Annotated in this window: 109 protein-coding genes, 2 tRNA genes and 2 pseudogenes (1 of these 113 only partly in view); 68 read left to right on the top strand and 45 right to left on the bottom strand. The window is 73.9% G+C overall.

Annotated elements, in window-relative coordinates; translation table 11 throughout:
- Positions 1-90, bottom strand: the beginning of a protein-coding gene (locus ACN27A_RS17060; protein WP_421454569.1) for a DNA-3-methyladenine glycosylase 2 family protein. Its footprint begins 1,473 nt before the window's first position; the window shows 90 of its 1,563 coding nt (coding positions 1-90); its start codon is at positions 88-90; its stop codon lies beyond the left edge, outside the window.
- A 140-nt stretch (positions 91-230) separates the two neighbouring features.
- Between ACN27A_RS17060 and ACN27A_RS17055 the strand changes: the two genes are divergently transcribed.
- Positions 231-713, top strand: a complete 483-nt coding sequence (locus ACN27A_RS17055) for a hypothetical protein (RefSeq protein ID WP_225852416.1) — start codon at positions 231-233, stop codon at positions 711-713.
- 101 nt (positions 714-814) lie between these two features.
- Here ACN27A_RS17055 and ACN27A_RS17050 read toward each other — a convergent pair.
- Positions 815-1,753 (bottom strand): annotated as a pseudogene (locus ACN27A_RS17050) (EamA family transporter); the annotation flags it as partial.
- Between ACN27A_RS17050 and ACN27A_RS17045 the strand changes: the two are divergent.
- The 3 genes from ACN27A_RS17045 (at position 1,725) to ychF (ending at position 4,425) form a co-directional block, all read left to right on the top strand.
- Positions 1,725-2,228, top strand: coding sequence for a MarR family winged helix-turn-helix transcriptional regulator (locus ACN27A_RS17045; protein WP_311410725.1), 504 nt, complete (start codon positions 1,725-1,727; stop codon positions 2,226-2,228). The pseudogene ACN27A_RS17050 and the gene ACN27A_RS17045 sit on opposite strands and share 29 nt — an antisense overlap.
- A gap of 215 nt (positions 2,229-2,443) precedes the next feature.
- Positions 2,444-3,178, top strand: a complete 735-nt coding sequence (locus ACN27A_RS17040; RefSeq protein ID WP_421454565.1) for a Type 1 glutamine amidotransferase-like domain-containing protein — start codon at positions 2,444-2,446, stop codon at positions 3,176-3,178.
- A 161-nt stretch (positions 3,179-3,339) separates the two neighbouring features.
- Positions 3,340-4,425: a redox-regulated ATPase YchF gene (gene ychF / locus ACN27A_RS17035; RefSeq protein ID WP_121400143.1), complete on the top strand. Its 1,086-nt coding sequence runs from the start codon at positions 3,340-3,342 to the stop codon at positions 4,423-4,425.
- A 40-nt stretch (positions 4,426-4,465) separates the two neighbouring features.
- Here ychF and ACN27A_RS17030 read toward each other — a convergent pair whose 3' ends face one another.
- Positions 4,466-5,047 (bottom strand): Uma2 family endonuclease, encoded by a 582-nt coding sequence (locus tag ACN27A_RS17030; RefSeq protein WP_421454562.1) that lies wholly within the window; start codon positions 5,045-5,047, stop codon positions 4,466-4,468.
- A 134-nt stretch (positions 5,048-5,181) separates the two neighbouring features.
- Between ACN27A_RS17030 and ACN27A_RS17025 the strand changes: the two genes are divergently transcribed.
- Positions 5,182-5,637 (top strand): hypothetical protein, encoded by a 456-nt coding sequence (locus ACN27A_RS17025; RefSeq protein ID WP_421454559.1) that lies wholly within the window; start codon positions 5,182-5,184, stop codon positions 5,635-5,637.
- Between the two features lie 49 nt (positions 5,638-5,686).
- On the opposite strand, the gene ACN27A_RS17020 is transcribed toward ACN27A_RS17025, so the two are convergent.
- From ACN27A_RS17020 to ACN27A_RS17010, 3 genes are read right to left on the bottom strand one after another with little or no spacing between them, the layout of a single operon-like run.
- Positions 5,687-6,115, bottom strand: coding sequence for a hypothetical protein (locus tag ACN27A_RS17020; protein WP_421454556.1), 429 nt, complete (start codon positions 6,113-6,115; stop codon positions 5,687-5,689).
- A 47-nt stretch (positions 6,116-6,162) separates the two neighbouring features.
- Positions 6,163-6,498 (bottom strand): YnfA family protein, encoded by a 336-nt coding sequence (locus ACN27A_RS17015; protein ID WP_151456642.1) that lies wholly within the window; start codon positions 6,496-6,498, stop codon positions 6,163-6,165.
- A gap of 46 nt (positions 6,499-6,544) precedes the next feature.
- Entirely contained in the window at positions 6,545-7,171 is a 627-nt protein-coding gene (locus tag ACN27A_RS17010) for a superoxide dismutase (protein ID WP_421454553.1), read from the bottom strand.
- A 297-nt stretch (positions 7,172-7,468) separates the two neighbouring features.
- On the opposite strand from ACN27A_RS17010, the gene ACN27A_RS17005 reads away from it, so the two are divergent.
- From ACN27A_RS17005 to ACN27A_RS16990, 4 genes are all read left to right on the top strand, one after another.
- The gene (locus tag ACN27A_RS17005; protein WP_421454550.1) at positions 7,469-7,930 is read left to right on the top strand and encodes a hypothetical protein; all 462 of its coding nucleotides are present in this window, start codon (positions 7,469-7,471) and stop codon (positions 7,928-7,930) included.
- Entirely contained in the window at positions 7,917-8,423 is a 507-nt protein-coding gene (locus tag ACN27A_RS17000; protein WP_421454547.1) for a DUF3995 domain-containing protein, read from the top strand. The genes ACN27A_RS17005 and ACN27A_RS17000 overlap by 14 nt, the downstream gene beginning before the upstream one ends.
- Before the next feature lie 65 nt (positions 8,424-8,488).
- Positions 8,489-8,902 carry a cupin domain-containing protein gene (locus ACN27A_RS16995; RefSeq protein ID WP_421454545.1) on the top strand — a complete coding sequence of 138 codons (414 nt, stop codon included), beginning with the start codon at positions 8,489-8,491 and terminating at the stop codon, positions 8,900-8,902.
- A 32-nt stretch (positions 8,903-8,934) separates the two neighbouring features.
- Positions 8,935-9,960 (top strand): hypothetical protein, encoded by a 1,026-nt coding sequence (locus tag ACN27A_RS16990; protein WP_421454543.1) that lies wholly within the window; start codon positions 8,935-8,937, stop codon positions 9,958-9,960.
- 280 nt (positions 9,961-10,240) lie between these two features.
- On the opposite strand, the gene ACN27A_RS16985 is transcribed toward ACN27A_RS16990, so the two are convergent.
- Complete coding sequence (locus tag ACN27A_RS16985; protein WP_421454540.1) at positions 10,241-10,651, bottom strand: GntR family transcriptional regulator; 411 nt, start codon at positions 10,649-10,651, stop codon at positions 10,241-10,243.
- A gap of 188 nt (positions 10,652-10,839) precedes the next feature.
- Between ACN27A_RS16985 and ACN27A_RS16980 the strand changes: the two genes are divergently transcribed.
- The 3 genes from ACN27A_RS16980 (at position 10,840) to ACN27A_RS16970 (ending at position 12,743) form a co-directional block, all read left to right on the top strand.
- Entirely contained in the window at positions 10,840-11,103 is a 264-nt protein-coding gene (locus tag ACN27A_RS16980; RefSeq protein WP_421454537.1) for a hypothetical protein, read from the top strand.
- 76 nt (positions 11,104-11,179) lie between these two features.
- Complete coding sequence (locus ACN27A_RS16975) at positions 11,180-11,515, top strand: YciI family protein (protein ID WP_132231031.1); 336 nt, start codon at positions 11,180-11,182, stop codon at positions 11,513-11,515.
- Complete coding sequence (locus ACN27A_RS16970; protein ID WP_421454534.1) at positions 11,508-12,743, top strand: RNA polymerase sigma factor; 1,236 nt, start codon at positions 11,508-11,510, stop codon at positions 12,741-12,743. Before ACN27A_RS16975 ends, ACN27A_RS16970 begins: the two co-directional genes overlap by 8 nt.
- Here the strand turns inward: ACN27A_RS16970 and ACN27A_RS16965 are convergent.
- Positions 12,736-13,098 (bottom strand): PH domain-containing protein, encoded by a 363-nt coding sequence (locus ACN27A_RS16965; RefSeq protein WP_088998502.1) that lies wholly within the window; start codon positions 13,096-13,098, stop codon positions 12,736-12,738. The two genes, ACN27A_RS16970 and ACN27A_RS16965, sit on opposite strands and share 8 nt — an antisense overlap.
- Before the next feature lie 55 nt (positions 13,099-13,153).
- Positions 13,154-14,038: a LysR family transcriptional regulator gene (locus ACN27A_RS16960; protein ID WP_421454531.1), complete on the bottom strand. Its 885-nt coding sequence runs from the start codon at positions 14,036-14,038 to the stop codon at positions 13,154-13,156.
- Between the two features lie 86 nt (positions 14,039-14,124).
- Between ACN27A_RS16960 and ACN27A_RS16955 the strand changes: the two genes are divergently transcribed.
- Both ACN27A_RS16955 and ACN27A_RS16950 read left to right on the top strand, forming a co-directional pair.
- Positions 14,125-14,487, top strand: a complete 363-nt coding sequence (locus ACN27A_RS16955) for a DUF1801 domain-containing protein (protein ID WP_421454529.1) — start codon at positions 14,125-14,127, stop codon at positions 14,485-14,487.
- A complete protein-coding gene (locus ACN27A_RS16950; RefSeq protein WP_421454526.1) occupies positions 14,484-14,876 on the top strand; it encodes a VOC family protein in 393 nt (130 codons plus the stop codon). Before ACN27A_RS16955 ends, ACN27A_RS16950 begins: the two co-directional genes overlap by 4 nt.
- Before the next feature lie 40 nt (positions 14,877-14,916).
- Here ACN27A_RS16950 and ACN27A_RS16945 read toward each other — a convergent pair whose 3' ends face one another.
- Complete coding sequence (locus ACN27A_RS16945; RefSeq protein WP_421454523.1) at positions 14,917-15,222, bottom strand: 4a-hydroxytetrahydrobiopterin dehydratase; 306 nt, start codon at positions 15,220-15,222, stop codon at positions 14,917-14,919.
- A 183-nt stretch (positions 15,223-15,405) separates the two neighbouring features.
- On the opposite strand from ACN27A_RS16945, the gene ACN27A_RS16940 reads away from it, so the two are divergent.
- Positions 15,406-15,843 carry a (deoxy)nucleoside triphosphate pyrophosphohydrolase gene (locus ACN27A_RS16940; protein WP_132231036.1) on the top strand — a complete coding sequence of 146 codons (438 nt, stop codon included), beginning with the start codon at positions 15,406-15,408 and terminating at the stop codon, positions 15,841-15,843.
- A 77-nt stretch (positions 15,844-15,920) separates the two neighbouring features.
- Here the strand turns inward: ACN27A_RS16940 and ACN27A_RS16935 are convergent, their stop codons facing one another.
- The 4 genes from ACN27A_RS16935 to ACN27A_RS16920 all read right to left on the bottom strand — a co-directional run bounded on the left by ACN27A_RS16935 (position 15,921) and on the right by ACN27A_RS16920 (position 20,624).
- Positions 15,921-17,018: a succinate dehydrogenase/fumarate reductase iron-sulfur subunit gene (locus ACN27A_RS16935; protein ID WP_151455027.1), complete on the bottom strand. Its 1,098-nt coding sequence runs from the start codon at positions 17,016-17,018 to the stop codon at positions 15,921-15,923.
- A 3-nt stretch (positions 17,019-17,021) separates the two neighbouring features.
- A complete protein-coding gene (locus tag ACN27A_RS16930; protein ID WP_421454520.1) occupies positions 17,022-18,950 on the bottom strand; it encodes a fumarate reductase/succinate dehydrogenase flavoprotein subunit in 1,929 nt (642 codons plus the stop codon).
- Positions 18,951-18,962: 12 nt separating this feature from the next.
- Positions 18,963-19,769 (bottom strand): hypothetical protein, encoded by an 807-nt coding sequence (locus ACN27A_RS16925; RefSeq protein ID WP_421454518.1) that lies wholly within the window; start codon positions 19,767-19,769, stop codon positions 18,963-18,965.
- Positions 19,770-20,075: 306 nt separating this feature from the next.
- Positions 20,076-20,624, bottom strand: a complete 549-nt coding sequence (locus ACN27A_RS16920) for a Uma2 family endonuclease (RefSeq protein ID WP_421454515.1) — start codon at positions 20,622-20,624, stop codon at positions 20,076-20,078.
- A gap of 275 nt (positions 20,625-20,899) precedes the next feature.
- Here ACN27A_RS16920 and ACN27A_RS16915 point away from each other — a divergent pair, with 275 nt between their 5' ends.
- The 5 genes from ACN27A_RS16915 (at position 20,900) to ACN27A_RS16895 (ending at position 26,951) form a co-directional block, all read left to right on the top strand.
- The gene (locus ACN27A_RS16915) at positions 20,900-21,955 is read left to right on the top strand and encodes an ABC transporter ATP-binding protein (RefSeq protein WP_421458507.1); all 1,056 of its coding nucleotides are present in this window, start codon (positions 20,900-20,902) and stop codon (positions 21,953-21,955) included.
- A 55-nt stretch (positions 21,956-22,010) separates the two neighbouring features.
- Entirely contained in the window at positions 22,011-23,099 is a 1,089-nt protein-coding gene (locus tag ACN27A_RS16910) for an ABC transporter ATP-binding protein (RefSeq protein ID WP_421454513.1), read from the top strand.
- A complete protein-coding gene (locus tag ACN27A_RS16905) occupies positions 23,096-24,097 on the top strand; it encodes an ABC transporter permease (RefSeq protein ID WP_421454509.1) in 1,002 nt (333 codons plus the stop codon). Before ACN27A_RS16910 ends, ACN27A_RS16905 begins: the two co-directional genes overlap by 4 nt.
- 12 nt (positions 24,098-24,109) lie before the next feature.
- Positions 24,110-25,096 (top strand): ABC transporter permease, encoded by a 987-nt coding sequence (locus ACN27A_RS16900; protein WP_151455020.1) that lies wholly within the window; start codon positions 24,110-24,112, stop codon positions 25,094-25,096.
- Between the two features lie 109 nt (positions 25,097-25,205).
- Positions 25,206-26,951 carry an ABC transporter substrate-binding protein gene (locus ACN27A_RS16895; RefSeq protein WP_421454506.1) on the top strand — a complete coding sequence of 582 codons (1,746 nt, stop codon included), beginning with the start codon at positions 25,206-25,208 and terminating at the stop codon, positions 26,949-26,951.
- Positions 26,952-27,153: 202 nt separating this feature from the next.
- Here the strand turns inward: ACN27A_RS16895 and ACN27A_RS16890 are convergent, their stop codons facing one another.
- Positions 27,154-29,295, bottom strand: a complete 2,142-nt coding sequence (locus ACN27A_RS16890; RefSeq protein WP_421454503.1) for a prolyl oligopeptidase family serine peptidase — start codon at positions 29,293-29,295, stop codon at positions 27,154-27,156.
- Between the two features lie 87 nt (positions 29,296-29,382).
- Between ACN27A_RS16890 and mshB the strand changes: the two genes are divergently transcribed.
- The 3 genes from mshB (at position 29,383) to ACN27A_RS16875 (ending at position 31,310) form a co-directional block, all read left to right on the top strand.
- Positions 29,383-30,309, top strand: coding sequence for an N-acetyl-1-D-myo-inositol-2-amino-2-deoxy-alpha-D-glucopyranoside deacetylase (gene mshB, locus ACN27A_RS16885; protein ID WP_421454500.1), 927 nt, complete (start codon positions 29,383-29,385; stop codon positions 30,307-30,309).
- A gap of 17 nt (positions 30,310-30,326) precedes the next feature.
- Positions 30,327-30,764 carry a hypothetical protein gene (locus ACN27A_RS16880; protein ID WP_421458505.1) on the top strand — a complete coding sequence of 146 codons (438 nt, stop codon included), beginning with the start codon at positions 30,327-30,329 and terminating at the stop codon, positions 30,762-30,764.
- 78 nt (positions 30,765-30,842) lie between these two features.
- Complete coding sequence (locus ACN27A_RS16875) at positions 30,843-31,310, top strand: hypothetical protein (protein WP_421454497.1); 468 nt, start codon at positions 30,843-30,845, stop codon at positions 31,308-31,310.
- A gap of 192 nt (positions 31,311-31,502) precedes the next feature.
- Here ACN27A_RS16875 and ACN27A_RS16870 read toward each other — a convergent pair whose 3' ends face one another.
- Positions 31,503-32,462 (bottom strand): GNAT family N-acetyltransferase, encoded by a 960-nt coding sequence (locus ACN27A_RS16870; protein ID WP_421454494.1) that lies wholly within the window; start codon positions 32,460-32,462, stop codon positions 31,503-31,505.
- A 79-nt stretch (positions 32,463-32,541) separates the two neighbouring features.
- Here ACN27A_RS16870 and fdxA point away from each other — a divergent pair, with 79 nt between their 5' ends.
- The 5 genes from fdxA to ACN27A_RS16845 all read left to right on the top strand — a co-directional run bounded on the left by fdxA (position 32,542) and on the right by ACN27A_RS16845 (position 36,414).
- A complete protein-coding gene (gene fdxA / locus ACN27A_RS16865; protein WP_091422126.1) occupies positions 32,542-32,868 on the top strand; it encodes a ferredoxin in 327 nt (108 codons plus the stop codon).
- Entirely contained in the window at positions 32,865-33,971 is a 1,107-nt protein-coding gene (dapC, locus tag ACN27A_RS16860) for a succinyldiaminopimelate transaminase (RefSeq protein ID WP_421458504.1), read from the top strand. The genes fdxA and dapC overlap by 4 nt, the downstream gene beginning before the upstream one ends.
- A 19-nt stretch (positions 33,972-33,990) precedes the next feature.
- Positions 33,991-35,016 (top strand): prephenate dehydrogenase, encoded by a 1,026-nt coding sequence (locus tag ACN27A_RS16855; protein ID WP_421454491.1) that lies wholly within the window; start codon positions 33,991-33,993, stop codon positions 35,014-35,016.
- A 103-nt stretch (positions 35,017-35,119) separates the two neighbouring features.
- Positions 35,120-35,767 (top strand): SIMPL domain-containing protein, encoded by a 648-nt coding sequence (locus tag ACN27A_RS16850; protein ID WP_421454488.1) that lies wholly within the window; start codon positions 35,120-35,122, stop codon positions 35,765-35,767.
- The gene (locus ACN27A_RS16845) at positions 35,767-36,414 is read left to right on the top strand and encodes a nucleoside/nucleotide kinase family protein (protein ID WP_421454485.1); all 648 of its coding nucleotides are present in this window, start codon (positions 35,767-35,769) and stop codon (positions 36,412-36,414) included. Before ACN27A_RS16850 ends, ACN27A_RS16845 begins: the two co-directional genes overlap by 1 nt.
- Positions 36,415-36,454: 40 nt before the next feature.
- On the opposite strand, the gene ACN27A_RS16840 is transcribed toward ACN27A_RS16845, so the two are convergent.
- Positions 36,455-37,012 carry a sugar O-acetyltransferase gene (locus tag ACN27A_RS16840; protein WP_357577797.1) on the bottom strand — a complete coding sequence of 186 codons (558 nt, stop codon included), beginning with the start codon at positions 37,010-37,012 and terminating at the stop codon, positions 36,455-36,457.
- 98 nt (positions 37,013-37,110) lie between these two features.
- On the opposite strand from ACN27A_RS16840, the gene ACN27A_RS16835 reads away from it, so the two are divergent.
- Entirely contained in the window at positions 37,111-40,476 is a 3,366-nt protein-coding gene (locus ACN27A_RS16835; protein WP_421454483.1) for a S8 family serine peptidase, read from the top strand.
- A 51-nt stretch (positions 40,477-40,527) separates the two neighbouring features.
- Here the strand turns inward: ACN27A_RS16835 and dapD are convergent, their stop codons facing one another.
- Positions 40,528-41,484, bottom strand: a complete 957-nt coding sequence (dapD, locus tag ACN27A_RS16830; RefSeq protein ID WP_357577795.1) for a 2,3,4,5-tetrahydropyridine-2,6-dicarboxylate N-succinyltransferase — start codon at positions 41,482-41,484, stop codon at positions 40,528-40,530.
- Positions 41,485-41,602: 118 nt separating this feature from the next.
- On the opposite strand from dapD, the gene dapE reads away from it, so the two are divergent.
- Positions 41,603-42,676, top strand: coding sequence for a succinyl-diaminopimelate desuccinylase (gene dapE / locus ACN27A_RS16825; RefSeq protein ID WP_421454480.1), 1,074 nt, complete (start codon positions 41,603-41,605; stop codon positions 42,674-42,676).
- An 84-nt stretch (positions 42,677-42,760) separates the two neighbouring features.
- Here the strand turns inward: dapE and ACN27A_RS16820 are convergent, their stop codons facing one another.
- Entirely contained in the window at positions 42,761-42,922 is a 162-nt protein-coding gene (locus ACN27A_RS16820) for a hypothetical protein (RefSeq protein WP_165947700.1), read from the bottom strand.
- A 286-nt stretch (positions 42,923-43,208) separates the two neighbouring features.
- On the opposite strand from ACN27A_RS16820, the gene ACN27A_RS16815 reads away from it, so the two are divergent.
- From ACN27A_RS16815 to ACN27A_RS16785, 7 genes are all read left to right on the top strand, one after another.
- The gene (locus ACN27A_RS16815) at positions 43,209-44,054 is read left to right on the top strand and encodes a TIGR00730 family Rossman fold protein (protein ID WP_421454477.1); all 846 of its coding nucleotides are present in this window, start codon (positions 43,209-43,211) and stop codon (positions 44,052-44,054) included.
- 1 nt (position 44,055) lies between these two features.
- A complete protein-coding gene (locus tag ACN27A_RS16810; protein WP_132231057.1) occupies positions 44,056-44,601 on the top strand; it encodes a TIGR00730 family Rossman fold protein in 546 nt (181 codons plus the stop codon).
- A gap of 191 nt (positions 44,602-44,792) precedes the next feature.
- Positions 44,793-48,413 (top strand): ATP-dependent helicase, encoded by a 3,621-nt coding sequence (locus tag ACN27A_RS16805; protein WP_421454473.1) that lies wholly within the window; start codon positions 44,793-44,795, stop codon positions 48,411-48,413.
- Positions 48,410-51,940, top strand: a complete 3,531-nt coding sequence (locus ACN27A_RS16800) for an ATP-dependent helicase (protein WP_421454471.1) — start codon at positions 48,410-48,412, stop codon at positions 51,938-51,940. Before ACN27A_RS16805 ends, ACN27A_RS16800 begins: the two co-directional genes overlap by 4 nt.
- A 205-nt stretch (positions 51,941-52,145) precedes the next feature.
- On the top strand, positions 52,146-52,349 hold the full coding sequence (cspE, locus tag ACN27A_RS16795; RefSeq protein ID WP_007464836.1) for a transcription antiterminator/RNA stability regulator CspE: 204 nt from the start codon (positions 52,146-52,148) through the stop codon (positions 52,347-52,349).
- A gap of 223 nt (positions 52,350-52,572) precedes the next feature.
- Positions 52,573-53,904: a DEAD/DEAH box helicase gene (locus ACN27A_RS16790; RefSeq protein WP_421454469.1), complete on the top strand. Its 1,332-nt coding sequence runs from the start codon at positions 52,573-52,575 to the stop codon at positions 53,902-53,904.
- A gap of 178 nt (positions 53,905-54,082) precedes the next feature.
- Positions 54,083-54,271 carry a hypothetical protein gene (locus tag ACN27A_RS16785; RefSeq protein ID WP_132231061.1) on the top strand — a complete coding sequence of 63 codons (189 nt, stop codon included), beginning with the start codon at positions 54,083-54,085 and terminating at the stop codon, positions 54,269-54,271.
- Positions 54,272-54,317: 46 nt separating this feature from the next.
- On the opposite strand, the gene ACN27A_RS16780 is transcribed toward ACN27A_RS16785, so the two are convergent.
- Genes ACN27A_RS16780 through ACN27A_RS16765 form a run of 4 tightly spaced genes read right to left on the bottom strand, consistent with a single transcriptional unit; the run spans position 54,318 to position 57,483 of the window.
- A complete protein-coding gene (locus tag ACN27A_RS16780) occupies positions 54,318-54,767 on the bottom strand; it encodes an RrF2 family transcriptional regulator (protein WP_421454466.1) in 450 nt (149 codons plus the stop codon).
- Position 54,768: 1 nt separating this feature from the next.
- Positions 54,769-55,653: an ABC transporter permease gene (locus tag ACN27A_RS16775; RefSeq protein ID WP_421454463.1), complete on the bottom strand. Its 885-nt coding sequence runs from the start codon at positions 55,651-55,653 to the stop codon at positions 54,769-54,771.
- Complete coding sequence (locus tag ACN27A_RS16770) at positions 55,643-56,422, bottom strand: ABC transporter ATP-binding protein (protein WP_421454461.1); 780 nt, start codon at positions 56,420-56,422, stop codon at positions 55,643-55,645. Before ACN27A_RS16770 ends, ACN27A_RS16775 begins: the two co-directional genes overlap by 11 nt.
- On the bottom strand, positions 56,419-57,483 hold the full coding sequence (locus ACN27A_RS16765; RefSeq protein WP_421454458.1) for an ABC transporter substrate-binding protein: 1,065 nt from the start codon (positions 57,481-57,483) through the stop codon (positions 56,419-56,421). The genes ACN27A_RS16770 and ACN27A_RS16765 overlap by 4 nt, the downstream gene beginning before the upstream one ends.
- A 263-nt stretch (positions 57,484-57,746) precedes the next feature.
- On the opposite strand from ACN27A_RS16765, the gene ACN27A_RS16760 reads away from it, so the two are divergent.
- The 3 genes from ACN27A_RS16760 (at position 57,747) to nudC (ending at position 61,451) form a co-directional block, all read left to right on the top strand.
- The gene (locus tag ACN27A_RS16760; protein WP_421454456.1) at positions 57,747-59,057 is read left to right on the top strand and encodes a M16 family metallopeptidase; all 1,311 of its coding nucleotides are present in this window, start codon (positions 57,747-57,749) and stop codon (positions 59,055-59,057) included.
- A gap of 115 nt (positions 59,058-59,172) precedes the next feature.
- On the top strand, positions 59,173-60,516 hold the full coding sequence (locus ACN27A_RS16755) for a M16 family metallopeptidase (RefSeq protein WP_421454453.1): 1,344 nt from the start codon (positions 59,173-59,175) through the stop codon (positions 60,514-60,516).
- Complete coding sequence (nudC, locus tag ACN27A_RS16750; protein ID WP_421454451.1) at positions 60,513-61,451, top strand: NAD(+) diphosphatase; 939 nt, start codon at positions 60,513-60,515, stop codon at positions 61,449-61,451. Before ACN27A_RS16755 ends, nudC begins: the two co-directional genes overlap by 4 nt.
- A 171-nt stretch (positions 61,452-61,622) precedes the next feature.
- Here nudC and ACN27A_RS16745 read toward each other — a convergent pair whose 3' ends face one another.
- From ACN27A_RS16745 to ACN27A_RS16735, 3 genes are all read right to left on the bottom strand, one after another.
- Positions 61,623-61,898, bottom strand: a complete 276-nt coding sequence (locus ACN27A_RS16745; protein ID WP_421458502.1) for a hypothetical protein — start codon at positions 61,896-61,898, stop codon at positions 61,623-61,625.
- A gap of 214 nt (positions 61,899-62,112) precedes the next feature.
- The gene (locus ACN27A_RS16740; RefSeq protein ID WP_132231069.1) at positions 62,113-62,349 is read right to left on the bottom strand and encodes a DUF397 domain-containing protein; all 237 of its coding nucleotides are present in this window, start codon (positions 62,347-62,349) and stop codon (positions 62,113-62,115) included.
- A gap of 72 nt (positions 62,350-62,421) precedes the next feature.
- Positions 62,422-63,402, bottom strand: a complete 981-nt coding sequence (locus ACN27A_RS16735) for a helix-turn-helix domain-containing protein (protein WP_421454448.1) — start codon at positions 63,400-63,402, stop codon at positions 62,422-62,424.
- Positions 63,403-63,628: 226 nt separating this feature from the next.
- On the opposite strand from ACN27A_RS16735, the gene ACN27A_RS16730 reads away from it, so the two are divergent.
- Positions 63,629-64,924 carry an MFS transporter gene (locus ACN27A_RS16730; RefSeq protein ID WP_421454445.1) on the top strand — a complete coding sequence of 432 codons (1,296 nt, stop codon included), beginning with the start codon at positions 63,629-63,631 and terminating at the stop codon, positions 64,922-64,924.
- 84 nt (positions 64,925-65,008) lie between these two features.
- On the opposite strand, the gene ACN27A_RS16725 is transcribed toward ACN27A_RS16730, so the two are convergent.
- The gene (locus tag ACN27A_RS16725) at positions 65,009-65,251 is read right to left on the bottom strand and encodes a mycoredoxin (protein WP_311413010.1); all 243 of its coding nucleotides are present in this window, start codon (positions 65,249-65,251) and stop codon (positions 65,009-65,011) included.
- Positions 65,252-65,343: 92 nt separating this feature from the next.
- Between ACN27A_RS16725 and ACN27A_RS16720 the strand changes: the two genes are divergently transcribed.
- From ACN27A_RS16720 to ACN27A_RS16710, 3 genes are all read left to right on the top strand, one after another.
- On the top strand, positions 65,344-67,506 hold the full coding sequence (locus ACN27A_RS16720) for an ATP-dependent DNA helicase UvrD2 (RefSeq protein WP_421454441.1): 2,163 nt from the start codon (positions 65,344-65,346) through the stop codon (positions 67,504-67,506).
- 127 nt (positions 67,507-67,633) lie between these two features.
- Entirely contained in the window at positions 67,634-67,891 is a 258-nt protein-coding gene (locus tag ACN27A_RS16715; protein WP_132231073.1) for a hypothetical protein, read from the top strand.
- Positions 67,892-68,019: 128 nt separating this feature from the next.
- Entirely contained in the window at positions 68,020-68,385 is a 366-nt protein-coding gene (locus ACN27A_RS16710; protein WP_088998544.1) for a WhiB family transcriptional regulator, read from the top strand.
- 321 nt (positions 68,386-68,706) lie between these two features.
- Here the strand turns inward: ACN27A_RS16710 and ACN27A_RS16705 are convergent, their stop codons facing one another.
- The 3 genes from ACN27A_RS16705 to ACN27A_RS16695 all read right to left on the bottom strand — a co-directional run bounded on the left by ACN27A_RS16705 (position 68,707) and on the right by ACN27A_RS16695 (position 71,595).
- The gene (locus tag ACN27A_RS16705; RefSeq protein ID WP_421454438.1) at positions 68,707-70,074 is read right to left on the bottom strand and encodes an ABC1 kinase family protein; all 1,368 of its coding nucleotides are present in this window, start codon (positions 70,072-70,074) and stop codon (positions 68,707-68,709) included.
- A gap of 78 nt (positions 70,075-70,152) precedes the next feature.
- The gene (locus ACN27A_RS16700) at positions 70,153-71,208 is read right to left on the bottom strand and encodes a TOMM precursor leader peptide-binding protein (protein WP_421458501.1); all 1,056 of its coding nucleotides are present in this window, start codon (positions 71,206-71,208) and stop codon (positions 70,153-70,155) included.
- Positions 71,209-71,427: 219 nt separating this feature from the next.
- Positions 71,428-71,595, bottom strand: coding sequence for a DUF5679 domain-containing protein (locus tag ACN27A_RS16695; protein WP_199714804.1), 168 nt, complete (start codon positions 71,593-71,595; stop codon positions 71,428-71,430).
- A gap of 549 nt (positions 71,596-72,144) precedes the next feature.
- Between ACN27A_RS16695 and ACN27A_RS16690 the strand changes: the two genes are divergently transcribed.
- On the top strand, positions 72,145-72,675 hold the full coding sequence (locus tag ACN27A_RS16690; protein ID WP_132231076.1) for a M48 family metallopeptidase: 531 nt from the start codon (positions 72,145-72,147) through the stop codon (positions 72,673-72,675).
- Positions 72,676-72,934: 259 nt separating this feature from the next.
- Positions 72,935-73,549 carry a hypothetical protein gene (locus ACN27A_RS16685; RefSeq protein ID WP_421454435.1) on the top strand — a complete coding sequence of 205 codons (615 nt, stop codon included), beginning with the start codon at positions 72,935-72,937 and terminating at the stop codon, positions 73,547-73,549.
- 243 nt (positions 73,550-73,792) lie between these two features.
- Here the strand turns inward: ACN27A_RS16685 and ACN27A_RS16680 are convergent, their stop codons facing one another.
- Positions 73,793-75,100 carry a zinc-dependent metalloprotease gene (locus ACN27A_RS16680; RefSeq protein WP_421454432.1) on the bottom strand — a complete coding sequence of 436 codons (1,308 nt, stop codon included), beginning with the start codon at positions 75,098-75,100 and terminating at the stop codon, positions 73,793-73,795.
- A gap of 113 nt (positions 75,101-75,213) precedes the next feature.
- On the opposite strand from ACN27A_RS16680, the gene ACN27A_RS16675 reads away from it, so the two are divergent.
- The 5 genes from ACN27A_RS16675 to ACN27A_RS16655 all read left to right on the top strand — a co-directional run bounded on the left by ACN27A_RS16675 (position 75,214) and on the right by ACN27A_RS16655 (position 81,064).
- Positions 75,214-76,227 (top strand): PDZ domain-containing protein, encoded by a 1,014-nt coding sequence (locus ACN27A_RS16675; RefSeq protein WP_421454430.1) that lies wholly within the window; start codon positions 75,214-75,216, stop codon positions 76,225-76,227.
- Between the two features lie 178 nt (positions 76,228-76,405).
- A complete protein-coding gene (locus ACN27A_RS16670; protein WP_421454427.1) occupies positions 76,406-79,453 on the top strand; it encodes a UPF0182 family protein in 3,048 nt (1,015 codons plus the stop codon).
- A 236-nt stretch (positions 79,454-79,689) separates the two neighbouring features.
- Positions 79,690-79,766 (top strand) — tRNA-Met (locus ACN27A_RS16665).
- A 685-nt stretch (positions 79,767-80,451) separates the two neighbouring features.
- Positions 80,452-80,528, top strand: a tRNA-Met gene (locus tag ACN27A_RS16660).
- Between the two features lie 287 nt (positions 80,529-80,815).
- On the top strand, positions 80,816-81,064 hold the full coding sequence (locus ACN27A_RS16655) for a hypothetical protein (protein ID WP_421458500.1): 249 nt from the start codon (positions 80,816-80,818) through the stop codon (positions 81,062-81,064).
- A 121-nt stretch (positions 81,065-81,185) separates the two neighbouring features.
- On the opposite strand, the gene ACN27A_RS16650 is transcribed toward ACN27A_RS16655, so the two are convergent.
- Positions 81,186-82,517, bottom strand: a complete 1,332-nt coding sequence (locus ACN27A_RS16650) for an ABC transporter substrate-binding protein (RefSeq protein WP_421454424.1) — start codon at positions 82,515-82,517, stop codon at positions 81,186-81,188.
- Positions 82,518-82,683: 166 nt separating this feature from the next.
- Between ACN27A_RS16650 and ACN27A_RS16645 the strand changes: the two genes are divergently transcribed.
- On the top strand, positions 82,684-83,517 hold the full coding sequence (locus ACN27A_RS16645; protein ID WP_421454421.1) for a phosphoribosylaminoimidazolesuccinocarboxamide synthase: 834 nt from the start codon (positions 82,684-82,686) through the stop codon (positions 83,515-83,517).
- 18 nt (positions 83,518-83,535) lie between these two features.
- Here ACN27A_RS16645 and glpK read toward each other — a convergent pair whose 3' ends face one another.
- A complete protein-coding gene (gene glpK, locus ACN27A_RS16640) occupies positions 83,536-85,020 on the bottom strand; it encodes a glycerol kinase GlpK (protein ID WP_421454418.1) in 1,485 nt (494 codons plus the stop codon).
- A gap of 93 nt (positions 85,021-85,113) precedes the next feature.
- Between glpK and ACN27A_RS16635 the strand changes: the two genes are divergently transcribed.
- A complete protein-coding gene (locus ACN27A_RS16635) occupies positions 85,114-86,052 on the top strand; it encodes a ribose-phosphate diphosphokinase (protein ID WP_421454415.1) in 939 nt (312 codons plus the stop codon).
- A 28-nt stretch (positions 86,053-86,080) separates the two neighbouring features.
- Here the strand turns inward: ACN27A_RS16635 and ACN27A_RS16630 are convergent, their stop codons facing one another.
- The gene (locus tag ACN27A_RS16630; protein WP_421454413.1) at positions 86,081-86,548 is read right to left on the bottom strand and encodes an ATP-binding protein; all 468 of its coding nucleotides are present in this window, start codon (positions 86,546-86,548) and stop codon (positions 86,081-86,083) included.
- Between the two features lie 120 nt (positions 86,549-86,668).
- On the opposite strand from ACN27A_RS16630, the gene macS reads away from it, so the two are divergent.
- Both macS and ACN27A_RS16620 read left to right on the top strand, forming a co-directional pair.
- Entirely contained in the window at positions 86,669-87,799 is a 1,131-nt protein-coding gene (macS, locus tag ACN27A_RS16625) for a MacS family sensor histidine kinase (protein WP_421454410.1), read from the top strand.
- A gap of 14 nt (positions 87,800-87,813) precedes the next feature.
- On the top strand, positions 87,814-88,476 hold the full coding sequence (locus ACN27A_RS16620; RefSeq protein WP_421458499.1) for a response regulator: 663 nt from the start codon (positions 87,814-87,816) through the stop codon (positions 88,474-88,476).
- 52 nt (positions 88,477-88,528) lie between these two features.
- Here the strand turns inward: ACN27A_RS16620 and ACN27A_RS16615 are convergent, their stop codons facing one another.
- The 3 genes from ACN27A_RS16615 to ACN27A_RS16605 all read right to left on the bottom strand — a co-directional run bounded on the left by ACN27A_RS16615 (position 88,529) and on the right by ACN27A_RS16605 (position 91,020).
- Positions 88,529-89,101: a DUF5709 domain-containing protein gene (locus ACN27A_RS16615; protein WP_421454407.1), complete on the bottom strand. Its 573-nt coding sequence runs from the start codon at positions 89,099-89,101 to the stop codon at positions 88,529-88,531.
- Positions 89,102-89,206: 105 nt separating this feature from the next.
- Complete coding sequence (locus ACN27A_RS16610; RefSeq protein ID WP_421454405.1) at positions 89,207-89,935, bottom strand: ATP-binding protein; 729 nt, start codon at positions 89,933-89,935, stop codon at positions 89,207-89,209.
- Between the two features lie 86 nt (positions 89,936-90,021).
- Complete coding sequence (locus tag ACN27A_RS16605; protein WP_421454402.1) at positions 90,022-91,020, bottom strand: SDR family oxidoreductase; 999 nt, start codon at positions 91,018-91,020, stop codon at positions 90,022-90,024.
- A gap of 216 nt (positions 91,021-91,236) precedes the next feature.
- Here ACN27A_RS16605 and ACN27A_RS16600 point away from each other — a divergent pair, with 216 nt between their 5' ends.
- Positions 91,237-92,439 (top strand): glycosyltransferase, encoded by a 1,203-nt coding sequence (locus ACN27A_RS16600; RefSeq protein WP_421454399.1) that lies wholly within the window; start codon positions 91,237-91,239, stop codon positions 92,437-92,439.
- Here ACN27A_RS16600 and ACN27A_RS16595 read toward each other — a convergent pair.
- The 4 genes and pseudogenes from ACN27A_RS16595 to aroA form a co-directional block, all read right to left on the bottom strand.
- Positions 92,394-93,342: pseudogene (locus tag ACN27A_RS16595) on the bottom strand (hypothetical protein). The gene ACN27A_RS16600 and the pseudogene ACN27A_RS16595 overlap by 46 nt on opposite strands.
- Before the next feature lie 59 nt (positions 93,343-93,401).
- Positions 93,402-94,220, bottom strand: a complete 819-nt coding sequence (gene hisN / locus ACN27A_RS16590) for a histidinol-phosphatase (protein ID WP_421454397.1) — start codon at positions 94,218-94,220, stop codon at positions 93,402-93,404.
- A gap of 86 nt (positions 94,221-94,306) precedes the next feature.
- Complete coding sequence (gene rsgA / locus ACN27A_RS16585; RefSeq protein WP_421458498.1) at positions 94,307-95,245, bottom strand: ribosome small subunit-dependent GTPase A; 939 nt, start codon at positions 95,243-95,245, stop codon at positions 94,307-94,309.
- Between the two features lie 165 nt (positions 95,246-95,410).
- On the bottom strand, positions 95,411-96,712 hold the full coding sequence (gene aroA / locus ACN27A_RS16580) for a 3-phosphoshikimate 1-carboxyvinyltransferase (RefSeq protein WP_421454394.1): 1,302 nt from the start codon (positions 96,710-96,712) through the stop codon (positions 95,411-95,413).
- A gap of 102 nt (positions 96,713-96,814) precedes the next feature.
- Here aroA and ACN27A_RS16575 point away from each other — a divergent pair, with 102 nt between their 5' ends.
- The 5 genes from ACN27A_RS16575 (at position 96,815) to rsrA (ending at position 100,250) form a co-directional block, all read left to right on the top strand.
- On the top strand, positions 96,815-97,525 hold the full coding sequence (locus ACN27A_RS16575; RefSeq protein WP_421454391.1) for an SOS response-associated peptidase: 711 nt from the start codon (positions 96,815-96,817) through the stop codon (positions 97,523-97,525).
- 194 nt (positions 97,526-97,719) lie between these two features.
- Positions 97,720-98,112, top strand: a complete 393-nt coding sequence (locus tag ACN27A_RS16570) for a WhiB family transcriptional regulator (RefSeq protein WP_132231096.1) — start codon at positions 97,720-97,722, stop codon at positions 98,110-98,112.
- A gap of 83 nt (positions 98,113-98,195) precedes the next feature.
- Positions 98,196-98,810, top strand: coding sequence for an alpha/beta family hydrolase (locus ACN27A_RS16565; RefSeq protein ID WP_421454388.1), 615 nt, complete (start codon positions 98,196-98,198; stop codon positions 98,808-98,810).
- Positions 98,811-99,121: 311 nt separating this feature from the next.
- Positions 99,122-99,961, top strand: a complete 840-nt coding sequence (locus ACN27A_RS16560; RefSeq protein WP_151457065.1) for a sigma-70 family RNA polymerase sigma factor — start codon at positions 99,122-99,124, stop codon at positions 99,959-99,961.
- Between the two features lies 1 nt (position 99,962).
- Entirely contained in the window at positions 99,963-100,250 is a 288-nt protein-coding gene (gene rsrA, locus ACN27A_RS16555) for a mycothiol system anti-sigma-R factor (RefSeq protein ID WP_132231099.1), read from the top strand.
- 135 nt (positions 100,251-100,385) lie between these two features.
- Here the strand turns inward: rsrA and ACN27A_RS16550 are convergent, their stop codons facing one another.
- Positions 100,386-100,460 (bottom strand): 50S ribosomal protein bL37, encoded by a 75-nt coding sequence (locus tag ACN27A_RS16550; protein ID WP_369700219.1) that lies wholly within the window; start codon positions 100,458-100,460, stop codon positions 100,386-100,388.
- 277 nt (positions 100,461-100,737) lie between these two features.
- Between ACN27A_RS16550 and ACN27A_RS16545 the strand changes: the two genes are divergently transcribed.
- A complete protein-coding gene (locus ACN27A_RS16545) occupies positions 100,738-100,953 on the top strand; it encodes a biotin/lipoyl-binding carrier protein (protein ID WP_088973021.1) in 216 nt (71 codons plus the stop codon).
- Complete coding sequence (locus ACN27A_RS16540; RefSeq protein WP_421454384.1) at positions 100,950-101,459, top strand: GNAT family N-acetyltransferase; 510 nt, start codon at positions 100,950-100,952, stop codon at positions 101,457-101,459. The genes ACN27A_RS16545 and ACN27A_RS16540 overlap by 4 nt, the downstream gene beginning before the upstream one ends.
- 18 nt (positions 101,460-101,477) lie before the next feature.
- Here ACN27A_RS16540 and ACN27A_RS16535 read toward each other — a convergent pair whose 3' ends face one another.
- Positions 101,478-103,229 (bottom strand): tetratricopeptide repeat protein, encoded by a 1,752-nt coding sequence (locus tag ACN27A_RS16535; protein ID WP_421458496.1) that lies wholly within the window; start codon positions 103,227-103,229, stop codon positions 101,478-101,480.
- A 245-nt stretch (positions 103,230-103,474) separates the two neighbouring features.
- Between ACN27A_RS16535 and ACN27A_RS16530 the strand changes: the two genes are divergently transcribed.
- Both ACN27A_RS16530 and ACN27A_RS16525 read left to right on the top strand, forming a co-directional pair.
- Positions 103,475-104,506 carry an SIS domain-containing protein gene (locus ACN27A_RS16530; protein ID WP_421458495.1) on the top strand — a complete coding sequence of 344 codons (1,032 nt, stop codon included), beginning with the start codon at positions 103,475-103,477 and terminating at the stop codon, positions 104,504-104,506.
- A 25-nt stretch (positions 104,507-104,531) separates the two neighbouring features.
- A complete protein-coding gene (locus ACN27A_RS16525; RefSeq protein WP_421454381.1) occupies positions 104,532-106,148 on the top strand; it encodes a histidine kinase N-terminal domain-containing protein in 1,617 nt (538 codons plus the stop codon).
- Between the two features lie 36 nt (positions 106,149-106,184).
- Here ACN27A_RS16525 and ACN27A_RS16520 read toward each other — a convergent pair whose 3' ends face one another.
- A complete protein-coding gene (locus tag ACN27A_RS16520; protein WP_421458493.1) occupies positions 106,185-107,582 on the bottom strand; it encodes a glycosyltransferase family 39 protein in 1,398 nt (465 codons plus the stop codon).
- A gap of 165 nt (positions 107,583-107,747) precedes the next feature.
- Positions 107,748-107,876, bottom strand: coding sequence for a hypothetical protein (locus ACN27A_RS16515; protein ID WP_421454380.1), 129 nt, complete (start codon positions 107,874-107,876; stop codon positions 107,748-107,750).
- Between the two features lie 311 nt (positions 107,877-108,187).
- Between ACN27A_RS16515 and ACN27A_RS16510 the strand changes: the two genes are divergently transcribed.
- The 3 genes from ACN27A_RS16510 (at position 108,188) to ACN27A_RS16500 (ending at position 110,914) form a co-directional block, all read left to right on the top strand.
- Positions 108,188-109,903, top strand: a complete 1,716-nt coding sequence (locus ACN27A_RS16510) for a nitrite/sulfite reductase (RefSeq protein WP_421454377.1) — start codon at positions 108,188-108,190, stop codon at positions 109,901-109,903.
- 70 nt (positions 109,904-109,973) lie between these two features.
- Positions 109,974-110,132, top strand: coding sequence for an IS1 family transposase (locus tag ACN27A_RS16505; RefSeq protein WP_121399684.1), 159 nt, complete (start codon positions 109,974-109,976; stop codon positions 110,130-110,132).
- Positions 110,129-110,914 carry a phosphoadenylyl-sulfate reductase gene (locus tag ACN27A_RS16500; RefSeq protein ID WP_357580021.1) on the top strand — a complete coding sequence of 262 codons (786 nt, stop codon included), beginning with the start codon at positions 110,129-110,131 and terminating at the stop codon, positions 110,912-110,914. The genes ACN27A_RS16505 and ACN27A_RS16500 overlap by 4 nt, the downstream gene beginning before the upstream one ends.
- The last annotated feature ends 42 nt before the right edge of the window (positions 110,915-110,956 follow it).

Here is a 110,956-nt window from a genome sequence, read left to right as displayed (position 1 = left end):
GGTCGACGTGACGCCGGTGTAGAACCAGCCGTCGAACCGCTGGTCGCGGCTGTCGACCGCCCGGTAGCACCGCTCGAAGTCCAACTCCACGTCACCGATGATGCCCCTGCCAGGCGCCCCTGGCTCGCGGGAATCGGACGTGGCCGTGCGGGCGTGAACGGGACGCCGGCGCCGAAAGTGTCGGTTGTGGTCGGTACCGTCCGGCCACCAACTCAAGAAGGGGTGCGGCGATGGCGAGCGTGGCGGGTCGGCGGGCGGCGTCGACACGGGACGGGCACCCTCCGCTGGACGGCGCGGTGGTGCAGCGCTTCTACGAGCGGATGCGCGCGGTCGCCCCGGCCGCCGTCGGCGCGATCGAACGGGACCGGGCCGGCGACCCGGGGCGGGCGTTCGGTGACACCGCCTGCGGCCGGCTGGTGCGCTCGCTCGACGCCGACGGCCTCCGCGCGCTGGGCATGTGGGTGCACCACTGGTGCATGCGGTTCTACGACGACGACACCCGGGTGGCACTGCGCCTGGTCCGGGAGATCGCCGGCCGCGCCGGGCTGGGCTGGACGGCCGACGAGGTGCGCTGGATGCTCCGCGAGTCGTACGCGGCCGGTCCCGCCGCCGAGGCCCGCTTCACCCTGCCGCTGGCCGCCGCCGGAGAGCTGGCTCCCGGCGCCCTGCCGATCGAGGCCGTGGTGCCCCGCCAGGCCGGTCCCCGCGACTGACCCGCCGGGCCCCGCGACCGACGCCAGGGCGGCCCGCCGGGCGCGGTGCCCGCCGGGCCGGGTCGGCGGGGCGGGAGCTGCCCGGCCACGGTGGCGCCGACCGCCACGGCGAAGCCGGCGAGCTGCCAGCCGGTCATCGCCTGCCCGAGCACGGCCCAGCCGAGCGCGGCGGCCGTCAGCGGGCTGAGCGCCCCGAGCAGCGACACCTGGGTGACCGGCAGCCGGGCCGCGCCCCGGAACCACAGCGCGTACGCCAGCGCCGTCCCGACCAGCGTCAGCCACGCGTAGCCGGCCAGTGCCGGCGGGTCGGGCAGGGGCGGCGTCCCCTCGACCAGCAGGGCGGCCGGCACCGCCATCAGCCCGCCGGCGGTGAGCTGCCAGCCCGTGGCGGTGAGCGTGCCGACGCCCGGCGGGCGGCCCCAGCGACGGGTCAGCACCAGGCCCGCGCCCATCGCGGCGGTGGCGGTCAGCCCGGCGGCGACGCCCGTCGGGTCGAGGCCCGCGTCGGGGCGCAGCACGACCAGGGTGACCCCGGCGAGCGCCGCGAGCGCGGCGGCCAGCGCCCGGGGGTGGGGCCGTTCGTGCAGCACGAGCACCGTCAGCCCCGCCACCAGCAGCGGCTGGGTGGCGCCGAGCACCGCGGCGGCGCCGCCGGGCAGGTGGTACGCGGCGAAGAAGAGCAGCGGGAAGAACGCCCCGATGTTCAGCGCGCCGAGGACGGCCGCGCGCCACCACCAGACGCCGTGCGGGCGGTGCCGGGTCAGCGCGAGCAGCAGCAGGCCGGCGGGGAGGGCCCGGATCGCGCCGGACCAGAGCGGCCGGTCGGGCGGCAGCAGTTCGCTGGTGACCAGGTACGTCGTGCCCCACGCGGTCGGCGCGGCGGCGGTGAGCAGGATGTCGAGCCGGCGGCGGTCCACGGTTCCCTCACTAATTCTTTTTGCTAAGTATCTTGCAACTAAGCTACTTCGTGGCGAGTAAAAGCGGGAGTGCGAGGTGCGGCACAATCCGGGGGTGACCGAGCGGGACGACGTCGACGGCATCGTCGAGCAGTGGCAGCGCGAGCGGCCCGGAATGCGCCCCGAGCCGATGGCGGTCTTCGGCCGGATCTACCGGCTGGCCCGGCTCGTCGGCGACGAGCAGGAACGCACCTACGCCCGCTGGTCGATCAGCCGGGGCGAGTTCGACGTGCTCGCCGCCCTGCGCCGCGCCGGCACCCCCTACACGCTGGCGCCGAAGGCGCTCACCGCCTCGCTGATGCTCACCTCCGGCGGGATGACCGGCCGACTCGACCGGCTGGAACGCGCCGGACTGCTCCGCCGCGCGCCCGACCCGGCGGACCGGCGCGGGCTCCAGGTCACGCTCACGCCGGCCGGCCTCGAACTGGTGGAGGAGGCCGCCGAGGCGGGGCTGGCCGTCCAGCGCCGGCTGCTCGACGCGCTGCCCGCCGAGGACCAGCGGCGCCTCGCCGACCTGCTGCGTACGCTGCTGGGCGCGGTCACCGACGGCGGACGCTGACCGGCGGCACGGACACTTGGCGGCGGGGGCCGGCAGCCCCTGGGCCGGCGACCGGCGGCGCGGACCCTGGCGGCGACGGGCGGCGCGGACCCTGGCGGCCGGCGGCAGCCCCCGGGCTGGCGACCGTCCCTGGCAGGCCCACGGGGCGGGCGCTGAGCGGCGGGGGAGCGGCCTCGGGCAGGATGGGCACCGTCGACCCCGACGGAAGGACGACCGTGCCTGCCAGTGAACCGACCATCCTCGCCACCAGCATGGGCATCTACGCGCCGCGCCACGAGGGCGGGCCCCGGCGGGTCAACCCCGTCTTCGACCTCGCCGCCGAGCTGGCCGGGGCCGGGCCGGAGCCCAGGATCTGCTTCCTCAACCAGGCCGAGGGGGACCAGCCGACCACGCTCGCCCGGGTCTACGAGGCGTTCGCCGGCAGCCGGTTCCGGATGACGCACCTGGCGCTCTTCCCGATGCCGAACGTCGACGACGTCCGCGCCCACCTGCTCGCCCAGGACGTGATCTGGGTCGGCGGCGGCAGCGTCGCCAACCTCTGCGCGGTCTGGCGGGTGCACGGCCTCGGCGAGATCCTGCGCGAGTGCTGGGAGGCCGGCGTGGTGCTCGGAGGTGTCTCCGCCGGCTCGATCTGCTGGCACGCCGGCGGGGCCACCGACAGCTTCGGCACCACCCTGCGTGGCTTCGCCGACGGGCTGGGCTGGCTGCCCTACGGCAACGGCGTGCACTACGACAGCGAGGAGCAGCGCCGCCCGCTGATGCACAAGCTGGTCGCCGAGGGCGTGCTGCCGACCGCGCACTGCACCGACGACGGCACCGGCCTGCTCTACCGGGGCACCCGCCTGGTCGAGGCGGTCGCGGACCGCGAGGGCCCCTCGGCGTACGAGGTCAGCCGCGCCGACGACGGCACCGCCCGGGAGACCCCGATCACCCCCCGCCTGCTCGCCTGACCGGCCCGGCCCGACCCTCCGGGCCGGCCCGGTCCTTCGTGCCGATCTTGGTACGGGAGCGCCCCTGGAGGGGCCTTCTTGTACCAAGATCGGTCGGGCGTGGCCCCGTGCACCGGCCTGCCTCGTCGGGGGCGTGGGGCGTCGGCGTAAGCTGGCTCGTCGTGAGTCTCACCATCGGCATCGTCGGCCTGCCCAACGTCGGCAAGAGCACCCTGTTCAACGCGCTGACCAAGAACGACGTGCTCGCGGCGAACTACCCATTCGCCACCATCGAGCCCAACGTCGGCGTCGTCGGGCTGCCGGACGAGCGGCTGCACACGCTCGCCGAGATCTTCAGCTCGCAGAAGGTGCTGCCCGCCCCCGTGTCGTTCGTCGACATCGCCGGCCTGGTGCGCGGTGCCTCCAAGGGGCAGGGCCGGGGCAACGCGTTTCTGGCGAACATCCGCGACGCGTCGGCGATCTGCCAGGTCGTCCGGGCCTTCTCCGACCCGAACGTGGTGCACGTCGACGGCAAGGTCTCCCCGGCCGACGACATCGAGACGATCAACACCGAGCTGATCCTCGCCGACCTCCAGACCCTGGAGAAGGCCCTGCCCCGGCTGGAGAAGGAGGCCAAGCTCCGCAAGGACCGGGCCGCCGCCGTCACCGCCGCCAAGCAGGCCGTCGAGCTGCTCGACACCGGCGTGACCCTCTACGCGGGCGCCAAGGACGCGGGCATCGAGCTGGAGCACCTGCGCGAGCTGCACCTGCTGACCACCAAGCCCTTCCTCTACGTCTTCAACGTCGACGAGGCCGAGCTGGGCAACGCCGAGTTCCTCGACGAGCTGCGCGCCCTGGTCGCCCCGGCCGAGGCCGTCTTCATGGACGCCAAGATCGAGTCCGAGCTGGTGGACCTGCCCGACGAGGAGGCCCGCGAGCTGCTGGAGTCGATCGGGCAGAACGAGCCGGGCCTGGACCAGCTCGTCCGCGTCGGGTTCCGCACGCTCGGGCTCCAGACGTACCTCACCGCCGGCCCCAAGGAGGCGCGGGCCTGGACCATCCCGGTCGGCGCGACCGCCCCGGAGGCCGCGGGGGTCATCCACTCCGACTTCCAGCGCGGCTTCATCAAGGCCGAGGTGGTCTCCTTCGGCGACCTGGTCGCGGCCGGTTCGATGGCGGCGGCCAAGGCCGCCGGCAAGGTCCGGATCGAGGGCAAGGAGTACGTCATGCAGGACGGCGACGTCGTGGAGTTCCGCTTCAACGTCTAGTGACGATCCGGTTCGACCTCTGACGGAGTCGGCGCCCGGCTCAGCTCCTGCGGCCGGGCACCAGTCCATCCAGGTCGAGCTCGATCGTGAACGGCGTCGTGGTGTGCAGCTCGTGTCGATGAATTGCGGTCGGCACATAGGACCGGGTGGGCCCGTCGAGTTCGTAGGCGTGGACCACCGGTGATCCATCCTCCTCCTCGATGCGCCAGTAGTTGGCGATGCCGGCTTCCGCGTACTTGCGCAGCTTGACCGTCTGATCGCGGTGGGCCGACTCCGGAGAGGCCACCTCCACGACCAGAAGAGTCTCCTCAGGGGTGTAGAAGGTGCGGGACGGATCGTAAGGTGCCCTCGTGGCCAGGAGGTCGGGCTCGGGACGATTCCACCTGTCGAGTCGAATCGTGATCTCCCTGTCGACCTCGATGCCAGGCGGTGCCTGATCCGTCAGGCGGTTCACCAGCGCGGTGACCATCCGGGCGTGCCAGACCCGCTGGGGAGACATCATGAAGACGAGTGCTCCATCGATGAGTTCCGTGTGGCGCGGCGCTTCGGCGAGCTTGTCAAGATCGTCGGCATACCACCCCTCCGGGCGAGGCGGCCGCATCCAGTCGGGCACCGCAGTCATGCCGTCACCGTAGCACTCGGTAATCGCGGCTCCCGGCCTGCTGCGCCCAGCCTTTCCGCTGCTGGCGGCCCCGTTCTCGGGACTGCCGCGAGGACGTGTCCGAGGACTTCTCGCATCCCTTACCCTCACTACCCATGACCCACCCGTATCAGGTGCCTCAACCGCCGAAGCGGCGCACGCTGCGCACAGTGTTGATCGTCGTCGGCGTGGTCGTCGTGCTGTGCTGCGGTGGTGCCGGCGTCGGCGGCTTCTTCCTGTACAAGGGGGTCAAGGGCGCGACGGATCCAGCGCGGCAGGCCGCCGAGTCGTTCGTCAGCCACCTGGAGGCCGGCGACCCGGACGCCGCGTACGAGCTGTTGTGCGGCGACACACGCGGCGGCTACACCAGGGAGGCGTTCGCCCAGGTCGTCGCCAGGCAGCCGAAGATCCACGGTCACAAGGCCAACGGCGTCAACGTGTCGAGCGTCAACGGCCGCACGTCGGCGACGGTGAACATGGTCCTGACGCGGGACGGCGGCGCCACCGACCAGCACACGTTCATGCTGGTGAAGGAGGACGGGGCCTGGAAGGTGTGCGGCCAGCCGTACTGAGTCCGCGCACGGCTCAGGCGCCTGGCGGGACGCCGGCCGACGAGGACTGTCAGCGGCGGGCGGTGGCCAGCGCGCCGGCGACGACGGTTCCGAAGCCGACCGCCATCAGCGGCAGGCCCATCCCGAAGGGCAGTTCAACGACCCAGTTGATGTGGCTGCGCTCCGGCAGGGCACCCAGGCTCACCGCGACCACGGCGCCGGCGAGGAACATTCCGGCCACCGCCGCGCCAACGGCGAGTTGCGCGAACTGCACCGCCCGGCGGGCCCAGAGGCTGGCACCGATGGCGGTCACGAGGAGAAGCACCACCCACGTGGTCCAGCCGCCTCCGACGCTCAGATAGCCCCAGCCCGAATACGACCACAGGTGCCTTTCACTGGCCCGGAACCACGGAATCAGATAGCCGAGCAGCGCGGTGCTGGTGCCGACCAGGAGCAGCACGTCGGGCATCGGCCGGTACCACGCGGGCGCGTCGTCCATGGGTGCCGAAGGTAGCAGTCGCCGTCATCTCCGCGTCCGGTCACCGCTCAGCCGCTGCGTGGGGCGTACATGATGATGGCGACCCCGACCAGGCAGATGGCCGCGCCGACGACGTCGTAGCGGTCGGGGCGGAACTTGTCGACGACCATGCCCCAGGCGAGGGAGCCGGCGACGAAGACGCCGCCGTAGGCGGCCAGGATCCGGCCGAAGTTCGGGTCGGGCTGGAAGGTGGCGACGAAGCCGTAGAGGCCGAGTGCGACGACCCCCGCCGCCACCCACAGCAGCCCCCGGTGCTCGCGCCAGCCCTGCCACACGAGCCAGGCCCCGCCGATCTCGGCGAGCGCGGCGAGCAGGAAAAGCAGGATCGAGCGCACCACCGTCATGGTGGGAACGGTAGCGGGAGCACCACCCGGTCAGCGGTCGGCCGGATCAGGGCGTCGCGGTCAGCGGGTTGCCGGCGGCGCGCGCGGCGTCGAAGCGCCGGGTGACGTCGGCCCAGTCGACCAGGTCCCAGAGGCGGTCGACGTAGTCCGGGCGGACGTTCCTGTACTGAAGGTAGTAGGCGTGTTCCCAGGCGTCGAAGACCAGGATCGGCGTGGAGCCGTGGCCGACGTTGCCGTGGTGGTCGTAGACCTGCTCGACGATGAGGCGCTGCGCCAGCGGCTCCCACGCCAGGACGCCCCACCCGGAGCCCTGCACGCTCTTCGTGGCGGCGGAGAGCTGGCCGGCGAAGCCGTCGAACGAGCCGAAGTGTTCGCCGATGGCGGCGGCCAGCTCGCCGTCCGGGCGGTCGCCGCCATCGGGGGAGAGGTTGTTCCAGAAGATCGAGTGCAGGACGTGCCCGGAGAGGTTGAAGGCCAGGGTCTTCTCCAGGCCGACCAGCGCCGAGTAGTCGCCCTTGTCGCGGGCCTCGGCGAGCTGGTCGAGGGCGTCGTTGCTGCCCTTGACGTACGCGGCGTGGTGCTTGCTGTGGTGCAGCTCCAGGATCTGACCGCTCATGGCGGGTTCCAGAGCCCCGTAGTCGTAGGGCATGTCGGGGAGCTTGTAGACGGCCATGGGGACCCTTTCGCGTGTGGACGATCTTCCGGTCAGTATGCCTTATTGCAAAGTCTTGGCAACTGCGGAATATTGGCAACTGGAGCGGGTCGCACGGGATCCGCTCCACGGCCGACACCGTCGGTAGGGCGCGCCTCCACGCCGCGATGATCACCGGTGGGGGCGCGCCCGCACGTGACTACCGGTCAGCCCCGGCCGCCGCGGCCGCCCGGCCGTCCGCGCTCCCTCCTGCGGGGGAGGGCGGTCCCCCCGCGCTCGGGAGTCGGCGCGGGGTCCGCCGGGCCTAGCGTCGGGAGCATGGATGCTTCTCCCGGTGCGCGGCGATGGCCGGCCTACGCGGTGGCGGTGCTCCTCCTCGCGTACGCCGTGGGCAAGGCCGCCTTCGCCCTCGAATCCCGGCTCGGTTTCCCGGGCGGCCCGGTCGTTCCGGCCGCCGAGCACGAACGCTACGCCCGCGACGTGATGGGCGTGGCGACCGCGCAGTGGTCGGCGACCGCGTCGGGGGTGGCGGGCGCCTGCCTCGCCCTCGCCACGGTCACGGCGCCGGGGCGGCGGGTGCCGAGGCCCCTGATGCTGCTGGCGCTGGCGGCAATGCTGCTGGCCGTCGGGGCCGGCGCGACGATCATGGTGGTGGACGGGTTCGTGGGCCTCGGCGTGGGCTGGCAGTGGTACCACGGGGTCCTCGGACTCGTCGTGATCGGGCTGCTCGTGGCGACGATCCGGTCCTACGTGGTGGCGACGAGACGTGTCGCGCACTGACCGGGCGCGGGTGGGCGCGTACGGCGCGGCGGCGTGCGCCTCGGCCTACGGGGCGATGAAGCTCGCGCAGGCGCTGGGTGCCAACGCGCTTGCCGACAAGGATCCGCTCCCGCCGGAGCTGCGTGAACGGCTGCTCGCCCGCGACCCGCTGTTCGTGGCGAGCCACTGGGCGCTGGCCGCCGCCGCGGTCGTCGGTGTCGTGGTCGCGCTGGCCACCCTGCGCCCCTGGCGGGCGGCCCTCCCGCGCCGGCTGCTGCTGGCGGTCGCCTGGACGCTCGGCATCCTCATGATCGCCCGGTCGGTCGGCGCCCTGGGGCACGGCCTCGTCGGCGACGCGCTGCTGCTGACCGGCGTCCGGCCACCGCCGGTCGGGCACGCCGCCCTGGCCCGCGACCTGGCGTGGTGGGACCTGCTGCTGTGGTCGCCGTTCTTCCTGCTCTGGGGGGCGTGCTGGTCGGCGGCGGGCTGGCGGCTGGGCAGGCGGCACCGCTGACGCCGCCGCTGCGGGTTGCGCGCGTCGCGGGCCGGGCGGCGCCGGGTCGGACCTACGATCGGGCGGTGCAGAAGGTACGCCTCCGCCGGCTTCCGGTGACGTCACCGCCGATTCCGGAAGGTGGCGGTCGGATCCAGTCGCCGGCCGGCGAGCTGGCCCAGATCGTCAACGGCGGCACCTACCGCTTCCTGGCGTACCTGGAGTTCCGGCCGGACGCCACCCGGCCGCGCGGCAACCACTACCACGACCACAAGACCGAGACGCTGTACGTGATCAGCGGGCGGCTCCGGGCGGTGTTCCGCGACGTGGACTCCGGCGAGCGGACCGAGCTGACGATCGAGGCGGGCGACGCGGTCACGGTGGAGCCGCGCTGCGCCCACGTCTACTTCGCCCTGGAGCACTCCCAGGCCGTCGAGTTGGCGGACACACCGTACGACCCGGACGACACCCACCCCTGCGACGTGGTCGACGGCGGCTGATCGGGCGACCGTCGACCGCCTACGATCTCGCCATGATCACCCCGCCTCTCCCGCCCGACGTGCTCGCCCGCTACCCCGGCCTGGAGAAGCTGGGCCGCACGGCGACCCGCCTGCACCCGCGCCCCGGGGCGGTCACGGCCGCCGGGAGCCACGTCGGCGGGCCGCTGCTCTGGCCGGCCGACGAGCCCTGGCCCACCTGCGAGGCGCCGCACATGGTGCACGAGGAGGTGCCGGTCCCGGCCGAGCTGGTGGAGCGGATGCGGGCGGCGGAGCGCGGGCGCACGCAGTCGCACGTCCTGGCCGAGGGCGAGGTCGCGCTGCACCGGGAGATCGCCACAGTGGTCGGCCCGGGCTTCACCGGCTGGGGCTCACGCACCGGCGGTCCGGTCGTCGGCCACCGGTACGTGCCACGACCGCACCCCGCGCCGAACCCGATGGTCCCACTGGCGCAACTGCGCGCGCAGGACGTCCCCGACCTGCCGCGCCCCGGCGGGGCGGACCTGTTGCAGGTGCTGTGGTGCCCGTTCGAGCACGCCGAGGGCCCGTGGGGGCCGACGGTGGAGCTGCGCTGGCGGCGGGAGGCGGACGTGACCGATCTCCTCGGCCAGCCGCCGCGCGGCGAGATCGGGAACGACGGGTACGTGCCCCGGCCGTGCCGGCTGCACCCGGAGCAGGTCGTCGAGTACCCGTACCCGCAGGAACTGCCGGAGGCCCTGCGGCCCCTGGTCGACGAGCAGGACGAGGATTGCGAGTACGACGACGACAACTACGTGGACACCGTCCTGGCGCCCGGCTGGAAGGTGGGCGGCTACGCCGACTGGAGCCTCACCGACCTACGCCCGACGCCGTGCCCCCGCTGCGGCGGCCCCACCACGCTGGCCCTCGTCGTCGCCTCCTCCGAGCGGGGCACCGGCCGGTGGCAGCCGACGCGGCCGGACGGCGAGCCCGACCACGACCCGTACGAGCCGACCGGGGTCGTCGTGGGCCGGCACGGCGCACTGCGCATCTTCGTGTGCCTGAGCTGCCCGGACACGCCGTTCCTGCTCGACCAGCAGTGAGGACCGAGCCGTCGCCGAACCCGTGGCTGTCCGAGCCGTCGCCCACGACGGCGGCGGCGGTGCGCCTGCTGCCTTCAGGGGCTGCCCACGAGGGCGGCGGCGGTGCGCCTGCTGCCCCTAGCCGCCGCTGACGGGACGAGTGGAACACCACGGGTGTCAAACAGGTGCGGTGACAACCATGGCGTTCCACTCGTGGAGTAGCGGGACGCGCGGCGCGCGTCGAGAGGGTGGGCAGGCGTCGGTCCCGGCAGCCGGCGGGGCGGGTGAGGCGGTGGGGTGGTCAGGCGGTGGGGCGGGTCAGTTCGACCTGGTCGCCGGCCAGCACCTCCGTGGTGCCCTCCGGGTGGCGGACCTCCAGCACCGGCACGCCCTCGTCGAGTTGCATGCTCCGCCGCTCCTCGCCCGTCGGCATCCGCGCGACCACCGTCGCGCCGGGAGCGAGTTCCACGGGTTCGCGTCGTGGGGTCTCCCGCACCCGGGTGCCGCGTCGGCTCGTGCTGACCAGTCCTTCGGACCGCAGGATGCCGATCGCCATGCGGACGGCGTCACGCCCGATGCCGTGCTCCTGGGTGAGCCTGGCCTCGCTGCTCAGGATGGAGCCGGTGGGTAGCTGTCCCGACTCGATCTGGTGACGCAGCAGGTCGGCCAACTGGACGTAGACCGGCGTGTGCGAACGCGGATCGATGGTCATGCCCCAAGCCTTGTGCCCTCGTCGCCATGACAACTTGTGGCCATGTGGCTACATACCCTTGATGGGCGATGGTTGCTTCGCTAGTCTCGCTGTCACCGTCCGTGCCCGGACGGAAACGCTCTGGTTCCCTCCGGCAGAGAGGCAGGCCGCCGTATGTCCACCTACCCGTCGATCGGAGGTCGTTGTCGATGAGAGCCGCGCGTGAGCGTTTCGTCATCCACCTGCCGGTCGTCGCGAGGGACCTGCTCTCCGCCGTACGCCTGGCGCGGGTCGTGGCGCGGTGGGCGAGCGTGCTCGCGCAGACCGACCCCGGCGAGACCACGGTCTCCGCCGAGGACGCGCAGCATCTGCGGCACCGGGTCTTCTGTGACACGCTGCTGCCTGAGGGCCGGCGCTGCCTGCTGCGGGCCGACCACGACGGTCCGTGCACCCGCCGCCCCGCGAGATTCTGAGATCGCCGGTCGCACGTCGTCCGGAACCGGGTCGCCCGTTCGTCACCCTGGTGAGTACCCGACATCGAGGAGCGACATGAAATACCTGATGTTCGTCTGCACCGACAGCGAGCCGGACACCGACCGGGCCGACTGGCCGGACATCGAGGCGTGGGTGGCGGAGAACGACGCCCGGGGCCGGCGGCTGACGGGCGACGCGCTCGCGGAGACGACGGCGGCCACCACGGTCCGCGTCCGCAACGGGGAGTTGCTGGTCTCCGACGGTCCGTTCGCCGAGACCAAGGAGGTCATCGTGGGCTTCGACCTGCTGGAGTGCGCCGACCTGGACGAGGCGATCGAGGTGGCGCGCGCCCACCCGATGGCCCGCGAGGGCCGGCTCGAACTACGCCCGATCGTCAGCCTGGGTGGCTGACGGCCCCACCGACCGGCTCGCGGTGGCCGACGCCGTCGCCACCGCGAGCACCGGGTCGTACGCCCGGATCGTCGCGACGCTGATCCGGGTCACCGGCGACTGGACCCTGGCCGAGGACTGCGCCCAGGAGGCGTCGGCGCTCGCGCTGGCCCGGTGGCCGGCGGAGGGCGTGCCCGCCAACCCGGGCGGCTGGCTGATGACGGTGGCCCGCAACCGCGCGATCGACGTGCTCCGGCGCTCCTCGGTCGAGCGGCGCAAGCTGCGTGAGCTGGCCGTCCTCACGCTGACCGCAGCGGAGCCCGAGCCGGGGACGGCGGGGGAGGGGGAAATCGTGGACAACCGGCTGCGGCTCGTCTTCACCTGCTGCCACCCGGCCCTGGCGCCGCAGGCGCGGGTCGCCCTGACGCTGCGTACGGTCTGCGGGGTGTCGACCGCCGACATCGCGCGGGCATTCCTGGTCACCGAGTCGACCATGACCCGGCGGCTCACCCGGGCCAAGGCGAAGATCACCGCCGCCGGCATCCCGTACCGGGTGCCGACCGGCCCGATGCTCGCGGAGCGGCTCCCCGGCGTCCTCGCCGTGCTGTACCTGCTCTTCACCCGGGGCTACGACGCCGACGGCGAGCCCGCCTTCGCCGACGAGGCGATCCGCCTGGCCCGGCTGCTCGACCGGCTGATGCCGGCCCAGCCCGAGGTGGCCGCCCTGCTGGCCCTCTTCCTCCTCCAGCACTCCCGGCGCGACGCCCGCCGCGACCGCGAAGGCAACCTGCTCACCCTCGACCGGCAGGACCGCGCCCGCTGGGACCACGCCGCGATCGCCGAGGGCGTCGGCATCCTCGCGCGGGTCCCGGCGGACGGCCCGTACGCCCTTCAGGCCCGGATCGCCGCCTGCCACGCCACCGCCGCTTCCGCCGAGGCCACCGACTGGGTCGCGATCGCCGAGGCGTACGACCGGCTCGCCGGGTGGCAGCCGTCGCCGGTGGTCGAGCTGAACCGCGCCGTCGCCCACGGTTACGCGTACGGGCCGGCGGCGGGGCTGGCGCTGCTGGCCGCCGCCCGGGCCGGCGGGGCGCTGGACGGCTACCCGCTCGCCGTCGCCGCCGAGGCCGAGCTGACCGCCCGGCAGGGCGACCGCGAGCGGGCCGCCGCGCTGTTCCGACGGGCCGCCGACGCCCACCGCGGGGCGGAGCGCCGCGCCCTGCTGGACCGCGCCGACCAGCTCAGCTGATGTGGTGCAGGATCACGTTGTGCACGTGGTGGCTCTTGTCGGCGCCCCGGAACTCCACCTCGTAGGTGTGCGTGCCGACGTGGATCGCGATGGCCCCGGTGGAGAAGAACGAGCCGCCCCACGACTTGTTGCTGACCACGCTGACGCTGGTGATCTTCGAGTACGGGATGCTGGTGATGGCGTACCGCTTGCCGACGAAGGAGCGGTCCTGGATGATGACGCGCCGGTCGGTCAGGCCGATGAAGCCGGTACCGGTGCCGACGGCGTCGTAGACGGCGATGATCTGTTCTCCGTGGAGCAGGCCGCTCTGGATCTGCTGGAACTGCTCCTTGCGGTCGTACGTCGCGTTCGCCATGCCCCCACGGTAGGCCGCGCGCGCCAACCAAAGATCACCCCCGGTGTGGGCCCCGTCAGGTCGGGTTCGCGTCGGTCGCGGCCCGTACGAACTCGTGGACGCGGGCCGTGCCGTTGCTCTCCCGCCAGACCAGGCCCCGCCGGATCGGTGGCGCGTCACGGATCGGCACGTACGCCACGTCGGGGCGCGGGTAGTAGCGGCGCGTGTGCTCGCCCACCGGCAGCACCCCCCGCCCCATCGCGACAAGCGTCAGCATCTCCGAGAACGTGTTGCCCGCCGGCCCCTTCGGCACCGGGCGCCCCGACGGGGTCTGCTCGGGGGTGCGGTCGCGCCTGAACTCCGCCGAGGTCACGGCCGGGTACTGCACCACCGGGTGGTCGCCGAGCGTCTCCAGGGAGACCGACGCCTCCCGGGTCAACGGGTGCCCGGCGCTCACCGCGAGCAACCGCCGCTCCTGAAGCAGCGCCGGCCCGCAGGCCATCCCGTCGAAGGGGTACGCGGCCATCAGGACGTCGACGGAACCGTCGAGCAGGCTCTGCCGGGAGTTGAAGAGCTGCACCTCCCGCACCTCGACCTGGCAGTCGGGGTGGCGCTGCGAGAACAGGGCGACGGCCTTGAGCAGCGTCGGGGCGGTCCACTCGCCGAGGAAGGCGACCCGCAGCCGCCCGGTCACGCCCCGTCCCGCGTCGACGGCCCGGCGTACGGCGTCGTCGATGCCGGCGACCAGCGGCACCAGGTCCTCGGCGAGTTGCCGCCCGATCGGGGTGAGCTGGACGACCCGGCTGGTACGGGTGAAGAGCGGGGCGCCGACACGGCGTTCCAGCTTCCTGACCACCTGGCTGATCCGCCCGGTGGTCACCCGCAGGCGCTCGGCCGTCCGGCCGAAGTGCAACTCCTCGGCGAGGGTCAGGAAGGTCTCCAGCTCGTGTCGTTCCAGCACGTCCCGCCCCATCGTTGAATCCGGCTCAACGATGGTAGTGCGATCGCGTCTTGGTCGGCGTCGCCGGCCGGCGGATCGTGAGGGGCATGGAAACGACGACAGTCACCGACTACCTGGCCGAACTCGACGCCCCGCTGTGGGAGATCGGCGAGAAGCTGCGCCCCGTCATCGAGTCGGCCCTGCCGGGCGCGACCGGGGCGGTGTGGCACGGACACCCGGTCTGGGGTCTCGGCGACCGGCCGGGCCGGCGCCCCGTCTGCCTCGTGAAGGCGTACGGCACGTACGTCACGTTCGGGCTGTGGCGCGGCGCCGAGGTCACCGACCCCTCGGGGCGGCTGGTCGCCGGCGCCCGGCAGATGGCCTCCGTCAAGCTGCGCACCCTCGCCGACGTCGACCCCGCCCTGTTCACCGACTGGCTGCGCCAGGCTTACGCGCTGGAGGTCAGGTGAGCGCGGTACGGGTCACGGGCTTCGACCACCTGGTGCTCAACGTGGCCGACGTGGAGCGCGCGCTGGACTTCTACTGCGGGCTGCTCGGCCTGGCCCCGGTGCGGGTCGACCAGTGGCGGGCCGGCGCGGTCCCGTTCCCCTCGGTACGCATCGACGCGGGGACCATCATCGACCTCGTGCACCGGGACCGGGGTGAATCCAACGTCGACCACTTGTGTCTGGTGGTGGAGCCGCTGGACTGGGCGGAGGTCGTCGCGTCGGGTGCCTTCGACGTCATCGAGGGGCCGGTGGGCCGGTTCGGCGCGCGGGGCAGCGCCACCTCGCTCTACGTGCGGGATCCGGACGGCAACTCCGTCGAGCTGCGCTGGTACCCCCAGGACGCCGCCTGAGCGGCCGACGCCGGGGGCGTGCCGGCCGGGCGGTCCGGGGTCAGGGCTGGGTGACGGCGCGGTAGGCGTCCTCGATGCGGGCGGCCAGCAGGACCTCCCCCTCGGTCAGCGGCGCGTTGCCGTGCCCCACCCGGATCCGGGTCTGGTCGGCCCGGCGGCTGATCTCCGGACGCAGGTGCAGCGCGTCGGCGACCACCTTCACCCGCTCGGTGAGGGCGGCGTGCTGCGAGTCGTCGATGACGAGGGTGCGTCGGATCTGCTCACCCTCGCGGATCCAGCCGGGGAGCAGGGTGAGAGCGTCGTCGAGGTAGTCGTGCTTGGATCGAGTGCTGAACAGCGCGCGCATCACCGCACCTCCCAGGCGCCGTTGCCGGCTTGTGGCCAAATCGTCGCCGTCCCGTGTCTTGTCGGTGCCTTCTAGTCTGTCCTCGCATGCTGGGTGTGTCCACGCCCACACTTCCGGGTTCTCCTGCCCTGACGGTCGGCCACGCTACCCAAACCGCCGATTGATCTGGCACGCTGGACGCCCGTGCGGACCGAACGGGCGAATGGCGGCGGGCAGGCCGAGCGACGGGACCTCAGGGTGATCGTCGGGGCGGCGATCATCAGGGACGGCCGGGTGCTCGCCTGCGCCCGCTCCGCCCCGCCCGAGGTGGCGGGCATGTGGGAGTTCCCCGGCGGCAAGGTGGAGCCGGGCGAGAGCGAGACCGCCGCGCTCGCCCGCGAGTGCGCCGAGGAACTGGCCGTACGCGTGGAGATCGGCGACCGGGTGGGCCGCAACGTCCGGATGGCCCACGGTCGCTCGGTGCTCAAGGTGTACGCGGCCCGCCTGCTGCACGACGACCAGCCGCAGGCCCTCGAACACTCGGCCCTGCGCTGGCTCTCCGCCGACGAGTTGGACAGCGTCACCTGGCTCCCGGCCGACGCACCCATCGTCGCGGCCCTCCGGCCCATCCTGGCCGCCTGAGCGGAAGCGGACATCCGAGCCGAAAGAGGACGGGGGCCGGCGGCATCAGCCGCGGCCCCCGTCGTCGTCAGCGCACGTCAGTGCTTGTCCTGCTCCGGGTGAGCGAAGTTCAGGTGCTCCGGCGGCAGCGGGAAGGTCACGTCGTCGCCGAACGGCGACGGCGCCGCCGCCCGGTCGAACGTGAGCTCCGTCAACGGCAGCCGGCCGTGGTCGTCGACGGCGGGCGCGGTCGGCCTCGGCACCTCGCGGTCCCAGTTGACGCCGCGCTGCGCCTGCACCTCGGCCCGCGGGTCGTGGGAGCCGCCCGCGTGCGAGTGCACGCCCCCGTGGGCCGCGCTGCCGCGCACCGCGCCGCTGGCGTGTTCGCTGGTCACGATGGTCTGAGGCACCTGACCCCTCCGGAAGATCTTGCTACCAAGCCACACGAGGGGATCGTACCTGCGGTCGACGACCCGTTCCTTCATGGGGATGATCCCGTTGTCGGTGATCTTGATGTGCTCGGGGCAGACCTCGGTGCAGCACTTGGTGATGTTGCAGAATCCGAGGCCCTGCTCGGCCTGCGCGTACTCCTTGCGGTCGCTCTTCGCGTCCAGCGGGTGCATGTCCAGCTCGGCCGCCCGGATGAAGTAGCGCGGCCCCGAGAATGCCTGCTTGTTCTCCTCGTGGTCCCGGATCACGTGGCAGACGTTCTGGCACAGGAAGCACTCGATGCACTTGCGGAACTCCTGCGAGCGCTCCACGTCGACCTGCTGCATCCGGTACTCGCCGGGCGCCAGGTCGGCCGGCGGCGCGAACGCCGGCGTCTCCCGCGCCTTCTCGTAGTTGAACGAGACGTCGGTGACCAGGTCCCGGATCACCGGGAAGGTGCGCAGCGGGGTGACCGTGACCGTCTCGTCCTCCGTGAAGGTGGACATCCGGGTCATGCAGCTCAGCCGCGGCTTACCGTTGATCTCCATCGAGCAGGAGCCGCACTTGCCGGCCTTGCAGTTCCAGCGGCAGGCCAGGTCGGGGGCGTCGGTCGCCTGGAGCCGGTGGATGACGTCGAGGACCACCTCGCCCTCGTTGACCTCCACCATGTAGTCCTGGAGGTCGCCGCCGTTCTCGTCGCCGCGCCAGATGCGGAACTGGCGCTTCGCGCCCGGCTTCCCGGGCCCCTGGGGGTTCTGGTTACCCATGCGTCAGCGCTCCTTCTCGGTCTCGACGTCGGCGACCTGGGCGTCGAACTCGGCGAGTTCCTCGTCCGTGAGGTACTTGGCCAGCTCCGCCCGGTCGAAGAGGCCGATCAGCTCCGGGCGCATCCTCGGCAGCGGCTTGCGCTCCAGGCGCACCGTGTCGCCTTCGAGGCTGCAGACCAGGTTGACCCGACGCCACGCCGGATCCATGGCCGGGTGGTCCTCCCGGGTGTGCCCGCCGCGCGACTCCCGCCGCTCCAGCGCCGCCTTCGCGGTGCACTCCGAGACCACCAGCATGTTGCGCAGGTCGAGCGCCAGGTGCCAGCCCGGGTTGTAGCGCCGGCCGCCGCTCGCGCTGACCTTCGCCACCCGCTCCCGCAGCTCCGCCAGCCTGCCCAGCGCGTCGACCAGCTCGCCCTCGCGCCGGATGATGCCGACCAGGTCGCCCATCACCGCCTGGAGGTCCTGCTGGAGGACGTACGGGCTCTCGCCGGTGTCCCGCTGCAACGGCGCCAGGGCTGTCTCCACCGCGGCCTCCACGGCCGCGACGCCCACCTTCGGGCGCGCGGGGAGGCTGTCGGCGTACGTGGCGGCGTGGCCGCCCGCGCGCTTGCCGAAGACCAGCAGGTCGGACAGGGAGTTGCCGCCGAGCCGGTTGGAGCCGTGCATGCCGCCGGACACCTCGCCCGCGGCGAAGAGCCCCCGTACGTGGCCGAACGCGGCCCCGCTGTCCGGGTCGACCTCGACGCCGCCCATCACGTAGTGACAGGTGGGCCCGACCTCCATCGGCTCCTTCGTGATGTCGACGTCGGCCAGCTCCTTGAACTGGTGGTACATCGACGGCAGACGGCGGCGGATCTCCTCCGCCGGCTTGCGGGAGGCGATGTCCAGGTAGACGCCGCCCGCCGGCGTGCCCCGCCCGGCCTTGACCTCGCTGTTGATCGCCCGGGCCACCTCGTCACGCGGCAGCAGCTCCGGCGGGCGCCGGTTGTTGTCCGGGTCCGTGTACCAGCGGTCCGCCTCCTCCTCGGTCTCCGCGTACTGCTTGCGGAAGACGTCGGGGACGTAGTCGAACATGAACCGCTTGCCGTCGGAGTTCTTCAGCACGCCGCCGTCGCCGCGCACCGACTCGGTGACCAGGATGCCCTTCACCGAGGGCGGCCAGACCATGCCGGTCGGGTGGAACTGGAGGAACTCCATGTTGATCAGCGTCGCGCCGGCCCGCAGCGCGAGCGCGTGTCCGTCACCCGTGTACTCCCAGGAGTTCGAGGTGACCTTGTAGGAGCGGCCGACGCCGCCGGTCGCGAGCACCACCGCGGGCGCCTCGAAGAGGACGAACTCGCCGGACTCCCGGTAGTAGCCGAACGCGCCGGCGACCCGGTCGCCGTCGAGCAGCAGCTCGGTGATCGTGGTCTCGGAGAAGACCTTGATCCGGGCGTCGTACGAGCCGTGGTCGCGCTTGTCCTCCTGCTGGAGCGACACGATCTTCTGCTGGAGGGTGCGGATCAGCTCCAGGCCGGTCCGGTCGCCGACGTGCGCCAGGCGGGGGTACTCGTGGCCACCGAAGTTGCGCTGCGAGATCTTTCCGTCCTTGGTGCGGTCGAAGAGCGCACCGTACGTCTCCAGTTCCCAGATCCGCTGCGGCGACTCCTTCGCGTGCAGCTCGGCCATCCGGAAGTTGTTGAGGAACTTGCCGCCGCGCATCGTATCGCGGAAGTGCACCTGCCAGTTGTCCCGGCTGTTCACGTTCCCCATCGCGGCGGCGGCGCCGCCCTCGGCCATCACCGTGTGTGCCTTGCCGAAGAGCGACTTGGAGATGATGGCGGTCTTCTTGCCGGCGAGGCGGGCCTCGATCGCCGCGCGCAGGCCGGCGCCACCGGCCCCGATCACGACGACGTCGTAGTGGTGTCGTTCGATTCGCGTTGTGTTCGTCATGTCAGGGGCCCTCTAGTTGATGAACCGCAGGTCGTCGAACCACTCGGCCGCGACCGCCATGACGTAGAAGTCCGTCAGGGCCAGCGTGCCGAGCGTGATCCAGGCGAGCTGCATGTGCCGGACGTTCAGGGCCGAGACGAAGGTCCAGGCCCGGTAGCGCACCGGGTGCTTGGAGAAGTGCTTGAGCCGCCCGCCGATGATGTGCCGGCACGAGTGGCAGGAGATCGTGTACGCCCACAGCATCACCACGTTCAGGAGCAGGATGATGTTGCCCAGCCCGAACCCGAAGCCCTTGGGGGAGTGGAAGGCCAGGACCGCGTCCCAGGTGTTGATCAGCGAGATGATCGCGGCGGCGTAGAAGAAGTAGCGGTGCAGGTTCTGGCCGAGCAGCGGGAACCGGGTCTCGCCGCTGTAGGACTTGTGCCCGTCGGGGACCGCGCAGGCGGGCGGCGACAGCCAGAACGACCGGTAGTAGGCCTTGCGGTAGTAGTAGCAGGTGAGCCGGAACAGCAGCAGGAACGGCAGCGTCAGCGCCGCGTCCGGGATGATCCACCAGCCGGGCAGGAACCGTCCGAAGTGGGAGGCGCCCTCCACGCACCGCTCGGTCACGCAGGGCGAGTAGAACGGGGTCAGGTAGTGGTAGTCCTCGACCCAATAGAAGTCGTGCATGAAGACCCGGACCGTCGCGTACGCCACCCACGCGCTGAGCCCGATCACGGTGATCAGCGGGGCGAGCCACCAGCGGTCGGTTCGCAACGTCTTCGCCGCGATGGCGGCGCGCGCCCGCGCTCCCCGCGGCCTCGTTGCCGTTGATGTCATTAGAGTCGTCTCCCTGACAGGACCCTCACGGGCGGATCAAGTTCCGGTCGGCAACGCGGACCGGCAGACCCGCACCCGCTTGCCACGTCATGCGCACACCAACGACCGCGCCGGCGATACGGCGCAGCTAAGTGACACACGTTACGCCGATCTTCGCGAGCCGTCCGCGCAAGGCAGTGTCCCGTGTGTCCCGGCCGGTGGAAAGCCCCGCACGATGATCGATGTCCGGATGTTAAGAACCTCACCCGGCGCCTGTCCGGCGTACCGGAGCGGCTCACCCGAAAAGCGTCCCGCGGCGGTGGCCCGTCAGGCGAGCAGCTCCGCCGGCCGGATCGTGGCCCGGACCGGCTCGGTCAGCTCCAGCGTCTCGCCGGCCTTGGTCACCGACCGCTCGACGTAGTGGGCGCCCTGCCGCCGGTAGACGTGCACGGTCAGCGTCTCCTGCTCCACCAGGAGATACCACTCGATGCCGGCGGCCGCGTAGTAGTGCATCTTGAGCACCTTGTCGGTGGCCGCGTTGCCCGGCGAGATGATCTCGCAGACCAGCTTCACGTCGGCCGCCTCGATCCAGGGGTCGTCGAGGTCGATCGGGCCCGTGACGACGAGGTCCGGGATGGGGATGCGCCCCGGCCGGAGCCGGACGTTCACCGCTTCCAGGACGCGGAGGCCGGCTTCCCGCGTCGGTCCTCGCAAGGCGGCCCGCAGCTCACCGGAGATGTTCTGGTGGCGGGGCGTGGGGGCTGGGGTCACGTGAAGGCTCCCGTCGAAGAGTTCGACGCGCTGCTGCGTCTCGCCGAGGGCGAGGTACTCCTCTTCACTCCACGGGCCGTCGTGGTCGAACACCGCCGCGGTCATCGTCACCTCCACCTCGTGCCGGGGGACATCCTTGCGGGACTGCCGCGCCCATCGTCGCACCCGCTGTCCGGGGGCGTGAGGTCAACGCCGGTGAATGCCGAGGTGAGGGCTGTTCACGCCCGTTGCAGAGTCGTTACGCTGTGGCCCGCTGACAGCTCCGGTTATGTAGCTTATTTTCACCCTCAGTGCTTTCCTGTAAGTTCTCTTCGTCGCTGAGGGAGGCGGTCGTGGACAGGCCGGAGTCGGCGCCGTCCGGGAAACCGGACCGCCCCAACGTGCCGGAGCAGCGCTCCGGCCAGGACCCCTACCTGCGGGTGAGCGACCTGCGGGTCCGGTTCGACACCGAGGACGGCGTGGTGCGCGCCGTCGACGGGGTGTCGTTCGAGGTGGCCCGGGGACGCACCCTCGGCATCGTCGGTGAGTCCGGCTCGGGCAAGAGCGTCACCTCGCTGGCCGTCCTCGGGCTGCACAGCGCCAAGCGGACCAGCATCACCGGGGAGATCTCCGTCGGCGGCCGCCAGCTCGTCGGTCTGCCGGACGAGGAGGTACGCCGGCTGCGCGGCCGGGACATGGCGATGATCTTCCAGGATCCGCTGTCCGCACTGCACCCGTACTACACGGTGGGCCGGCAGATCGCCGAGGCGTACCGGGTGCACCACCCGAAGGCCGGCAAGCGCGAGGCCCGCCAGCGCGCGGTGGACATGCTGGGCCGGGTCGGCATCCCGCAGCCGGCCCGCCGCTTCGACCAGTACCCGCACGAGTTCTCCGGCGGCATGCGGCAGCGGGCGATGATCGCCATGGCTCTGGTCAACGACCCGGACCTGCTGATCGCCGACGAGCCGACCACCGCCCTGGACGTGACGGTGCAGGCGCAGATCCTCGACCTGCTGGCCGACCTCCAGGCCGAGTTCAACTCCGCGATCATCCTGATCACCCACGATCTGGGCGTGGTCAGCCAGGTCGCGGACGAGGTGCTGGTCATGTACGGCGGGCGGGCCGTCGAGCACGGCAGCGTCGAGCAGGTGCTCCGCCGGCCGCAGCACCCGTACACCTGGGGTCTGCTCTCCAGCGTGCCCTCGCTGCACGGCGACGCGGACGCGGACCTGGTGCCGATCAAGGGCAACCCGCCGAGCCTGATCAACCTGCCGTCCGGCTGCGCCTTCCACCCGCGCTGCCGCTACGCCGACCGCAACGGCGACCGGTCCCGCACCGAGGTCCCCCAGCTGCGCCCGGCGGGCGCGCCCGGCCACCTGGTGGCCTGCCACCTCTCCGCCGACGACCGGACCCGGCTGTACGCGGAGGACATCGCCCAGGTGGGAGTGGCCCGGTGAGCGCGAGGAACGCAGCGCAGCGGAGTCCCGCAGTCGCGAACGGAGGTTGGCTCCGGTGAATGTGGAGATCAAGGAGCCGGTGGAGCCGCTGCTGCGGGTGCGCGGGCTGGCCAAGCACTTCCCGGTGCGCAACGGGCTGCGGCGCACCGGCCTGGTCCGGGCCGTGGACGGGCTGGACTTCGACGTGCGCCCGGGCGAGACGCTCGGCCTGGTGGGCGAGTCCGGCTGCGGCAAGACGACCACCGGGCGGATGCTGGTGGGTCTGCTGGAGCCCTCGGCGGGCAGCATCGAGTTCGCCGGGCGGGACATCACCCACGCGGGCCGCCGCGAGCTGCGGGCGCTGCGGCAGGATCTCCAGATCATCTTCCAGGACCCGTACGCGTCGCTGAACCCCCGGCACACGGTGGGCCGGATCGTGGCGATGCCGTTGCAGGTCAACGGGATCACCCCGCCGGGCGGGGTCAAGAAGCGGGTCCAGGAGCTGCTGGAGCTGGTCGGGCTGAACCCGGAGCACTACAACCGCTACCCGCACGAGTTCTCCGGCGGACAGCGGCAGCGCATCGGCATCGCCCGCGCGCTCGCCCTGCAACCCAAGCTGATCGTCGCCGACGAGCCGGTCTCCGCCCTGGACGTGTCGATCCAGGCGCAGGTGGTCAACCTGCTGCGCGACCTGCAACGCGACCTCGGTCTGGCGTTCGTCTTCATCGCCCACGACCTGGCCGTGGTGCGGCACTTCTGCCAGCGGGTCGCCGTCATGTACCTCGGCAAGGTCGTCGAGATCGGCGACCGGGACGACATCTACGAACGGCCGCAGCACCCGTACACCCGGGCCCTGCTCTCGGCCATCCCCGACGTCACCCAGCTCGGCGCGGCGGGCCGGATCCGGCTCTCCGGGGACGTCCCGACGCCGCTGGACCCGCCGTCGGGTTGCCGCTTCCGCACCCGGTGCTGGAAGGCGCAGGAGCGGTGCGCCACCGAGGAGCCGGCGCTGGTGCCGCGCGACGGCGGCGACCAGGCCACCGCCTGCCACTTCCCGGAGACGGGACCGGTCGGCGCCACCACGGGACCGGTCGGTGACGACGCGCGGCCGGCGGACCCCGGGACGGCCGGGGTCGGCACGACCGCCGAGGAGGTGGCGAAGTGAGCTTGTCCCCGGTCGAGGGCACGGCGCTGGCCGAGATCGAATCCGGCGGCGACGCCGGCGAGCAGAAGACGCTGGTCGGCCGCTCGCCGGGTCAGCTCGTCCGTAGCCGGCTGCGCAGCGACCGTACCGCCCTGGTGAGCGGCGTGGTGCTGGTCTTCTTCGTGCTGCTGGCGGTGGGCGCGCCCCTGGTCCAGCGGCTCTACGGGGTGACCCCGAACGAGCAGTTCGGCGAGCTGCTGGACAGCACCGGGATGCCGCTGGGATACGTCGGCGGGATCAGCGGCGACCACTGGTTCGGCCTGGAGCCCGGCCTGGGCCGGGACATCTTCATGCGGATGATCTACGGCATCCGCACCTCGCTGCTGATCGCGCTCGGCGCGGCCCTGATCACCACGACGATCGGCGTGGTCCTCGGGATCCTCGCCGGCTACCTCGGCGGGGTGGTGGACGCGGTGATCAGCTGGATCACCGACGTGGCGCTGGCGATGCCGTTCCTGATCTTCGCGCTGGCCGTGGTGCCGACGTTCTCACTGCGCTTCTACGGCCCGCGCGACGAGGTGCCGACCTGGTTCGCGGTCACCACGCTGATCGTGGTCTTCACCGCGTTCGGCTGGACCAGCACCGCGCGGCTGGTTCGCGGTCAGGTGGTGTCGCTGCGCGAACGCGAGTTCGTGGAGGCGGCCAAGGCCAGCGGCGCGGGGCTGGGGCACATGCTCTTCCGGCAGCTGCTGCCGAACATCTGGGCCCCGATCCTGGTGTCGTTCTCGCTGCTGGTGCCGTCGTACGTGACCAGCGAGGCGGCGCTGTCCTTCCTCGGCGTCGGGCTGCCCGAGTCGGTGCCCAGCTTCGGCCGGATGATCTACCGGAGCATCGACTACCTGCAGACCGACCCGGCCTACGTCTTCTTCCCCGGCATCACGATCTTCGCGCTCGTGTTGGCGTTCAACCTCTTCGGCGACGCGTTGCGTGACGCGCTCGACCCGAAGTCGTCACGGTAAGGGGTACTGCGCATGGTGCGCTTCCTGGTGAAGCGGGTGCTGCTGGCGATCTCGGTGCTGTTCGCGGTGAGTGTGGTCAGCTTCCTGCTGTTCTTCGCGCTGCCCGCCGACCCGGTGACCGGCATGTGCCCGAAGAACTGCAACGCCGAGCGTCTGGAGCGGGTGCGGACGGAGCTGGGGCTCAACGAGCCGAAGGTGCAGCAGTACGCCGACTACATGAAGGGCATCTTCGTCGGCCGCGACCTGGGCAGCGCGCAGGGCGGCGAGTGCGCGGCGCCCTGCCTCGGCTACTCGTACGTGAACAGCGAGGCGGTCACCGACACCTTCGCCCGGGTGCTGCCGGTGACGTTGAGCATCGTCCTGCCCGCGGCGGTGCTGTGGCTCGCCATCGGGGTCGGGCTCGGCATGGTCTCGGCCCTGCGGCGCGGCTCGCTGCTGGACCGGATCTCGATCGGCCTCACCCTGACCTTCGCCTCGCTCCAGCTCTACTTCGTCGGCGCGGTCCTGTTGCTGATCTTCGTCTACACCCTGCGGATCCTGCCCACGCCGCGGTACACGTCGCTGTTCGAGAATCCCGTGGAGTGGGCGCGGGGGCTGGTGCTGGCCTGGGTCACCCTGGCGCTGCTCTTCTCCGCGATCTACGCCCGGCTGTCCCGGGCCCAGATGCTGGAGACGCTCTCCGAGGACTACGTGCGTACCGCCCGGGCCAAGGGCATGCCGAAGCGGCAGGTGTACGGCAAGCACGCGCTGCGGGCGGCGATCACGCCGATCGTCACCATCGCCGGTCTCGACGTGGGCACGGCGCTCGGCGGCACGGTGATCACCGAGACCACCTTCGGCATCCAGGGGCTGGGACGTACGGCGGTGGAGGCGGTCAGCCAGGGGGACCTGCCGACCATCATGGGGACGGTGCTGATCGCCGCGCTGTTCGTGGTCGTCGCCAACATGCTCGTCGACCTGCTATACGCGTTCATCGACCCCAGGGTGCGCCTCGGCTGACCCGAGGCGTGCCGGGTGCCGATCGTTGTAGCCCCGTTATCTGCTCGAAATTTACCGTCATTGAAGGCTAGGCGAAGCTTTCCTTCATCGGCGATCCGGAGGAGTGAGTATGCGAGCAAGACGCGTCACCGCCCTGGGCGGTGCGATCGCACTGATGGTTTCCCTCGGTGCGTGCAGCGAGAACACCGGTGACGACACCGGCGGGGTGGACACCACCAAGCCGCGCACCGGCGCCATCGCGACCGACCCCAAGGACTCTCTCGGCCCCGCGCCCGAGGTGCCCGGCGCGGCCAAGGGCGGCACGTTCTACATCCTGCGGGAGAACAAGATCTCCCACATGGACCCCCAGCGGATCTACTCGTTCGCCGGCCTGATGGGGAGCCAGCTCTACGCCCGCTTCCTCACCACCTTCAAGGACGACGGCAAGGGCAACGTCACCCTGGTCGGCGACCTGGCCGAGACCCCCGGCACCAACGTCAACAACGACTGCAAGGTCTGGGAGTTCAAGATCAAGCAGGGGGTGAAGTTCGAGGACGGCCGGCCGATCACCAGCAAGGAGATCGCGTACGGCATCGCCCGGTCCTTCGACCCGGACCTCACCGGTGGCCCGACCTACCTGCAGGAGTGGCTGGTCGACAGCCCGCAGTACGACACCAAGTGGGACTTCAAGGCCAACAAGACCTCGCTGCCGCCCGGGCTGACCACGCCGGACGGGAAGACCCTGCGCTTCGAGTTCAACAAGCCGCGCTGTGACCTGCCGTTCGCCGTCTCGCTGCCGGCCACCGCGCCGCTGCCGGCCGACAAGGACACCGGCGTCAACCTGGACAACCAGCCGTTCTCGTCGGGCCCGTACAAGTTCACCAAGCACACCCCGGGCGTCGAGATCGTGCTCGAGCGCAACGAGCACTGGGACCCGGCCACCGACGCCGTGCGCCACCAGTACCCGGACAAGTTCGTCTGGTCGCTGGGCGCGGACCAGGCCGCCCAGACCAACCGGGTGCTCGCCGGCACCGGCAACGACGCCGCGGCGGTCGCCACCGGCGGCGTCCCGTCGGAGCTGATCGCCAAGGTCACCGGCGACCCCAAGCTCAAGGAGCGGATGATCGTCGCGGCGACGCCGAACGCGTTCCGGCTGAGCATCAACACCGCCCGGGTCACCGACCTGTCGGTGCGGCAGGCGATCAACCACGCGATCGACCGCACCAGCATCACCAAGAACCTCGGCGGCCCCTACGGCGCCGTGCCGATGACCACGCTGCTGCCGCCGACCACGCTCGGCTACAAGCAGTTCGACGCGTACCCGGCCGGCGAGAGCGGCAACGCGGAGAAGGCCAAGGAGCTGCTCGCCGGCAAGACGCAGAACCTGGTGCTGCTCACCTCCGACGTGACCAGCTCCCAGGAGCGGGCCACCCAGATCAAGAACGCGCTGGAGAAGGCCGGCTTCACCGTCACGATCAAGACGATCCCCGAGGACGGCTTCCTCGACACGGTGAAGAAGAAGGACAACCCGTACGACCTCTGGGTCGACTCGTGGGCGGCCGACTGGCCCAGCGGCGCGTCGATCCTGCCGGTGCTCTTCGACGGTCGTGGCATCAAGGCCGAGGGCAACAGCAACACCTCGCAGCTCAACAACGAGGCGCTCAACGCGGAGTTCGACCGGATCCTCGCGCTCGACCCGGCCAAGCAGGCCGACGAGTGGAGCAAGATCGACGAGCGGCTGATGAAGGAGACGGCACCGGCGGTGCCGCTCTACGTCGAGGTGGTCTCCATCGCCCACGGCGAGAAGGCCGGCGGCATCTTCATCGGCAGCATCTTCGGCTGGCCGAGCTTCGTGGACGCGTACGTCAAGCAGTGACGACACCCGTGACGCGCTGACACCCCAGCGGTGACACGCACGGACCGACCCCCGGTCGACAACGACGTCGGCCGGGGGTCGCCGTGTCGGTGGGTTGCCCGCGACCGCTCGGCGGCGCCACCGCCCGGCCGACCCGCGACTGCTCGGCGGGCCCGCCACCCGGGCGGCCCGCGGCGGCGGGGACGGCCGCGCCGGGGCGCGGCTAGAGGTGGCGGCGGACGAAGTCGAGTTCCAGCCTGAGCAGGCGTTCGGCGATGCCGCCGGCGGCCATGTGGGTGGCCCCGGTCAGCGGCAGCACGGAGTGCGGCCGGCCGGTCGCCAGCAGCGCCGCCGACAGCCGCAGCGTGTGCGCGGCCACCACGTTGTCGTCGACCAGGCCGTGCACCAGCAGCAGCGGCCGGGCCGCCTCCCCGGCCGGCACGGGCTCGCCGGCCAGCTCCACCAGCGAGTGGTGCGCGTAGATGTCCGTGCCGTCGTCCGGCAGGCCCAGGTAGCGCTCCGTGTAGGCCGTGTCGTACAGCGTCCAGTCGGTGACCGGCGCCCCCACGATGCCGCACCGGAACAGCTCCGGGTGCCGCAGCACCGCCAGCCCGGCCAGCCAGCCGCCGAACGACCAGCCCCGCACCGCCACCCGCTCCAGGTCCAGGTCGGGGTGCTTGCCGGCCAACGCGGTGAGGGCGTCCACCTGGTCGAGCAGGACGACGTCGGCCATCCGCCGGTGGATCGCCTTCTCGAAGGAGGGGGCCACCCCCGGCGTACCCCGGTTGTCGATGGTGACGACCGCGAAGCCGGCGTCGGCCCACCACTGCCGCTCCAGCCACGCCGCGCGGGCCGCGAGCACCTCCTGGTGCCCCGGCCCGCCGTAGACGTCCAGCAGCACCGGCAGCCGCCGGCCGGTGACGTAGTTGTCCGGGTAGAGCACGGCCGTCGGCAGCCGCCGGTCGGTGACCCGCTCCAGCAGCGGCAGCGGCGCGTACGGCGGGGTGGCGGCGAGCGAGCGCAGCACGGCCACCTCCTGCTCGCCCCGGCGCACCGTCCATTGGACGCCCGCGTGGTCGAGCGAGGCGCTCCCCACCACCAGCACGTCCCCGCCCACGGCGGCGGTGTGCCAGCCCGGGTCGGTGGTGATGCGGCGGGCGTCCACGCCGCCGCCGATGGTGGTACGCACCCGGAACAGGTGCCGTTCGCTCGGCTCGCCGTCGCTCGCCTCCACCAGCAGGTCGGCCGGGCCGCTGCCGCCGGGCAACCGCCCCACCACCCGCCGCACGTAGAGCGAGGGCGGGGTGAGCAGGGTGCCGTCGGCGAAGAGGCAGCGGGCGTCGTACCCGTCGTGGGCGAGCTCGCCGCCGACGAGCACCCGGCCGTCCGGCAGGTGCGCCGGGGTGCCCGGGACCGGCTCCACCCAGCGCGGGTCGGCCAGCTCGGCGTGCACCTGGGTCTCGCCGGTGCGCGGGTCCACGGCGAGCACCAGGCCGTGCTGCTGGGAGCGGCGCAGCACGGTGATCAGCGGGCCCCCGTCGGCCCAGTGCACGGCCGTCAGGTACGGGTAGGTCTCCCGGTCCCAGTGCACGTCGACCCAGCCGTCGTCGAGATCCAGCAGGTGCAGGCTGACCTCGGCGTTCGCGGTGCCCGCCCGGGGGTACGCGACGGTGGTCGGCGGGCTCGCCGGGTCGGCCGGGTCGTGCAGGTGCCAGCGCTCCACGCGGGACTCGTCCACCCGGGCGGCCAGCACCGCACGACCGTCCGGCGCCCACCAGTAGCCGCGGTAGCGGTGGAACTCCTCGGCCGCGATGTGCTCGGCCAGCCCCCAGGTCACCCCGGAGTCCTCGCCGGCCAGCAGGGTGTCCGTGCCGTCGTGCTCGACCACCCGCAGCTGCCCCCGCCGGACCCCCTCGGCGGCGTCGGTGACGTATGCCAGGCGCTGCCCCGTGGGATCGGGCCGGGGGTCGAGCACCGGGCCGACGGTGGCCACCTCGACCACGTCGCCGTGCACCAGGTCGGCCCGGAACAGCCGCCCGGCCAGCGCGAAGACCGCCACCCGGCCGGCGCCGTCAAGCGTGTAGGAGCCGATGCCGGAGGCGCTCAGCCGCAGCCGCTCGCGCAGGGCGCGCTCGCCCGGGCTCAGCGCGCCGGCGTCGGCGTCGGCCCCGAGCAGCGCCGCCGGGTCGGCGACGAGCCGCTCCTCGCCGGTCGCCACGTCGAGCTGCCAGAGCGCGTCGGCCGGGTCCTCCGGGCCGGCCGAGCGCAGGAAGACCACCCGGGAGCCGTCGTCGGCCACGGTGACCGCCCGCGGCGCTCCGCGGCTGAACCGGCGGGTGCGGGCGGCCAGCTCCGGAAAGTCCACAGTCCAGATCGTAGAGCGGGGACCGGGGGTGATGTGGCCGACCTGCGCGGACGCGTCGGGGCCGGCGGAGGAGAACCGCCGGATAGAGTGACCGGCGTGACGACGCTGCCTGACCGCCGCCTCCTGCTGGTCCACGCGCACCCCGACGACGAGTCCATCGGCACCGGCTCGACGATGGCGCACTACGCCGCCGCCGGCGCTCACGTCACCCTGGTGACCTGCACCCTCGGCGAGGAGGGCGAGATCCACGTGCCGGCGCTCGCCCAGCTCGCCGCGGCCGAGGCCGACCAGCTCGGCGGCTGGCGGATCGCCGAGCTGACCGCCGCCTGCGCCGCGCTCGGCGTCACCGACCACCGCTTCCTCGGCGGCGCCGGCCGTTACCGCGACTCCGGCATGATGGGCCTCGCCACCAACGAGCACCCCCGCGCCTTCTGGCAGGCCGACCTCGACGAGGCCGCCGGGCACCTGGTGGAGATCATGCGGGAGGTACGCCCGCAGGTCATGGTCACGTACGACGACAACGGCTTCTACGGGCACCCGGACCACATCCAGGCGCACCGGGTGGCGATGCGCGCGTACGAGCTGGCCGACGCGGAGGGCTTCGCCCCGGCCAAGGTCTACTGGACGGCGATGCCGCTCAGCGTGCTGGAGGCCGGCCTGACCCACTTCGCCGAGGCGGCGGACAACCCCTTCGCCGGCATCCAGGACATCTCGGAGCTGCCCTTCGGCACCCCCGACGCGCAGATCGCCGCCCGGATCGACGCCACGGACCAGCACGCCGCCAAGGAGGCGGCGATGCGCGCGCACGCCACCCAGATCCCCGACGCCTCCTGGCTCTACTCGATCGCCGGCAACTTCGGCAGCGAGTTCATGGGCGTGGAGTACTACACCCTCGCGGTGGGCGGGCGCGGCCCGGGCAGCGGCCCGTACGGCTGGGAGGACGACCTCTTCGCCGGGCTGGACCTCGCCGACGGTCCGGACCGGTCCCCGGTCTCGGCGGCCGGTAACCGGTGACCCTGCCCGTCGCGTCGATGTCGACCGCCCCGCAGGAGACCGCCCCGCCACCGTCCGGGCCGTCCCGGCGGCTGCTCGACCTCGCCCTGCGGGTGGCCGGCGGGCTGGTCGCCGTCCTCGCGGGGACGCTCACGGCGGTGCTGGAGCTGCTGCTGGCCACGGTCCGGGTCGGCGGGCACCTGATCGGCGTCTCGGTGCTCGTCGCGATCGCCGCGAACATCGCGCTGAGCTGGTTCGCGCACGAGGCCGTCGGTCGCCGGTGGGCCGTGGTGCTGCCCGCGACGCCCTGGTTCGTCCTGATGTCGGTGGCGGCGGTCCGCACCGCGGAGGGGGACCTGCTCGTCACGGGCGACAACTGGGTCGGCCTGGCGATGATCGTGGCCGGCGCGATGACCTTCGCGGTGATGGGTTTCCGGCAGATCCTGGCACCGCCACCGGTCCGGTCGGGGGACTGACGGCGCACAGGTTCCGGTGGTAGACATTCCTGCCAGGAGGCCCGCCGCTCCGGCGGGCGGTACGGCGGGAGGCGTGCGATGAGTGAGCGGTGGCGCGCGATCGGGGTTCTCGCGATCGCGTTGTTCGCGGTCAACGTGGTCGCCCGGCTGGTCACCCGGTTCGGCTTCGACGGCGACGACACGGCCGCCGCCGACCGGGTGTCGCTGGGGATGTTCGTGGTGATCGGGCTGGTCCTGGCCGCGGTCGCCTTCGTGTGGGGCAGGCGTCGCCCCGTCTCGGCCTGGGGCGCGGACCTGGCCGCCGCGGTCGGGATCGCGCTGCTGCTGACGGTGCTGGTCGGGCCGCTGCTGGTCGGCGACGACCCGTTCGGCGGGGGCGCGGGCACCTTCTTCGCCCAGATCTGGCTCTACCTCGCGGCGGCCGGCGTGGGCGTGCTGCTCGGCTACCTGCTCCTCACGGCGCTGGGCCTCGACCACCGCTCGCAGTCCCTGAAGCGCTACGCCGAACTGAGGGCCACCAAGCCCCGCCGAGTAGTCCGCCGCTGACCCCACGCCCCCGACCCCCACCCCCACCCCAACCGGCCCACCCATAGACCTCGTCGATCATGAGTTTATTGCCGCTGTAAGCGTTTTCCGCTGCCGATAACCTCATGATCGACGCTGCGACGCTGCGACGCTGCGACGCTGCGTCGCTGCGACGCTGCGACGTGGGGGCAGGGGCGGGAGGGCGGGCGGGGGTCAGGGAGGTGGGGTGCGGGTCAGGTAGGTGTGGTGGGTGGTGAAGCCCAGGGCGCGGTAGAGGGTCACTGCCGGGGTGTTGCGCTGCTCGACCTGGAGGAAGGCGCGCGAGGCGCCGGCCGCGGCGCCCCAGTCGGTCAGCGCGCGGATGATCCGGCCCGCCAGGCCCTGTCGCCTCGCCTCGGGCAGCACCTCGATCAGGCTGAGCCCGAGCCAGCGGCCCTGCCCGGTGACCGTGCCCCGGCCGATGGCGAGCAGGGTGCCGTCGGCGTACACGTGGGCGAAGCGGACCTGGTCCACGGCGGTGAGCACGTGCCGGGCGGCGTCCGGCAGGCCGCCCTTACGGCCGGCGGCGACGGCGAGCCAGTCGTCCGACGGCTCGGCGGTCAGCTCGACCGGCGGCGCTCCGGCGCGCTCCGGCGCGGCCGGCGGCAGCCCCGCCAGCGGCACCGTCTGCACCAGCACGGGCGGCCTGCCGACCCAGCCCCGGGCGTCCAGCTCCGCGCCCACCGGGGCGGCGAGCGGCAGCGGGGTGTTGACCATCGGCGGTTGACCGAGGTCGGCGTACCAGCGCTCCACCGCGTCGAGCGCGGCGGGCAGGGGCCGGTCCGGGTCGCCCACGGGCAGCGCCGAGTTGGCCCGGCCGGTCCAGCCGTCGGCGGCGCGCAGCCGCCAGTCGCCGAGCCGTCCACGCACGGCGGCGGGCCACGCCTCGTCGGCGGCCAGTTCCAGCTCGACCACGGCCGCCGCGGTGGGGCGGCGGGCCGGCGGTACCCGCTTGGCCCGGTGCACCTCGGCCACGGGGACCTGGAGCCGGCCCTGCGCGGTGGCGAGTGTGAGATGGGTTTCGCTCAGCTCGACCAGCTCGCCGAGGGCGTCCGAGAAGAGCGGCCGACCTTCGCGAATGCCCACGATTCGGCGAACCACGATCCGGTGTCCCACATCCTGCTGTCGGAGCACGATCGACCCCCTCCCCGGCGAGATACTAGGCTCTAACCGTCGCGGGTGATCGCGGCGTGTCTTGCGGAGGAGAAGACCGGTGACCTACATCATCGCCGAACCGTGCGTGGATGTGCTCGACAAGGCTTGCATCGAGGAATGCCCGGTCGACTGCATTTACGAGGGCAACCGGATGCTCTACATCCACCCCGACGAGTGCGTCGACTGTGGGGCCTGTGAGCCGGTCTGCCCGGTCGAGGCGATCTTCTACGAGGACGACGTCCCGGAGCAGTGGAAGGACTACACCGGCGCCAACTACGAGTTCTTCGAGGAGCTGGGCTCGCCCGGCGGCGCTTCGAAGATCGGCAAGGTGGAGAAGGACGCGACCTTCGTCGCCGCGCAGCCGCCGCGCGGCGAGGGCCACTGAACCGGCCCGCGCCGGTCTCCTCGCGGCTGCCGGAGTTCACCTGGGACACCCTGGACGCCGCGGCCGCACTGGCCGCGGCGCACCCTGAGGGTCTGATCAACCTCTCCATGGGTACGCCGGTCGATCCGGTGCCCGAGGTGATCCGGCGGGCGCTGGCCGACGCGTCCAACGCGCCGGGCTATCCGCTGACCGCTGGCACGCCGGTGCTGCGCGAGACGATCGCGGCCTGGGTGGCACGTGCCTGCGGCGCCGGCGTCGACGGCCTCGGCGTGCTGCCGACGATCGGCTCCAAGGAACTCGTCGCCTGGCTGCCGACCCTGCTCGGGATCGGTCCCGGCGACGTCGTCGTGGTGCCCTCGATCGCCTACCCGACGTACGAGGACGGGGCCCGGCTCGCCGGCGCCACCGTCGTGCGCGCCGACTCGCTGACCGCCGTCGGGCCCACCTCCCGGGTGCGCCTGGTCTGGGTCAACTCGCCGGGCAACCCGACCGGCCGGGTGCTGCCGGCGGCCCACCTGCGCAAGGTGGTCGACTGGGCCCGGGAGCGCGGCGCGGTGGTCGCCAGCGACGAGTGCTACCTGCCGCTGGGCTGGGCCGCCGAGCCCGTCTCGGTGCTCTCGCCCGAGGTCTGCGGCGGCTCGTACGACGGGGTGCTGGCCGTGCACTCGCTCTCCAAGCGGTCCAACCTGGCCGGCTACCGGGCGGGATTCGTGGCGGGCGACCCGGCACTGGTGGCGGAGCTGCTCAAGGTCCGCAAGCACGCCGGGATGATCGTGCCAGCGCCGGTGCAGGCGGCGATGGTGGCCGCGCTGCGCGACGAGCGGCACGCCGACGAGCAACGGGAGCGCTACCGGGCCCGGCGGGACACCCTGCACGCCGCGTTCACCGGCGCCGGCTTCACCGTCGAGCACTCCGAGGCCGGGCTCTACCTCTGGCTGACCCGGGGCGAGGACTGCTGGGAGACGGTCGACTGGCTGGCCCGGCGGGGCATCCTCGCGGCGGCGGGCGTCTTCTACGGCCCGGGCGGCCGGCAGCACGTCCGGGTGGCGCTGACCGAGTCCGACGAGCACGTGGCGGCGGTCGCCGGCCGGCTGCGCGCCTGAGCGACCGCCGAGGCGCGTGATGGTGGACAGTTCGCGAGGGCGACCCCGGGTCGCCGTGGTGGGCACCGGCCTCATCGGCGGCTCGGTTCTGCTCCGGCTGCACGAGGCGGGGCTGGACGTCGCCGGCTGGGACCCGGACCGGGCCACCCGGGCGGACGGGCGCGCACGCGGGATCACCTTCCCCGACGACCTGGGCGGGGCCGTCCGCGACCGTGACGTCGTGTTCCTCTGCGGCCCCCTGCCGAGGCTGCCGGAGACCCTGCTCACCGTCGCGAAGCACGCCGGGGACGGCTGCGTCCTCACCGACGTGGGCAGCACGAAGGGCGCGGTGGCCGCCTTCGCCTCGGCCAACGGGTTGACCGACCGGTTCGTGCCGGGCCACCCGATGGCGGGCACCGAACGCTCCGGGCTCGCCGCCGCCGTACCGGCGCTGTTCGAGGGGGCCGCGTGGGTGCTCTGCCCGGCGGCCGAGGGAATCGGGCCGTTCCGGATGCTGTCCGGCCTCATCGTGGACGTCTTCGCCGCCCGGGTGGTGCCGATGTCGCCGGCGGTGCACGACTCGGTGGTGGCGCTCTCCTCGCACATCCCGCACCTGCTCGCCGGCAGCCTCGCCGGCGCGGTGGCGCAGTCGGACCTCCGGGACGCCGTGCTGGGCCTCGCCGCGGGCAGCTTCCGGGACGGCACCCGGGTCGCCGGCACCCCGGCCCGGCGGACGGCCGACATGCTCTTCGACAACCGCGAGCAGGTGGTGCGGCAGCTCGGCCAGGTCGCCGCGTTCCTCGACGGGCTCGCCGCCGCGTTACGCGACCAGGACATCGACGCCCTGGTCGGTCACTTCGAGGGGGCGCGGGACCTGCGTACCGTCCTGTTCGACCGTGACCTGCTCGCCCACCGGCAGGAGTTCCCCGCCGACGGCGACCACCGCGCCGAGGTGGAGTTCCTGCTGGAGCTGGGGGCCGCCGGCGGTCACCTCACCGAGTGCCGGGTCGACGGCGACCGGGTCGCCTACACGGGCCACCTCCCGGCGACGGCCCACTCGGCCTGAGCCGGACCGGCCGGGGGCGTGCGCGCCGGGCCGCCGCCCGCACCCGGTCCGACGTGCGGTCGGACGGCGGGCGGGCCGGCGGGCGCGCGGTTAGGGTGAGGGCATGGTGGACGGGCCGGTGGTGGCGGTGCGCGGCGAGGCGTACCGGGAGGTGGCTCCGGAGATCGCCCGGTTCGCGGTGACGGCCAGGGCGCGCGACCGGGACCGCGAGGCCACCCTGACGCGGCTGGCCGAGCGGGCCGCCGCCGTCCGGGTGCTGCTCGACGGCGAGGGCCTCGGCATCGACCGGCGGGAGACCGGCGAGCTCCAGGTCAGGCCGGAGACCCGGCGCTCCGGCGAGCGGGTGGTGGCGTACAGCGGCAGCGTGACCACCACCGTGACGGTCAGCGACTTCACCGCGCTCGGCGAGCTGATGCTGCGCCTCGCCGACCAGGACCAGGTCGAGGTGGCCGGGCCGTGGTGGTCGCTGCGGCCGGACAGCCCGGCCCACCGCGAGGCCCGGCACGCCGCGCTCGCCGACGCCCTGGTGCGCGCCCGCGAGTACGCGGAGGCCCTCGGCGCCCGCGTGACCGCCCTGATCGAGCTGGCCGACGCGGGCGCGGCGGAGCAGCCGATGATGAGCCGGATGGCGTACGCGATGGGCGACGGCGCGGAGAGCGGCCCGCCGGAGCTGGAACTCGACCCGCAGCCGCAGACCGTGCACGCCGCGGTGCAGGCGCGGTTCGCGATCAGCGAGCCGGTACTCGGCTGATGGCCGGCGCCCGGGTCGTCGGCACCGACGAGCTGGTGGCGCGGGCGCGGGCCCTCGCCGGGGCCGGCCCGCGGCAGCTGCTCGGCATCGCCGGGGCGCCCGGCGCGGGCAAGTCGACGCTGGCGGAGCGGATCGTCGAGGCGGTCGGCCCTGCCGCCCGGCTGGTGCCGATGGACGGCTTCCACCTCGCGCAGGCCGAGCTGCGCCGGTTGGGCCGGGCGGAGCGCAAGGGCGCCGTCGACACCTTCGACGCCAACGGCTACGTCTCGCTGCTGCGCCGTCTGCGCCGGCTGGAGCCGACGGCGGTCTACGCGCCGGCGTTCCGCCGGGACCTGGAGGAGCCGGTGGCCGGCTCGATCGAGGTGCCGCCGTCGGTGCGGCTGGTGGTCACCGAGGGCAACTACCTGCTGCTGACCGGGACGCCCTGGGACGAGATCCGGCCGCTGCTGCACGAGGCGTGGTTCCTCGACCTGGACGCCGAGCTGCGGCTGCGCCGGCTGACCGCCCGGCACGAGTCGTACGGGCGGTCGGCGGAGCAGGCCCGGGCGTGGGCGACGGGCAGCGACGAGGCCAACGCCACCCTGGTGGCCGGCACCGCCCACCGCGCCGACCTGGTCGTCCGGCTCGCCGAGCCGCCGCCGCTCTGACGGGTCGCCCCTCGGGAGGCTGTCCGGCGGACTCACGCCGTCAGTCGAGCTGGCGTACGACGCGGGCCGGGTTGCCGACGGCGACCACGTTCGCCGGCAGGTCCTTCGTCACCACGGCGCCTGCGCCGACGACCGTGTTCTCCCCGACGGTGACGCCGGCGAGCACGATGGCCCCTCCGCCGAGCCAGACGTTGTCGCCGATGGTGATCGGCTTGGCCCCCTCCCACTTGTCGCGGCGGGGCCCGGGTTCGACGGGGTGGGTGGGGGTGAGCAGCTGCACGTTCGGTCCGATCTGGACGTCGGCGCCGATGGTGATCGGGGCGACGTCGAGGAGGACCGCGTTGAAGTTGACGAAGCTGCGCGGCCCGATCCGGACCTGCCAGCCGTAGTCGACGTAGAGCGGCGGCCGGACGTAGGCGCCCTCGCCCAGCTCGCCGAGCAGGTCGCGCAGGGCCGCGAGCCGGGCCTCGGGGTCGGCGGCCGGACTGGTGTTGAAGGCTTCCATCAGCCGCGCGGCCCGGTCCAGGTCGGCGGCGATCTCCGGGTCGTCGGCGATGTACGGCTCGCCGGCGAGCATGCGTTCCTTCATGGATGTCATCGACCGATCATCTCCGAGGGGCGGGTCTGATCGTTGGCTGGTCCGTCATCTCCACGACTTCATTTTGCATACTCGGTATGCAACCCTGATGACTGTCAATGCGTCTCTCCCTACAGGTAGTAACGCCCGACGAGGAGGATCCGTTGCAGCGAAGAAGGAAACTGGTCGGTCTCGGTCTGGTGCTGGGCATGGTGCTCGGCGCCCCCGGCATGGCCGTCGCCCAGAAGCCCGCCGAACCGACAGTCCGTCCCGACGCGACCCCGCCGTCCCGGGTGGGTGACGCCCACCGCCCGGTCACCGTCACCCTGCTCACCGGCGACCGGGTCACCGTCAGCGGGACCCGGGCCAGTGTGCGACCCGCACCCGGGCGCGAGGACGTCCGCTTCCTGACCCGACGGGAGCGGGGGCACGTCTCCGTCGTACCCGAGGACGCCGTGGCGCCCATCCGGGACGGGCGGATCGACCGGCGGCTGTTCGACGTCACCGAACTGGTCGCCGCCGGCTACGACGACGCCCGGCGCGACGACCTGCCGCTGCTGATCACCGGCAGTGCCGGCGCGGCCCGGCGCTCCGCCGTGCCCGCCGGGGTGACGGTCACCCGTGAGCTGCCCGCCGCCGGCGGGCTCGCCGCCACGGCGAGCAAGCGGCGGGCCGCCGAGGTCTGGGCGGCGGTCACCGCCGCCGGTGCGAAGGTCGGCGCGGCAGGGGGTGCCGACCGGATCTGGCTCGACGGCCGGCGGCAGCTCACGCTCGACCGCAGCGTGCCGCAGATCGGCGCACCGGAGGCATACCGGGCCGGCTACACCGGCCGGGGCGTGCGGGTCGCCGTGCTGGACACCGGGATCGACGCCACGCACCCGGACCTGGCCGGCCGGGTGGCGCAGACGCGCAACTTCACCGAGGAGTCCGCGCCGGGCGACGTCGTCGGGCACGGCACCCACGTCGCCTCGACCATCGCCGGCAGCGGCGCCGCCTCCGGCGGCCGGATGCGGGGCGTGGCCCCGGACGCGACACTTCTCGACGGCAAGGTCTGCGAGACGTACGGCTGCCCCGAGTCGGCGATCCTCGCCGGCATGCAGTGGGCCGCGGTCGAGCAGCGGGCCCACGTGATCAACCTCAGTCTCGGCGGCTCCGACACCCCGGAGGTCGACCCGCTGGAGGCGGCCGTCAACACGCTCACCGCGCAGACCGGCGCCCTGTTCGTGATCAGTGCCGGCAACTCCGGCCGGTTCGCGCCGGTCAGTTCCCCCAGCACGGCCGACGCCGCCCTCTCGGTGGGCGCCGTCGACCGGGACGACAGCCTCGCCGACTTCTCCAGCCGTGGTCCCCGCACCGGTGACGACGCTTTGAAGCCGGACATCACCGCCCCGGGGGTGGGGATCGTGGCGGCGCGCAGCAAGGACGCGGTGATCGGCGACCCGGCCGGCGACGGGTACGCGGCGATGTCGGGCACCTCGATGGCGGCCCCGCACGTCAGCGGCGCGGCAGCACTGCTCGCCCAGAAGCACGGCGGGAAGGCCGACCGGCTCAAGGCGCTGCTGATGTCCTCGGCGAAGCCGCGCCCCGAGCTGACCTCGTACGAGCAGGGGGCCGGGCGGGTAGACCTGGCCGACGCCATCTGGCAGACCGTGACCAGCGATCCGCCGAGCGTGTCGCTCGGACGGGCCCTCTGGCCGCACGACGACGACACCCCGATCACCCGCACGGTGACCTGGCGCAACGACGGCGCGACCACGGCCGACCTGGACCTGGCCGTGGAGGCGACCGGCCCGGACGGCAGGCCGGCCCCGGCCGGCATGTTCACCCTCGGCGCGAGCCGGATCGCGGTGCCGGGCGGCGGCACGGCGGGTGCCACCGTCACCGCCGACACCCGGGTCGACGGCCCGGACGGTCACTACACCGGCCGGATCGTCGCCCGCTCCGGCGGCGCGGTGGTGGCCGTCACCCCGCTGGCGGTGCACCGGGAGGTGGAGAGCTACACGGTGACCGCCCGGCACCTCAACCGCGCCGGCGCGCTAGCCAGCGAGCACAGCACCACGCTGGTCTCGCTGGACGAGCTGGACCCGTACGACCTGTACGACCCGGACGGCACCGCCGAGCTGCGGCTCCCGAAGGGCCGGTACGGGCTGATCAGCTTCGTGTACGACGTGGCCGGCGAGGAGGTCACCGCGCTCACCCAGATCGTCCAGCCGGAGCTGGTGGTCGCCGGTGACACGCGGATCACCCTCGACGCCCGCAAGGGCGAGCCAATCCGGATGAGCGTCCCGCAGCGCTCGGCCACCCCGGCGCTCGTCGTCACCGAGGCGATCTTCCTCGCCGAGACGGGCAGCTACACCTTCGGCATGCTGGGAGAGGACTTCGAGGGCCTGCACACCCTCGGGCTGGGGCAACCGGCGTCCGGTGAGCGGTTCCTCGCCACGGTCAGCAGCCAGTGGGCCGACCTGGAGGCGGCGAGCAGCCCCTACCTCTACGCCCTCAGCGAGGGCGTGCCGGGCCGGATGCCGACCGGCTTCGTCCGGCACTACCGCACGAAGGACCTGGCCACGGTCACCCACCGGTTCAACGGCGGCAGCCCGGGGCTGGTCACCGACCGCCTGGTCTTCGCCCAGCGCGAGCCCGACGTCGGCGGCTGGGCGGTCGGCCTGCGTACCGCCACGCCGGGGCAGCGGGTCGAGCACTACAACACGCGGGGCGTGCGCTGGTACTCCGAACTGGACTTCGGGGTGCCGACCGACGACGGCTGGGCCGACCTCAAGGCGATCCTCTTCTCCGAGGCGCGCACCCTGCGCCCCGGGCGGCACTACCGGGAGAGCTGGAACAGCGCGCCGTACGGGCCGTCGTTCCCGGCGGCGGGGATCGTCCGCCAGGGCGACCGCATCGAGGTGGGCCTGCCGTTGCACAGTGACGCCGAGGGGCACGCCGGCGGCTCGGTCGCCGACACCGCCCGCACCGCCCTCTACCGCAACGGGACGCTGGTGGGGGAGACCGAGGAGCCGGCGTACGGCGGGTTCGACGTGCCGCCGGGCGCGGCCGACTACCGGCTGGAGACCTCGTCGAAGCGGAGCTTCACCGACCTCTCGACCGAGGTGTCGGCCACCTGGACGTTCCGGTCCCGGCACGTCGCCGGGGACGACCCGGCCGCGCTGCCGGTGTCGGCGATCCGGTTCGCGCCCCGACTCGACCGGGACAACGCCGCCCCGGCGGGCCGGAGCTTCGCGATCCCGGTGGCGGTGCAGCGGCAGCCGGGCGCGCCCTCGGCCCGGGTCGCCGCGTTGACCGTCGAGGTCTCCTACGACGGCGGGAAGACCTGGCAGCGGGCCCGGATCCGTGGCGGCGGGGACGGCTGGACGGCCACCGTGCAGCACCCGGCCGGCACCGGGCACGTCTCGCTGCGGGCCACCGCCCGGGACACCGCTGGCAACACGGTCACCCAGCGCGTCATCCAGGCGTACCGCCTGCGCTGAGGCGTACCCCCGCCGGGTCCGCGGCCGACCGCGGGCCCGGCGGGGCGACCGTCAGTCGTTGGCGTGCAGCGCGGCGTTCAGCTCGATGCCCCTGCCGCTGCGCTGCTTCGCCTCCAGCGCGCCGGTGACCGAGTTGCGCCAGAACAGCAGGTTGTCCACCCCGGACAGCTCGCGGGCCTTAACCACCCGGCCGTCCGGCAGCGTGATCTTGGAGGCGGCGGTGATGTAGCAGCCAGCCTCCACCACGCAGTCGTCGCCGAGCGAGATCCCCACGCCGGCGTTCGCGCCGACCAGGCTGCGCTCGCCGATGCGGACCCGGTCGGTGCCGCCGCCGGAGAGGGTGCCCATGATCGAGGCGCCGCCGCCGATGTCGGAGCCGTCGCCGACCACCACGCCCTGCACGATCCGGCCCTCGACCATCGAGGTGCCGAGCGTACCGGCGTTGAAGTTGACGAAGCCCTCGTGCATGACGGTGGTGCCGGCCGCCAGGTGCGCGCCGAGGCGCACCCGGTCGGCGTCGGCGATCCGCACACCCGACGGCACCACGTAGTCGGTCATCCGGGGGAACTTGTCCACCCCGTGGACGGCCAGGTGGCGACCGGCGGCCCGCTCGATGACCCGCAGCTCGTCGACCCGCTCCGGGGGGCACGGCCCGGCGGAGGTCCAGGCCACGTTCGCCAGCTTGCCGAAGATGCCGTCGAGGTTGAGCTCGTTGGGTCGCACCAGGCGGTGGGAGAGCAGGTGCAGCCGAAGGTACGCGTCGGCGGCGTCCTTGATCGGCTCGTCCAGCGAGCCGATCACGGTGACCACCTGGACGGTACGCAGCCCGGGCAGCGCCCGGTCGCCGACCGCCCCCGGGGGCAGGTCCAGCACGTCCGCCTCGTCCTCGCCGGCGACCAGCGGCAGCTCGCCGAGGCCCAGCTTGCCCGTCGGATACCAGGTGTCGAGCACCTGGTCGTCAGCGGTAACGGTGGCCAGGCCGATGCCCCAGGCGGATTCGGACGTCACTGATTCACCTCTCGTTCGTGCTGCGGGCCGGCGAGCCCTCCGCGCCCCGCGTCCCGCGCGGGCCGCCCCGGAACGCTCGCTCCACGCGCTCGCCGGATCTGACGGTACCGTGCGAACCATGGAGAACCCGCTGACCCCCGAGGTCCTGGCCGATCCGGTGGCGCTGACCCGCGCGCTTGTCGACATGGAGTCCGTGTCCCTCAACGAGAAGGCGATCGCCGACTGCGTGGAGGAGGTGCTGAGGGGCGTACCGCACCTGACCACGTACCGGCACGGCAACACGGTGATGGCGCGGACGGACCTGGGCCGCGACCAGCGGGTGGTGCTCGCCGGCCACCTCGACACGGTGCCGCTGAACAACAACTTCCCGTCGACCACGCGCGGCGACCTGATGTACGGCTGCGGCACCTCGGACATGAAGTCCGGGGTGGCGTTCGCGCTGAACCTGGCGGTGAGCCTGCCGGACCCGCGCTACGACGTGACGTACTTCTTCTACGAGGCGGAGGAGATCGAGTCGAAGTACAACGGCCTCTTCCTGGTCGCCGACGCGTACCCGGAGTGGCTGGAGGCCGACTTCGCGCTGCTGCTGGAGCCGACGCACGGCATCGTCGAGGCGGGGTGCCAGGGCACCATGCGCGGGGTCGTCACCACCACCGGCGTACGGGCCCACTCGGCCCGTTCCTGGCACGGGGTGAACGCGATCCACGCGGCCGGCGAGGTGCTCGACCGACTGAACAACTACGAGGCGCGGCGGGTGACCATCGACGACTGCGACTACCGGGAGGGGATGAACGCGGTCCGCATCCACGGCGGCGTGGCCGGCAACGTGGTGCCCGACCGGTGCGAGGTCGAGGTCAACTACCGGTTCGCGCCGGACCGGACCCCGGCCGAGGCCGAGGCGCACCTGCGCGAGGTCTTCGCCGGCTTCGACGTGCGGGTCACCGATTCGGCCGCCGGCGCCCCGCCCGGGTTGGACGCGGCACCCGCCAAGGAGTTCGTCGCCGCGGTCGGTTCCGCGCCGATCGGCAAGCTGGGCTGGACGGACGTGGCCCGGTTCGCCGCGATGGGCATCCCGGCGCTGAACTTCGGCCCCGGCGACCCCAACCTGGCCCACCACCCCGACGAGCACGTGGAGATCAGCAAGATCCGGGAGGGCGCCGTCACCCTGCGCCGCTGGCTCGCCTCTTCCTGACGCTCCCCGCGGGGGGTACCCCGGACGGACGGAAGGTCCGCGTCGGACGACGCGGACCTTCCGTGCTCGATGTCGTCGGTGCGGTCAGACGGTGGTGGACGCGTCGGCGGCGGGCCGGGCGTCGGTCTGGCCGCCCTGGTCGGTGGACGGTTCCATCAGGCGGGCGCGGCGGCGCTCGGCCACCACGTCGCGGATGCGGCGCTGCATCTGCCGCCGGATCCGGATCATCTCGCTGTTGCTGATCACGCTGACTCCTCCCCCGAAGGCGCGCGCCGGGGCATACCCGGTATGTGAATAGTAAGACGCCCGTGCGACCGAATTAGTTGCCCAAGATCCGGAAAAATATTTCCGATCGTCGCCCGGCCCTCTCCGCCCGTCGCCCGAGGTGGCCGCCGGGCCGTGCCGTCCGCCGCCCGGGGCCGCGTCCTCCGCCGCCCGGGGGCCGCGTCGTTCGTCGCCTTGGCCGTCACCTGCGGCGGCCCGGCTCACGGTGCGCGCACCTGGCGGGTGCGGCTCCACTACGGTTGCTCCCATGGGTCAGAGCAACGGGCGGGAGGCCGGCCGCGAGCCGGGACAGGAACGGCACCGGGGGGCCGTGACGCTGCGGCGGCAGGCGATGACGGGCAGTACCGCCGACCAGCGCCTGCTCGATTCGCGGGGGCGTGAGGACTGGAAGACCAAGGACGCCTGGCGGGCGCTGCGCATCCTCTCCGAGTTCGTCGAGGGCTTCGACACCCTCGCCGACCTGCCCTCGGCGGTCAGCGTGTTCGGCTCCGCCCGCAGCTACCCGGAGAGCCCCGAGTGCCAGCTGGCCGAGGCGCTGGGCGCTGCCCTGGCCCGGGCCGGCTACGCGGTGATCACCGGCGGCGGGCCGGGCGTGATGGAGGCGGCCAACCGGGGCGCCAGCGAGGCCGGTGGGCTGTCGGTCGGCCTCGGCATCGAACTCCCCTTCGAGCAGGGGCTCAACGACTGGGTCGACCTGGCCATCGACTTCCGCTACTTCTTCGCCCGCAAGACCATGTTCGTCAAGTACGCCCAGGCGTTCGTCGTGCTGCCCGGCGGGTTCGGCACCATGGACGAGCTCTTCGAGGCGCTCACCCTCGTGCAGACCGGCAAGGTGACCCGGTTCCCCGTGGTGCTGATGGGCTCCGACTACTGGCGCGGCCTGCTCGACTGGCTGCGCGACACGATGGCCGCCGACGGCAAGATCGGCCCCGTCGACCTGGAGCTGATCTGCGTGACCGACGACGTCGACGCGGCGGTCCGGCACATCGTGGAGGCCGAAGCCGCCCTCAACGTCGAGCAGGAGGCCGTCGCCGTCACCGCCGCCGACCAGCAGGCCGCCGCCGAGGCGGGCGACGAGAACCGGAAGCGCTGACATGGCGGCGATCTGCGTGTTCTGCGCCTCCTCCCGTACGCTCGACCAGCGCTGGCTGGACCTCGCGGCCGAGACGGGCGCGGAGATCGCCCGGCGCGGGCACACCCTCGTCAGCGGCGGCGGGTGCGTCGGCATGATGGGCGCGCTGGCGGACGGGGCGCGGGCCGCCGGCGGCCGGACGGTCGGGGTGATCCCGCAGTCGCTGGTCGACCTGGAGGTCGCCGACCTGGCGTCGGACGAGTTGCTCGTCACCGACTCGATGGCCAGCCGCAAGACCCTCATGATCGACAAGTCGGACGCGTTCCTCACCCTGCCGGGCGGGCTCGGCACCCTCGACGAGCTGTTCGAGGTCTGGACGACCGCCACCCTGGCCCTGCACGCCAAGCCGATGGTGCTGGTCGACACCGACGGCTTCTACCGCCCGGTGCTCGACTGGCTGGGCGCGCTGGCCGACCAGACCTTCCTCAAGCCCGCCGGCCTGGGCCTGCTCACCGTGACCGACACGGTCCCCGCCGCACTGGACACCCTGGAACTCCAGCTCCTCTGACTCCTGCACCCGCCCTCTCGCCGCGTCGATCATGAGGTTGGCGTCGATCATGAGGTTGGCCGTGCGAATCGCCCCTTTTCCCCTCGCCAACCTCATGATCGACACCGTTTCGGGTGGTCCCGGGGAGTGGGGGTTGGTCCTCGGCGGGGTGGCGGGGCGGGGGTGTCGTACCGGCGTGGTGGGATGGACGGATGCAGGCGTACCGGCTGGTGCGCCGGCCTGCCGAGGCGGTCCGGGGGGACCACCGGCCCGGCGGGCCGGCCCGGGGGGACGGTCGGTCCGGGGGGCCGACCGGGGGTGAGCGGCGGTCCGGGGGGCCGACCGACGGGGGCGCGCACCGTGGGGCGGCGCGGCTGGCCGATCCGCGCCAGGTCGAGATCGTGACGCACACCGACGGGCCGATGCTGGTGCTCGGCGGTCCCGGCACGGGCAAGACCGCCACGCTGGTCGAGGCCGTCGCCGCGCGGGTGGCCGAGGGCGTCGACCCGGAGCGGATCCTGGTGCTCACCTTCGGCCGCCGGGGCGCCACCGCGCTGCGCCAGCGGATCGAGGCCCGCGTCGCCGAGGGCGGGCACCGCGTGCTGCGCGAGCCGCTGGTGCGGACCCTTCCGGCGTACGCCTTCGGGCTGCTGCGCCGGGCGGCGGCCGAGCGTGGTGAGCCGTCCCCCCGGCTGCTCACCGGGCCCGAGCAGGATCTGATCATCCGCGAGCTGCTCGACGTGGTCGGCGAGGCACCCGACGACGACCCGGTCGGCTGGCCGGAGGACCTGCGCCCCGCGTTGCGCACCCGGGCCTTCGCGGCGCAGCTGCGCGACCTGCTGATGCGCGCCGCCGAGCGGGGCGTCGGTCCCGTCGAGCTGGCCCGGCTGGGCGAGAAGCTCGGCCGCGCCGACTGGCCCGCCGCCGCGCGTTTCCTGCGGGAGTACGTGGCCGTGCTCGCCCTGCGCGACGTCAGCAACCGCGGCTCCGTCGCGTACGACCCGGCCGAGCTGGTCCGGGCCGCCACCGGGATGCTGCTCGACGACCCCGAGCTGCTCGCGGCCGAGCGCCGGCGGCTGGCGTACGTCTACGTCGACGAGCTCGCCGACACCGACCCGGCCCAGCAGGACCTGCTCGCGACGGTGGCCGGCGGCGGCAAGCCCCTGGTCGCGTTCGCCGACCCGGATTCGTCCACGTACGCCTTCCGGGGCGCCGACCCGGCGGGGGTGGCGACGTTCCCACACCGCTTCCGCACCGCCTCGGGTGCGCCCGCGGCGCAGGTGGTGCTCACCACCTCCTACCGGGCCGGTGCCCGGCTGCTCGCCGCGTCCGGCCGGCTGGCGCGGCGGCTGCGCGGCCCGGCGGCGCACCGCCGGCTGCACCCGCTGCCCGACGCGCCCCCCGGCGCGGTCGAGGTACGCACCTTCCGCTCGGCCACCAGCGAGGCGGCCTGGCTGGCGCACGCGCTGCGCGAGGCCCACCTGCTCGGCGGCGTGCCCTGGTCGGAGATGGCCGTGCTGGTGCGCTCCACCGGGCGGCAGCTGCCCTCGCTGCAACGTGCCCTGCACGCCGCCGGGGTGCCCACCGTCGTGCACGGCGAGGACCTGCCGCTGCACCTGCAACCGGCGGTCGCGCCGCTGCTGCTCCTGCTGCGCTGCGCCCTGGAGCCCGAGCGGCTCGACGAGGAGGCCGCCGTGGCGCTGCTGCACTCGCCGCTCGGCGGCGCCGATCCGCTGGCCGAGCGGCGGCTGCGGCAGGGGCTGCGCGCCCTGGCACTGTCCGGCGGCGACCGCCGGCCCTCGGGCGAGCTGATCGTGGAGGCGCTGCGCGACCCGGCCGGGCTGGCCGGGATCGAACGGCACTGGGCGGAGCCGGCGCAGACGGTGGCCGGTCTGCTGGCCGTGGCCCGGGAGTCCGCCGCGCGGCCCGGCGCCACGGCGGAGGACGTGCTCTGGGCGGTGTGGCAGGCCAGCGGGCTCGCCGAGCTGTGGTCCGCGGCGACCGGCCGCGGCCAGACGGTGACCGGCGAGGGCGACGTCGCGCGGCGCCGCCGCGCCGAGGCGGCCGACCGCGACCTCGACGCCGTGATGGTCCTCTTCGACGCGGCGGCCCGGTTCACCGACCGGCTGCCCGGCGCGCGCACGGAGGTCTTCCTCGACCACGTCCTCGGCCAGGACCTGCCGGCCGACACCCTCGCCCCGACCGCCGACCGGGGGGAGGCGGTACGGCTGCTCACCGCCCACGCCGCGAAGGGGCTGGAGTGGGATCTCGTGGCGGTCGCCGGGGTGCAGGAGGGTGTCTGGCCCGACCTGCGCCTGCGCGGCAGCCTGCTCGGCTCGGAGCGCCTGGTCGACGTGCTCGCCGGCCGGACGGCCGGCGCGGGCGTGGTGGCGGCCCTGGTCGGGCAGACCTCGGCGCTGCTCGACGAGGAGCGCCGGCTGTTCCACGTCGCGGTCACCCGGGCCCGGCGACGGCTGCTGGTCAGCGCGGTCGCCTCCGCCGCGGTGGGCGGCGACGACCACGAGGAACAGCCGAGCCGCTTCCTCTACGAGCTGGGCCCCAGCGACCCGGCCGGCCCGCCGGATCCCACCGCCCCGACGGATCCGACCGCCCCGACGGATCCGACCGGCCCGACGGATCCGACGGGCCCGCCCGGCCTGGCCGGCTCCACCGTGCATTCCGCGTCGGGTGACGGTCCACGGCCCCCGGGGAACCGACCCCCGGCCGGCGTCGCAGCGCTTCCGGACGGAAGCGCGCCGCGGCGCCCGGAGGAAGGCGGTCCCTCCGCCGAGGAGGAGCCGGACCGGCCGGGGGCGTTGCCGGTGAGCCGGCCGCCCCGGGCGCTGACCCTGCCGGCGCTGGTGGCGGAGCTGCGTACCGCCGTCAGCGACCCGGCCGTGTCCTACGCCCGGCGGCAGGCGGCGGCTGCCGAGCTGGCCCGGCTCGCCGCCGCCGGGGTGGCCGGCGCGCACCCCGACGACTGGTGGGGGCTGCGGCAGCTCTCCGACGACCGCCCGCTGGTCGACGAGGGGGCACCGGTCCGGGTCACCCCGTCGGCGATGGAGAGCGCGCTGCGGTGCAGCCTGCGCTGGCTGCTGGAGCGGCACGGCGGCAGCCCGCCGGCCAGCGCCGCCCAGGGCGTCGGCAACCTGGTGCACGCCGCCGCGATGCTCGCCGAGGACGCCAGCGCCGACCGGGGCGCGCTGCTGGACTACGTCGCCGCCCGGTTCGACGTCATCGAGCTGGCCGCCCGCTGGATGGTCGGTCCGGAGCACAGCCGCGCCGAGGCGATGGTGGACAAGCTGCTCCGCTGGCTGGCCGCGAATCCGCGCCGGCTGCTCGCCATCGAGCACGAGTTCGCGGTGCGCCTCGACGACCCGCACCGGCCGGTCGAGCTGGTCGGCCGGGTGGACCGGCTGGAGGTCGACGAGGACGGCCGGCTGGTCGTCATCGACCTGAAGACCGGCAAGTCCACTGCCGTCACGGCCAACGACCTCGCCGAGCACCCGCAGCTCGGCGCCTACCAGGCGGCGGTGGAGGCGGGGGCCTTCGCCGACTTCGGCGAGGAGTCCGGCGGCGCGGCCCTGGTGCAGCTCGGCACCGGCGCGAAGGACGCGAAGGAGCAGAGCCAGGCGCCCGCGGGGGAGGGCCCGGAGGCCGGCTGGGCGACCGCGCTGGTGCGGCGCACCGCGGATACGATGGCCGCCGCCACCTTCGCCGCGGTCGCCAACTCCAAGTGCCGGGTCTGCCCGGTGCGTACGAGCTGCCCGGTGTCCGGGCAGGGCCGCCAGGTGGTCGAGCCGCCGACCACCCGTCGTCCGGAGACGTCTTGACGCAGCCCGCCCTGTTCAGCAGCGCGACCCCGACGCCCCGGGTCGCCGACGCCGGCCCCCGCTACACGCCGGTGGAGCTGGCGAAGCTGCTGCGGCTGCCCGCGCCGACCCGGGAACAGGCCGCGATCATCGCCGCGCCCGTCGAGCCGCTGCTGGTGGTCGCGGGCGCCGGGTCGGGCAAGACGGAGACGATGGCCGCCCGGGTGGTCTGGCTGGTCGCCAACTCGCACGTGCGGCCGGAGCAGGTGCTCGGGCTCACCTTCACCCGCAAGGCTGCCGGGGAGCTGGCGCACCGGGTGCGTGCGCGGCTGGACCAGTTGGTGCGCCGGCTCGGGCGGCGGGGGCGCGACCCGCTCGACGACCCGCTGGCCGGGGAGCCGACCGTCTCCACCTACCACTCGTACGCCGGCCGGATCGTCACCGAGCACGGGCTGCGGGCGGGCTACGAGCCGTCCACCCGGCTGCTCACCGAGGCGTCCCGCTGGCAGCTGGTCGACCTGCTGGTACGCAACTACGACGGCGACATGTCCGGGGTGGACCGGATGCCGAGCACGATCACCGACGCGGTGCTGGCGCTGGCCGGTGAGCTGGACGAGCACCTGGTCGACCCGGACGCGCTGGCCGCGTGGACGGGCCGGTTCTTCGCCGAGGTGCAGGTGCGCCCCGGCCGGGTCTACGCCGACGTGCGCAAGGCGCTGCAACTCCAGCAGATCCGACTGAAGCTGCTCCCGCTGGTGCGCGCGTACGCCCGGCGCAAGGAGGACTTCGAGGCGATGGACTTCGCCGACCAGCTCGCGCGGGCGGCCCGGGTCGCCCGCGACCACCCGGGCGTCGGCGAGATCGAGCGGGACCGGTTCCGGGTGGTGCTGCTGGACGAGTACCAGGACACCAGCCACGCCCAGGTGGTGCTGCTCAACGCGCTCTTCGGCGGCGGGCACCCGGTGACGGCGGTCGGCGACCCCTGCCAGTCGATCTACGGCTGGCGCGGGGCGAGCGCCGGCACCCTGGACCGGTTCCCCACGGAGTTCGCCCGCGCCGGCGGTGCGCCGGCCGAGGTGCTCGGCCTCACCACGAGCTGGCGCAACCGGCCGGAGATCCTCGGTGTCGCCAACGCGCTGGCCACCCCGCTGCGGGCCGCCGGCGCCCGGGTGCCGGAGCTGCGCGCGGCGATGAGCGTCAAGGAGCCGGTGCCGCACCGCAGCGCCCGCGGTGCCGCCGGCGGCACCGTCCACTGCGCCCTGCTGCGGACGTACGCCGACGAGGCCGACTGGATCGCCGACAGCGTGCTGCACGCCTGGCGCGGCGCGGCCGGGATGCCCGGCGTGCTGCCCGAGCACATCCCGGTGCCGCTGCGGCCCACGACCGCCGTGCTCGTGCGGCTGCGCAGCCAGATTCCGGCGATCGAGTCGGCGCTGCGCGAGCGCGGCCTGCCGGTCGAGGTGGTGGGCCTGGGCGGCCTGCTGGACACCCCCGAGGTGCGGGACGTGGTGTGCACGCTGCGGGTGCTGGCCGACCCGACGGACGGGGCCGCGCTGCTGCGGCTGCTGACCGGCGCGCGCTGGCGGATCGGGCCCCGTGACCTGGTGGCCCTGCACCGCCGGGCGAAGTCCATCGCGGCGGCCCGGCGCAGGCTCGCCGACGACGGCACCCCGGAGATCAGCCCGGACCTCCTCGACGAGGCGACCCTGGTGGAGGCGCTGGCCGACCTGGGCCCGGCGCAGGCGTACTCGGCGGAGGGCTACGCGCGGCTGCGGGCGTACGCCCGGGAGCTGGGCCTGCTGCGCTACCGGCTGGACCAGTCCCTGCCGGAGCTGATCGCGGACATCGAGCGGACGATCGGCCTGGACGTGGAGGTGGCGGTGCGGGCCGGCCGGGACGGGGCCGGGGACGCCGGCCTGGCGCGGGGCCACCTGGACGCGCTCGGCGACGTCGCCGCCCGCTTCAGCGGCGAGACGCCGGGCGCCACCCTGTCGGGGTTCCTGGCCTATCTGGCCGCCGCCGAGGACGAGGAGCGCGGCCTCACGCCGGGCGAGGTGGAGGTGGTCGAGGGCGCGGTGCAGATCCTCACCGCGCACGCCGCGAAGGGCCTGGAGTGGGACGTGGTCGCGGTGGCCGGGCTGAGCCGGGGCGTCTGGCCGGGGCCGGTGCGCAACTCCGACCACTGGCTCGGCGGGCTGGGCGTGCTGCCGTTCCCGTTGCGCGGCGACGCCGACGGGCTGCCGGAGCTGGGCCTCGACGAGGCCGAGGACCAGCGGGGGGTGGCCCGGGCGCTGGAGGACTTCACCGACGCCTGGCGGGCGCACGACGAGCGTGAGGAGCGCCGGCTGGCGTACGTGGCGGTGACCCGCCCCCGGCGGCTGCTGCTCTGCTCCGGCTACTGGTGGGGGGAGGGCACCAAACGGCCGCGTGGCCCGTCGGTGCTGCTGCGGGAGGTGCACGACGCCTGCCTGGACGCCCGCGCCGGGCACCTGGTGGACGAGTGGGCGCCGGAGCCGCCGGGCGACGCGGTCAACCCGACGACCGAGGTGGTGCTGCGCGCCGAGTGGCCGGCCGACCCGCTGGGCGCCCGCCGGCCGGCGTTGGCCGAGGCGGCGGCCCTGGTCCGCCGCTTCCTCGCCGACGGCGACACGGCCGCCCGCCCGCTGCCCGGCGGCGAGACCGCCGAACGGACGGTGGGCGACCCGGCGGCCCGCTCACCGTCCGACGGGGACGCAGCCGCCCGCCTGCTGTCCGTTGGCGAGACCGCCGAACGGGTGGCGTCCGGCGGCGACGACACCGCCGGGGCGGGCGCGGAGCCGTCGGCCGACGACGCGGACGTGGCGCGGTGGCGGCGGGAGGCCGACCTGCTGCTCGCCGAGCGGGCCGAGCTGACCCGGCAGTCCGGCGCCGTCGAGGTGGCCCTGCCCGGCCAGCTGTCGGTGACCCAGTTGGTGGCGCTGCGCCGGGATCCGGCGGCGCTGGCCCGCGCGCTGCGCCGCCCGGTGCCCACCGAACCCAATCCGTACGCCCGCCGGGGCACCGCCTTCCACACCTGGCTGGAGCAGCGGTTCGGCGCCGACCGGCTGCTCGACCTGGACGAGCTGCCGGGTGCGGCGGACGCGGACGCGGCGCCGGACGAGGCGTTGGCCGAGCTCCAGGAGCGCTTCCTGGCCAGCGAGTGGGCCGAGCGGGTGCCGGTCGAGGTGGAGGTGCCCTTCGCCACAGTGATCGCCGGAGTGGTGGTCCGGGGGCGGATGGACGCCGTCTTCGCCCGGCCGGGCGGGCGGTTCGACGTGGTCGACTGGAAGACCGGCCGGCAGCCCGCCGGCGCCGCCGCCGAGGTGGCCGCTGTGCAGCTCGCGGTCTACCGGCTGGCCTGGGCGGAGCTGGCCGGCGTGCCGGTGGAGCGGGTCGGCGCGGCGTTCCACTACGTGCGGGACGGGGTCACGGTCCGCCCGGCGGACCTGCTCGACGCGGACGGGCTGACCGCGCTGATCGCCTCCGTACCGGAAATCCCGGCAGACGGTGGTGCCGGGACGAATCCGTGATAGGTTGGTCGCGTTGCAGTTATGGTTCCCAGAGACTCTGTGTGCGCCTGGAGGATTGTGGCCCAGGCGCTCTTTGTTGTGTCCGGAGTTCTCCGGGCGGGGCGACCAGAAGCGACAAGCGAGCCAGGCAGTTCCGCGTGGCGCGCTCCTCTTCGAGCCCGCAACAAGTGCGGGTTCGACGTTCCGTCAAGGAGACGAAACAAAAATGGCTATTGGCACCGTCAAGTGGTTCAACGCTGACAAGGGCTTCGGCTTCATCACCCCGGACGGCGGCGGCGCCGACGTCTTCGCCCACTTCTCGGCGATCCAGTCCTCCGGCTACCGGAGCCTGGACGAGAACCAGCGGGTCGAGTTCGAGGTGACCCAGGGCCAGAAGGGCCCGCAGGCGGAGAACATCCGCCCGCTGTAGATCTTCGGATCGTCCAGTAACACCCATCGCGCCCTCCGGGTGCGGTGACGGGACCGGCCCGCCGCACCGTCGACCTGCCGCTAGCAGGCGGCGAACGGCGGCGGGCCGGGGCCCGTACCCCTTTCGGTTCGTGCTTGTGAGTCACCCGCGGCCTGGCCCGCCGGTGACAGCGCCGCATCCGGCGCCCTCCCTCGACACGTGCCGCGTCGAGGAAGGCTTCCGCATGACCACTGTCGTACCCTCTTTCGCCCTCACCGGGCTGGCCCCGGCGCTGCTCGCCGAGCTGACCGCCCAGGGCATCACCGAGCCGTTCCCGATCCAGTCGGCGACCCTGCCGGACTCGCTCGCCGGCCGGGACGTGCTCGGCCGGGGCCGCACCGGCTCCGGCAAGACGCTCGCCTTCGGGCTTCCCCTGCTGTCCCGCACCGCAGGCCGCCGGGCCCGCCCGGGCCGACCGCTGGCCCTGGTGCTGGTGCCCACCCGCGAGCTGGCCCAGCAGGTCACCACCGCGCTCGACCCGTACGCCCGCGCCGTCGGGCTGCGCTGCGCCACCGTCGTCGGCGGGCTCTCCCTGCAACGCCAGGCGGACGCCCTGCGCGCCGGCGCCGAACTGGTCGTGGCCACCCCGGGCCGGCTGCACGACCTGATCAACCGCGGCGACGCCCGGCTGGACCAGGTCGGCATCACCGTGCTCGACGAGGCCGACCAGATGGCCGACATGGGCTTCCTGCCGCAGGTCACCAAGCTGCTGGAGCAGGTCGCCCCGAACGGGCAGCGGATGCTCTTCTCGGCCACCCTGGACGGCGGCGTGGACAAGCTGGTGCGCCGCTTCCTCAGCAACCCGGTCTCGCACTCGGTCGACCCGGGCACCGCCACGGTGACCGCGATGACCCACCACGTGCTGCACGTCGACGCGGTGGACAAGCCCACCGCGCTGACCTGGATCGCCGCCCGCGAGGGCCGCACCATCCTGTTCATGGGCACCAAGCACCGCGCCGACCGGCTCGCCCGCCAGCTGCTGGCCAAGGGGGTACGCGCGGCCGCGCTGCACGGCGGCAAGTCGCAGCCGCAGCGCACCCGGATCCTGGAGCAGTTCCGCACCGGGCAGGTGACGGCGCTGGTCGCCACCGACGTGGCGGCCCGGGGCATCCACGTCGACGGGCTCGACATGGTGGTCAACGTGGACCCGCCCACCGAGGCGAAGGACTACCTGCACCGTGGTGGGCGTACCGCCCGGGCGGGGGAGTCCGGCACGGTCGTCACCCTGGTCCTGCCGGAGCAGCGCCGGGACGTGTCCCGGCTGATGTCGACCGCCGGCATCCGTCCCGAGTCCGTCCAGGTGCGCCCCGGCGACGAGGCCCTGGCCCGGGTGACCGGCGCCCGGGAGCCGTCCGGCGTGCCGGTGACGATCGCGCCGCCCGCGCCGCAGGCCGCCTCCGCCGGGTCTGCCGGCGGCCGGTCGGCCGGCCGCGCCGGTGAGGGCGGCCGGGCTCCGCACCGCGCCTCGGGGCGGCCCCGCCGCTCGCGCCGCCCCCGCACCCCGCACGCCTCCTGACCAACCCTCCGCGTTCCGCTCTCCCGTCGGCTCCGGGCACTCGTGCCTGGAGCCGACGGCTGAGTCTGGAATCAGCGAACGTTACGTCCGATCGGCGACTGTTTCCGCCGCCGGGGGTGGTGAAAGCTGGGGGCGGGGGAAGATCCGGGCGGGACCGCCCGGCATGGGAGGGGTGACCATGGCGGGCGACGCCGGCTCGGGCGCGGCGCGGGAACTGTTGCTGGTGCTCGCGGTGGCGCTGGCCGGGCTGCTGCTCGCCGTGGTCGCGGTGTTCACGCCGTGGCACGCCACCCCGGACGGGGCCGCGCCGGCCGCTCCGGTCGAGCTTCGCAGCCCGACGGAGCGGCCGGTGCCCACCGTCGGCTGACCGTCGCTTGGCCCGCCTGCCCGTCGCCGGAGAAGCCGGTGCGTGGTCAGCGGGCGCGGGTCTCCCCGGCACCGGCCGGGAGGTGTTCCGCCCCCAGCAGGTCGGCGAGGGTGGTCCGGTCGACCACCAGGGCGATCGCGCCGTGCACGGCCAGCCAGACGTCCCGCAGGCCGGTCGCCACACCCGCGTAGCCGGCCCGCTCGGCCGGCAGGCCGCGGACGGTCGTCAGGGAGCCGCCGATCGCGCGGAGCACGTCGCCGACGCTGATCTCCACCGCGGGGCGGGCCAGGGCGTACCCGCCCTCGGTGCCCCGGTGGCTCACCAGCAGGCCGGCCCGGCGCAGGTCGACCAGGATGCCCTGGAGAAAGCTCAGCGGGATGCCCTGGCTGTCGGCCAGCGTCCCCGCCTTGACCAGCCCGCCGCCGCCGACCGGAGCCGCGGCGGCGACGGCGAGCATGGCCCGGAGCGCGTAGTCACTGCGCGCGGAGACGTACACGTCACTGACCCGCCTGGTCCAACACGCCCCAGCGACGCCGGATCGCCTTGTCCGCCGCCCCGAACGCGGCGTCCACCGCCAGGCCCAGCACCAGGATCACGATCATCGTGGAGATCAGCCAGGGCGAGTCGGAGAGTTCCCGCGAGTAGGTCAGCTGCGCGCCCAGCGAGGTCTGCGAGATGCCGACCACGATCAGCTCGCCGGCCATCAGGCTGCGCCAGGAGAACGCCCAGCCCTGCTTGAGACCGGCCACGATGGCCGGCAGCGCGGCGGGCGCGATGACGTACCGGTACAGGTTGAGCCCCCGGGCGCCGAGGTTGCGGCCGGCGCGCAGCAGCAGCGGCGGCACGTAGTCCACACCGGCGATCACGCCGTTGGCGATGGACGGCGCGGCGCCGAGCACCACCACGAAGAAGATGGCCTTCTCGCTCAGCTCGAACAGCAGGATCGCCAGCGGGAACCAGGCGATCGACGGCATCGTCTGCAACGCGGTGATCATGGAGCCGATCGCGGCCCGCAGGATCCGCGACCGGGCCACCGCGAGGCCGAGCAGCAGGCCGACGGCGACCGAGAAGACGTAGCCGAGGGCCGCCCGGCGCAGGGTGGTGACCAGACCCTCCCAGAGCTGGACGCCGCTGACCTGCCGGAGCAGCTCCTGACCCACGGCCACCGGGCCCGGCAGCGAGTACTCGGGCTTCCAGCCGGTCCAGACCACGACCTGCCAGGCGCCGACGGCGAGGACGAGCGCGGCCAGCTTCGGCCAGGTCGCCGCCCAGAGCCGGCTGGCCCTCGTGCGGCTCTTCTCCCGACCGGCCAGCTCCAGGGCGTCCAGCCCGGAGATCTCCGAGTCGGTACGCGGGACGGCGGCGAGGGTGTCACCGGCCATGACGGCCCACCTCCGTACGCAGGCGGCCGGTGACCTCGGCGGCGATCGCGGCGACCTCGGGGGAGTCGATGCGGCGCGGCCGGGGCACGTCGACCGGGGTGGACCAGATGATCCGGCCGGGCCGGCTGGAGAGCAGGATGATCCGGTCGGCGAGCCGGGCCGCCTCGCGTACGTTGTGCGTCACGAAGATCACGGTGAGCCGCCGTTCGGTCCAGATCCGTTCCAGCTCGTCATGCAGGATGTCCCGGGTCATCGCGTCCAGCGCGCCGAACGGCTCGTCCATCAGCAGCACCGGCGTGTCCAGGGCGAGGGTGCGGGCCAGCGCCACCCGCTGGCGCATGCCGCCGGACAGTTCGTGCGGGCGCTTACGGCCGAAGTCGGCCAGGTGGACCGTGCCGAGCAGTTCGGCGACCCGGTCCCGCCGCGCCGCCCGGGGCAGCCCGCGCAGTTTCAGCGGCACCTCGACGTTGCCCTCGACGGTGAGCCAGGGGAAGAGGGCGGGCTCCTGGAACATCAGTCCCGGATCGACGCCCTCGTCGAGGGCGATCCGCCCGCCGCTGGGCCGGTCGAGGCCGGCGACCAGGTTGAGCAGGGTGCTCTTGCCGCAGCCGGAGGCCCCGACCAGGCAGACGAACTCGCCGGGCGCGACGTCGAGGGAGACCCCGTCCAGGGCGACGACGGCGTTCGCCCCGCGCCCGTACACCTTGGTGACGCCGTGCAGCGCGACCGAGCCGGTCGCGCTGCGTGGCGTCGTCGTGGTCGACGTCATGGTTGGACGACCTCGGGCTTGCCCTGGCCCTTCAGCACCTCGTTGAGGTAGGTCAGGTCGTAGAGACCGTCGAGGCTGACCGGCTGGGTCAGGCCGACCGCGACGGCGTGGTCGAGCCCGGTCTTCAGCGACGTGGCGATCGGGTCGTTGGTGAACTCCAGCGTCGGCCAGGCCTGCTTGATCAGCTTGAGGTCGAGGGGCTTGCCGCTGATCTTTCCGATGTGGTCGGAGATGGCCTGGTGCGTCTCGTCGGGCTTGGTGTTGACGAACTCGTTGGCCGCGACCTGGCCCTCGACCAGCTTCTTGACCACGTCCGGGTGTTCCTTGAGGAACTTGGTGCTGACGATCAGGTTGGTGATCACGAACTTCCGGTCCGGCCAGAGGTCGCGCTCGTCGACGAGCACCTTGCCGCCCGCGTTGACCAGCCGGGACACGAACGGCTCGGGCACCCAGGCGCCGTCGACGGCCCCGCTGTTGAACGTCTCCACCGTCTGGGCGTTCTCCTGCGGAATGATCTTGACGTCGCCGCCGCCCTCCTTGGTCGTCGTGAGGCCCTTCTCCTTGAGCCAGTAGCGGATGGCCACGTCCTGGGTGTTGCCCAGCTGCGGGGTCGCGATCTTCTTGCCCCGGAGCTGCTCCACCGAGGTGATCTCGGGCTTGACCACGAGCGCGACGCCGCCGGAGGCCGCGCCGGAGATGACCCGGACGGCCTCGCCCTTCGACTTCGAGAAGGCGTTCACGGTGGGGTTCGGGCCGATGTACGTGGCGTCGAGCGCCCCGGAGAAGATCGCCTCGATGGCGGCGGGGCCGGCGTTGAAGGTCTTCGTCTCCAGCTTGACGTCGCCGCCGAGCTTCTCGGCGAAGATGCCCTTCTCCACGCCGACCACCGCCGGCGCGTGGGTGATGTTCGGGAAGTAGCCGAGCCGCAGCGTCGTCGGGCCGGAGCCGCCGCCCGCGCCCTCGCTGTCGTCGCCGCAGGCGGCGGCGGTGCCCAGGGTCGCCACGCCGACGACGGCGAGGGTGGCCAGGGAGACCCACCGACGCATGGGGAGCCGTCTCATCGTCCATCCAATCCGCAGTATTCCTACTTAGTTGGTAGGAAAACTGGGGCAGGCGGTGAACTGGCGTCAAGGGCCAACCACATGCCGGGATTTGCGTCGCAGAAAAAGCGGCAATCTCTACTGGTTGGGTGTGCTTTGCGGCCGGTGTTCCCGCCGTCGCCGCCGGCCGCCGGGGCGGCTGCGTACGACGCCTCGCGCGCCGGCCGGGGCGGCAGGCGAGAGGTCGCCGGTGGCGGGAGTGCCGACGCGCTAGGGTCGATCCCGTGGCGGCGCGGAGATCGAGAATTCCAGCGACGAAGTACCCGGTAGAGCGGCTCACGCTCGACAACGGCCTGCGGGTGGTCCTGACCCCCGACCGCAGCGCCCCGGTGATCGGGGTGGCGGTCGTCTACGACGTCGGCATCCGCTCCGAACCCGAGGGGCGCACCGGCTTCGCCCACCTCTTCGAGCACCTCATGTTCCAGGGCTCCGAGAACCTGGAGAAGCTGGCGCACTTCCGGCACGTGCAGGGGGCGGGCGGCACCTTCAACGGCTCCACCCACCTGGACTACACCGACTACTACGAGACCCTGCCGAGCAACGCCCTGGAGCGGGCGCTGTTCCTGGAGGCCGACCGGATGCGCGGCCCCCGGCTGACCGAGGAGAACCTGCGCAACCAGGTCGACGTGGTCAAGGAGGAGATCCGGGTCAACGTCCTCAACCGCCCGTACGGCGGCTTTCCCTGGTTGACCCTGCCACCGGTCATGTTCGACACCTTCCCGAACGCGCACGACGGCTACGGCTCCTTCGTCGACCTGGAGTCGGCCACCGTCGGAGACGCCGCCGACTTCTTCCGCCGCTACTACGCGAGCGGCAACGCGGTGCTGGCGGTCAGCGGCGACATCGACGTCGCCGAGGCGACCACGCTGATCGAGCGGCACTTCGGCGACGTGCCGGCGCGGCCCGCCCCGAAACGGCCCGACTTCGCCGAGCCCGACCTGACCGAGGAGCGGCGTACCTCGTACACCGACGAGTTGGCCCCGTTGCCGGCGGTGGCCGGCGCCTGGCGGGTGCCCGACCCGATCACCGATCTCGCCGCCTACCTGCCGTACGTCGTGCTGGCCGAGGTGCTCACCGACGGCGACGCGTCCCGGCTGGTCGAGCGGCTGGTCCAGCGGGACCGGGCGGTGACCAGCCTCGGCGGCTACGTCGGCTTCATGGGCGACCCGTTCGACGTGCGGGACCCGACGGCGCTGCTGCTCCAGGCGCACCTGCCACCCGGCGGGGACGTGGACAAGGTGCTGCGCACCATCGACGAGGAGCTGGACCGGCTGGCCACCGACGGCGTGGCCGAGGGGGAACTGGCCCGCACCCAGGCCCGGATGGCGACCCACCTGCTGCGCGACACCGACGCGGTGCTCGGGCGGGCGTTGCAGATGGCCGTGCTGGAGCAGCAGCGCGGCGAGCCGGGGCTGCTCAACGACCTGCCCCGGCTCGTCGGCGAGGTCACCGACGAGCAGGTCCGCGCCGCCGCGGCCACCCTGCGGCCCGAGCGCCGCGCGTCCATCGAGGTCATCCCAGGAGGGGCCCGGTGAGCGCGAGGAGTGAGCCGGTCTTGCGAGCCCCGCAGTCGCGAACGAAGGTGGGTTCGGTGAGCGCGAGGAGTGAGCCGGTCTTGCGAGCCCCGCAGTCGCGAACGGAAATGACACAGTGAGTGTGACCGCACCGGCCGCGTCCCGGGCGCTGCCGCCGCTCGGCCCGAACCGCAGGCTCAAGCTGCCGAAGCAGGCCGAGCGCACGCTGGCCAACGGGCTGACCGTGATCGCCGTACGCCGGCCGGCGGTGCCGCTGGTGGAGGTGCGGCTGTGGATGCCGTTCGGCCGCACCCACCTCGCCCGGGGCGCCATGCTGGCGCAGACCCTGCTCTCCGGCACGGCGACGATGTCCAGCGTGCAGATCGCGGCCGAGTTGCAGAAGGTCGGCGGCGGGCTCTCCGCCGGGATCGACCCGGACCGGCTGATGCTCTCCGGCGCCGGGCTGGTCACCGGGCTGGACCGGATGCTGGAGATCCTCGCCGAGGTGCTGACCGACGCGGCCTACCCGAACGACGACGTCGCCACGGAGCGGGACCGGCTGGTGGACCGGATCCACGTGGCGCGCAGCCAGCCGGCGCACCTCGCCCGCACCGCCCTGCTCCGGCGGGTCTACGGCACCCACCCGTACGCGGTGCAGACCCCCGAACCGGAGGCGGTCCGGGCCGTCCGGCCGGGAGTGCTGCGGACCCTGCACGCCCAGCGGGTGCACCCCGCCGACGCCGTGCTGGTGCTGGTCGGTGACGTGCAGCCGGACCGGGCGCTGGACGCCGCCGAGAAGGCGCTGTCCGGGTGGACCGGCGCCGGGCACCCCGCCGACCTGCCGCCCGCCCCTCCGCTGGAGCCCGGGCCGCTGCTGCTGGTCGACCGTCCGGGGGCGGTGCAGTCCTCGCTGCGGATCGCGCTGCCGGCGGTGCCCCGCACCCACCCGGACCACGCCGCGCTGCAACTGGCCAACCTGATCTTCGGCGGCTACTTCTCCTCCCGCTGGGTGGAGAACATCCGCGAGGACAAGGGCTACACGTACGGGGGGCACTCCCTCGTCGAGCACTCGGTGGCCGGATCGGTGCTGGTCGCCGCCGTCGACGTGGCCACCGAGGTCACCGGGCCGGCGCTGCTGGAGACGACGTACGAACTCGGCCGGCTGGCCTCCCTCCCGCCCCGTGAGGACGAGCTGGAGCAGGCCCGCCAGTACGCCCTCGGCACCCTCCAACTCGGGATGTCCACCCAGGCCGGGCTCGCCTCGCTGACCAGCGCGTACGCCGGCAGCGGGCTGCGCCTGGAGTTCCTGGCCGAGCACGCCGCCCGGCTGGCGAAGGCGACCGTGGCCGACGTGGCCGAGGCGGCGGCCCGCTACCTCGCCCCGGCGCAGGCGGTCACCGTGGTGCTGGGTGACGCCGAACGGATCGGGCGGCAGGTGGCGGCGCTGGCCCCGGTCACCACCGAGCCGGCACGACCGTGAGCGGGGAGCCCGCCCCGCCGCTGGCCCGGTCCACCCTGGACCGGGCGGCCCACCGGCGCACCGACCCCGGGTGGCTGGCGCAGGCGTGGAGCCGGGCCCGGGTGCTGGTGCTCGACTCCGCCGACGGCGGCCGGGCGCTGGTGCGTACCGACACGTCGCCGCCGAAGCTGGTGCTTGTCGATCCGGCCGGGCTGCCCGGGCCGATATCGCCGATGTTCCTCGGCGTGGAGCCGGACGGGGTGCCGGTCTTCGCCGTGGACGCCCCGCTGCCGGCGGTGTCCGGGGCCCGGGCGACGCACCTGCGCGAGGTCGGGCACCTGCTCGGCGACCGCGACGCCGGGCTGTTCACCACCGCGCTGGCGCTGGTCAACTGGCACCTGCGGCACCGCTACTCGTCGGCCACCGGGCACCCGACGGAGGTGGACGAGGCCGGCTGGTCCCGGATCGACCCGGCCGGGGAGCGGATCTGGCCGCGTACCGATCCCGCCATGATCGTGCTGGTGCACGACGGCGTCCCGGGCCTCGACGGGCGGTGCCTGCTCGGCAACAACGCCACCTGGCCGCACACCGCCGGCGAACGCCGGTTCTCCTGCCTCGCCGGCTACGTCGAGCCGGGGGAGTCGGCCGAGGCCGCGGTGCTGCGCGAGGTCCGCGAGGAGGTCGGCGTCCCGGTCGACGACATCGCGTACGCGGGCAGCCAGGCGTGGCCGTTTCCCGGCTCCCTGATGCTCGGCTTCCTCGCCACCGCGGATCCGGAGCATCCGGTGCAGGTGGATCCGACGGAGATCGCGTTCGCCCGGTGGTTCTCCCGCAGGGAGATCGGCGCGGCCCTGGCGGGACGGCCGGTGGAGGTCGGCGGGGCCCGCCTGGTGCTGCCGCCGCCGTCGTCGATCGCGCTCTTCCTGATCCACCGCTGGCTCGACGGGCACTGCTGAGCCGGTCTCCGCCGCGCGCGAGCGCGCCGGTGGCCGGGGTCGTGCGGTCCCGGCCCGTGGCCGCCGTTGCCGCGACGGTCACGGACCGGGAACACGGGCCGCCGTGGTCGGCTGGGCAAAGGAGCACGGCGGGGGAGCCGGTCCGACCACGACGGACGTCTGGGGTGCGGGTCAGCTGCCTCGGTCGTCGGGTGCGACCCGCCGCCTGCGGCCCGGCTCGTCGAGCGGGAGCACCTTGACCCGCTGCTTGCCGGAGCGGACCGCGCCGACCGTGGCGAGGGCACGGGCCAGCAGCAGCGCGGCGTCGCGCTCCTCGGCGTGCACGATCTGGCGGCGCGGCTCGGGCGCGGTGGTCTCGTCGCGGAGTCGGTCACCGCACGCCCAGGCGGCGGCGATGTCCACGTCGGCGGCGGCGCGGATGTCGGTGCGAACGATCAGGAACCGCATGCGGGTCTCCGGATGAATCGCGAGGGTGGGGAACGGGTGGAAGTTCCACGTCACTCTGCCGTCATGTTACGCCGCGCGGTCGTCTCATCAAGTGAAACGCGACGATTGGTCCGGAGGCTCATCCGATCAGCGGATGCCTGGCCGGCGGGGTGGTGCGGCGCAGACGCGACGGGGCCGCCGGCACGCTGCCGGCGGCCCCGCGACCGTCGACGGATCAGTTCAGATCGAACTGTCCGTTCTTCGCGCCGGCGATGAAGCCCAGCCAGCCCGCCCGGTTGAACAGCAGCACCGGACCACCCTGGTCCTTGCTGTCCCGCAGGGCCACCGCGACCGGCCCGGTCCTCAGTGGTGCGACCTCGACGCAGTTCGAGGTCTGGCTGCGCGTGCTCTTACGCCACGGGGCGTCCGCGAGCTGGGCGAGTACGGACGGCGTGTTGCGGATCTCGTTCATCGTGCCACTCCTGAGGTGAACTGCTCCGATGGAACGAGTGGCGCCGCACGACCCGACGGTGGGCCCCCGTGATCACCGATCCGTCAGGCGCCCGGAATACCGGCGGCGTTGGGTCGGCGCCGTTGCCGGCCCGTACGCCACCGTGGACGCGGTCGCCGTGCCGGGCAGCCGCCCCGTCGCCTCGATCAGCCAGGAGAGGGTGTCCGATTCGGAGAGCGCCGCCGTGCATAGCCACTCGAACACCACTTTATAGCGATTTAGGGCGTTTACCTCGGTCGACATGACGTCGGTGAACCCCCCTTCGATGGCCAGCGTCTCCGGATCGAGCGGATCCGCGAACCGGTAGACCGAGAACGCGGTCGGCGGGAGGTACCAGTCGCCGATCTGGGTGTCGCGCGGCAGGACGTGCAGCGTGACGTTCGGCAGCATCGCCAGTTCGCAGAGCTGCACCAGCTGCGCGCGCAGCACCTCCGGCGGCCCGGTCCGGCCGCCGAGCGCCGCCTCCTCCAGCACCGCCGTGTAGCGGGGCGCATCGGTCGAGCGGGTGAGCAGCGACTGCCGGGCCAGCCGGGCCCGCACCTCGGTGTCGATGTCCTCACCGGCCTCCGGGTCGCCGGCCTCCTCGTCGACCTGCCGGGCGGAGGCGATCCGCACCGACGCGTAGTCCGGCGTCTGGAGCAGGCCCGGCACCAGGACCGGGTTGTATTCCGAGATCTCCGCGCAGCCCGCCTCCAGCTCGGCGAAGCTGCGCTGCTGCTGGGTCATCACCGGGTAGTTGCGCAGCCAGCCGCGGATGTCGCCGGCCTCCTCGGTGATGCCGAGGAGCTCCCGGCGCAGCGCCTCGTCGGCGCCGTAGAGATCCAGCAGCACGCGGACGTCGTCCGGGTCCGGGCGGCTGCGGCCGTTCTCCAGCCGGGACAACTTGGACGCGGACGCCCAGCCGATGCGCTCGATGACCTGGTCTCCCGTGAGACCCGCGGCCTCGCGCAGCCGGCGCAGCTCGGTGCCCAACCTGCGGCGGCGCAGGATCGGGCTGGGTGAGGCAGGAGGCACGACGTCCTCTTTTCCCGTGGACCGCCGCAGACGCGACGGTAACTGTATGAAATTCGCCCCCCACGGTCAGTATGGACGGCGCGCCTCCCGCCGGAGGTCCCGGCGGGGGCGTGTCTCGCAGAAAAGAGGACCGTGGAAGGGCGCGGCGTCCGGTACGACGCCGTCGGCCCGACCGCGCCACCCCACACCGCGCCACGCCGCGCACCACCCCCGCCGGAGGGACCCCATGCGCACCGTCCTGCGCCGCCCGGATTTCCGCCTGCTCTTCGGCGGCCTGCTCGCCAGCATGGCCGCCGAGTCGATCCTGTTGCTGGCCCTCGCCATCTGGGTGAAGGACCTGACCGGGTCGGACGGGCTGGCCGGCGCCACCATCTTCGCGGTCATCGCCCCGATGACCCTGGCCCCGCTGGTGGGGTGGATCGTCGACCGCTACCCCCGCCGCCCGTTCTTCGTGGCGGCGAACCTGGTGACGGCCGTGCTGCTCACCCCGCTCCTCGTGGTGCGGGACCGGACCGACGTGTGGATCATCTACGTGGTGGCGGCCCTCTACGGCCTGTCGTACATCACCCTCAGCGCCGTGCTCAGCGGCCTGATCCGCCAGCTCGTGCCGGTGGAACTGCTGGCCGAGGCCAACGGCGTGCTCCAGACCGTACGCCAGGGGCTGCGGCTGATCGGCCCGCTGGCCGGCGCCGGGCTCTACGCCGCCATCGGTGGCTGGATGCTGGCCGTGATCGGGATGGTCGGCTTCCTGTCGGCGGCCGTCGTGGTGGGCCTGCTCCGCACGACGGAGACGCCGCCCACCGGGCCCGGGCTGCGTTGGCCGGCCGAGGTGAGCGCCGGGCTGCGCCACCTGGCCGGGGAGCCGGCGCTGCGCCGGGCGCTGCTCGGCTACGGGCTGGGATCGCTGGCCATGGGCTTCAGCGAGTCGTTGATCTTCGCGTACGTCGACCAGGGGTTGCGCCGGGACGCCGCGTTCGTCGGCGTGCTGGTCACCGTGCAGGGCATCGGCGGGCTGGTCGGCGGGCTGCTCTCCCCGGCCGTGGTGCGCCGCGCCGGCGAGGTGGGCACGCTCGCCGCCGGGGTGGCGTTCTTCGGGCCGGCCTCGCTGGCGCTGGTGTACCCGAACCTCTGGCTCGGCTTCGTCGCCGTACTGCTGGCCGGGGTGTCGCTGCCGCTGACGATGGTCGGGCTGCACACGCTGATCCAGCGGCGTACCCCGCAGGCGCTGCTCGGCCGGGTCGCCGCGGCCTCGGAGGCCGTGGTCAGCGGCCCGCAGGCGCTCTCGATCGGCGCGGGGGCGCTGCTCGTCGGGGCGCTGGACTACCGCGTCCTGTTCGCCCTGATCGGGGTGGCCACCCTGCTCGCCGGCGGCTACCTCTGGCACGGCCGCACGCTCAGCCCGCCGCCACCCGTCCGGATCCCCGCCCCCCGCCGGCCCGCCGAGGGGTCCACCGCCGTCGGCCCGGCCGCCACCGCGGGCCAGGAGGTGGTCGGCACGACCCCACCGGGCCCGGCGCGCTGAGCCGCCGCGTCGTCAGGACCTCCCGTGGTACGCGACGAGCGGCCGCCCGGATGGGCGGCCGCTCGTGGGTGGTGCTGCGTCCGGTCAGGCGTCGATCGTGGCCAGGTGCTGCTTGACCTGGGTGATCGAGGGGTTGGTCAGGGCGCTGCCGTCGGCGAAACGCAGCGTCGGGACGGTCTGGTTGCCGCCGTTGACGCTCATCACGAACTCCGCGGCCTTCGCGTCCTGCTCGATGTCGACCACCTCGTAGCCGATGCCCTCCCGGTCGAGCTGCGACTTCAGCCGGTGGCAGTAGCCGCACCAGGGGGTCGAGTACATCGTCAGCATGGTCAGATCCTCCAACGGTCCGCGTGGCGGCTTGCCGATCAAGCCCAGGCTAACCGCTGCAACGTCTGGCGGAGCTGAGACAATTCCTCGCTGTGGTGGTTCACTCAGCATCCGAACGCGTGCTCGCCGGGCTCGACCCGGAGCAGCGCTCGGCGGTGACCGCCCCCGCCGGCCCGGTCTGCATCCTGGCCGGCGCCGGCACCGGCAAGACCCGCGCGGTCACCTCCCGGATCGCCCACCGGGCGCTCTCCGGGGAGATCTCCGCCCGGCACGTGCTCGCGGTGACCTTCACGGCCCGCGCCGCCGCCGAGATGCGCGCCCGGCTCACCGCGCTCGGGGTGGGCGGCGTCCAGGCCCGCACCTTCCACGCGGCGGCGCTGCGCCAGGTGCGCTACTTCGCGCCCCGGCTGCTCCAGGGGCGGGCCATGCCCGAGCTGCTGGACAGCAAGGTCCGGCTGGTCACCCTGGCCGCGGCCAAGGCCGGCCTGCGTACCGACCGGGCGGCCGCCCGGGACCTCGCCGGCGAGATCGAGTGGGCGAAGTCGTCGCTGGTGGAGCCGGGGGAGTACGTCGTCGCGGCGGCGAAGGCGATGCGGGACACCCCGCACGAGCCGGCCCGCGTCGCCGAGGTCTTCGCGGCGTACGAGCGGCTCAAGCGGTCCAACGGGGTGATCGACTTCGAGGACATGCTGCGCGCCGCGGTCTGGGGCATCGAGGAGCACCGGGACGTCGCCGAGCAGGTCCGCGCCCAGTACCGGCACTTCGTCGTCGACGAGTACCAGGACGTCAACCCCCTCCAGCAACGGCTGCTCCAGGCGTGGCTGGGCGGGCGGGACGACCTGACCGTGGTCGGCGACGCCAGCCAGACGATCTACTCGTTCACCGGGGCCACCTCGGCCTACCTCGTCGACTTCCCGCGCCGGTACCGGGGCGCGACGGTGGTCCGGCTGGTCCGCGACTACCGCTCCACCCCGCAGGTCGTCGGGCTGGCCAACGCGGTGATCTCCCAGGCGCGGGGCGCCGAGGCCCGGCTGCGCCTGGAGCTGGTCGGCCAGCGCCCGCCCGGCCCGGAACCGGAGCTGCGGATCTTCACCGACGAGCCGGCCGAGGCCAACGCGGTGGCCGCCCGCTGCCGCGCCCTGGTCGACGCCGGCACCCCGGCGAAGGAGGTCGCCGTGCTGTTCCGGACCAACGCGCAGTCCGAGGCGTACGAGAAGGCGCTGACCGAGGCGCAGGTGCCGTACGTGGTGCAGGGGGCCGAGCGGTTCTTCGAGCGCGCCGAGGTGCGACAGGCGATGGTCGCCCTGCGGGCCGCCACCCGGTCGATCCCCGGGGAGACCCCGCTGCCCGCCGCCGTGGTGGAGGCGCTCACCGCGGTCGGCTGGGCCCCCGACGCCGCCCCGGCCGGTGGCGCCGCCCGCGAGCGGTGGGAGGCGCTCGCCGCGCTGGTGCAACTCGCCGAGGAGTACGCGGCCACTCCGGAGGTGGTGCCGATCGGGCCCGCCGCCTCGGTCGAGCGCCCCGTCACCCTGGCCGACTTCAACGACGAGCTGGCCCGCCGGGCCGCCGCACAGCACGTGCCGACGGTCGACGGGGTGACCCTGGCCTCGCTGCACTCCGCCAAGGGCCTGGAGTGGGACGCGGTCTTCCTGGTCGGCCTCTCCGAGGGCACCCTGCCCACCACGTACGCCAAGACCGTCGAACAGGTCGAGGAGGAGCGCCGGCTGCTCTATGTCGGCGTCACCCGGGCGAGGGAGTGGCTCTGGCTGTCGTACGCCTCGGCCCGCTCCCCGGGCGGGCGGGCCCGGCGGCCCTCGCGGTTCCTGCCGCAGCTCGACCGCTCCGGCGGGACGGAGCGGGCCGGAGCCGCTCCCGCGGCGCGCCGGCCGGAGCGCCGCCGGACCCAGATCGTCTCCTGCCGGATCTGCGGCGCCACCCTGCTCGCCGGGCCGGACCGCAAGCTCGGCCGCTGCCCCACCTGCCCCTCGGACATCGACGAGGAGCTGCACGAACGGCTGCACGAGTGGCGCCGGCGGGTGGCCGGCGGGCAGCGCGTACCGGCCTATGTGGTCTTCACCGACGCCACTCTGGTCGCGCTCGCGGAACGGCGCCCCGGGCGGGCGGAGGAGCTGATCGCCATCGCCGGCATCGGGCCCCGGAAACTCGGCCTCTACGGGGAGGCGGTGCTGGCGCTGGTGGCGGGCGCGGCGGTCGACGACGTCTGCCCGGAGAAAACTTTCGAAATCTCGCCGTAAATTCGTTTGCCCTCGCCCCGTGGCGAGGAATAGCCTCATGACACACCTCGCGAGCGGCGCCATTCGGGCTGCTCACGGGGGGTAGAGACCGTATCGGCACGAGTGAACGTCAGAGGAGGTGGCCCCCATGGAGATCGTCTACATCAACGAGCGTCCGGCGGCGCTGCCCGCTGTCGTCGCTCCGCTGTCGGCTGTCCGGGTGGCCCTCGCCGCTGCGCGACCGTCGGTTTCCCAGGTGCACCGTGTCGAGGCTCAGGCCGAGCTGATTCTCGCCACCGCGCCAAACGGAAACCAGGGGACCAGTGGCTTCACGGGCAAGGGCGTCGATGCTGTCAAGCGTCACATGGACGTCCGCGGAGTTCCACCTCGAGGTAGACCGGTCTGATCTTCAGACACCGGCTCACCTCGAGGCCGCGGAACCCGCTACCGGGATCCGCGGCCTCAGTTTTTTGCCCGCCAAGTACGTCGGAAATGCGATCCACGAGATCGAAGTGAGAGAGAGGTGACCGGGCGATGAGTCTGGCGTTGGCCCCACTCGACGTGAGCGTCGAGGTGGAGGCGAACCTGCCCTGCCGGAAGTTCGACCCCGACCTGTGGTTCTCCGACTCGCCCGCCGAGCTCGAGCTGGCCAAGTCGCTCTGCGGGGACTGCCCGCTGCGCGTCGAGTGCCTGGCCGGGGCGGTGGAGCGGGCCGAGCCCTGGGGCGTCTGGGGCGGCGAGATCTTCGAGCGTGGCGCGGTCGTCCCGCGCAAGCGGCCCCGTGGCCGTCCGCGCAAGGAGGACCTCGCCCGCGACGCGGCGCTCCGGGTCGAGGCCGAGGCACGACTGGCGGCCAGTGGGCTGTCCGAGTCGCGCACCACGGTCCGGCTGGCGGCCTGACATGCACCCGATCCAACCCACCCACGCCGGTGTCACGCCGGCGACGAGAGAGCTGACCACCATGCTGAACGTTCTTGACGGAGTCGCCGAGATGCAACTACTTCACGAAGCGCTGTCCCGGGCTCGAATGCGCCGGCCTCAGGCCGGTCGTACCACCACGAGCACTGAGGCAACCCTTTCCGCCCGTACCGTCGCCATGAACAGCCGCAACCGAGCGGCGCGCGACCTGGGCGTTCTCTAGTACCCCACCGAGAGTCGAGGGGCGGTGGCCGGATTCCGGCCACCGCCCCTCGTCGCGTTCCCCTGGTCGCGCGCCGTCGCTCAGCCGCCCGCCGAGGGCCGCCCGGCCGACGGGGCGAAGCCGGGCAGCCAACGCTCCAGGATGCCCCGGTAGGGCGCCTTCGCCTCGAGCTGGCAGAGCACGCCGATCGAGCCGAGCGTCACCCGGTGGATGAGCAGGTACGACGGCGGCAGGTTGAGCTGCCGGCTCAACTGGTACGCGGGGGAGCGGGGGCTGGCCAGCCGGGTCGCCTCCGTGCGCAGCCAGGCCCGGGTGAACCGGAACTCGTCGGCGGCGATGGGCTCCAGCATCGGACGGAGGAAGTCGAGCACCGCCTCGGCGTCGATCTCCTCGGTGGAACCGATGAAGCCCTCCGAGCGCAGGCCCGCGACCACCTCGTCGGCGTCGCCCCGCAGCGCCAGCGCGGCGATGCGGCCGATCGGTTCGGGCGTGCCCTCCGGCATCCGGGCCACCGCGCCGAAGTCGATCACGCCGAGCCGGCCGTCCGCCAGCAGCCGGAAGTTGCCCGGGTGCGGATCGGCGTGCAACAGCCCGGCCCGCTGCGGCGCGGAGAGGTGCAGGATGGCCATCAGCCGGCCGGCCTCGTCGCGCTGCTCCTCCGTGCCCTCGCGGATGATCTCCGCCAGCGGGGTGCCCTCGACCCACTCGGTGACCAGGACCCGGGGCGACGCCGAGACCACCGCCGGGATGTGGATCTCCGGATCGTCCGCGTACGCGGCGGCGAAGGCGCGCTGCGACTCGGCCTCCAGCTCGTAGTCGAGTTCCTCGGTGATCCGTTCCCGCAGCTCCGCCAGGAGCGGCTTGACGTCCAGCCCGGGCTGGATCGCCCGGAACATCCCACCGAGGCGGGAGAGCTGCTTGAGGTCGGCGAGCAGGGCGTCGCCGGCGCCCGGGTACTGGATCTTGACAGCCACGTCGCGGGTCTGCGGCGCGCCGGCCGGCCCGTAGCCCGGCTCCCGCCACACCGCCCGGTGCACCTGGCCGATGCTGGCCGCGGCGGCGGGGGTGTCGTCGAACTCCACGAACCGGTCCCGCCAGTCCGGGCCGAGCTGCTCGGCGAGCACCTTGTGCACGCTGGCCGCCGGCAGCGGCGGCGCCGCCTCCTGGAGCTTGGTCAGCGCCTGCCGGTAGGGGGCGGCGATCTCCTCTGGCAGGGCGGCCTCGAAGACCGACAGCGCCTGCCCGAACTTCATCGCACCGCCCTTGAGCTGCCCCAACACGCTGAAGAGCTGCTCGGCGGTGCGTTGCTGGATCTCCGCGGAGATCACGTCGGAGGCGAGCCCCGTGACGCGCTTACCCATGCCGAGGACGGTCCGACCGGCGAAGCCGAGCGGCAGAGCGGCGAGCTTGGCGGTCCGGGACACGGCCCGGCGCGGGATGTCGGTCACCCGGCCATTGTTACCGACTCCGGGGGCCCGCGGCTGCTCTGCCGCCGGGCTGGGTGCCCCTCCCCACCTCCGCAGGCATCACCGGCGCCGTCGCGAACATCCGCAGGAGGGGTGCGGCGGCCACATCCGGCGGCGGAACCGCCCCGCCCCGGTGATCTCCACCGCGCAGCCCAGGGTCTCCGGGGTGCCCCCGTCGAGCTGCGCCAGCGCCTCGGCCACCGCGTACGCCCCGGCCGCCAGGAGGGTCGCGGTGGCACACGCCTGCTCGCCCGCGCCCGTGGCGAGCTGGGCGGCCAGCGCCGGCCAGTCCGGGTCCCGGTCCGCCCGGTGCAGGTCGAGGCAGTTCAGGCAGGGGCCAGCGGGTGGGCGGACGAGCGGGCCGACCACGGGCACGCCCTCCCGGAGGGCGAGCAGCAGGTGCGGCTGGCGGCGCTGGGCGTGACCGGCGGCGAGCAGGGCGGCCGGCCGGTCCGTACCGAGCTGGACGACCAGGTCGACGCGGCCCCGCCGGAGCGGCCCCGTGCCCGCGCCGGGGGCGGCCCGCTCGACGGCGTCGCGTACCGCCCGGGCGAGCGGACGGCCGAGCGCGGCGGCCGGGATGCCCGTGCCGACCAGGTCCGCCGGCCGCACCGGGCCGGCCAGGTCCGGGTGCACGTGCCCCACCCCCGCCTGGGCCAGCGCCAGGGCGACCGGGGCGCCGAGGCGGCCGGTGCCGCTGACCACCACCCGGGCGGTCAGCCGCCGGCGCAGCACCTGGGCGGGCGTGCCGGGCAGCCGCGCCGAGGCCAGGGCGAGCGCCTCCGCCTCGGCGGTGAGCCGGGCCCGGGGCGGGCCGGCCAGGTCCTTCGGCAGCAGGGTGTGCGCGGGTACGACCAGGCCCGCGGCCCGCAGCGCGTCGAGCAGGGCGCGGGCCTCGTCGGGGGCCACCTCGGCCGCGACGGCGTGCGCCAGGACCAGCCGTTCGCTACGGGTGCCGTCGAGCAGGTCGAGCAGGCGTGCGGCCCGGGGGTCGGCGATCTCCAGCAGCACGGCGCGGCCCGGCTCGACGCCGAGTTGGAGGGTGTGACGGTCCCGCCAGAGTCGGGTGAGGCCCGGCAGCAGGACGGGACGGGGCAGCGTGGTGGCACGGCGCATGACACCGATCGTGACCGTGTCCGTGCTCACCGTCGATCGTTGTCCACAGGTGCGCGGTGCCCTGTCCAGGGCTGTCCACAGGAAATCCCGGGATATCCACAACCCGCCGGTAACCATGTCGGCGAGCCGACAGTGCGCGACCGGGTGCGCCGGCGGACGAGGTGCGGTCATGCCGGAGGGGGCGGCCGACGGCCGCCCCCTCCGGTGCATCCGTACGGGTCAGACCTTCGCCTTGCCCAGGATGCGGTTCACTGTTGTGCCGCAGACCGGACACTTGCCCTTGGCCATGTTCATCCCGGTCTTCGAGACCTCGACGCGGCCCTCGAAATCCCGCTTCTCCTTGCACTTGACGCAGTAACCGTTGTAGCTCTGGGCCTGGTCGGCCACGGTGCCCTCCTCGTCTCGTCCGCCGGCCGATGCCGTCCCGGCGGGGGTTCCCGGCGGCGGGCCACTCGGGCACCGGCGCTGGGGTCGTTCTCCCACGGCCACGCTCGTGACCGCTGGTCCGCGGACCCTACCCAGGTGTGGGCGGTTCCATGTCAGCTGTGCTTCGTCACTGTGAGCAAGTCGACGTCGAGAGTGTGCATGGCGAATTACGTCGGATAAGTCAGTTTGGCGGGGACACGCCGACCGAACCCGCCCAGATGCCCCGTGTGGGGCACCCCGAGCTGCGCCCGCCACGGAGATCACCTAACGTGGGGATGCGCCCCGCCGCACCCGGCGGGGGCCAGCGGCGCGACGCCTCCGCACCCGCGGACGGCCGCCACGAAGGGTGACGGCGACGAATCACCGTGGCCAGGCAAAAGATTTTTTGGGACTCCTGCCGACCAATCACCATTTTCCGGGCGGGTGTCGGGGTGTTGACCCTTGCGGACCCCTGGTCAGTACGCATTAGCTTTCCTTCGTGACAGGAATCCGAGGCTGCGCGGCCCGCTGATGGCAGGGGCGCGGAAGCCGGTCGTCGAAGTGCGGCGCAGCCAGCGTCGGCGACGCACGGTGTCCGCGTACCGCGACGGTGAACGGGTCGTCGTCCTCATCCCGGACCAGTTCTCCCGGGCCGAGGAGAGCGAGTGGGTCGACCGGATGCTCGCCCGGCTCGCCGCCCGGGAGGGGCGCCTCGCCCGGTCCGACGCCGAGCTGCTCGCCCGGGCCACCCGCCTGATCAAGCTCTACCTCGCCGAACACGGCGCGCAGGCCGTACCGACGAGCGTCCGCTGGGTCACCAACCAGAACGGCCGGTGGGGGTCGTGCACCCCGGACGACGGCACGATCCGCATCTCGCACCGCGTCCAGGGGCTGCCCGACTGGGTGATCGACTACGTGCTCCTGCACGAGCTCGCGCACCTCATCGTGCCCAGCCACAACGCGCGGTTCTGGGCGCTCGTCGCGCGCTACCCGAAGTCCGAGCGGGCGCGCGGCTACCTGGAGGGCGTCGCGGCGGCCTCGGGCACCCCGCTGACCGACTGAGCCTCAGCGCCGCCGGCCAACCGCCGTCCCGACCCCCACACCTGCTGCCCGCCCCGGCGTAATCCGCGCTGTCCGCGCTGCTCGCGCCGGAGCCGGCGAGATCTTGGTACGCGACGGCCCCTCCGGGGGCACGTTCCTGCCAAGATCTCGACGCGACTCCGGCAGCCGGCTGCTCATGTCGGGGCTCGCCGAGCGGGCGGGCGCCGCATCCCCGCGCCCGTCGGTCGTGGCTCCTGGCGCGTCCGGCTAGGGTCGTGGGGTGGCCCGACGTGTGGTGGTGGCGTTGCTCGGACCGGTGACCTGGGCGCCGCCCGGCACCGACCCGGTGGACTGGCGGGCCGCGCTCGCCGAGGACGTGGTCGACCTGCTCGCCACGCTCAACGAGGTGGAGACGGCCGTTGCGGTCACCCCGGCCGACCGGGAGCTGGCCGACGCGGTGGTCTGGCCGGACACGGCCGTGTACGAGGTCCCCGAGGCGACCCCGAACGCCGTCTTCGCCGCCCTCGCCGACACCGGCTACGACCAGGTGGCCGTGATCGCCGGCGACGCGCCCGACGTGCCGGGCCTGACCATCGGCAAGCTGCTGCGCCCACTCACCACCCGGCCGGTCGCGGTCGCCCCGGTCGAGGGCGGTGGGCCGGGGCTGCTCGGCGTGGCCACCCGGCTGCCCGTACCGGCGTGGCTGCCGGCGCTGGACCTGGACACCGCGCGGCCTGCGACCGTGCGCGCGGCGGCGCCGCGACCCGGCGACCTGGCGGTGACCCCGGCCTGGCGGCGCCTGCGTGGGCCGGGCGATCTGGCATTCCTCGACCCGGCCGTGGAGGGCTGGGAGACCACCCGCGCCCTGCTCTCCGGCACCGCGCAGCCCCGCTGAGCCGACCGCGGGCCGGAAGCGACCCGCACCAACCCCTCCGGACCACGGCCGGGCCCCCGACCCCGCGACGCAGCCCGACCCCGCGACGAGGGCCGGGCGCGACGTCGGGCGGCCGTTGGACCGTGCGGCGCGTCCCGACCGTGCGCCCGACCGTGCGACGTGGGCCGACCTCGCGACGTGGCCCGACCGCGCGGCGAGGCCGCCCGAACCCCGGTGGGGCGGGCGGCCTCGTCGTCGACGCGATCAGGGGCGGCTGGCGTCGCCGCCGTCGGGGTCGTCGTCCGGGCGCCGCTGCTCCGGCTCGCCCGGGGCCTTCTCCTCCGGGCCGCCCGGCGCGCTGAAGTCGAAGCTCTCCAACTCACCGAGGTCCCACTCGGACATCGCGAAGGCCACCGGGTCGGCGAAGTCGTCGTCGGAGGGGAGCAGGTCGGGGTGGCCCCACAGGGCGTCCCGGCCGGCGATGCCGCGGTGCTCGGTCAGCGCCGCCCAGAGCGCCGCCGCCTCGCGCAGCCGGCGCGGACGCAGCTCCAGGCCGACCAGCGCCGCGAATGTCTGCTCGGCCGGGCCACCGGCGGCCCGGCGGCGGCGGAACGCCTCGCCGAGGCTCACCACGTTGGGCAGCCGGCCGCTCGCCGCGCTGTCGACCACGTGGCACACCCAGCCCTCGACCAGGGCCAGGGCGGTCTCGAGCCGGGCCAGCGACGCCTTCTGCGCCGGGCTGTCCTCCGGCGTGAAGATGCCCTCCAGCGCGATCGCCTGCATCGACTCCGGGTCGGTCGGGTCGACCCGGCCCATCGCCTCCTCGATCGCCTCCCGGTTGACCCGGATGCCGGCGGCGTACATCTCGACGGCGTTGAGCACGTGCCCGCGCAGCCACGGCACGTGCTGGAAGAGCCGCTGGTGGGCGGCCTCGCGCAGGGCGACGTAGAGGCGTACCTCGTCCTCGGGCAGCTCCAGGCCCTCGCCGTACGCCCGGATGTTGGCCGGGATCAGCGCGGCCGTGCCGGCCGGGCCGAGCGGCAGCCCGATGTCGCCGGCGGAGAGCACCTCCGCGGCGAGCGAGCCGAGCGCCTGGCCGAGCTGACCGCCGAAGAGCGCGCCACCGAGGGTGGCGACCATCGACTGCATCGGGCCGAGCTGGGCGCGCGCCTCCGGCGGCACCAGGTCGCCCATCGCGCCGACCATCCGGCTGGCGACCGGGTCGCAGAGCTTGCGCCAGACGTCGAGCGTCTTGTAGATCCACTCGTTGCGGTTCCAGGCCAGCGAGGTCTGGATGCCCGAGGGCAGGGCGGAGGCCGGCTCCAGCCACAGGTCCGCGAGCCGCAACGCCTCCTCCACCGCGTTGCGCTCGAAGGGCGACACCGCCGGGTCGCCCGCGGCGGCGAGTTGGCTGGCGGCCACCTGCCGGGCCAGGTCCCAGTTGACCGGCCCGCTGCCCGACGCGGAGAGCAGGTGCTGCAACTGCGACATGAACTGCTGCATCTGCGCGGGATCGTTGGGGTCTGGTGGTTGCCCACCCGGGAGCGCGAAACCGAACGGAATATCAGGCACGACGTCTACGGTACGCGCGCCGCGCCCCAGGTAGCTGCCGCTGGCGTTGCGCTGAGGGCGAAGTCGCGATTCACCCGCCGGAGGCCCCGATCCCGGTCGGTACGCTCTGCCGCATGAGACGTCGCGGCGTGACCGTCCTGCTCGGTGCTCTGCTCACCGCTCTGCTCAGCATCGGCGTGCTCGGCGCGCCCATCCCGTACGTGGTGCTCGGCCCGGGGCCGACCGTCAACACGCTCGGCAAGGAGAACGGCAAGGAGGTCATCCAGGTCACCGGCCGGGAGACCTCCACCTCCGCCGGCCAGCTCCGGCTGACCACGGTCGGGGTGCAGCCCTCGGTCAAGCTGCGCTCGGCGATCCAGGGCTGGTTCTCCGACGACGAGGCGGTGGTGCCCCGCGAGCTGGTGTACCCGCCGGGGGAGAGCCGCAAGCAGGTCGAGGAGCGCAACGCGGAGGACTTCCGGGTCTCGCAGACCAGCGCGGAGACCGCGGCGCTGCGGGAGCTGGGCTTCCCGGTGCAGGTGGTGGTCAAGACCGTCGCCGCCGACGGTCCGGCGGCCGGCGTACTCAAGCCCGGCGACGTGCTGACCTCGGTGGACGGGGAACCGGTCCCGTTGGCCACCCGCCTCACGGATGTGATCAGGGCGAAGCCGGCCGGGACCGCGCTGCGGATCGGCTACACCCGCGACGGCGCCGCCGCGACGGCGACGGTCACCAGCCGGGAGCAGGACGGGCGACCCCGCATCGGGGTGGAGATCGAGCAGCAGCAGCCGCACCCGTTCACCCTGAGCATCGACCTGGAGGACATCGGCGGGCCGAGCGCCGGCCTGATGTTCGCCCTCGGCATCGTGGACAAGCTGACCCCGGAGGACCTGACCGGCGGGAAGGTCATCGCCGGCACCGGCACGATCGACGACGCCGGCCGGGTCGGGCCGATCGGCGGCATCGCCCAGAAGCTGGTGGGCGCGAAGGAAGCCGGCGCGGTGGCGTTCCTGGTGCCGGCGGCGAACTGCGCCGAGGCCGTACGCAACCCGCAGCCCGGGCTGCCGCTGCTGAAGGTCGGCTCGCTGGACGAGGCACTGACCGCGCTGGAGACGCTGCGCGCCGGGGGCCAGCCGACCCGCTGCTGACCACGAGCGCGGGCGTTCCCGGCGTACGTGGCGGGTGCGCACCGGCCGCCCCTCCACCGACGCTTCCGCCGCGCGGCGCGACGCCGTGTGACCTTGGACCGACACGTTCAGGAACACCCCGTACTCTGGGTGCCTGGTCGGAGCCGATCACATCGAGCGTGCGGAGCCAACAGTGGTCATGAAGAGCAGCAGCCCCCTGCCGAGGATGAGCCGACGCGGACGCGTCACGATCGGTGTCCTGGTCGGGGTGTTCGTGCTCTTCACCCTGCTCGGCTGGGGTGTCCAGGCGTGGACGGACTGGCTGTGGTTCGACGAGGTCCGCTACACCGGGGTCTTCACGGGGGTGCTGACGACCCGGCTGTTGCTCTTCTTCGCCGTCGGTCTCGGCATGGCGCTGATAGTCGGCGGCAACCTCTGGCTGGCCCAGCGGCTGCGCCCCCGGATGCGCCCGCACTCGCCGGAGCAGGCCACCCTGGAGCGTTACCGGATGCTGCTGGGCCCCCGGCTCGGCCTGTGGATCACGCTGGTCGCCGCCGTGGTCGGCCTCTTCGCCGGGCTGTCGGCGCAGAGCCGGTGGAACCAGTGGCTGCTCTTCCGCAACGGCGGGGACTTCGGCGTGAAGGACCCGGAGTTCGGCATCGACGTCGGCTTCTACGTCTTCCAGCTGCCGTTCCTGCGCTACCTGCTCGGCGTGGGCTTCACCGCGGTGGTGCTCTCCGTGATCGGCGCGCTCGCCGTGCACTACGTCTTCGGCGGCGTCCGCCTCCAGGGCGTCGGCGACCGGATGACCAACGCCGCCCGGGCCCACCTGAGCACGCTCGTCGCGGTCTTCGTCCTGCTCAAGGCGCTCGCGTACGTGCTGGACCGGCGCGCGATGCTGCTGGAGTACGGCAACGGCCCCGTCTACGGCGCCGGCTACGCCGACGTCAACGCGCTGCTGCCGGCCAAGGAGATCCTCGCCTACATCTCCATCGTCGTGGCGATCGCGATCATCGTCTTCTCCAACGCCTGGATGCGGAACCTGGTCTGGCCGGGCATCTCGCTCGCCCTGCTGGGCGTCTCCGCCGTCGCCATCGGCGGCGTCTACCCCTGGGCGGTGCAGACCTTCGAGGTCAAGCCCAGCGCGAAGGAGAAGGAGGCGCCGTACATCGAGCGGAGCATCAAGGCCACCCGCTCGGCGTTCGGCCTGGAGACGGCCACCACCACGCCGTACGCGGCGAGCAACCTGAGGCCGCCGGCGACCCTCGCCACGGACACCTCCGTGGTGCCGAACATCCGGCTGCTCGACCCGCAACTGGTCTCCGAGACGTACACCCAGCGCCAGCAGGTCCGGCAGTTCTACGACTTCGGCGAGAAGCTGGACGTCGACCGCTACGGGGTCAACGGCAAGGTGCAGGACTACGTGGTCGGCCTGCGCGAGGTCAACTACCGGCAGTTGACCCCCCAGCAGAACACCTGGATCAACCGGCACACCGTCTACACCCACGGCTACGGGCTGGTGGCGGCGCCCGGCAACCGGGTGGTCTGCGGCGGCCAGCCCTTCTTCGTCTCCGGCTTCCTCGGCGACCCCCAGGAGCAGCAGAAGGAGCCGGGCCAGCAGACGGGCGAGCAGTGTGCCTCGCAGACCGAGCAGATCGCGGCCAAGCAGCCCCGCGTCTACTACGGCGAGCGGATGGACGCCAGCGACTACGCGATCGTCGGCCAGAGCGATCCGGCGCGGAAGGCGGAGTTCGACCGCCCGGTCGGCGAGGGCGGCGAGTCCTACACCTACACGGGTGAGGGCGGCGTCGAGATCGGCTCGTTCACCCGGCGGCTGCTCTACGCGATCAAGGAGCAGGAGTCGAACTTCCTGCTCTCCGACGCGGTCAACGACAACTCGAAGCTGCTCTACGTGCGTAACCCCCGCGACCGGGTGGAGAAGGTCGCCCCGTTCCTCACCCTCGACGGCGACCCGTACCCGGCGGTGGTGGACGGCCGGATCCAGTGGATCATCGACGGCTACACCACGGCGGCGACCTACCCGTACGCCGAGCGCGTCAACCTCCAGGAGCAGACGGCCGACGAGCTGACCGGGCGGGGCACCTTCCAGCTCGCCCGGGAGAACGTCAACTACATCCGCAACTCCGTGAAGGCCACCGTCGACGCGTACGACGGCACGGTCCGGCTCTACGAGTTCGACGAGACCGACCCGGTGCTCAAGGCGTGGAACAAGGCGTTCGGCGGTGACCTGGTGCAGCCGAAGTCGGAGATCCCGGCCGAACTGGCCGAGCACTTCCGCTACCCGGCCGACCTGTTCAAGGTGCAGCGCAACCTGCTGACCCGGTTCCACGTGACCGATCCCGGCGCCTTCTACTCGGAGACGGACTTCTGGCAGGTGCCGAACGTGCCGGACGCCCCCGACACCGGCCAGAAGCAGCCGCCCTACTACCTCTACACGCAGTTCCCCGGCCAGGAGTCGGCGCGCTTCCAGCTCACCTCGGCGGTCACCCCGAACGGCCGGGAGAACCTCGCCGCGCTGATCTCCGGGTCGTACGTGGACGGGCAACCGCGGCTGGAGGTGCTCGACCTGCCCGACCAGACCCGGGTTTCCGGCCCGGTGCAGGTGCACCAGTCGATGACCAACAACGCGAACATCCGGCAGCAGCTCAACCTGCTCCAGTCCCAGCAGGCCCAGGTGCAGTACGGCAACCTGCTCTCCCTGCCGTTCGGCGACGGCATGCTGTACATCGAGCCGGTCTACGTGAAGACCGCCGCGCAGAACGCGCCGCCGCTGTTGCAGCGGGTGCTGATGTCCTACGGCGACGGCGGCTCCTACGTGGTGCTGGCCAACAACGTGACCGACGGCATCAAGCAGCTCGTCGAGCAGGGCAAGCAGGCCGGCGCCCCGGGCACCCCACCGCCGGCCGGCGGCACCCCGCCCCCGGCCGGAGGCACGCCGCCGGGTGGGACCGCACCCCCGCTGACCGGCGAGCTGGCCGAGGCGGCGAACCGCGTCCAGACCGCCATCGCGGAGGTCCGGGCCGCGCAGACCTCGGGCGACTTCGAGCGGTACGGGCGCGCGTTGAAGGCGCTGGACGAGGCGCTCACCGCCTTCCAGCGGGCCCAGCAGGCCGCCACCGCCCCGGCGTCCCCGACGCCCGGCGCCAGCGCTCCGGCGTCCCCGACGCCCAGCGCTCCGGCGTCCCCGGCACCCGGCGGCAGCGCCTCACCCACCCCGGGCGGCTGACCCGCACGACCCTCGCAGCGCCCCCGGCCGACGGACCGATCCGGTCCCGACTCCGGGGGCGCTGTCGCGTTCGCGACCACCGGCCCGCTACCGCAACCCGCCGCCCCACGACTCCGTGAAGGAGGCGTACGCCCGGGCCTGGCGGCGCAGGCACCGTCGAGTCGTGGTTGTCGTGGGGTGTCCCCGGGGGTCGTTTTGCGGCGACGGGGGTCGGTGGGATACGGTATACGAACCGACGCGGGGTGGAGCAGCTCGGTAGCTCGCTGGGCTCATAACCCAGAGGTCGCAGGTTCAAATCCTGTCCCCGCTACCACGTCGGAACGGCCCCGGACTTCAGTCCGGGGCCGTTCCGCATTTCCGGGCCACCCGCTACCCGACGATCACGCGGCTCTGGCTCTGCCTCCCGCCGGCTCTGGCCGCCGCCCGCCGCCCGCCGCCGGCTGCCTGGCCGCTGCCCGCCTACGGGAAGACGGTGGCCTTGCCGAGCCAGGCCACCCCGTGCAGGCGCCGCTTGCCGCTCCACCCCTGCCGCCGCCCGTTGGCTGGACCGGCGATCGTGCATTGCGTCAGGGCGAGCGGAGCGACTGACGCCACACGATCCGTCGGCGGACATCGGGCGGGGGCGACAACACGGCGGCGAGAACCGCGACCGGTCGCGCAGGAACGCGGACAGCCACCACTGGCGACGAACGCCCGCCCGAGCGACCGAACAGGCGGGCGTGCAGCGGCGTGATAAGGACGCCATGGACCTTGAACAGCCCGGGTAACGTCCATGGCGTCCTGATCACCGGGCAGAGACGTGCCATTGCCGCCACTGCGGTCGGGTGCCCGCCTTCCGCGTCCCGCTGGCCACCGGCGCGCGGCGTGGGTCGGGCTGGGGCGACGGGTGCCTCGTGCCGACCTCCGATGCCGGTTTGCGCTGGTCAAGGCACGGTCTACCGCAGGATCGGGGGTCCGCTGATCATCGCCCGTCGGGTGCGCTAGAGTTAACGAGCCGACGCGGGGTGGAGCAGCTCGGTAGCTCGCTGGGCTCATAACCCAGAGGTCGCAGGTTCAAATCCTGTCCCCGCTACCACGTCGAAGAGGCCCGGAGATTGTCTCCGGGCCTCTTCGCATCTCGCCCCCCGGCGTCGACGTGTCGCATCGGTCGATGACGCGCTTCGTTACCCCGGAGTGCAACGCACGCCGACGTGCGGGCGGCCGGCGGGAGTGGCGGGCCCGGGACATCCGACTCCGTGCTCCAGGTACTCGCGGTGCTGGGGCGCGGCCGACCAACGGAACGGTGCCGGGCGTGCCTGGGCGCGGCGCGTGTTCCTCGTTGACCGACGTGCCGAGGTTGCGGTTGTCGGCGAAGATGTGGGCATGTCTTCTTTCGGTAAGTGGTGGGGCCGGTTGACCGCCGTTTTCGGTGCGGTCGTGTTGTCGGTGTTCGTGCCCGTCGCGGCCTGGGCGTCCACCGGCACGGGTGAGCTCGTGGTGGAGGCCGCGCGGCGGCGGCGCGGTGGCGGCTTCGGCTTCATCGGCCTGCTCTGCTGCCTGGTCGTGGTGGCCGGCGTCGTCTTCCTCCTGATGCGCATGATGCGCAACCGTCGAGGCGGCCCGCCGCGCTGAGGCGGCCCGTCGGCGCACGGGTGTTCCGGCAGGGCGGCGGCGTCCTGCCCTGCCCTGCCTCGGCCCAGGCAGGACGTTCGACCCGGCATGCCCGCCAGGGGCGGCCTCGCGGTGACCGGTTCTATCCGGCCAGCGTCGCGTCCGCCTGGGCCATGAAGCGGGCCGTAGCCGCCCGGGGGCCGGTCCTGCCGCCGCGGATGCTCTCGGCGGCCTCCAGCAGCAGCGCCCGCACCCGGGGGTGGCCCTGCGGCGGTGGGCTGGGCGCCGGTCCCAGCCGGGCGGCCAGCGCGGTGCCGAGGGCCGCCGCGCGCCGCTGCGCCGGCTCGGTGATGCTGCCCTCGACGTAGCTGCGTACGGCGAGGCTGGGGCTGAGCCCGCGCTCGTGACCGAGGACGCTCCCCGCCTCGCCGTTGCCGGTCAGGAAGTTGATCACGTCCGCGACCAGGTCGGGGTGCCGGGTGCCGCGGAAGGCCGCCCAGTACATCGACGCCCGGTGCCACTGCGCCTCCGGGGGACCCGGCATGGCGGCCAGGCCCAGCTCGGCGTCGGTGAGGCGTTGGAGTTCCGGCAGCTGGTGCGACCAGGCGAACGAGGCGGCCGTCGCGCCGGTGACCACGAGCTGCTGGACGGGTTCGCCGCCGTCGGCCTGCTCCACGAGGGCGGCGCTCGGGGTGGCCCGGCTGGATCGGGCGCGTCGCCACAGGTCGAACCATTCGACCAGCGCGTCGGCGTCGAAGCCGAGCTGTCGACCGCGGTAGAACTCGCCGCCCTGCCCGCGCAGCCAGAGCCAGAGCGCCCGGTAGTCGCCGGACGGGTCCATCGTGCCGGCCACCCGGCCGTCGCTCGCCCGGGTGACCCGTCGCGCCCAGGCGACGTACTCCGCCCAGGACATTCCCGTGCTCGGCTCGGGCAGCCGCAGCCGGCGCAGCAGCGTGCGGTCGTAGACCACGGCGGCGGCGGTCTGTGCCGCGGCGACGCCGACCGTACGGCCGTCGACCTGCCCGTACCGGACCAGGCCCTGGGGCAGGGTGCGCAGGTCCAGGCGGTGGTCGGCGACGTAGCCGCTGAGGTCCAGGACGATCTCGCGGCGGGCGTACTCGGTGAGCATGCTGTCGTCGAGCTGGATCAGGTCGGGCACGTTGCCGCCCGCGGCCTGGGTGGCCAGCCGGTCGTAGTAGCCGCCGGCGCCCTGCCAGGTGATCCGGAAACCGACGCGGGGATTGCGGTCGGTGTAGAGCCGCAGCACCCGCTCGGTGAGTTCGGCCCGTTTGGCCCCGCCGTACCAGAAGACCGACAGCTCGACCGGCCCGGTCTCCACCGGGGCCGTCCGGCCCTCGGTGCACCCGGTGAGCCCGCCGGTCGCGAGCACCGGCGCACCCAGCATCGCGGCGAGCACCCGACGCCGGCCCGGATCCGCTTCGGCGCGGGGCAGCGGGGATCGGGCAGCGGGCACGAAGAACTCCTGGCGGACCGGTGGGGCGGGCGGCCGGATCATTCACGCAGGCGCGCGCGAGGGTGTCAACGTACGACCGGCCACACCACCACACCCCAGGCGTACGCATCGATGCCCGCAGCCACCGGCGGAGGCCGTGGCCGGCCCGCATGGTGTACTAGGGCGCGTGGAACTTCTGCACTCGGGCAAGGTGAGGGATGTCTACGCCGACGGCGAGGACCTGATCCTGGTCGCCTCCGACCGCATCTCGATCTACGACGTGGTGCTGCCGACGCCGATCCCCGACAAGGGCAAGCTGCTCACCGCGCTCTCGCTGTGGTGGTTCGAGCAGCTCGCCGACCTGGTGCCGAACCACGTCATCTCCGCCACCGACGTGCCGGCGGAGTTCGCCGGCCGGGCGATCCGCTGCCGGCGGCTGGAGATGGTCGCGGTGGAGTGCGTCGCCCGGGGCTACCTGACCGGCGGCGGCCTGAAGGAGTACCAGCGCACGGGCGCGGTCTCCGGCGTCGAGCTGCCGCGCGGGCTGGTGGAGGCGTCCATCCTGCCCGAGCCGATCTTCACCCCGTCGACCAAGGCGCCGGTGGGCGAGCACGACGAGCCGATCACCTTCGCCGAGGTGGTGGACAAGGTCGGCGCCGAGACCGCCGAGCGGCTGCGCCGGATCACGCTCGACGTCTACCGCCGGGGGGCCGAGCTGGCCGCCGACCGGGGCATCCTGGTCGCCGACACCAAGATCGAGCTGGGCTGGGCGCCGGACGGCACGCTGACCGTCGGCGACGAGCTGCTCACCTCCGACTCGTCCCGGTTCTGGCCGGCGGAGTCGTACCAGCCGGGCCGGGCGCAGTTCTCCTACGACAAGCAGTACGTGCGGGACTGGGCGGTCGAGAGCGGCTGGGACCGGCAGGGCCCGGCGCCGGAGGTGCCGGCCGAGGTGGTCGAGGCGACCCGGGCCCGCTACGTCGACGTCTACGAGAAGCTCACCGGCAACCGCTGGGCCTGACTCCGGCCCCCTGCGGCGTCAGTCCACCCAGCCGAGGGTGCGCTGGACGGCCTTGCGCCAGTTGCGCAGCTCCCGCTCCCGGTGCGCCGGTTCCATCGTCGACTCCCACTGCGCGTCGGAGCGCCACTGGCCGCGCAGCGTCGCCAGGTCCGGCCAGAAGCCGACCGCGAGGCCGGCCGCGTACGCCGCGCCGAGGCAGGTGGTCTCGGTGATCCGGGACCGGACCACCGGCACGTCGAGCACGTCGGCGAGGAACTGCATCAGCAGCCCGTTGGCGGTCATCCCGCCGTCGACCCGGAGCCGGCGCAGCGCCACGTCGGAGTCGGCGTTCATCGCGTCGACCACCTCGCGGGTCTGCCAGGCGGAGGCCTCCAGCGCCGCCCGGGCCAGGTGGCCCTTGGTGATGTAGCCGGTCAGCCCGGCGATGATCCCGCGCGCGTCGCTGCGCCAGTGCGGGGCGAACAGCCCGGAGAAGGCCGGCACGACGTAGCAGCCGCCGTTGTCGTCGACGGTGCGGGCCAGCTCCTCCACCTCGGGCGCGGTGGAGATCAGCCCGAGGTTGTCGCGCAGCCACTGCACCAGCGAGCCGGTGACCGCGATCGCCCCCTCCAGCGCGTACGCGGCGGGCTGGCCCTGGATGCGGTAGGCGACCGTGGTGAGCAGTCCGTGGGTGGAGGGGACCGGGCTGGCGCCGGTGTTGAGCAGCAGGAAACTGCCGGTGCCGTAGGTGCACTTGGCCTCGCCCGGCTGGAAGCAGGTCTGCCCGAACAGGGCAGCCTGCTGATCGCCGAGCGCGCTGGCGACCGGCACCCCGGCCAGGACGCCGGTTGCCTCCCCGTAGACCTCGGCGGAGCTGCGGATCTCCGGCAGCATCGCGGCCGGCACCCCCATCGCGTCGAGCAGCTCCGGGTCCCAGTCGAGGGTGCTCAGGTCCATCAGTAGGGTGCGGCTGGCGTTCGTCACGTCGGTGACGTGCCGACCGGTGAGCTTCCAGATCAGCCAGCTGTCCATCGTGCCGAAGAGAACCTCGCCGGCCTCGGCGCGCCCGCGCAGCCCGTCGACGTGATCCAGCAGCCAGCGCAGCTTCGGCCCGGCGAAGTAGGTGGCCAGCGGCAGGCCGGTGCGGGAGCGGAACCGCTCCTCGCCGTACGCCTGGTCGAGCTCGCGCAGCAGCGGCGCGGTGCGGGTGTCCTGCCAGACGACGGCGTTGGCCACCGGCCGCCCGGTGGCCCGGTCCCAGACGAGCGTGGTCTCCCGCTGGTTGGTGATGCCCACGGCGGCGAGCCCGGCGGCGTCGGTGCCGGCGGCGTGCAGCGCCTCCCGGACCACCCGCTGGACGTTGTCCCAGATCTCCTCGGCGTCGTGCTCCACCCAGCCCGGCCGGGGGAAGATCTGCCGGTGCTCCCGCTGGGCGACGGAGACGATCTCCCCGGCCCGGTCGAAGACGATGCACCGCGAGGAGGTGGTGCCCTGGTCGATGGCGGCGACGTACTGGGGGGTCACGGCAGCACCGTACCCGGCCCGACCGATCTTCGCCGGCCGGCGGCGGGCCCCGGCGGGGAACGGGTCCCGCGCACGTCCGTACGATGTGCGGACGTGCGTGACATCGCCGTCTTCAGTGGTACCGCCCACCCCGAACTCGCCGCCGAGATCTGCGCCCACCTCGACGTGCCGCTGCACCCGGTGCGGGTCTCCCGGTTCGCCAACGACTGCCTGGAAGTGCAGTTGCAGGCCAACTGCCGGGAGCGGGACGTCTTCCTGATCCAGCCGTTGGTGCCGCCCGTGCAGGAGAACCTGGTCGAGCTGCTGCTCATGATCGACGCGGCCCGGGGCGCCTCGGCCGGCCGGATCACCGTGGTGCTGCCGCACTACGCGTACGCGCGCTCCGACAAGAAGGACGCGCCGCGCATCTCGATCGGCGGGCGGCTCGTCGCCGACCTGCTCACCTCGGCGGGCGCGGACCGGGTGCTGGCGATGACCCTGCACTCGCCCCAGGTGCACGGCTTCTTCAGCGTGCCGGTCGACCACCTGCACGCGCTGCGTGAGCTGGCCGACCACTTCACCCGCTACGACCTGAGCAACACGGTGGTGGTCTCGCCGGACCTCGGCAACGCCAAGGAGGCGGCGGCGTTCGCCCGGCGGCTCGGCACCCCGGTGGCCGCCGGGGCGAAGCAGCGGTTCAGCGACGACCGGGTCAAGATCAGTTCGGTGATCGGCGACGTGACCGACCGGGACGTGATCGTGCTGGACGACGAGATCGCCAAGGGCAGCACGGTGATCGAGCTGATGGAGCACCTGCGCGAGCTGAGGGTCCGCTCGATCCGGCTGGCCTGCACCCACGGCCTCTTCTCCAGCGGCGCGTTGCAGCGGCTGAGCGAGCAGGAGGGTGTGCTGGAGATCGTCTGCACCAACACGGTGCCGATCCCCGCCGACAAGCGGGTGCCGAAGCTGGAGATCCTGTCCGTGGCGCCGGCCCTGGCCGAGGCGATGCGCCGGATCCACAACGGCGAATCGGTGAGCGCCCTCTTCGCCTGACCCGCCCGGGATGCAGGCCCCGCCGGTGTCAGTCGCGGCGGTGGCGGCCGGTGTGCTGGGGGGCCGCGACGGCGGTGCTGATGCGGACCGTCGTGCCGCGCGTGCCGGTCTCCACGTCCATGCTGTCGCTCAGCTCCCGGGCCAGCCAGAGGCCCCACCCGCCAGCGGTGTCGGCGGCGGGACGGCTCCGGTCGCCCAGCCGTTGCGTGCTGATTCCCTGCCCGTGGTCGGAGACCTCGCAGAACAGCTGGTCCGACTGCCGCCACAGCCGCAGCCAGCCCTGGCCGCCGCCGTGCCGGACCGCGTTGGTGATCAATTCGTTGACCGCCAGCACGAAGTCGTCGAGCCGCTGCCCGCCGAGGCCGGCCGCGTGCGCGCAGGAGGTGACCGAGTGGCGCAGCTCGGTCACCTGGGCCTGGTCGAAGGCCTCGGCGATGAGAAGGGAAGGTTCGATGGGCACAACCGTACGCTGTGCTCCGGGTTCCGCATTCGTCATGGCCCCGTCCCGGCAGCGGATCGTGGATGTTTCGCGGCATTTCCACCGTACGTCAGGGTTCCTCCGGGCGCACCCGACGGCCCACGGGACCGTCCTGACGGCTGTGGCATCGTGACGGGCGTGTCGACGCCGCCCGGTGGTTTCGAGGTCCCGCTCTGGCGGGCCATCGCCGTGTTCCGGGTGGCCTCCCTGGCGTACGTCTGCGTGGTGGCGCTCCGGGACGCCGACCGGTACGCCCACCCGTTCGCGGCCGGCGGTCTGGTCCTGCTGATGGCGGCCTGGACCGGCGTGACCGCCGTCGGCTACGCCCACCCGGCCCGCCGGGGCTGGCCGCTGCTCCTGGCGGACCTGGGGGTCGTCGTCGGCATCATGCTGGCCACCCCGTGGGTGATCGGGCGGACGGCGCTCGCCGCCGGCGTGCCCAGCCTCACCGTGGCCTGGCTGGCCGGTCCGGTGCTGGCCTGGGCGGTCTCCGGCGGCCGGCGCCGGGGCACGGTCGCCGCGCTGGCGCTCGGCGCGGTGGACCTCGCCACCCGCGAACGGATCGGCCAGTCGTCGCTCACCGGGACGATCCTGCTGCTGCTCGCCGGCGTGGTGGTGGGACACGTCGCCCGGCTGGCGGTGACCGCCGAGGAGCGGTTGCACCGGGCGGTGGAGCTGGAGGCCGCCACCCGGGAGCGGGAGCGGCTGGCCCGGGACATCCACGACGGCGTGCTCCAGGTGTTGGCGCTGGTGCAGCGGCGCGGCGCCCACCTGGACGGCGAGGCAGGGGAGCTGGCCCGGCTCGCCGGGGAACAGGAGGCCGCGCTGCGCGCCCTGATCGGCGGCGCCACGCCGGTCGCGCCCACCGCCCACGGCGGGCCGGTGGACCTGCGGGGGCTGCTCGGCCGGTACGCCTCGGCGGCGGTCTCGCTGTCCGCGCCGGCCACCCCGGTGCCCCTGCCCGGGCGGGTCGCCCACGAACTGGCCGCTGCGACCGCCGCCGCCCTCGACAACGTGGCCCGGCACACCGACGGGCGGGCCTGGGTGCTCGTCGAGGACGAGGGGACGACGGTGACCGTGTCGATCCGCGACGAGGGGCCGGGGTTTCCGGACGGCCGGCTGGAGGAGGCCGCCGCCGAGGGCCGGCTCGGCGTCGCCCGGTCGATCCGGGGCCGCCTCGCCGACCTGGGCGGCACGGTGCGGATCACCTCCGCGCCGGGCGCCGGCACCGAGCTGGAACTGACCGTTCCGAGGGAGGGACAACCGTGACAGGCGTACGGGTGATGGTGGTCGACGACCACCCGATGTGGCGGGAGGGGGTGGCCCGGGACCTCACCGAGGCCGGCCACGTCGTCGTCGCCGCCAGCGGGGAGGGTCGGCAGGCGCTGCGGGTGGCCGCCGCCGCCCGGCCGGACGTGGTGATCCTCGACCTGCAACTGCCGGACGTCTCGGGGGTGGAGGTGGTCCGCGGGCTGCGCGCCGTGCTGCCGGAGGTGCGCGTGCTGATGCTCTCGGCCAGCGGTGAGCAGCAGAGCGTGCTCGACGCGGTGAAGGCGGGCGCCACCGGCTACCTGGTCAAGTCGGCCGCCCCGGCGGAGTTCCTGGAGGCGGTGCGCCGCACGGCGGCGGGGGAGCCGGTCTTCACGCCCGGCCTGGCCGGGCTGGTCCTCGGCGAGTACCGCCGGCTCGCGGCCGACCCGGACGGCGCCGGACAGGCCGCCGGACGCGACGCCCGGGGTGCCGGCGCGGCGCCCCGGCTCACCGACCGGGAGACCGAGGTGCTGCGCCTGGTCGCCAAGGGCATGTCCTACAAGCAGATCGCCGAGCGGCTCGGGCTGGCCCACCGCACGGTGCAGAACCACGTGCAGAACACGCTCGGCAAGCTCCAACTGCACAACCGGGTCGAGCTGACCCGGTACGCGATCGAACGGGGCCTCGACGAGTGAGGGCCGCCGGGGAACCGCCCCCGAAGGGTTCCCCGACGGCCCCCGGGCCGGTTCAGACCGAGTGCGGCGGACGCGTCTCGTGGATGGCCAGCTCCTCGGCGCTCGCGCCGCCGCCGGCCGAACCGGCGTCGTACGCCACCGAGTCGGTCTCCTGGTCGGTGTGCGCCCCCTCGTCCGGTTCGACGAGCCGGCCGACCTGGCCGTCGCTGACACTGCCCAGCTTGCCGTGGTCGTAGAGGGACACCGGCGAGTCCGGGTCGGAGGTGGGGCCGGGATCCATGACGTCCGCGTCGAGCTGGGCCTGCGCCGCCGCCTCCTCGCTGTCGGCCTCGGCGGCGATGTCCGGGTCGACGGGGCCGGCGAGCGGGTCGTCGGCCGGGCGCTCGTGCTGCTCCCGGTCGAGCTTGTAGTCCAGCGACTCGCCGTCGAGCTGCTCCTCGGCGGTGTTCCCGTACCGGTCCACCGCCACCGGCGTCCGGTCGCCCGGCAGCTGGGCGGGCTCCGGACCGTCCGCCTCGCGCCCGGTCAGGACGTCGTCGTTGGCGGTCGAGTCGTCGTCGGCGGTGTCGGGCAGGCCCTCCGCCTCGGGGTCGGACACGGGGGTCGGGTACTCGTCGTCGCGCATGGCTGATCACTACCCACTGCCCTCCCGGCATAACCGGTGCCGCCCGTGGCCATCCGGGCGGAAGGGGCACGTCGGGGGACGCCGGGGCAGGAATCGGGGCGGCGGTCAGCCGGGGTGGGCGGTGCTCTCGTCGTCGGCGTGCAGCACGCACCAGACGACCTTGCCGTCCGGCACCCGGCTGCTGCCCCAGCTGCGGGTGACGGTGTCGATCAGCAGCAGGCCGCGCCCGCCCGCGGTGTCCAGCGGCGCCTGCCCGGTGAACGCCGGCTGGCGCGGCGAGTGGTCGCGTACCGCCAGGTGCAGCGCGCTGCCCCGGGGTGCCAGGCGGACCGTCATCGGAGTGTGCGCGTGGGCGACCACGTTGTTCACCATCTCGGTGACCGCGATGCCGGCCGGCTCGATCAGCTCGGGCAGGCCCCAGCGCCCGCAGCCCTCCGTCACGAGCTGCCGGGCCTCCCGGGCCGCCCCGACGGTAGGGGGAAGGTCGGTCTCGACCACCGTGGCCAGCGGCGCGGCGGCGAGCCCGGCCAGCGCCCCGGCCAGGGTCGGCCAGGCGGGCACCCCCTCGACGGCGCCGGTCGGATCGCAGAGCAGCAGGTCGGCGGCGGGCCAGTCGCGTACCTCCCGGCACACCTCCGCGAAGACGTCCCGGGCGGCCGGGTCGGCCACCCGCAGGGCGGTGAGGTCGGCGAGGACCGGGCCGGGTCGGCAACAGAACTGGGCGAGCAGGCCGTCGCGCACCACGTCGACGCCGGACCGGTCGAGCGTCCCGGTCAGCCGGAGCACGCCGGACGCCGCGTCCGCCTCCACCCGGCAGCCCGCGTCGGTGGACATGATCGGCTCCGTCCCGCCCTGCGGGCCGGGCAGCGCACCGTGCACCGTCCGCCCGGACCGCGCACCCGACCGCTCGGCCCCCGGCATCAGCGCCTCGTTCCCGCGCGGCGGGTCATCGCGGCCACCGTCCCGACGGCCGTCCCCGCCGCGGCCAGCCCGAAGGCGGCGGTCATCCGCACCAGGTGCCGCCGCCGGCCGTGCCAGCCGCCCTCGCGCCGCGCCGCCGCGTCGGCGTGGAAGACGTTGCCGGTGCTCTCCGGCCGTGGGGCGGGCCCGAACTGGGTGCGGTGCGCGTACCAGCCGAGGACCCGCTCGGCGACCGCCGGGGCGAGCCGCCACTGGAGGCCGATCAGCCGGGCGGCGCCGCCGGCGTACGCCTCGCGCCTCGGGCGGCGCAGCAGCCGGACGATCGTCTCGGCCACCACCTCCGGCGGGTAGACCGGGGGCGGCGGCACCAGCTCCCGCCCGCTGTGGTTGGCGGCGTGCCGGAAGAACGGGGTGTCGATGGTGGCCGGCAGCACCGTGCAGATGGAGATGTTGCCCCGCCCGGTGACCCGCATCTCCTGGCGGACCGTGTCGGCCAGCCCGCGGATGCCGTGCTTCGTGGCGTTGTACGCCGACTGGTAGGGCATCGCCACCTCGGCCAGCACGGAGGCGTTGTTGACCAGCACCCCGCCACCCGCCGCGCTCAGGTGGGGCAGGGCGGCCCTGGTGCCGTACGCGGCGCCCAGCAGGTTGACCTCCAGCACCCGGCGGAACTCCGCCACGGGGATCTCGTCGAAGAGCCCGACCGCGCCGACCGCGGCGTTGTTGATCCAGCCGTCGATCCGGCCGAACTCGGCGACCGCGCGGGCGGCGAGTCGCTCGACGGCCGCCGGGTCGGTCACGTCGGTCGGCACCGCCAGCGCCCGCCCGCCCAGCTCCCGGCACCGCACGGCGACCTCCTCCAGCGCCGCTTCGCTGCGGGCGGCCAGCACCACGGCGGTGCCCCGCCGGGCGAGGGCGTACGCGGTGGCCGTGCCGATGCCGCTGGAGGCGCCGGTGAGCACGACGGTGGCGTCGGCGAGGTTGCGGGTGAGTGGCATTCCTCGCCCGTACCCTCGTCGGCGGGGGTCATGCGGCCGGCGCCGGTCGGATACTCGCGGCCCCCGATCGGGGTGTCGCCCGCCCCGCAACAGTTGCCGTCGCGCAAGCACCCGCCGGGCTCTTCCCGATCTGCCAGGTTTCGGCTCCCGGGGGTTCGGTTAATGGGACCCTCTGACCGAGGACCACCGCTTGAGAAGATCGCATGGAGGTGACCCATGCGCGTCGGCCTCGTCTGCGCGCACGCCGGCCCGTCCAGGGGCACCGACGGCCTGACCGTCGGCACCCACCAGCACATCGCCCGGGTCGCCGCCGAACTCGCCGCGCGGGGCCACGACGTCCGGGTGTACGAACGCCGCGACGACCCAGCCCTGCCGGAGACGGCGACGGTCGACGGCTACCGGGTGGAGCGGGTGCCGATCGGCCCGGCCGCCCCGCTGCCCACCGCCGAGTTGGTGCCGCACGTGTCCGCGTTCGGCGCCTGGCTGGCCGAGAGGTGGACGGGCGACTGGCGTCCCGAGGTCGTGCACGGGCACTACTGGGTCGGCGGGCTGGCCGCCGCGCACGCGGTCCGCGAGACGGACGTCCCGGTGGTGCAGACGTTCCACTCCCTCGGCGTCGAGCAGCTGCGCCACCTCGGCCGGCAGTACGACGGGCCGGGGGAGCGGATCCCGCTGGAGCGGGCGCTGACCCGGGCGGTGGACATCGCGGTCGCCCAGTGCAACGACGAGGTCGACGAGCTGACCCGGATGGGGCTGCAACGCGCCTCCGTGGCGATGGTGCCGGCGGGCGTCGACACCGCGCAGTTCCACCCCGACGGCGAGGCCGCGCCCCGCGACCAGCGGGCCCGGATCCTCTCCGTCGGCGGGCTCTCGGCCGGGCACGGTCAGGAGGACCTGATCCGGGCCATGCGACTGGTCGGCGACGCCGAGCTGGTGATCGCCGGCGGCCCGCCCGCCGAGCAGCTCGCCAACCATGCCGAGGCCCGGCGGCTGCGCGAGCTGGCCGAGCGCAGCGGGGTGGCCGACCAGGTGAAGCTGGTGGGCGCGGTGCCGCACGAGCAGATGGCCACCTGGTACCGCTCGGCGGACGTGGTCGCCTGCACCCCGCACTACTCGTCCGCCGGCCGGGTGTCGCTGGAGGCGATGGCCTGCGGGGTGCCGGTGGTCGGCTACTCCATGGGCGGGATCGCCGACGCCGTGGTCGACGAGGTCACCGGCCGGCTGGTGCCGCCGGGCGACGTCCGCGCGCTGGGCGTGACGCTGCGCCGGCTGCTCGCCGACAACGCCGGGCGGTTCGCGTACGGGCACGCCGCCGTCGACCGGGTGCGGTGCAGCTACACCTGGGAGCGGACGGCGGGCGCGCTGGAGCGCCTCTACGAGCGGGTGGTGAGCCGCCGCAAGCCGGTCGAGGCCGCCTGAGCGGGGCTAGCGGTCCGAGGCGGCCTGACCGGGGCCGGCTCAGAGCGGGCGACCGGGCGCTCCGACGCCCACCATGCGCCGGTCCCGTTCCCCGGCGACCGCGTGGTGGTGCTGGGGTTCGGCGTACCGGGTGAGGCCGATGACCGCCGCGAGGGTGACCAGGAACCCGACCGCGGCGAGCCACTCCCGCCCGGGCCAGATCTTGTCGTTGAGCAGGAGCAGGCCGACGATCGCGGCGGGCACCGCCCCGGCGGCGTCCATCGCCGCCACGGCGGCCGTGGTCGAGCCGCGTTGCATGGCCAGGCCGAGCAGCAGCTGGCCGACGACCGAGTGGACGATCAGCAGGTAGAGCAGCGGATCCTGGACGAACGCCTCCGGCGTCGGGGCGGAGGCGAGGGGCCGGGCGGCCACCGCGGCGGCGGAGAACGCCAGCCCGGCCAGCGCGCCGAGCGCCACCGAGCCGGGCGCCCCGTGCAGGCGTACGGCGAAGAAGCCGACCACGGCGATCACGCCGAGCGCCACCGCCAGGGCGATCAGGCCGGCGGTGCCGAGCGGCTTGGCCGGCGCGGGCTCGGCGGAGAGCACCAGCGCGGTGATGCCGGCGAACAGCAGCACCAGCAGGGCCACCTCGGCGGCCGGCAGCCGCCACTTCAGCACCAGCACGCCGAGCAGGGCGGTGACCCCGAGCCCGGCGGCGACGCTGGACTGGACGAGGAACAGCGGCAGGTCCCGGCGGGCGAGCAGGGCCAGCACGAACCCGGCGACCTGGCAGCCGAGCCCGACCAGGTAGGTGCGGTGCCCCGCCAGCCGCAGCAGCAGCCCCGGGTCGAAGGAGTGGTGCACGGTGGTGCGCGCGGCGGCCACCGACTGGAGCAGGTTGGCGACGCCGTACGCGACGATCATGGCCGCGAGGAAGCACCAACCGGAGGAAACCACTTGGCGAGGATAGAGGCTGCCGGGGGTCAGTGCTCGGTTGGCCGACCCAGCCGGGCGAGGATGTCGGCGTGCAGCGCGCCGTTGCTGGCCACGGCGCTGCTCTCGGTGCCGACGTCGCCGGAGGGGGCGGGCCGGCCGGCCAGGTCGGTGAACGTCCCGCCCGCCTCGGCGACGATCGGCACGAGCGCGGCGACGTCCCACAGCGACAGCTCCGGCTCCACCATCACGTCCAGCGCGCCCTCGGCCAGCAGCATGTAGCCATAGAAGTCGCCGTACGCCCGGCTGCGCCACGTGTCCCGCATGAGCTGGAGCATCGCGTCCAGCCGCCCGACGGACTCCCACCCCGTCAGCGACGAGTAGCAGAAGCTCGCGTCCGCGAGGTCCCGTACCGCGGAAACCCGGATCGGTGTGCCGCCGGCGGCGTCCGGCCCCGCGTACGCGCCCTCGCCGAGCGCGCCCCACCAGCGGCGGCCGAGCGCCGGCGCGGAGACCAGTCCGGCGACCGGGCGGTCGCCCTCCAACAGCGCGATCAGGGTGGCCCACACGGGCACGCCCCGGATGAAGTTCTTCGTGCCGTCGATCGGGTCGACCACCCACCGGCGACCGTCCGGGCCGCTGGCGGGCTCCTCGCCGTACTCCTCGCCCAGCAGGCCGTCGGCCGGCCGGTGCACGGCCAGCAGTGCCCGGATCTCCCGCTCCACCGCGGTGTCCGCGTCGGAGACCGGGGTCAGGTCGGGTTTCGCCTGGACCCGCAGGTCGAGCGCGCGGAACCGGGCCGTGGAGACGGCGTCGGCGGCGTCGGCGAGCAGGTGGGCGAGGGCGAGGTCGTCGGCGTACCCGGGCATGCCCAAACGGTAGCGGCGACCGGCTCAGGACCCGGCGAGCGGGTCGCCGTGTCCGCCTTTCGCGTGCGACTGCGGGGCTCGCAAGCTCACTCCTCGCGCACGCCCGGGTTCCGCTGGTCGGGCTCGCGCGCGTCGCCCTCCCCGGACCGGGAGGCCAGCAGCCGGCGGTACGAGGCCAGCCGGCGCGCGTCGGCCTTGCCGGCGGTGACCCAGGCGTCCAGCCCGCAGGCGGTCTCGTCCGGCGTGTGCGGGCAGTTGGCGGGGCAGTCGACGGTGCCCTCGACCAGGTCGGGGAAGCCGTGCAGCAGGCTGTCGGCGGAGACGTGCGCGAGCCCGAAGCTGCGTACCCCGGGAGTGTCGACGATCCAGCCGGCCGGGGCGTCCTCGCCGTGCGCCGGGTCCCGGGGCAGTCGCAGCGCCACCGCGCTCGTGGAGGTGTGCCGGCCCCGGCCGATCGCGCTGACCGTGCCGACCGCCCGGGCGGCGTCCGGCACGAGGCGGTTGACCAGCGTCGACTTGCCCACCCCGGAGTGCCCGACCATGACCGAGATCCGCCCGGCGAGCAGGTCGCGCAGCGCGTCGAGGTCGGAGTCCGGGCGGATCAGCACGTACGGCAGCTCCAGCTCGGCGTAGTAGTCGAGCACCGCCTCGGGGCCGGCCAGGTCGGCCTTGGTGAGGCAGAGCAGCGGCTCGATGCCGGCGTCGTACGCGGCCACCAGGCACCGGTCGATGAAGCCGGTGCGCGGCGGCGGGTCGGCCAGCGCGCTCACGATGACCAACTGGTCGGCGTTGGCGACGACCACCCGTTCCAGCCGTCCCTCGGCGGTGGTCTCGTCGTCGTCGGCGGTGCGCCGCAGCACCGACGTCCGTTCGGCGATCCGGACGATCCGGGCCAGCGCCCCGGCCGCGCCGGAGGTGTCCCCGACCAGGCCGACGCGGTCGCCGACCACCACCGACTTGCGCCCCAGCTCCCGGGCCCGCATCGCCGTGACCAGGGGCGCGTCCGGCCCGGCGTCGGGCGGCACGCACGTGTAGCGGCCCCGGTCGACGGCGATCACGAAGCCGTCCACCGCGTCGGAGTGCCGGGGTCGGGTGCGGGTACGCGGGCGCGACGACCTGCCGGGCCGCACCCGGACGTCGTCCTCGTCGTACTCCCGTCGTCTGGTCGCCAGGACCCGCCCCCCGTCGTGTCAGCTCTTGCCGGTCACCAACGCCGACCATAGTGCCGGAAACTCGGGCATGGTCTTCGAGGTGCACGCCACGTCGCTCAGCTCGATGCCGGGGACGGCCAGGCCGGCCACGGCGGCGGCGTGCGCCATCCGGTGGTCGTGGTAGGTCTCGAACACCCCGCCGTGCAGCGGCCGGGGCCGGATCTCGAGCCCGTCGGGGGACTCGGTGATGTCGGCGCCGAGCGCGGCGAACTCCCGCGCCAGCGCGGTCAGCCGGTCGGTCTCGTGGCCGCGGATGTGGCCGACGCCGGTGAACACCGACGGCGAGTCGGCGAGCATGGCCAGCGCGGTGAGCGCCGGGGTCAGCTCGCTGACGTCGGAGAGGTCGGCTTCGAGGCCGTGCACCGCGCCGGTGCCCCGGACCGTCAGCCCGTCGGTGGAGAGGGTCACCTCGCCACCCATCCGCTGGAGCAGCGAGCGGAGCTGCTCGACGGGCTGGGCGCTGCTGCGCGGCCAGCCCTGGAGGGTCACCTCGCCGCCGGTCACCAGGGCGGCGGCGAAGAACGGCACGGCACCCGACAGGTCCGGCTCGATCTCCCAGCCGCGCCCCGTCAGCGGGCCCGGCTCGACCACCCACACGTCGGGGGTGCCGTCGTCGACCGCCGCGCCGGCGGCCCGGAGCATCTGCACCGTCATCCGCAGGTGCGGCGCGGAGGGCACCGGCGGGCCCACGTGCCGGACCACCACGCCCCGGTCGAAGCGCGGCGCGGCCAGCAGCAGCCCGGAGACCAGCTGGCTGGAGGCGGAGGCGTCGATCACCACCTCGCCGCCGGCCACCCGCCCGGTGCCGAGCACGGTCAGCGGCAGGCTGCCGGTGGCGGGGGCGTCCACGCGGGCGCCGAGGGAGCGCAGCGCCCCGATCAGCGGGCCGAGGGGCCGGGTGCGCGCCTGCGGGTCGCCGTCGAAGGTGATCCGCCCGTCGGCCAGGCCCGCCACGGGCGGGACGAAGCGCATCACGGTGCCGGCCAGGCCGACGTCGACGTGTGCGGGGCCGACCAGCGGGTGGGGGCGGACCAGCCAGCGCTCGTCGTCGCTGATCGACATGTGCGCGCCCATCGCGCGCAGCCCCGCGGCCATCAGCTCGGTGTCCCGCGCGCGCAGCGGCCCGGCCAGGGTCGACGGTCCGCCGGCCAGCGCGCTCAGCACCAGGGCGCGCGCGGTCATCGACTTGGACCCGGGCAGGCGCAGCGTCGCCGCGACCGGGTCGGAGGCGGTCGGAGCGGTCCACGGCTGCGGCGGCCGGGTCGCGATCAGGTTCCCCACGGTTACATTCTGCCGCGTCCGACGGCGGGTGGCGCCGGCCGGCACGCGTCCTCCCGGTCAGCGGGACAGCCGGGCGGCGCGCGGCGGGTTAGCGTGTGCGGCATGTGCGGGAGGTACGCGACGACCCGGAGCGCGGGCGACCTGAGCGCGCTGTTCGAGTCCCAGGACGAGACCGGCGGCGGGGTCGGCCCCGACCACAACGTCGCGCCCACCGACCCGGTGCCGCTGGTGCGGGTCAGCCCGGAGGGCCACCGCGCGCTGTCGGTCGGCCGCTGGGGCCTGGTCCCGTCCTGGTCGAGGTCGCCCGCCGGCGCCGCCCGCATGATCAACGCCCGCGCCGAGACGGTCGCCACCAGCCGGGCGTACGCCGGGGCCTTCGCCCGCCGCCGCTGCCTCGTCCCGGCCGACGGCTGGTACGAGTGGGTCCGCGCGGCCGACGGACGCAAGCAGCCCTACTACATGACCCCTTCGGACGGCTCGGTGCTCGCCTTCGCCGGCATCTGGTCGGTCTGGGACGGCTCCGACGGCCCGCTGCTGACGTTCAGCGTGCTCACCACCGCCGCGCTGGGCGAGTTGGCCGAGGTGCACGACCGGATGCCGCTGCTGCTGCCCCGCGACCGCTGGGGGGCGTGGCTGGCGTCGACCGACGAGCCGGCGGGCCTGCTCGCACCGCCCGCGCCCGACTGGCTCGCGACGCTGGAGATCCGCCCGGTGGGCACGGCGGTGGGCGACGTGCGTAACGACGGGCCGCAGTTGACCGAGAGGGTGCCGCTCGCCCGGGCCGCCGCGCCAGAGGAAATGACGCTCTTCTGACAGTCCGACACATTGTCGGGCATGATTTGCCAGAGTTGCGGGCGAAACGTCGCCCCGACGTTCACCCATATTCGCCGTGAAGTCTTGTCCCGGTGTCCGGAAGTGCGATACAACACAGCGCCGGTAGTGGGCGCGACTCGCACGGGGCGGACGACGCACACCGATCTTGCCGGTCCCACGGGGGAGGTGGGTGGATGACACGGGCACGTATGCCCCGGCCGCACGAGGTGGCCACCGCACGACGGGATCCGCGGCTGTTGCGGGCGTTGCGGGAGCGGCGACAGGACGAGGCGTGGCGCACCAGGGGAACCTGCCAGAACGTCGACCCGGAAACGTTCTTTCCGGCGCCGAACGAGCCGGCCGACGCCGCCGTCGCGCTCTGCCGCAGCTGTGACGTGCAGGGATCCTGCCTGGCCTGGGCGCTGGACGTGGGTGACTGCCACGGCGTCTGGGGCGGCACCACACCGCGCGAACGGCGGGCGATGCTGGTCGCCTGGCGCGAGGAGGTGCAACCGGATCCGGACGCCGCCCGCGAGGCGGGTCCGCCGGTCCGGGACCGGCTGCTCACCCTGGTGCCGCTGAGCTGACCGTCGACTGAACCGGTCGCAGCCGGGCCGCCACCTCGGCGGGCCGGCTGCCCGTCGTGCCCCGGACACCGCAGAATGGGCCGATGCCCGAGGACGACGACGTACCCACCCCGCGCGGGCCCGCCCGGGTCGACACCGACCTGCCGGCGGGTGCGCCGAGCGCCCTGCTGGTGCTCGGGCACGGCGCGGGCGGCGACGTCGACGCTGCCGACCTGCGTGCGCTCCGGGACGCGGCGGTCGACGCCGGGCTGGTGGTGGCCCGGGTGACCCAGCCGTACCGCGTCGCCGGACGGCGTGCGCCGGCACCGGCGGGGCACCTCGACGAGGCGTGGACCGCCGTGCTCGCCGTGCTGCGGCAGCGGCATCCCGGCGTACCGCTGCTGGTGGGTGGCCGGTCCAGCGGCGCGCGGGTGGCGTGCCGCACCGCGCCCGCGGTGGGCGCCGCCGGGGTCGTCGCGCTCGCGTTCCCGCTGCATCCGCCCGGCCGCCCGGAGCGGTCGCGGGCGGCGGAGCTGGCGACCGGCCTGCCGACCCTCGTGGTCAACGGCGACCGTGACCCGTTCGGGGTGCCGGAGCCGGGGCCGGGGGTGCACGTGGTGACCCGGCCGGGGGAGCGGCACGACCTGCGGGGGGACCCGGCCGGCACGGCCGCCGTGGTGCGCGACTGGCTGCGCGGACGGGGCTGGGCGCGAGGCTGACCGCCGCCCCGCCGCCCCGCCGCCCACGCGACCGGGACCGGCGCCCGCCGTGACCGGGGTGCGGGCGCGCTCCGGCGGCGGACGCCCGGCGCTCCGGCGGGCCGTGTCCGCCTGCCGCGGCGGGTCGTTGCATCGGATGGCGCCGGACGCCCGGTTCGGGCGGGCGGCGCCGGTCCTCCCAGGCCCTTCCTGGTCCCAGCGTCGGCCTCCGCCGGCGCCGGGACCAGGAACGGGGGAGGTGAGCGGAATGCCTCGCCCCGTCGGGGGCGTTGCACCCCCCGGGACGACATTTCTGGCGAGGGGGGAGACCGGTGCCGACCGAGACGCGGGTCCGGGAACGGGACGAGCGGGGAGCGCGGCAGTTGCGACGGCTGCTGGGCGGCCCGGACTGGCCCGCGGTGGTGCCGCCGGTCGGCCCGGCCGCGGTGAGCACGCACACGGTGAGCACGAGCACACCCGCCGGAAGTGAATCTGCGGGCACGTCGGTACGCGTATCCTCGGCGGGAAAGCATCCGACGCGAGGGGATGTGCGGTTGACCACCGAGAAGACGGACGAGCGCAGGGCCCGCTTCGAGCGGGACGCGATGCCCTTCGTCGATCAGCTCTACGCTGCCGGGCTGCGGATGACCCGCAACCCGGCGGATGCCGAGGACCTGGTCCAGGAGACCTACCTGAAGGCGTACGCCGCCTTCCACCAGTTCGAGCAGGGCACGAACCTGAAGGCCTGGCTCTACCGGATCCTGACCAACACCTACATCAACTCCTACCGCAAGCGGCAGCGCCAGCCCATCCAGGCGCCGACCGACGAGATCACCGACTGGCAGCTCGCCGAGGCCGAGTCGCACACCTCCAGCGGGCTGCGCTCGGCCGAGACCGAGGCGCTGGACCGGCTGCCGGACAGCGACGTCAAGGAGGCCCTCCAGCAGTTGCCGGAGGAGTTCCGCCTGGCCGTCTACCTCACGGATGTCGAGGGCTTCTCCTACAAGGAGGTCGCCGACATCATGGGCACGCCGATCGGCACGGTCATGTCGCGTCTGCACCGGGGCCGGCGTAATCTGCGCAAGCTGCTCGAACAGTACGCCGCAGAGCGGGGCTTCAGCGCCGCGGCGTCGAAGAAGGGCTCGACCGCTTCCGCCGGCCGGGAGGTCTGACATGAGCTGTGGAGATCCGCACGAGACGGATTGCCGCGAGGTCATCGCGGAGGTCTACCTCTACCTGGATCTGGAGTGCGCCGAGGAGCGGCGCACGCTGATCCGGCACCACCTCGACGAGTGCGGCCCGTGCCTGCGCGAGTACGGCATCGAGCAGGAGGTGCGGGCGCTGGTGGCCCGCTGCTGCGGCAACGAGACCGCGCCCGACCAGTTGCGGGAGCGGCTGCGGCTGCGCCTCACCGAGCTGGTCGTCTTCGAGGGCACCGAGTCGAAGGAGCTTGCCGACTGAGGTCGGGCCGGGTGCGGCAGCCGACGAGGTCGGTGCCCCCGGGGACAGCAACGCCGGTGGCCCGGGTCGTGACGACCCGGGCCACCGGCGTCTGCGCCGACTGGTCGACGCCGGGCCGTGGGGCCCGGCCGCCGGTCAGGAGTTGGGGCGCTTGCCGTGGTTCGCGCCGCTCTTCTTGCGGGCCTTCTTCTTGCGGGCCTTCTTCGCCATGGTGACCTCCTCGTGATGGTCGGATCCCGCCTGCGCACGATCTCGGCGCCGGTGCACGCACCGGTCCTCCCGGCGCCGGGTCCGACCCGCTGATGCTAGTGCGGCCGGCACCCGCCGTCGTCCGCCGGGGCCGCCGACGCCGCGCCACGCCGCACGACCCGCCGGGGGACCGTCCCTGAGTCGATCATCGGCCCGGCCCGCGCCGCTCCACGCCCGCCGGCGGTCGCCCGCATGATTGGATACGTCGGCAGGCAACCGCGAGAGGGAGGGCCCGAAGATGGCCGAGGAGATCCGCGCCGAGATGGTGGCGAACGTCTGGAAGGTCGTCGCGTCGGCCGGGGACACCGTGTCCGAGGGGGACACCCTGGTGATCCTGGAGTCGATGAAGATGGAGATCCCGGTCGTCGCCGAGTCCGACGGTGTCGTCAAGCAGCTCGCGGTCAACGAGGGCGACGTCGTGCAGGACGGTGACCTGATCGCGGTGATCGATTGACCGGCCTCTCGGTACGCCGGGCCGGGCCGGCCGACTTCGCGGCGGTGGCCCGGCTGACGGTGGCCGCGTACGAGGCGGACGGCCAGCTGAAGAACGAGCACGGCTATGCCGCCGTACTCGCCGACGTGGCGTCCCGGGCCACCGACGGCGAGGTGCTCGTCGCCGTCGACGACGCCACCGGCGAGCTGCTCGGCTCGGTCACCCTCGTCCTGCCCGGCAGCCGCTACGCCGAGCTGTCCCGGGCGGGTGAGGCGGAGTTCCGGATGCTGGCGGTGGACCCGGCCGCGCAGGGGCGGGGCGTCGGCGCGGCGCTGGTCGAGGCCTGCGTGTCGCGGGCGAGCGAGCTGGGCTGCTCCGCCGTCGTCATCTGCGTCCGCGACGGCTTCGCCGCCTCCGCCCAGCGGCTCTACCGGCGGCGCGGCTTCGTACGGGTGCCCGAGCTGGACTGGGCGCCGGTGGACGGGGTGCACCTGCTCGGCTTGCGGCTGGAGCTGACCGGCGCGTGAGGCGCCGGCGGCGACGGCTCACCGGCGCCTGAGCAACCCCCAGAGGCGGCGCAGGCGGGAACGCGGCCGGGGGACCGGGGCGGTGGCCGTCAGCGCGGTGGCCAGGGCCGCCGTCTCCGGATCCAGGGCCGGGCTGGCCAGGGCCAGGTGCGCCAGCGACGACGCGATCGGCGCCGGGCGGGCCCGGGCGACCGCTGCCACGTCGGCCAGCCGCTCGGTGACCACCCGGGCCACGTCGGCGCGCACGTCCGGGTCGACCCAGGCGGCGGTGACCAGGGCGAACAGGGCCGCCTCGGTGACCCAGTCCTCGACCCCCCAGACCAGGTCCAGCAGCACCCGGCGCCGGGTCGACTCCGCCCACGGCTCGTCGGTGCGGTGGTGCAGCAGGCCCAGGCACGCCCACACCTGGACGCAGCGCACCCAGAGCGAGGGGTCCTGCCCGAGTACCCGGCCCAACGCGGTCGGCGGCGCCTCCGGGGGATGCGCCAGCAGGCCGAGCAGGTCGTCCAGTTCCAGGGTGGCCAGGCCCACCGCCGCGTCGTACGCCGCCGGCGGGTGTGGCCACGCCGGGTGGGCGAGCTGCCGCAGCCGCGCCGCCGCCTCCGGTGAGGGCGCCGGCACGGCGGGCACGACCGTCGTCCCGTCGGGCCGCCAGAGCTGCCGGGCGGTCGCCCGCCGGGGCTCGCGCGGGTCCGGGTCGGGCACGCCGGCCACCTCGATCCGCAGCCCGGGCGCGGCCGTGGCGGCGGCACGCAGCGCGCTGGGCGGCGGGGGCTGGTCCAGGCGTACGGCGCCGAGGCCGACGCGCTCGTCGGTGACGGCCTGACGCAGCGCGTCCACCACCGGTCCGGTCGCCGGGGTGACCTGCCCGAGCCAGGGCCGGCCCCGGCAGCTCTCGGCCAGGTCGCCGTGCTCGTGCGTGTCGTCGGGGTGGTCCCGGACGAAGTCGGCGAGCGCGACCAGGTGCGCCACGTCGCCGTCGCGCTGGTGCCGCAGCCGGTGCGCGGTGTGCACGGCGCACTCGAAGGAGGGGTCCCGGGCCAGCGCCCGGTCGATCCAGTCGAGCGCCTCGTCGAGCCGCCCGTTGTCGGCGAGCGTGCCGGCGATGTCGGCGTAGACGGTGAGGTCGTCGGGGTCGTGCGCGACGGCCCGGCCGAGTGCCGCCAGCGCCTCCCGGGTGCGCCCGGCGCTGCGGTACGCGTACCCGAGCCACACCTCGCCGATCTTCGACGGCTCCGCGCGTACGCCCCGGGCGGCCCAGCGGATCGCCAGGTCGACCTCGCCGACGCGCCTGGCCAGCGCGGACGCCGCGCCCAGCAGCAGGCCGTGCCCGGGGTGGACGGTGACCGCGTTGCGGGCCAGTGCGAGGTAGGGGGCCAGGGCGGCCCGGCCGGCGCGGGGCACCGGGTCGGGCACGGCGGCGCAGACCTGCATGAGGATCCGGGCGGCCCGGTCCGGTTCGAGGCGTTCGGCGAGTTCCGGGGTGGTCACCCACGGCACCCCGGCCCAGTCCGTCCCCGGCGCGTGGCCGGTCGCCGCGACCAGCAGGTCCAGCCCTTCGGCGGGCCGGCCGGCGGCGGCGAGCAGGTGCGCGCGGGCCACGACGGCGCCGACGAAGGCGTGGCCCTGGAGCGGGAAGAGGTCGACGCCGCCCGCGCCGTCGGTGGCGGCGAGCCGGGCGAGGGTCTCGTGCACCTCGGGCAGGGTCGGGGCCTGGGCCAGCGCGGCGGCGACGTGACCGGCCGCGTGTGCCAGGTCGTTGTCGTCCATGGCGAGGCGGGCCAGGGCAAGTTCCTCCGCCGCGGACAGCGACCGGTCGTCCTCGGGCACGTCGTCCTCTCGCTCGTCGGTCGGTGGGGCCGGGCAAGCCTAGGTGATGTTGCGCCGAGATGGTGATCATCTGCGCACTACTGTTCGTTCGATTGCTCAGGCCGGCTCAAACGTGCAAGACTGAGCAGGAAACGCGCGGCAACCGCGCAGTGGGAGGAGTTTCCGTGACGCGTGCAGGGGCCGGCATGGCGGCCGACATCGACGAGCAGCCGGCGGGCTACGAGCGGCTGCTCTCCGCCGAACACGCCGGGGCGATTGCCCGGGTGGCGGCGGTCATCGCGGAACGCCGCCCGCGGCACGTGGTCTTCACCGCCCGGGGCACCTCCGACCACGCGGCCCTCTACGGGGCGTACCTGACCGAGATCCGGCTCGGCCTGCCCGCCGGCCTCGCCTCGCCCAGCGTCGTCACCCTCTACGGCGCGAAGCCGGACCTCTCCGACGCGCTGGTCGTCGGCGTCAGCCAGAGCGGCGGCTCGCCCGACCTCGCCGAGGTGCTGCGGACCGCCCGCGCCTCCGGCGCGCTCACCCTCGCGGTCACCAACGCGCCCGACTCCCGGCTGGCCGGCGTCGCCGAGCTCAGCGTCGACATCGCCGCCGGGCACGAGCGCGCGGTGGCCGCCACCAAGACCTACACCGCCGAGCTGCTCGCCCTGCTGATGCTCGTCGAGGGCGTCCGGGCCGGCGACGGCGCGCTGCCCGCCGACGAACGCGAGGCGCTCGCCGCCCTGCCCGAGCTGGCCGCGCGCACCCTGGAGGACACCACCCCCACCCAGCTCGCGCCCCGCTACCGGTTCGCCGGCCAGCTGGTCACCACGGGTCGGGGGTACGCGTACCCGACCGCCCGCGAGGCCGCGCTGAAGCTGATGGAGACCTCCTACCTGCCGGCGCTCGCGTTCTCCGGCGCCGACCTGCTGCACGGCCCCCTCGCCATGACCGACCCGGACGTGCCGGTGCTCGCGGTGGTCGGCTCCGGGCCGGGCGGCCGGTCGATGGGCGAGGTGCTGCCCCGCCTCGGCGAGCGCCGCGCCGACGTGGTGGTGGTCGGCTCCGCCGACGTCGAGGGCGCCACCCGGATGGCCGTTCCCGAGGTCGACGAGCGCCACGCGCCGCTGCTGGACATCCTGCCGTTGCAGCGCCTGGCGCTGGCGCTGGCGCTCGCCCGGGGCGAGGACCCGGACGCGCCGCGCGGGCTGAAGAAGGTCACCGCGACGATGTGACGCCCGTCGTGGCACGCTGGTCGACGTGTCCACGCTGCGCAACCTCGCCGAGGAGCACACCCGCCTCCGCCCGGCCGACATCGACCACCTGCACCGGATCGCCGGCGACTGGCAGTTGCTGTCCGATCTGTCCTTCGCCGACCTGCTGCTCTGGGTGCCCGTGGACGGTGACGGCGCGTTCCTCTGCGTCGCCCAGGTCCGGCCGACGACCGCGCCCACCGCGTACCTGGACGACCAGGTGGGGCGGATCGTCGGCGGGCCCGAGGTGGCCCACCTGGAGGTGGCCCACCGGCAGGGCCGGATCTGGCGGGAGGGCGACCCGGTCTGGTACGGCGACGTACCGGCCCGGCACGAGGCGATCCCGGTCCGGCTGCGCACCACCGACGGGGAGGCCGGCGAGGTGATCGCCGTGGTGGGGCGGGACACCAACCTCTCCACCGCGCGCACCCCGAGCCAGCTGGAGCTGAACTACCTCACCACCGCCGACGACCTGGCCCAGATGATCGCCGACGGGACCTTCCCGCCGCCGCGCCATCCCGGGGAGACCACGTCGGCCCCGCGCGTCGGCGACGGGCTGGTCCGGCTCGACGCCGGCGGCAAGGTCACCTACGCGAGCCCGAACGCGCAGTCGGCGTACCGGCGGCTGGGCTACGCCTCCCACCTGGTGGGCGAGGACCTGGCGGCGCTGCACCGCCGGCTGGCGAGCGACCCGCTGGAGGGCACGGACGCGGCGAACGGCATCCTCGCGGCGCTGCGCGGCGAGGCGCCGCCCCGCCGGGAGATCGACGCGCGGGGCGCGACGATGCTCACCCGGGCCCTGCCGCTGATGCCCGCCGGGGTGCCGATCGGCGCGCTGGTGCTGGTCCGCGACATCACCGAGGTACGCCGCCGCGACCGCGCCCTGATCACCAAGGACGCCACCATCCGGGAGATCCACCACCGGGTGAAGAACAACCTCCAGACCGTCGCCGCCCTGCTGCGGCTCCAGGCCCGCCGGGTGTCCATGCCGGAGGCCCGGGTCGCCCTGGAGGAGTCGGTACGCCGGGTCGCCTCCATCGCGCTGGTGCACGAGACCCTCTCCATGTCCAGCGACGAGGCGGTCGAGTTCGACGGCATCGTCGACCGGGTGGCCAGCGCCGCCACGGAGGTGGCCGCGACGGAGGCCACGGTCGGCATGCGGCGCGAGGGCAGCTTCGGCGTGCTGCCCGCCGAGGTCGCCACGTCGCTGGTGATGGTGCTGAACGAGTTGCTGCTCAACGCCGTCGAGCACGGCTTCCCGCCGGCCGCCGAGACGCCCGCCGGCCCGTCCGGCCCCGGAACCCCCGCCCCGGCCGAGGCCGGGCCGCCCGCCCCGGGAGCGCCGGTGGCGGAGGCGGCCGGTCCGGTCGAGCCGGAGGTGGTGCTGTCGGCGCACCGGTTCCGCAAGATGCTGCACGTCTCGGTCACCGACAACGGGCGCGGACTGCCGCCCGACTTCGACGCCGAGCGGAGCGGCAACCTCGGCTTGCAGATCGTCCGCGCGCTGGTCACCGGCGAGCTGCGCGGCACCATCGAGCTGCGCGACGGCGCGAAGGGCGGCACCGAGGCGACGCTCGTCGTCCCGCTGGTGCGCAACGCCCCCGAGGGCCGTCCCGCCGGCTGATCGCGGACGCACCGACGCGAGGCCGGGGCGGGTTGGTCAGCGGGTGAGCAGGGCGACGGTGAGTCCCGGGCGCGGCCAGACCCGTTCGACGGTGTAGCCGGCGCGCAGCGCGTCGCCCTTGGCACCTGCGACGGCGGCCAGCGGATCGTCGCGGCGGCCGGCCACGACCAGCCAGACCCGTTCCGCGCCGGCCAGGCACTCGGCCGGGCGGGCGCACTCGGCGGCCCACAGGTCGCCCCGGCGGGCCTGGTCCTGCGTCACCAGCACGTCGCGGGGCCGACGGTCGCCCAGGTGGTACGCGAAACCCAGATCGAGGAAGAGCCAGCTCTCCCGGGGGGAGTAGACGACCGCGTCGCCCGGCCGCTGACCGTCGGCGACGATCCGGGCCGCACCCCGGTAGTCCACCGTCGCGCTGCGCGGCCACTCGTGGGTACGCCGCAGCGCCGCCTGGTCGGGCAGCCCGAGCAGCCCGGCCAGGGCGACGACGGCCAGCGCGGGCGGCAGCGGCACCGTCGCCAGCGCCGCGCCCGCGAGCAGGCAGGCGAAGGGCACCACGAAGACGAGGTACCGGGGCACCCAGAGCGGTACGACCAGCCCCGCGGCGAAGAGCAGCAGCACGGGCAGCAGCACGGCGAGCCCGGGCAGCAGGGCGCGCCGGCCCAGGCGTGCCGCGCCGAGCGCCGCGAGGCCGAGCAGCAGACCCCCCACCACCCCGCTCTGCGCCACCCCGGTCGGCAGCGTCGTCAGGTCGGTCAGCCGGGCGGTGTCCACCCAGCCGAGCTGCCGGGACCGCTGCCCTCTGGCCAGCAACACCAGCGGTGCCAACAGCAGCGCCGCCGGCACCAGGGCGAGCACCCAGCGCAGCGGGCGGTTCGGCGGCCGGTCGCGGGCAGCGGCGAACACCGCCACCGCGTGGGCGGCGAGCAGGGTGAGCGCGACCAGGTGGACGAGGCCGAGCGCGGCCACGGCGGCGGCGTACCCGGCCCAGCGGCCCCAACCCGGCCGGGTCAGCGCCGCGACCAGCAGCAGGGTCGCCAGCACGGCGAAGAGCGTGGCCAGCGCGTACGGGCGGGCCTCCTGGCCGTAGCGCGAGGTGCCCGGCAGCATCGCGAAGAGCAGCCCGGCGAGCAGCCCGGCCCGGGCACCGAGCAGCCGCTGCCCGAGGAGCGCGGTCAGCCCGGCCGTGGCGGCCATGGCCAGCGCGGCGGGCAGCCGCAGCGCGGCCACCGAGTCGCCGAAGACGGCCACCCAGGCGTGCATGAACAGGTAGTAGGGGCTGGTGGCGGCGTCGATGGTGCCGGCGAGCCGGACGAGGTCCCCGGGCGACCGGCTCGCCGCGCTCCAGGTGGCCAACTCGTCGCGCCACAGTTGCGCGTGGTCGATCCCGGTCAGCACGACAGCCAGGGTGAGCAGCGTCGGCGCGATCCAGATCAGCCGGCCCGTGTGGCCCGGCGCGCCCGTCGCCTCGTTCGTAGGCCCGCCCGTCCCCTCGCCCGGCGGCGGGACGGGCTCGCCGGGCGGGTCAGCGGAACCGGTCACACACCGCAGCGTCACACAGTCCGGCCGCCCGATCCGCCGATCCGCCGATCAGGGCCGGCGTCAGCCCTCGACAGCCACCCCGTGCTCCCCGCACGCGGCCACGAAATGGGGCAGGATCTCGCGCAGCGACTGCCGGTAGAGCCCGGCCCCCGGCCCAGTCTCGCCGCGTTGGCGCTGCACCCGTTCCACCAGACCGACCGTGGGTGGGGTGTGGCCCGTGATGTGGGATCCCGCACGCACTCGTTGGCCGGCCCCCCTCGCGTGTGGCAGCATGACTTCCATGACCGCCGCTGTCGTCCGCCGCTTCGTGGCTCGTCGCCACGTCGACTACGGCCGCGTGCGCAGCGCGATCTGTCCGGCCCACTGACGACGCCCGACCACTCTGTCTCGGGCGCGCCGCGCGCCGGCTGTTCCGACACCGTTGTCGCCAGCCCGTTCCGACGGGTCGGCCGCGCGCCTTGCGTGTTCCCGAGGCACCGCAGACAACGGAGGACGCCGCCATGGCGGTCAGCAGCATCCCGGCCCGGGCCGGGGACCCGACGTCCCCCCGACCGGCCCGGACCCCCCGCCGGCCCCGAGGTGAAGGTCAGTGGGCGCTCGGTCACCGCGAGCCGCTCAACCCCAACGAGCGGATCAAGAAGGACGACGACCCGCTGAACGTACGGGCCCGGATCGAGAACATCTACGCCCACCAGGGGTTCGCCTCGATCGATCCGCAGGACCTCCGTGGCCGCTTCCGCTGGTGGGGCCTCTACACCCAGCGCAAGGCGGGCATCGACGGCGGCCGTACGGCCGTGCTGGAGCCGCACGAGCTGGAGGACGAGTTCTTCATGCTCCGGGTCCGGGTGGACGGGGGCGAGCTGACCCTGCCGCAGCTGCGGGTGGTCGCGGACATCTCCCGCGAGTTCGCCCGGGACACCGCCGACATCACCGACCGGCAGAACATCCAGTACCACTGGATCCGGGTCGAGGACATGCCGGAGATCTGGCGCCGCCTGGAGTCGGTCGGCCTGCAGACCACCGAGGCGTGCGGCGACTGCCCGCGGGTGGTGCTGGGCAGCCCGGTCGCCGGGGTGGCCCGCGACGAACTGCTCGACCCGACGCCGGCGGTCGACGAGATCGTCCGCCGCTACGTGGGCGACAAGGCGTACTCCAACCTGCCGCGCAAGTTCAAGACCTCCATCTCCTGGCTCGTCGACACCCCGTACGAGGCGAACGACATCTCCTTCCTCGGGGTGGACCACCCGGACCACGGGCCGGGCTTCGACGTCTGGGTCGGCGGCGGCCTGTCCACGAACCCGATGCTGGCCAAGCGGCTCGGCGTCTGGGTGTCGCTGGAGGAGGTGCCCGACGTCTGGGCGGGCGTGGTCGGCATCTTCCGCGACTACGGCTACCGCCGGTTGCGCAACCGCGCCCGGCTGAAGTTCCTGGTCGCCGACTGGGGCGTGGAGAAGTTCCGCGAGGTGCTGGAGAAGGAGTACCTGGGGCGGGCGCTGCTCGACGGTCCGGCCCCGCAGCTGCCCGACCGGCCGGTGGACCACATCGGGGTGCACCCGCAGCGCGACGGGCGCAACTACGTCGGGGCTGCCCCGGTGGTGGGCCGGGTATCCGGCGGGCAGCTCGCCCGCCTGGCCGACGTGGTCGAGGCGCACGGCAGCGGGCGGGTGCGGCTGACCCCGTACCAGAAGCTGCTGGTGCTGGACGTGGCGCCGGAGCGGACCGACTCGCTGGTGCGCGAGCTGCGCGGGATCGGCCTGGAGGCGCAGCCGTCGGCCTGGCGGCGCGGCACGATGGCCTGCACCGGCATCGAGTACTGCAAGCTGGCCATCGTCGAGACCAAGGCGCGCGGCGAGGAACTGGTGGCCCGGCTGGAGGAGCGGCTGCGCGACTTCGACGCCGACATCTCCATCCACCTCAACGGCTGCCCCAACGCCTGCGCCCGCACCCAGGTCGCCGACATCGGCCTCAAGGGCCAGCTCGTTGTCGGCCCGGACGGCCGGCAGGTGGAGGGCTTCCAGGTCCACCTCGGCGGCGGGCTCGGCATGGCCGAGGGACAGACGGCCGGGTTCGGCCGCAAGCTGCGCGGTCTGAAGACCACCGCCGAGGAGCTTCCGGCGTACGTGGAGCGGCTGGCCCGGCGCTACCTGGCCGGCCGGGAGACGGGCGAGACGTTCGCCAACTGGGTGATCAGGGTCGACGAGGAGGAACTCCGATGAGCGATCGAAGCGAGCGAATCAGCGGTGTCGTGGGGCCTCATCGCGGTGCCGAGCGAAGCGAGGTGACGCGATGAGCGAGACCCGTTCCGCGCCGTTGTACTGCCCGTACTGCGGCGAGGAGGACCTGCGGCCGAGTGAGGCCGGCCACGGCGCCTGGGAGTGCCACGCGTGCGCCCGGGTGTTCACGGTGAAGTTCACCGGCCTGCTCGGCCGGGCGGTGGCCCGGTGAGCGGGGGCACGGGCGACCGGCCCGGTCTCGTCTCGGCGGCGGGTCTGGGTTTGGTCGGCCTGGGCGCTCCGGCTCCGGCCGACGCGGCCCGGCGCGACCCCGACGAGCTGCGCGCGCTGGCCGAGGCGGCCGGCCGGGACCTGGAGGGCGCGCCGGCGCTGGAGATCGCGCGCTGGGCGGCCGAGACCTTCGGCGCCCGGTTCTGCGTCACCAGTTCGATGGCCGACGCCGTGCTGGCCCACCTGGTCTCCCGGGTCGCCCCGGGGGTGGACGTGGTCTTCCTCGACACCGGCCTGCACTTCCCGGAGACGCTCCGGGTCCGCGACGAGGTGGCCCGGACGCTGCCGGTGAACGTGCGCTCGATCCGGCCGCGCCTGACCGTGGGCCAGCAGGACGGCCAGTACGGCCCGCGCCTGTTCAACAAGGCTCCGGACGACTGCTGCCAGCTGCGCAAGGTGGAGCCGCTGGAGCGGGCGCTCGCCGGCTACGACGCCTGGGCCGCCGGGCTCCGCCGGGACGAGTCGCCGACCAGGGCGAACACGCCGGTGGTGACCTTCGACGCGCGCCGGGGCAAGGTCAAGGTCAACCCGATCGCGGCCTGGCGGCAGGCCGACGTGGACGCCTACGTCGCCCGCTGGAACGTGCCGGTCAACGAGCTGTTCAAGCAGGGCTACGGCTCGATCGGCTGCTGGCCCTGCACCCGCCGCACGAAGGCGGGGGAGGACCCCCGGGCCGGCCGCTGGGCGATGTTCGAGAAGACCGAGTGCGGCCTGCACGTCTGACCGGGCCGGTCCCGGGCTCTCCCGCGTGGGGAACGCCCGGGT

The sequence above is a fragment of the Micromonospora sp. WMMD737 genome, from assembly GCF_049179055.1.
GTDB lineage: Bacteria > Actinomycetota > Actinomycetes > Mycobacteriales > Micromonosporaceae > Micromonospora > Micromonospora reichwaldensis.
Note: the sequence above shows the minus strand (reverse complement) of the source record. Positions and strands in the feature narration are given on the sequence as shown.

What these genes read in the sequence shown, in the direction of transcription:
- ACN27A_RS17055 (WP_225852416.1), top strand. Translation starts at nt 231, where the DNA reads ATGGCGAGCGTGGCGGGTCGGCGGGCGGCGTCGACACGGGACGGGCAC.
- ACN27A_RS17030 (WP_421454562.1), bottom strand. Translation starts at nt 5,047, where the DNA reads ATGACTGCGGTGCCCGACTGGATGCGGCCGCCTCGCCCGGAGGGGTGG.
- ACN27A_RS17025 (WP_421454559.1), top strand. Translation starts at nt 5,182, where the DNA reads ATGACCCACCCGTATCAGGTGCCTCAACCGCCGAAGCGGCGCACGCTG.
- ACN27A_RS17020 (WP_421454556.1), bottom strand. Translation starts at nt 6,115, where the DNA reads ATGGACGACGCGCCCGCGTGGTACCGGCCGATGCCCGACGTGCTGCTC.
- ACN27A_RS17015 (WP_151456642.1), bottom strand. Translation starts at nt 6,498, where the DNA reads ATGACGGTGGTGCGCTCGATCCTGCTTTTCCTGCTCGCCGCGCTCGCC.
- ACN27A_RS17010 (WP_421454553.1), bottom strand. Translation starts at nt 7,171, where the DNA reads ATGGCCGTCTACAAGCTCCCCGACATGCCCTACGACTACGGGGCTCTG.
- ACN27A_RS17005 (WP_421454550.1), top strand. Translation starts at nt 7,469, where the DNA reads ATGGATGCTTCTCCCGGTGCGCGGCGATGGCCGGCCTACGCGGTGGCG.
- ACN27A_RS16990 (WP_421454543.1), top strand. Translation starts at nt 8,935, where the DNA reads ATGATCACCCCGCCTCTCCCGCCCGACGTGCTCGCCCGCTACCCCGGC.
- ACN27A_RS16985 (WP_421454540.1), bottom strand. Translation starts at nt 10,651, where the DNA reads ATGACCATCGATCCGCGTTCGCACACGCCGGTCTACGTCCAGTTGGCC.
- ACN27A_RS16980 (WP_421454537.1), top strand. Translation starts at nt 10,840, where the DNA reads ATGAGAGCCGCGCGTGAGCGTTTCGTCATCCACCTGCCGGTCGTCGCG.
- ACN27A_RS16975 (WP_132231031.1), top strand. Translation starts at nt 11,180, where the DNA reads ATGAAATACCTGATGTTCGTCTGCACCGACAGCGAGCCGGACACCGAC.
- ACN27A_RS16965 (WP_088998502.1), bottom strand. Translation starts at nt 13,098, where the DNA reads ATGGCGAACGCGACGTACGACCGCAAGGAGCAGTTCCAGCAGATCCAG.
- ACN27A_RS16955 (WP_421454529.1), top strand. Translation starts at nt 14,125, where the DNA reads ATGGAAACGACGACAGTCACCGACTACCTGGCCGAACTCGACGCCCCG.
- ACN27A_RS16945 (WP_421454523.1), bottom strand. Translation starts at nt 15,222, where the DNA reads ATGCGCGCGCTGTTCAGCACTCGATCCAAGCACGACTACCTCGACGAC.
- ACN27A_RS16935 (WP_151455027.1), bottom strand. Translation starts at nt 17,018, where the DNA reads ATGGGTAACCAGAACCCCCAGGGGCCCGGGAAGCCGGGCGCGAAGCGC.
- ACN27A_RS16930 (WP_421454520.1), bottom strand. Translation starts at nt 18,950, where the DNA reads ATGACGAACACAACGCGAATCGAACGACACCACTACGACGTCGTCGTG.
- ACN27A_RS16925 (WP_421454518.1), bottom strand. Translation starts at nt 19,769, where the DNA reads ATGACATCAACGGCAACGAGGCCGCGGGGAGCGCGGGCGCGCGCCGCC.
- ACN27A_RS16920 (WP_421454515.1), bottom strand. Translation starts at nt 20,624, where the DNA reads ATGACCGCGGCGGTGTTCGACCACGACGGCCCGTGGAGTGAAGAGGAG.
- ACN27A_RS16900 (WP_151455020.1), top strand. Translation starts at nt 24,110, where the DNA reads ATGGTGCGCTTCCTGGTGAAGCGGGTGCTGCTGGCGATCTCGGTGCTG.
- ACN27A_RS16895 (WP_421454506.1), top strand. Translation starts at nt 25,206, where the DNA reads ATGCGAGCAAGACGCGTCACCGCCCTGGGCGGTGCGATCGCACTGATG.
- ACN27A_RS16880 (WP_421458505.1), top strand. Translation starts at nt 30,327, where the DNA reads ATGTCGACCGCCCCGCAGGAGACCGCCCCGCCACCGTCCGGGCCGTCC.
- ACN27A_RS16875 (WP_421454497.1), top strand. Translation starts at nt 30,843, where the DNA reads ATGAGTGAGCGGTGGCGCGCGATCGGGGTTCTCGCGATCGCGTTGTTC.
- ACN27A_RS16855 (WP_421454491.1), top strand. Translation starts at nt 33,991, where the DNA reads ATGGTGGACAGTTCGCGAGGGCGACCCCGGGTCGCCGTGGTGGGCACC.
- ACN27A_RS16850 (WP_421454488.1), top strand. Translation starts at nt 35,120, where the DNA reads ATGGTGGACGGGCCGGTGGTGGCGGTGCGCGGCGAGGCGTACCGGGAG.
- ACN27A_RS16845 (WP_421454485.1), top strand. Translation starts at nt 35,767, where the DNA reads ATGGCCGGCGCCCGGGTCGTCGGCACCGACGAGCTGGTGGCGCGGGCG.
- ACN27A_RS16840 (WP_357577797.1), bottom strand. Translation starts at nt 37,012, where the DNA reads ATGACATCCATGAAGGAACGCATGCTCGCCGGCGAGCCGTACATCGCC.
- ACN27A_RS16835 (WP_421454483.1), top strand. Translation starts at nt 37,111, where the DNA reads ATGCGTCTCTCCCTACAGGTAGTAACGCCCGACGAGGAGGATCCGTTG.
- dapE (WP_421454480.1), top strand. Translation starts at nt 41,603, where the DNA reads ATGGAGAACCCGCTGACCCCCGAGGTCCTGGCCGATCCGGTGGCGCTG.
- ACN27A_RS16815 (WP_421454477.1), top strand. Translation starts at nt 43,209, where the DNA reads ATGGGTCAGAGCAACGGGCGGGAGGCCGGCCGCGAGCCGGGACAGGAA.
- ACN27A_RS16810 (WP_132231057.1), top strand. Translation starts at nt 44,056, where the DNA reads ATGGCGGCGATCTGCGTGTTCTGCGCCTCCTCCCGTACGCTCGACCAG.
- ACN27A_RS16805 (WP_421454473.1), top strand. Translation starts at nt 44,793, where the DNA reads ATGCAGGCGTACCGGCTGGTGCGCCGGCCTGCCGAGGCGGTCCGGGGG.
- cspE (WP_007464836.1), top strand. Translation starts at nt 52,146, where the DNA reads ATGGCTATTGGCACCGTCAAGTGGTTCAACGCTGACAAGGGCTTCGGC.
- ACN27A_RS16790 (WP_421454469.1), top strand. Translation starts at nt 52,573, where the DNA reads ATGACCACTGTCGTACCCTCTTTCGCCCTCACCGGGCTGGCCCCGGCG.
- ACN27A_RS16785 (WP_132231061.1), top strand. Translation starts at nt 54,083, where the DNA reads ATGGCGGGCGACGCCGGCTCGGGCGCGGCGCGGGAACTGTTGCTGGTG.
- ACN27A_RS16775 (WP_421454463.1), bottom strand. Translation starts at nt 55,653, where the DNA reads ATGGCCGGTGACACCCTCGCCGCCGTCCCGCGTACCGACTCGGAGATC.
- ACN27A_RS16770 (WP_421454461.1), bottom strand. Translation starts at nt 56,422, where the DNA reads ATGACGTCGACCACGACGACGCCACGCAGCGCGACCGGCTCGGTCGCG.
- ACN27A_RS16765 (WP_421454458.1), bottom strand. Translation starts at nt 57,483, where the DNA reads ATGAGACGGCTCCCCATGCGTCGGTGGGTCTCCCTGGCCACCCTCGCC.
- ACN27A_RS16745 (WP_421458502.1), bottom strand. Translation starts at nt 61,898, where the DNA reads ATGCGGTTCCTGATCGTTCGCACCGACATCCGCGCCGCCGCCGACGTG.
- ACN27A_RS16740 (WP_132231069.1), bottom strand. Translation starts at nt 62,349, where the DNA reads ATGAACGAGATCCGCAACACGCCGTCCGTACTCGCCCAGCTCGCGGAC.
- ACN27A_RS16730 (WP_421454445.1), top strand. Translation starts at nt 63,629, where the DNA reads ATGCGCACCGTCCTGCGCCGCCCGGATTTCCGCCTGCTCTTCGGCGGC.
- ACN27A_RS16725 (WP_311413010.1), bottom strand. Translation starts at nt 65,251, where the DNA reads ATGCTGACGATGTACTCGACCCCCTGGTGCGGCTACTGCCACCGGCTG.
- ACN27A_RS16715 (WP_132231073.1), top strand. Translation starts at nt 67,634, where the DNA reads ATGGAGATCGTCTACATCAACGAGCGTCCGGCGGCGCTGCCCGCTGTC.
- ACN27A_RS16710 (WP_088998544.1), top strand. Translation starts at nt 68,020, where the DNA reads ATGAGTCTGGCGTTGGCCCCACTCGACGTGAGCGTCGAGGTGGAGGCG.
- ACN27A_RS16700 (WP_421458501.1), bottom strand. Translation starts at nt 71,208, where the DNA reads ATGCGCCGTGCCACCACGCTGCCCCGTCCCGTCCTGCTGCCGGGCCTC.
- ACN27A_RS16690 (WP_132231076.1), top strand. Translation starts at nt 72,145, where the DNA reads ATGGCAGGGGCGCGGAAGCCGGTCGTCGAAGTGCGGCGCAGCCAGCGT.
- ACN27A_RS16675 (WP_421454430.1), top strand. Translation starts at nt 75,214, where the DNA reads ATGAGACGTCGCGGCGTGACCGTCCTGCTCGGTGCTCTGCTCACCGCT.
- ACN27A_RS16670 (WP_421454427.1), top strand. Translation starts at nt 76,406, where the DNA reads ATGAAGAGCAGCAGCCCCCTGCCGAGGATGAGCCGACGCGGACGCGTC.
- ACN27A_RS16655 (WP_421458500.1), top strand. Translation starts at nt 80,816, where the DNA reads ATGTCTTCTTTCGGTAAGTGGTGGGGCCGGTTGACCGCCGTTTTCGGT.
- ACN27A_RS16630 (WP_421454413.1), bottom strand. Translation starts at nt 86,548, where the DNA reads ATGACGAATGCGGAACCCGGAGCACAGCGTACGGTTGTGCCCATCGAA.
- ACN27A_RS16620 (WP_421458499.1), top strand. Translation starts at nt 87,814, where the DNA reads ATGGTGGTCGACGACCACCCGATGTGGCGGGAGGGGGTGGCCCGGGAC.
- ACN27A_RS16615 (WP_421454407.1), bottom strand. Translation starts at nt 89,101, where the DNA reads ATGCGCGACGACGAGTACCCGACCCCCGTGTCCGACCCCGAGGCGGAG.
- ACN27A_RS16610 (WP_421454405.1), bottom strand. Translation starts at nt 89,935, where the DNA reads ATGTCCACCGACGCGGGCTGCCGGGTGGAGGCGGACGCGGCGTCCGGC.
- ACN27A_RS16605 (WP_421454402.1), bottom strand. Translation starts at nt 91,020, where the DNA reads ATGCCACTCACCCGCAACCTCGCCGACGCCACCGTCGTGCTCACCGGC.
- ACN27A_RS16600 (WP_421454399.1), top strand. Translation starts at nt 91,237, where the DNA reads ATGCGCGTCGGCCTCGTCTGCGCGCACGCCGGCCCGTCCAGGGGCACC.
- hisN (WP_421454397.1), bottom strand. Translation starts at nt 94,220, where the DNA reads ATGCCCGGGTACGCCGACGACCTCGCCCTCGCCCACCTGCTCGCCGAC.
- ACN27A_RS16575 (WP_421454391.1), top strand. Translation starts at nt 96,815, where the DNA reads ATGTGCGGGAGGTACGCGACGACCCGGAGCGCGGGCGACCTGAGCGCG.
- ACN27A_RS16570 (WP_132231096.1), top strand. Translation starts at nt 97,720, where the DNA reads ATGACACGGGCACGTATGCCCCGGCCGCACGAGGTGGCCACCGCACGA.
- ACN27A_RS16565 (WP_421454388.1), top strand. Translation starts at nt 98,196, where the DNA reads ATGCCCGAGGACGACGACGTACCCACCCCGCGCGGGCCCGCCCGGGTC.
- rsrA (WP_132231099.1), top strand. Translation starts at nt 99,963, where the DNA reads ATGAGCTGTGGAGATCCGCACGAGACGGATTGCCGCGAGGTCATCGCG.
- ACN27A_RS16545 (WP_088973021.1), top strand. Translation starts at nt 100,738, where the DNA reads ATGGCCGAGGAGATCCGCGCCGAGATGGTGGCGAACGTCTGGAAGGTC.
- ACN27A_RS16535 (WP_421458496.1), bottom strand. Translation starts at nt 103,229, where the DNA reads ATGGACGACAACGACCTGGCACACGCGGCCGGTCACGTCGCCGCCGCG.
- ACN27A_RS16530 (WP_421458495.1), top strand. Translation starts at nt 103,475, where the DNA reads ATGGCGGCCGACATCGACGAGCAGCCGGCGGGCTACGAGCGGCTGCTC.
- ACN27A_RS16510 (WP_421454377.1), top strand. Translation starts at nt 108,188, where the DNA reads ATGGCGGTCAGCAGCATCCCGGCCCGGGCCGGGGACCCGACGTCCCCC.
- ACN27A_RS16505 (WP_121399684.1), top strand. Translation starts at nt 109,974, where the DNA reads ATGAGCGAGACCCGTTCCGCGCCGTTGTACTGCCCGTACTGCGGCGAG.